General features: G+C 63.5%; 106 protein-coding genes, 3 tRNA genes, 4 pseudogenes and 1 riboswitch (2 of these 114 running past the window's edge). Of the genes and pseudogenes, 70 read left to right on the forward strand and 43 right to left on the reverse strand.

Features of this window, described 5'->3' with window-relative positions; genetic code table 11:
- The 3 genes in view from nfrB to DXK50_RS10405 are tightly spaced (each overlapping or abutting the next) and all read left to right on the forward strand, a layout consistent with a single transcriptional unit that may run on beyond the window.
- Nucleotides 1–1,661, forward strand: partial view of a cyclic di-3',5'-guanylate-activated glycosyltransferase NfrB gene (nfrB, locus tag DXK50_RS10395; protein WP_212630248.1) — the 3' portion only. Its footprint begins 514 nt before the window's first position; only the last 1,661 of its 2,175 coding nucleotides appear in the window; its start codon lies beyond the left edge, outside the window; its stop codon occupies nt 1,659–1,661.
- Nucleotides 1,658–4,789: an NfrA family protein gene (locus DXK50_RS10400; protein ID WP_212630249.1), complete on the forward strand. Its 3,132-nt coding sequence runs from the start codon at nt 1,658–1,660 to the stop codon at nt 4,787–4,789. The genes nfrB and DXK50_RS10400 overlap by 4 nt, the downstream gene beginning before the upstream one ends.
- Nucleotides 4,789–5,634, forward strand: a complete 846-nt coding sequence (locus DXK50_RS10405; RefSeq protein ID WP_212630250.1) for a DUF4434 family protein — start codon at nt 4,789–4,791, stop codon at nt 5,632–5,634. Before DXK50_RS10400 ends, DXK50_RS10405 begins: the two co-directional genes overlap by 1 nt.
- Before the next feature lie 43 nt (nt 5,635–5,677).
- Here the strand turns inward: DXK50_RS10405 and rimO are convergent, their stop codons facing one another.
- From rimO to DXK50_RS10420, 3 genes are all read right to left on the reverse strand, one after another.
- Nucleotides 5,678–7,000, reverse strand: coding sequence for a 30S ribosomal protein S12 methylthiotransferase RimO (gene rimO / locus DXK50_RS10410; protein ID WP_161866355.1), 1,323 nt, complete (start codon nt 6,998–7,000; stop codon nt 5,678–5,680).
- 142 nt (nt 7,001–7,142) lie between these two features.
- A tRNA-Met gene (locus DXK50_RS10415) sits at nt 7,143–7,219 on the reverse strand.
- A gap of 114 nt (nt 7,220–7,333) precedes the next feature.
- Nucleotides 7,334–7,410 (reverse strand) — tRNA-Met (locus DXK50_RS10420).
- 144 nt (nt 7,411–7,554) lie between these two features.
- Here DXK50_RS10420 and dinB point away from each other — a divergent pair.
- Nucleotides 7,555–8,607, forward strand: a complete 1,053-nt coding sequence (gene dinB, locus DXK50_RS10425) for a DNA polymerase IV (protein WP_212630251.1) — start codon at nt 7,555–7,557, stop codon at nt 8,605–8,607.
- 235 nt (nt 8,608–8,842) lie between these two features.
- On the opposite strand, the gene DXK50_RS10430 is transcribed toward dinB, so the two are convergent.
- From DXK50_RS10430 to DXK50_RS10440, 3 genes are all read right to left on the reverse strand, one after another.
- Nucleotides 8,843–9,241, reverse strand: a complete 399-nt coding sequence (locus tag DXK50_RS10430; protein WP_212630252.1) for an META domain-containing protein — start codon at nt 9,239–9,241, stop codon at nt 8,843–8,845.
- 4 nt (nt 9,242–9,245) lie between these two features.
- Complete coding sequence (locus DXK50_RS10435; RefSeq protein ID WP_024308724.1) at nt 9,246–9,677, reverse strand: hypothetical protein; 432 nt, start codon at nt 9,675–9,677, stop codon at nt 9,246–9,248.
- A 191-nt stretch (nt 9,678–9,868) separates the two neighbouring features.
- Complete coding sequence (locus tag DXK50_RS10440) at nt 9,869–12,619, reverse strand: response regulator (RefSeq protein ID WP_212630253.1); 2,751 nt, start codon at nt 12,617–12,619, stop codon at nt 9,869–9,871.
- 118 nt (nt 12,620–12,737) lie between these two features.
- On the opposite strand from DXK50_RS10440, the gene DXK50_RS10445 reads away from it, so the two are divergent.
- The 9 genes from DXK50_RS10445 (at nt 12,738) to DXK50_RS10485 (ending at nt 24,454) form a co-directional block, all read left to right on the forward strand.
- Nucleotides 12,738–13,448 (forward strand): response regulator transcription factor, encoded by a 711-nt coding sequence (locus DXK50_RS10445; protein ID WP_212630254.1) that lies wholly within the window; start codon nt 12,738–12,740, stop codon nt 13,446–13,448.
- Nucleotides 13,445–14,797 carry a histidine kinase sensor domain-containing protein gene (locus tag DXK50_RS10450; RefSeq protein ID WP_212630255.1) on the forward strand — a complete coding sequence of 451 codons (1,353 nt, stop codon included), beginning with the start codon at nt 13,445–13,447 and terminating at the stop codon, nt 14,795–14,797. Before DXK50_RS10445 ends, DXK50_RS10450 begins: the two co-directional genes overlap by 4 nt.
- Before the next feature lie 167 nt (nt 14,798–14,964).
- The gene (locus tag DXK50_RS10455) at nt 14,965–17,034 is read left to right on the forward strand and encodes a TonB-dependent receptor domain-containing protein (RefSeq protein ID WP_212630256.1); all 2,070 of its coding nucleotides are present in this window, start codon (nt 14,965–14,967) and stop codon (nt 17,032–17,034) included.
- 129 nt (nt 17,035–17,163) lie between these two features.
- On the forward strand, nt 17,164–18,126 hold the full coding sequence (locus tag DXK50_RS10460) for a siderophore ABC transporter substrate-binding protein (RefSeq protein WP_212630257.1): 963 nt from the start codon (nt 17,164–17,166) through the stop codon (nt 18,124–18,126).
- A 124-nt stretch (nt 18,127–18,250) separates the two neighbouring features.
- Nucleotides 18,251–19,156 (forward strand): cysteine synthase CysM, encoded by a 906-nt coding sequence (cysM, locus tag DXK50_RS10465; RefSeq protein WP_115291237.1) that lies wholly within the window; start codon nt 18,251–18,253, stop codon nt 19,154–19,156.
- A complete protein-coding gene (gene rlmD, locus DXK50_RS10470) occupies nt 19,156–20,514 on the forward strand; it encodes a 23S rRNA (uracil(1939)-C(5))-methyltransferase RlmD (RefSeq protein ID WP_212630258.1) in 1,359 nt (452 codons plus the stop codon). The genes cysM and rlmD overlap by 1 nt, the downstream gene beginning before the upstream one ends.
- 134 nt (nt 20,515–20,648) lie before the next feature.
- Nucleotides 20,649–22,892 (forward strand): GTP diphosphokinase, encoded by a 2,244-nt coding sequence (relA, locus tag DXK50_RS10475; RefSeq protein ID WP_161866346.1) that lies wholly within the window; start codon nt 20,649–20,651, stop codon nt 22,890–22,892.
- A gap of 12 nt (nt 22,893–22,904) precedes the next feature.
- On the forward strand, nt 22,905–23,735 hold the full coding sequence (gene mazG, locus DXK50_RS10480) for a nucleoside triphosphate pyrophosphohydrolase (protein ID WP_212630259.1): 831 nt from the start codon (nt 22,905–22,907) through the stop codon (nt 23,733–23,735).
- A 179-nt stretch (nt 23,736–23,914) separates the two neighbouring features.
- Entirely contained in the window at nt 23,915–24,454 is a 540-nt protein-coding gene (locus DXK50_RS10485; RefSeq protein ID WP_161866344.1) for a DUF2058 domain-containing protein, read from the forward strand.
- Nucleotides 24,455–24,478: 24 nt separating this feature from the next.
- Here DXK50_RS10485 and DXK50_RS10490 read toward each other — a convergent pair whose 3' ends face one another.
- Nucleotides 24,479–24,751 (reverse strand): Rho-binding antiterminator, encoded by a 273-nt coding sequence (locus tag DXK50_RS10490; protein WP_212630260.1) that lies wholly within the window; start codon nt 24,749–24,751, stop codon nt 24,479–24,481.
- Between the two features lie 119 nt (nt 24,752–24,870).
- Nucleotides 24,871–26,118: an OprD family porin gene (locus DXK50_RS10495; protein ID WP_212630261.1), complete on the reverse strand. Its 1,248-nt coding sequence runs from the start codon at nt 26,116–26,118 to the stop codon at nt 24,871–24,873.
- Nucleotides 26,119–26,434: 316 nt separating this feature from the next.
- Here DXK50_RS10495 and DXK50_RS10500 point away from each other — a divergent pair, with 316 nt between their 5' ends.
- Together DXK50_RS10500 and DXK50_RS10505 are read left to right on the forward strand one after the other, a co-directional pair.
- Nucleotides 26,435–27,571, forward strand: coding sequence for a DUF5610 domain-containing protein (locus DXK50_RS10500; RefSeq protein ID WP_212630262.1), 1,137 nt, complete (start codon nt 26,435–26,437; stop codon nt 27,569–27,571).
- A gap of 48 nt (nt 27,572–27,619) precedes the next feature.
- Complete coding sequence (locus DXK50_RS10505) at nt 27,620–27,856, forward strand: glutaredoxin family protein (RefSeq protein ID WP_161866340.1); 237 nt, start codon at nt 27,620–27,622, stop codon at nt 27,854–27,856.
- 63 nt (nt 27,857–27,919) lie between these two features.
- On the opposite strand, the gene DXK50_RS10510 is transcribed toward DXK50_RS10505, so the two are convergent.
- The 3 genes from DXK50_RS10510 to mobA form a co-directional block, all read right to left on the reverse strand.
- Nucleotides 27,920–27,996 (reverse strand) — tRNA-Pro (locus DXK50_RS10510).
- Nucleotides 27,997–28,124: 128 nt separating this feature from the next.
- The gene (locus DXK50_RS10515) at nt 28,125–28,346 is read right to left on the reverse strand and encodes a YgdI/YgdR family lipoprotein (protein ID WP_161866339.1); all 222 of its coding nucleotides are present in this window, start codon (nt 28,344–28,346) and stop codon (nt 28,125–28,127) included.
- An 85-nt stretch (nt 28,347–28,431) separates the two neighbouring features.
- The gene (mobA, locus tag DXK50_RS10520) at nt 28,432–29,022 is read right to left on the reverse strand and encodes a molybdenum cofactor guanylyltransferase MobA (RefSeq protein WP_212630263.1); all 591 of its coding nucleotides are present in this window, start codon (nt 29,020–29,022) and stop codon (nt 28,432–28,434) included.
- 67 nt (nt 29,023–29,089) lie between these two features.
- Here mobA and moaB point away from each other — a divergent pair, with 67 nt between their 5' ends.
- The 19 genes from moaB (at nt 29,090) to DXK50_RS10610 (ending at nt 44,409) form a co-directional block, all read left to right on the forward strand.
- Nucleotides 29,090–29,629, forward strand: coding sequence for a molybdenum cofactor biosynthesis protein B (moaB, locus tag DXK50_RS10525; RefSeq protein WP_212630264.1), 540 nt, complete (start codon nt 29,090–29,092; stop codon nt 29,627–29,629).
- Nucleotides 29,626–30,840 (forward strand): molybdopterin molybdotransferase MoeA, encoded by a 1,215-nt coding sequence (locus tag DXK50_RS10530; protein ID WP_212630265.1) that lies wholly within the window; start codon nt 29,626–29,628, stop codon nt 30,838–30,840. The genes moaB and DXK50_RS10530 overlap by 4 nt, the downstream gene beginning before the upstream one ends.
- A gap of 147 nt (nt 30,841–30,987) precedes the next feature.
- The gene (locus tag DXK50_RS10535; protein WP_212630266.1) at nt 30,988–31,608 is read left to right on the forward strand and encodes a C40 family peptidase; all 621 of its coding nucleotides are present in this window, start codon (nt 30,988–30,990) and stop codon (nt 31,606–31,608) included.
- A gap of 84 nt (nt 31,609–31,692) precedes the next feature.
- Complete coding sequence (locus tag DXK50_RS10540) at nt 31,693–32,217, forward strand: C40 family peptidase (RefSeq protein WP_212630267.1); 525 nt, start codon at nt 31,693–31,695, stop codon at nt 32,215–32,217.
- Between the two features lie 6 nt (nt 32,218–32,223).
- Nucleotides 32,224–32,544: a hypothetical protein gene (locus tag DXK50_RS10545; RefSeq protein ID WP_212630268.1), complete on the forward strand. Its 321-nt coding sequence runs from the start codon at nt 32,224–32,226 to the stop codon at nt 32,542–32,544.
- A 38-nt stretch (nt 32,545–32,582) separates the two neighbouring features.
- Nucleotides 32,583–32,938: riboswitch (cobalamin riboswitch) on the forward strand.
- A gap of 184 nt (nt 32,939–33,122) precedes the next feature.
- Entirely contained in the window at nt 33,123–33,734 is a 612-nt protein-coding gene (gene cobO, locus DXK50_RS10550) for a cob(I)yrinic acid a,c-diamide adenosyltransferase (protein WP_212630269.1), read from the forward strand.
- Nucleotides 33,734–35,026, forward strand: a complete 1,293-nt coding sequence (locus tag DXK50_RS10555; RefSeq protein ID WP_212630270.1) for a cobyrinate a,c-diamide synthase — start codon at nt 33,734–33,736, stop codon at nt 35,024–35,026. Before cobO ends, DXK50_RS10555 begins: the two co-directional genes overlap by 1 nt.
- Nucleotides 35,023–35,676, forward strand: coding sequence for a 5,6-dimethylbenzimidazole synthase (gene bluB, locus DXK50_RS10560; RefSeq protein WP_212630271.1), 654 nt, complete (start codon nt 35,023–35,025; stop codon nt 35,674–35,676). The genes DXK50_RS10555 and bluB overlap by 4 nt, the downstream gene beginning before the upstream one ends.
- A gap of 3 nt (nt 35,677–35,679) precedes the next feature.
- Entirely contained in the window at nt 35,680–36,588 is a 909-nt protein-coding gene (gene cbiB, locus DXK50_RS10565; protein ID WP_212630272.1) for an adenosylcobinamide-phosphate synthase CbiB, read from the forward strand.
- Nucleotides 36,581–37,591 (forward strand): threonine-phosphate decarboxylase CobD, encoded by a 1,011-nt coding sequence (gene cobD / locus DXK50_RS10570; RefSeq protein ID WP_212630273.1) that lies wholly within the window; start codon nt 36,581–36,583, stop codon nt 37,589–37,591. The genes cbiB and cobD overlap by 8 nt, the downstream gene beginning before the upstream one ends.
- Complete coding sequence (locus DXK50_RS10575) at nt 37,591–39,060, forward strand: cobyric acid synthase (protein WP_212630274.1); 1,470 nt, start codon at nt 37,591–37,593, stop codon at nt 39,058–39,060. Before cobD ends, DXK50_RS10575 begins: the two co-directional genes overlap by 1 nt.
- Nucleotides 39,061–39,063: 3 nt before the next feature.
- Nucleotides 39,064–39,585: a bifunctional adenosylcobinamide kinase/adenosylcobinamide-phosphate guanylyltransferase gene (gene cobU / locus DXK50_RS10580; protein ID WP_212630275.1), complete on the forward strand. Its 522-nt coding sequence runs from the start codon at nt 39,064–39,066 to the stop codon at nt 39,583–39,585.
- Nucleotides 39,582–40,637 carry a nicotinate-nucleotide--dimethylbenzimidazole phosphoribosyltransferase gene (gene cobT / locus DXK50_RS10585; RefSeq protein ID WP_212630276.1) on the forward strand — a complete coding sequence of 352 codons (1,056 nt, stop codon included), beginning with the start codon at nt 39,582–39,584 and terminating at the stop codon, nt 40,635–40,637. The genes cobU and cobT overlap by 4 nt, the downstream gene beginning before the upstream one ends.
- Complete coding sequence (cobC, locus tag DXK50_RS10590; RefSeq protein ID WP_161866327.1) at nt 40,637–41,209, forward strand: alpha-ribazole phosphatase family protein; 573 nt, start codon at nt 40,637–40,639, stop codon at nt 41,207–41,209. The genes cobT and cobC overlap by 1 nt, the downstream gene beginning before the upstream one ends.
- The gene (locus tag DXK50_RS10595; RefSeq protein ID WP_212630277.1) at nt 41,206–41,937 is read left to right on the forward strand and encodes an adenosylcobinamide-GDP ribazoletransferase; all 732 of its coding nucleotides are present in this window, start codon (nt 41,206–41,208) and stop codon (nt 41,935–41,937) included. Before cobC ends, DXK50_RS10595 begins: the two co-directional genes overlap by 4 nt.
- A gap of 72 nt (nt 41,938–42,009) precedes the next feature.
- Nucleotides 42,010–42,414, forward strand: coding sequence for a MarR family winged helix-turn-helix transcriptional regulator (locus DXK50_RS10600; protein WP_212630278.1), 405 nt, complete (start codon nt 42,010–42,012; stop codon nt 42,412–42,414).
- A 53-nt stretch (nt 42,415–42,467) separates the two neighbouring features.
- The gene (locus DXK50_RS10605; RefSeq protein WP_212630279.1) at nt 42,468–43,673 is read left to right on the forward strand and encodes an MFS transporter; all 1,206 of its coding nucleotides are present in this window, start codon (nt 42,468–42,470) and stop codon (nt 43,671–43,673) included.
- Entirely contained in the window at nt 43,670–43,795 is a 126-nt protein-coding gene (locus tag DXK50_RS25165) for a hypothetical protein (protein ID WP_283088683.1), read from the forward strand. Before DXK50_RS10605 ends, DXK50_RS25165 begins: the two co-directional genes overlap by 4 nt.
- Before the next feature lie 62 nt (nt 43,796–43,857).
- Nucleotides 43,858–44,409, forward strand: coding sequence for a glutathione peroxidase (locus DXK50_RS10610; protein ID WP_212630280.1), 552 nt, complete (start codon nt 43,858–43,860; stop codon nt 44,407–44,409).
- A 57-nt stretch (nt 44,410–44,466) separates the two neighbouring features.
- Here the strand turns inward: DXK50_RS10610 and DXK50_RS10615 are convergent, their stop codons facing one another.
- The 3 genes from DXK50_RS10615 to DXK50_RS10625 all read right to left on the reverse strand — a co-directional run bounded on the left by DXK50_RS10615 (nt 44,467) and on the right by DXK50_RS10625 (nt 47,424).
- Nucleotides 44,467–45,741: an OmpP1/FadL family transporter gene (locus tag DXK50_RS10615; protein ID WP_212630281.1), complete on the reverse strand. Its 1,275-nt coding sequence runs from the start codon at nt 45,739–45,741 to the stop codon at nt 44,467–44,469.
- A gap of 149 nt (nt 45,742–45,890) precedes the next feature.
- Nucleotides 45,891–46,370 (reverse strand): hypothetical protein, encoded by a 480-nt coding sequence (locus tag DXK50_RS10620; protein WP_212630282.1) that lies wholly within the window; start codon nt 46,368–46,370, stop codon nt 45,891–45,893.
- A 199-nt stretch (nt 46,371–46,569) separates the two neighbouring features.
- Complete coding sequence (locus tag DXK50_RS10625) at nt 46,570–47,424, reverse strand: sulfurtransferase (RefSeq protein ID WP_212630283.1); 855 nt, start codon at nt 47,422–47,424, stop codon at nt 46,570–46,572.
- A gap of 96 nt (nt 47,425–47,520) precedes the next feature.
- On the opposite strand from DXK50_RS10625, the gene DXK50_RS10630 reads away from it, so the two are divergent.
- Together DXK50_RS10630 and gdhA are read left to right on the forward strand one after the other, a co-directional pair.
- Nucleotides 47,521–48,333, forward strand: coding sequence for a lysophospholipid acyltransferase family protein (locus DXK50_RS10630; protein WP_212630284.1), 813 nt, complete (start codon nt 47,521–47,523; stop codon nt 48,331–48,333).
- Between the two features lie 170 nt (nt 48,334–48,503).
- Nucleotides 48,504–49,841 carry an NADP-specific glutamate dehydrogenase gene (gdhA, locus tag DXK50_RS10635; RefSeq protein ID WP_161866318.1) on the forward strand — a complete coding sequence of 446 codons (1,338 nt, stop codon included), beginning with the start codon at nt 48,504–48,506 and terminating at the stop codon, nt 49,839–49,841.
- Between the two features lie 250 nt (nt 49,842–50,091).
- On the opposite strand, the gene DXK50_RS10640 is transcribed toward gdhA, so the two are convergent.
- A complete protein-coding gene (locus DXK50_RS10640; RefSeq protein ID WP_461818729.1) occupies nt 50,092–51,156 on the reverse strand; it encodes an SMP-30/gluconolactonase/LRE family protein in 1,065 nt (354 codons plus the stop codon).
- Nucleotides 51,157–51,283: 127 nt separating this feature from the next.
- Between DXK50_RS10640 and rnd the strand changes: the two genes are divergently transcribed.
- The 5 genes from rnd to DXK50_RS10665 all read left to right on the forward strand — a co-directional run bounded on the left by rnd (nt 51,284) and on the right by DXK50_RS10665 (nt 55,505).
- A complete protein-coding gene (gene rnd, locus DXK50_RS10645; protein WP_212630285.1) occupies nt 51,284–52,417 on the forward strand; it encodes a ribonuclease D in 1,134 nt (377 codons plus the stop codon).
- Entirely contained in the window at nt 52,414–52,707 is a 294-nt protein-coding gene (locus tag DXK50_RS10650; protein WP_024308684.1) for a YcgL domain-containing protein, read from the forward strand. Before rnd ends, DXK50_RS10650 begins: the two co-directional genes overlap by 4 nt.
- Nucleotides 52,708–52,710: 3 nt before the next feature.
- Nucleotides 52,711–53,643 (forward strand): D-2-hydroxyacid dehydrogenase, encoded by a 933-nt coding sequence (locus DXK50_RS10655; protein ID WP_212630286.1) that lies wholly within the window; start codon nt 52,711–52,713, stop codon nt 53,641–53,643.
- Nucleotides 53,644–53,727: 84 nt separating this feature from the next.
- Complete coding sequence (locus DXK50_RS10660) at nt 53,728–54,177, forward strand: YcgN family cysteine cluster protein (protein WP_161866315.1); 450 nt, start codon at nt 53,728–53,730, stop codon at nt 54,175–54,177.
- Between the two features lie 101 nt (nt 54,178–54,278).
- On the forward strand, nt 54,279–55,505 hold the full coding sequence (locus DXK50_RS10665; RefSeq protein WP_161866314.1) for a hypothetical protein: 1,227 nt from the start codon (nt 54,279–54,281) through the stop codon (nt 55,503–55,505).
- Nucleotides 55,506–55,742: 237 nt separating this feature from the next.
- Here DXK50_RS10665 and DXK50_RS10670 read toward each other — a convergent pair whose 3' ends face one another.
- A complete protein-coding gene (locus DXK50_RS10670) occupies nt 55,743–56,111 on the reverse strand; it encodes a YajD family HNH nuclease (RefSeq protein WP_161866313.1) in 369 nt (122 codons plus the stop codon).
- 75 nt (nt 56,112–56,186) lie between these two features.
- Here DXK50_RS10670 and DXK50_RS10675 point away from each other — a divergent pair, with 75 nt between their 5' ends.
- A complete protein-coding gene (locus DXK50_RS10675; protein WP_212630287.1) occupies nt 56,187–56,498 on the forward strand; it encodes a hypothetical protein in 312 nt (103 codons plus the stop codon).
- A gap of 77 nt (nt 56,499–56,575) precedes the next feature.
- Here the strand turns inward: DXK50_RS10675 and DXK50_RS10680 are convergent, their stop codons facing one another.
- Entirely contained in the window at nt 56,576–58,618 is a 2,043-nt protein-coding gene (locus tag DXK50_RS10680; RefSeq protein ID WP_212630288.1) for a S9 family peptidase, read from the reverse strand.
- Nucleotides 58,619–58,719: 101 nt separating this feature from the next.
- Between DXK50_RS10680 and DXK50_RS10685 the strand changes: the two genes are divergently transcribed.
- From DXK50_RS10685 to DXK50_RS10705, 5 genes are all read left to right on the forward strand, one after another.
- The gene (locus DXK50_RS10685; protein WP_161866310.1) at nt 58,720–59,193 is read left to right on the forward strand and encodes an MFS transporter; all 474 of its coding nucleotides are present in this window, start codon (nt 58,720–58,722) and stop codon (nt 59,191–59,193) included.
- 62 nt (nt 59,194–59,255) lie between these two features.
- Nucleotides 59,256–59,702 (forward strand): HIT family protein, encoded by a 447-nt coding sequence (locus tag DXK50_RS10690; protein ID WP_212630289.1) that lies wholly within the window; start codon nt 59,256–59,258, stop codon nt 59,700–59,702.
- A gap of 4 nt (nt 59,703–59,706) precedes the next feature.
- Entirely contained in the window at nt 59,707–60,480 is a 774-nt protein-coding gene (locus DXK50_RS10695; RefSeq protein WP_024308676.1) for a class II glutamine amidotransferase, read from the forward strand.
- A gap of 4 nt (nt 60,481–60,484) precedes the next feature.
- Nucleotides 60,485–61,009 (forward strand): DUF2937 family protein, encoded by a 525-nt coding sequence (locus tag DXK50_RS10700; protein ID WP_212630290.1) that lies wholly within the window; start codon nt 60,485–60,487, stop codon nt 61,007–61,009.
- Between the two features lie 138 nt (nt 61,010–61,147).
- Nucleotides 61,148–62,215, forward strand: coding sequence for a DUF2167 domain-containing protein (locus DXK50_RS10705; RefSeq protein ID WP_212630291.1), 1,068 nt, complete (start codon nt 61,148–61,150; stop codon nt 62,213–62,215).
- Nucleotides 62,216–62,343: 128 nt separating this feature from the next.
- On the opposite strand, the gene DXK50_RS10710 is transcribed toward DXK50_RS10705, so the two are convergent.
- The 3 genes from DXK50_RS10710 to DXK50_RS10720 form a co-directional block, all read right to left on the reverse strand.
- A complete protein-coding gene (locus DXK50_RS10710; RefSeq protein WP_212630292.1) occupies nt 62,344–63,522 on the reverse strand; it encodes a vWA domain-containing protein in 1,179 nt (392 codons plus the stop codon).
- A gap of 148 nt (nt 63,523–63,670) precedes the next feature.
- Nucleotides 63,671–64,516, reverse strand: a complete 846-nt coding sequence (locus tag DXK50_RS10715; RefSeq protein WP_024308671.1) for an AAA family ATPase — start codon at nt 64,514–64,516, stop codon at nt 63,671–63,673.
- Nucleotides 64,517–64,660: 144 nt separating this feature from the next.
- Nucleotides 64,661–65,740, reverse strand: coding sequence for a DUF748 domain-containing protein (locus DXK50_RS10720; RefSeq protein ID WP_212630293.1), 1,080 nt, complete (start codon nt 65,738–65,740; stop codon nt 64,661–64,663).
- Between the two features lie 137 nt (nt 65,741–65,877).
- On the opposite strand from DXK50_RS10720, the gene cysK reads away from it, so the two are divergent.
- Nucleotides 65,878–66,849, forward strand: a complete 972-nt coding sequence (gene cysK / locus DXK50_RS10725; RefSeq protein WP_212630294.1) for a cysteine synthase A — start codon at nt 65,878–65,880, stop codon at nt 66,847–66,849.
- Nucleotides 66,850–66,971: 122 nt separating this feature from the next.
- Here the strand turns inward: cysK and DXK50_RS10730 are convergent, their stop codons facing one another.
- Nucleotides 66,972–67,862, reverse strand: a complete 891-nt coding sequence (locus DXK50_RS10730) for a DMT family transporter (RefSeq protein ID WP_212630295.1) — start codon at nt 67,860–67,862, stop codon at nt 66,972–66,974.
- 222 nt (nt 67,863–68,084) lie between these two features.
- On the opposite strand from DXK50_RS10730, the gene aceK reads away from it, so the two are divergent.
- A complete protein-coding gene (gene aceK / locus DXK50_RS10735; RefSeq protein WP_212630296.1) occupies nt 68,085–69,803 on the forward strand; it encodes a bifunctional isocitrate dehydrogenase kinase/phosphatase in 1,719 nt (572 codons plus the stop codon).
- 87 nt (nt 69,804–69,890) lie between these two features.
- Nucleotides 69,891–70,022 (forward strand): PA1414 family protein, encoded by a 132-nt coding sequence (locus tag DXK50_RS25170; protein ID WP_017362870.1) that lies wholly within the window; start codon nt 69,891–69,893, stop codon nt 70,020–70,022.
- A gap of 6 nt (nt 70,023–70,028) precedes the next feature.
- Here the strand turns inward: DXK50_RS25170 and DXK50_RS10740 are convergent, their stop codons facing one another.
- From DXK50_RS10740 to speB, 5 genes are all read right to left on the reverse strand, one after another.
- The gene (locus tag DXK50_RS10740; RefSeq protein WP_212630297.1) at nt 70,029–70,760 is read right to left on the reverse strand and encodes an MBL fold metallo-hydrolase; all 732 of its coding nucleotides are present in this window, start codon (nt 70,758–70,760) and stop codon (nt 70,029–70,031) included.
- A gap of 91 nt (nt 70,761–70,851) precedes the next feature.
- Entirely contained in the window at nt 70,852–72,192 is a 1,341-nt protein-coding gene (locus DXK50_RS10745) for a purine-cytosine permease family protein (RefSeq protein ID WP_212630298.1), read from the reverse strand.
- 180 nt (nt 72,193–72,372) lie between these two features.
- Entirely contained in the window at nt 72,373–73,974 is a 1,602-nt protein-coding gene (locus DXK50_RS10750; RefSeq protein WP_212630299.1) for a 5-guanidino-2-oxopentanoate decarboxylase, read from the reverse strand.
- 17 nt (nt 73,975–73,991) lie between these two features.
- The gene (locus tag DXK50_RS10755; protein WP_212630300.1) at nt 73,992–75,398 is read right to left on the reverse strand and encodes a YjiH family protein; all 1,407 of its coding nucleotides are present in this window, start codon (nt 75,396–75,398) and stop codon (nt 73,992–73,994) included.
- 77 nt (nt 75,399–75,475) lie between these two features.
- Nucleotides 75,476–76,435: an agmatinase gene (gene speB / locus DXK50_RS10760; RefSeq protein WP_212630301.1), complete on the reverse strand. Its 960-nt coding sequence runs from the start codon at nt 76,433–76,435 to the stop codon at nt 75,476–75,478.
- 236 nt (nt 76,436–76,671) lie between these two features.
- Here speB and DXK50_RS10765 point away from each other — a divergent pair, with 236 nt between their 5' ends.
- The 7 genes and pseudogenes from DXK50_RS10765 (at nt 76,672) to DXK50_RS24920 (ending at nt 83,481) form a co-directional block, all read left to right on the forward strand.
- Nucleotides 76,672–78,228, forward strand: coding sequence for an EAL domain-containing protein (locus DXK50_RS10765; RefSeq protein ID WP_212630302.1), 1,557 nt, complete (start codon nt 76,672–76,674; stop codon nt 78,226–78,228).
- A gap of 16 nt (nt 78,229–78,244) precedes the next feature.
- Entirely contained in the window at nt 78,245–79,147 is a 903-nt protein-coding gene (locus DXK50_RS10770) for a LysR family transcriptional regulator (protein WP_161866293.1), read from the forward strand.
- A 117-nt stretch (nt 79,148–79,264) separates the two neighbouring features.
- Nucleotides 79,265–79,546, forward strand: a pseudogene (locus tag DXK50_RS25470) (PAS domain-containing protein); the annotation flags it as partial.
- Nucleotides 79,547–79,855: 309 nt separating this feature from the next.
- A pseudogene (locus DXK50_RS25475) lies at nt 79,856–80,830 on the forward strand (methyl-accepting chemotaxis protein); the annotation flags it as partial.
- An 85-nt stretch (nt 80,831–80,915) separates the two neighbouring features.
- A complete protein-coding gene (locus DXK50_RS10780; RefSeq protein WP_212630304.1) occupies nt 80,916–81,509 on the forward strand; it encodes a tRNA-uridine aminocarboxypropyltransferase in 594 nt (197 codons plus the stop codon).
- A 265-nt stretch (nt 81,510–81,774) separates the two neighbouring features.
- Nucleotides 81,775–82,993, forward strand: a pseudogene (locus DXK50_RS10785) (IS3 family transposase).
- 146 nt (nt 82,994–83,139) lie between these two features.
- Complete coding sequence (locus tag DXK50_RS24920) at nt 83,140–83,481, forward strand: tryptophan synthase subunit beta (protein WP_249186768.1); 342 nt, start codon at nt 83,140–83,142, stop codon at nt 83,479–83,481.
- A gap of 3 nt (nt 83,482–83,484) precedes the next feature.
- Here the strand turns inward: DXK50_RS24920 and DXK50_RS10790 are convergent.
- The 3 genes and pseudogenes from DXK50_RS10790 to DXK50_RS10800 form a co-directional block, all read right to left on the reverse strand.
- Nucleotides 83,485–83,893, reverse strand: a pseudogene (locus DXK50_RS10790) (transglutaminase-like cysteine peptidase); the annotation flags it as partial.
- Nucleotides 83,894–84,050: 157 nt separating this feature from the next.
- Nucleotides 84,051–84,449: a YbaN family protein gene (locus tag DXK50_RS10795; RefSeq protein ID WP_212630305.1), complete on the reverse strand. Its 399-nt coding sequence runs from the start codon at nt 84,447–84,449 to the stop codon at nt 84,051–84,053.
- Between the two features lie 42 nt (nt 84,450–84,491).
- A complete protein-coding gene (locus tag DXK50_RS10800) occupies nt 84,492–85,076 on the reverse strand; it encodes a UPF0149 family protein (protein ID WP_013716139.1) in 585 nt (194 codons plus the stop codon).
- Nucleotides 85,077–85,266: 190 nt separating this feature from the next.
- Between DXK50_RS10800 and recQ the strand changes: the two genes are divergently transcribed.
- The 4 genes from recQ to DXK50_RS10820 all read left to right on the forward strand — a co-directional run bounded on the left by recQ (nt 85,267) and on the right by DXK50_RS10820 (nt 91,583).
- Nucleotides 85,267–87,399, forward strand: a complete 2,133-nt coding sequence (gene recQ, locus DXK50_RS10805; RefSeq protein ID WP_212630306.1) for a DNA helicase RecQ — start codon at nt 85,267–85,269, stop codon at nt 87,397–87,399.
- A gap of 92 nt (nt 87,400–87,491) precedes the next feature.
- Nucleotides 87,492–88,652: a GGDEF domain-containing protein gene (locus tag DXK50_RS10810; RefSeq protein ID WP_212630307.1), complete on the forward strand. Its 1,161-nt coding sequence runs from the start codon at nt 87,492–87,494 to the stop codon at nt 88,650–88,652.
- A 132-nt stretch (nt 88,653–88,784) separates the two neighbouring features.
- Nucleotides 88,785–89,216: a MarR family transcriptional regulator gene (locus DXK50_RS10815; RefSeq protein ID WP_161866283.1), complete on the forward strand. Its 432-nt coding sequence runs from the start codon at nt 88,785–88,787 to the stop codon at nt 89,214–89,216.
- 279 nt (nt 89,217–89,495) lie between these two features.
- Nucleotides 89,496–91,583, forward strand: a complete 2,088-nt coding sequence (locus tag DXK50_RS10820) for a FimV/HubP family polar landmark protein (protein ID WP_461818739.1) — start codon at nt 89,496–89,498, stop codon at nt 91,581–91,583.
- Nucleotides 91,584–91,633: 50 nt separating this feature from the next.
- Here the strand turns inward: DXK50_RS10820 and DXK50_RS10825 are convergent, their stop codons facing one another.
- Nucleotides 91,634–93,820, reverse strand: coding sequence for a patatin-like phospholipase family protein (locus DXK50_RS10825; protein WP_212630308.1), 2,187 nt, complete (start codon nt 93,818–93,820; stop codon nt 91,634–91,636).
- Between the two features lie 70 nt (nt 93,821–93,890).
- On the opposite strand from DXK50_RS10825, the gene DXK50_RS10830 reads away from it, so the two are divergent.
- Nucleotides 93,891–94,172, forward strand: coding sequence for an Rdx family protein (locus tag DXK50_RS10830; protein WP_161866281.1), 282 nt, complete (start codon nt 93,891–93,893; stop codon nt 94,170–94,172).
- A 9-nt stretch (nt 94,173–94,181) separates the two neighbouring features.
- Here DXK50_RS10830 and DXK50_RS10835 read toward each other — a convergent pair whose 3' ends face one another.
- The 3 genes from DXK50_RS10835 to DXK50_RS10845 form a co-directional block, all read right to left on the reverse strand.
- Nucleotides 94,182–95,033, reverse strand: coding sequence for a DMT family transporter (locus DXK50_RS10835; RefSeq protein WP_212630309.1), 852 nt, complete (start codon nt 95,031–95,033; stop codon nt 94,182–94,184).
- Nucleotides 95,030–95,365 (reverse strand): tRNA-binding protein, encoded by a 336-nt coding sequence (locus tag DXK50_RS10840; RefSeq protein WP_212630310.1) that lies wholly within the window; start codon nt 95,363–95,365, stop codon nt 95,030–95,032. The genes DXK50_RS10835 and DXK50_RS10840 overlap by 4 nt, the downstream gene beginning before the upstream one ends.
- Before the next feature lie 151 nt (nt 95,366–95,516).
- Nucleotides 95,517–96,263, reverse strand: coding sequence for a helix-turn-helix transcriptional regulator (locus DXK50_RS10845; RefSeq protein WP_212630311.1), 747 nt, complete (start codon nt 96,261–96,263; stop codon nt 95,517–95,519).
- 134 nt (nt 96,264–96,397) lie between these two features.
- Between DXK50_RS10845 and DXK50_RS10850 the strand changes: the two genes are divergently transcribed.
- The gene (locus tag DXK50_RS10850) at nt 96,398–97,216 is read left to right on the forward strand and encodes a UDP-2,3-diacylglucosamine diphosphatase (protein ID WP_161866277.1); all 819 of its coding nucleotides are present in this window, start codon (nt 96,398–96,400) and stop codon (nt 97,214–97,216) included.
- On the forward strand, nt 97,213–98,262 hold the full coding sequence (locus DXK50_RS10855; protein WP_212630312.1) for a glycosyltransferase family 4 protein: 1,050 nt from the start codon (nt 97,213–97,215) through the stop codon (nt 98,260–98,262). Before DXK50_RS10850 ends, DXK50_RS10855 begins: the two co-directional genes overlap by 4 nt.
- 82 nt (nt 98,263–98,344) lie before the next feature.
- On the opposite strand, the gene DXK50_RS10860 is transcribed toward DXK50_RS10855, so the two are convergent.
- From DXK50_RS10860 to DXK50_RS10870, 3 genes are all read right to left on the reverse strand, one after another.
- Nucleotides 98,345–99,733 (reverse strand): adenylate/guanylate cyclase domain-containing protein, encoded by a 1,389-nt coding sequence (locus DXK50_RS10860; protein WP_161866275.1) that lies wholly within the window; start codon nt 99,731–99,733, stop codon nt 98,345–98,347.
- A gap of 157 nt (nt 99,734–99,890) precedes the next feature.
- The gene (locus DXK50_RS10865; protein ID WP_161866274.1) at nt 99,891–100,478 is read right to left on the reverse strand and encodes an HD domain-containing protein; all 588 of its coding nucleotides are present in this window, start codon (nt 100,476–100,478) and stop codon (nt 99,891–99,893) included.
- A 207-nt stretch (nt 100,479–100,685) separates the two neighbouring features.
- Entirely contained in the window at nt 100,686–101,003 is a 318-nt protein-coding gene (locus DXK50_RS10870) for an Mpo1-like protein (protein WP_161866273.1), read from the reverse strand.
- A gap of 129 nt (nt 101,004–101,132) precedes the next feature.
- Here DXK50_RS10870 and DXK50_RS10875 point away from each other — a divergent pair, with 129 nt between their 5' ends.
- Nucleotides 101,133–102,143, forward strand: a complete 1,011-nt coding sequence (locus tag DXK50_RS10875; protein WP_161866272.1) for an AraC family transcriptional regulator — start codon at nt 101,133–101,135, stop codon at nt 102,141–102,143.
- Nucleotides 102,144–102,152: 9 nt separating this feature from the next.
- Here the strand turns inward: DXK50_RS10875 and DXK50_RS10880 are convergent, their stop codons facing one another.
- Nucleotides 102,153–103,607 (reverse strand): TrkH family potassium uptake protein, encoded by a 1,455-nt coding sequence (locus tag DXK50_RS10880; protein WP_212630313.1) that lies wholly within the window; start codon nt 103,605–103,607, stop codon nt 102,153–102,155.
- Between the two features lie 3 nt (nt 103,608–103,610).
- Nucleotides 103,611–105,065, reverse strand: a complete 1,455-nt coding sequence (locus tag DXK50_RS10885) for a TrkH family potassium uptake protein (RefSeq protein WP_212630314.1) — start codon at nt 105,063–105,065, stop codon at nt 103,611–103,613.
- A gap of 294 nt (nt 105,066–105,359) precedes the next feature.
- Here DXK50_RS10885 and DXK50_RS10890 point away from each other — a divergent pair, with 294 nt between their 5' ends.
- Together DXK50_RS10890 and DXK50_RS10895 are read left to right on the forward strand one after the other, a co-directional pair.
- On the forward strand, nt 105,360–105,731 hold the full coding sequence (locus DXK50_RS10890) for a YkgJ family cysteine cluster protein (RefSeq protein WP_024308629.1): 372 nt from the start codon (nt 105,360–105,362) through the stop codon (nt 105,729–105,731).
- A gap of 163 nt (nt 105,732–105,894) precedes the next feature.
- On the forward strand, nt 105,895–106,455 hold the full coding sequence (locus DXK50_RS10895; RefSeq protein WP_212630315.1) for a nitroreductase family protein: 561 nt from the start codon (nt 105,895–105,897) through the stop codon (nt 106,453–106,455).
- Nucleotides 106,456–106,466: 11 nt separating this feature from the next.
- Here DXK50_RS10895 and DXK50_RS10900 read toward each other — a convergent pair whose 3' ends face one another.
- The 5 genes from DXK50_RS10900 to DXK50_RS10920 form a co-directional block, all read right to left on the reverse strand.
- Nucleotides 106,467–107,795: a sensor histidine kinase gene (locus DXK50_RS10900; protein ID WP_212630316.1), complete on the reverse strand. Its 1,329-nt coding sequence runs from the start codon at nt 107,793–107,795 to the stop codon at nt 106,467–106,469.
- Nucleotides 107,796–107,856: 61 nt separating this feature from the next.
- On the reverse strand, nt 107,857–108,264 hold the full coding sequence (locus DXK50_RS10905; RefSeq protein ID WP_212630317.1) for a Spy/CpxP family protein refolding chaperone: 408 nt from the start codon (nt 108,262–108,264) through the stop codon (nt 107,857–107,859).
- Nucleotides 108,265–108,545: 281 nt separating this feature from the next.
- Entirely contained in the window at nt 108,546–109,223 is a 678-nt protein-coding gene (locus tag DXK50_RS10910; protein ID WP_212630318.1) for a response regulator transcription factor, read from the reverse strand.
- Nucleotides 109,224–109,227: 4 nt separating this feature from the next.
- Nucleotides 109,228–109,605: a translation initiation factor 2 (IF-2, GTPase) gene (locus tag DXK50_RS10915; protein WP_212630319.1), complete on the reverse strand. Its 378-nt coding sequence runs from the start codon at nt 109,603–109,605 to the stop codon at nt 109,228–109,230.
- Nucleotides 109,606–109,646: 41 nt separating this feature from the next.
- Nucleotides 109,647–109,946, reverse strand: a complete 300-nt coding sequence (locus DXK50_RS10920) for a YciI family protein (RefSeq protein WP_024307820.1) — start codon at nt 109,944–109,946, stop codon at nt 109,647–109,649.
- A 118-nt stretch (nt 109,947–110,064) separates the two neighbouring features.
- On the opposite strand from DXK50_RS10920, the gene DXK50_RS10925 reads away from it, so the two are divergent.
- From DXK50_RS10925 to DXK50_RS10935, 3 genes are all read left to right on the forward strand, one after another.
- The gene (locus DXK50_RS10925) at nt 110,065–110,931 is read left to right on the forward strand and encodes a PHP domain-containing protein (RefSeq protein WP_212630320.1); all 867 of its coding nucleotides are present in this window, start codon (nt 110,065–110,067) and stop codon (nt 110,929–110,931) included.
- A gap of 13 nt (nt 110,932–110,944) precedes the next feature.
- Nucleotides 110,945–111,571, forward strand: a complete 627-nt coding sequence (locus DXK50_RS10930; RefSeq protein ID WP_161866263.1) for an L-threonylcarbamoyladenylate synthase — start codon at nt 110,945–110,947, stop codon at nt 111,569–111,571.
- A 71-nt stretch (nt 111,572–111,642) separates the two neighbouring features.
- Nucleotides 111,643–111,726, forward strand: partial view of a tryptophan--tRNA ligase gene (locus DXK50_RS10935; protein ID WP_212630321.1) — the 5' end (the start) only. 1,131 nt of this gene lie beyond the right edge of the window; 84 of the gene's 1,215 nt are visible here — the first part of the coding sequence; its start codon is at nt 111,643–111,645; its stop codon lies off the right edge, out of view.

The following is a 111,726-nucleotide window of genomic DNA, read 5'->3' on the forward strand; positions in this document are numbered from 1 at the left end:
AGGACGTGATCTCTCCGCTGGAGCTGCGTCTGTTCAACTACCTGCTGCCGAACAAGGACCTGATCCAGGTCCCGGTCTATCCCTACGCGCCCGAGTGGAGCGGCTTCACGGCGGGGCATTACGTCGATGAGTTCGCCGAGAACCATGGCAAGGACGTGGTGGTGCGCGAGGCACTTACGGGCCAGGTGCCCAGCGCAGGGGTCGGCACCTGCTTCAGCCGGCGCGCTGTCGCCGCGTTGCTGGAGGAGGGCGACGGCATTGCTTTCGACGTGCAGAGCCTGACCGAAGATTACGACATCGGTTTTCGCCTGAAGGCTAAGGGCATGAAATGCATCTTCGCCCGCTTCCCGGTCAGCGATCCGAAGCTGGCCCTGGCTCAGGAATCGGGGTGGGGCATGAGCAAGCGCTTCTCTCAGGTGATTTGCGTGCGCGAACACTTTCCGCGCACCTGGTCGCATGCCGTGCGGCAGAAGTCGCGCTGGATCACCGGCATCGTTTTTCAGGGCACGACCAATCTCGGCTGGAGCACACGCAAGACGCTCAACTACTTCCTCTGGCGCGACCGCCGCGGCTTGCTCGCCTACCTGCTGAGCTTTCTGGTCAACATGCTGCTGGTGGTATTGCTCTGCATGTGGCTGTTTGGCCTGTTCAATCCCGACGCCTGGCACTTCCCCTCGATTCTGTCCGGCAGCCCGCTGCTCAGCACGCTGCTTTGGCTCAATGGCGTGCTGCTGCTCAATCGCCTGTTTCAGCGCGCTTACTTCGTCACCCGTTTCTATGGCATCGGCCAGGGGCTGTTGTCCGCACCGAGGATGATGTGGAGCAACTTCGTCAATTTCTTCGCCAATGTGCGGGCGCTCAAGCAGGTGCTGGCGATGGGCGATTCGCGACGGGTGGCCTGGGACAAGACCACTCACGAATTTCCTTCGCTGGGCCAGAACCAGCAAACGCCACTGGGTCAGCGCCTGGTCGAACAGGGGGTGCTCAGCGAAGAGCAACTGGCCGCCGCGCTGACCAACCCGGTGCGGCGGCGCCTGGGGCGGCAATTGCTGCTCGACGGGCTGCTCGACAGTCGGCAACTGGTGCAGGCATTGGCCGAACAGTTGGACGAGCCCTGGGCACCTCTGGACCCGTTTCGCCTTGAGCGTCGCCTGATCGAAGCCTTTCCCCGGCGTCTGGCGCTGCGCTATGCGGTGTTACCGGTGGCCGAGGAGGGGCAGACGCTGGTGTTGGCCAGTGAACGCCTGCTCAGTCAGGTTTCTGTCGGGGCGATCAGTCGTCAGCTCGGCCGGCCCGTGCGTTGGCAGTTGGCGCCACAGGGCCGGGTAACGCTTGGTTTGCGTTACTGGTATGGCGGCCGCCACGCCGGCGAAGAGGTGAGCAGAATGCTGAACATGCTTGAGCGTCATGCCGGGGACGAGGCCCTGCTGGAAGAGGTTTGCAAACATCAGGTGCTGTTTGGCGATCTGTTGCAGGTGCGTGGCTTGCTTCCGCCCTCGTTGTTCAATCAGGCACTGATCGACTTCGACCCCGAGGCGCATTCACTCGGTCAGCATCTGCTGCAGCGCGGGGTGATCACTGAAGACGTACTGCAGCAGGCATTGCGCGAGCAGGCCGAAGAGCAGCACGAGTCTTATCGCATCGTGGAGGCCCTGGCATGAGGCATTTGCTTGGTTTTTCCCTGGCGGCCTGCCTGATTGCACCTACGACATTCGCTGCCGAAGCGTTGACGGGGTTTCAGCAGTTTCGCAGTTATCCTTTTCTCGATCGCGCCTACCGTGAAGCTGAACGGCAGAACTGGGCGGAGGTGGAGCGGCTCATGCGCCAGCTGCTCGAGCGCGTGCCAAACAACGACGAAGGGCGCAGCCTGTTGGTCGAGGCGCTGGCCAAGCAGCGGCGTTACCGGGATTCCGAAGAGCTGGCGGCGCAACTGAGCGACAGTCACCGGGCACTGTTCGAGCTGCGTATGGCCTGGATCGAACAGGACCCGCCCAGCAGCGAAGTGGTCGAGCGTTGGCTGGAAGAGAGTGAAGGTGACCAGCGCGTGCGTTTGTGGCAGGCCTACAGCCTGACCCTGGCCAAGTTCGGCGGGGCCAAGCGCGCACTGGACTGGCTCAATCAGGTGCCGGTACGTGGTGACGGTATCGCCATGCGTATGGCGCGCGCCAACTGGGCTGAGCAATTGCGCGATTGGCAGGCCAGCGAGGCGCAGCTGGCGCCACTGGAGGCGCAGGGTAACCTCGCTCCCGAAGAGTGGCAGCGCCTGGCCAATGCCCGTGTGCAGTTGCTCGATGAGGCGGGGCTGCAGCGCCTTCTGAAGCAGCCGCCGTCAGCCGAAGCAGAAAAACGCGTGCGTTTGGCGATGCTCGACCGCGCCGTTGCATTGGGACGCCCGGATATGGCGCAACGCTGGTTGAACAGCCTGCCCGAGGAGGATCGCGATACGCTGCAGGAGCGCACCCGTGTCTGGGAACTGGCGCGTCAGGGAGGCAACAGCCAGCAGGTGCGTGAACTGAGTGAGCAACTTGGTCGCCCGTGCCTGGAAACGGCCGAATGGCTTTCCCGCCATGATCGCGACTCGGCCCTGCAGGAGTTGCGTGGCTGTCGCGCGGAAGAGGATCCGCAGACCTGGCTGGTGCTCGCCCAGCGTCTGGGGGCCACCGATCTGTTGGCCGGTCAGACGCTCCCCGGCCCGTGGGAGGCTTCGCGTCAGGAACGACTGCTGGAAGCCTGGCACGCACAGGGGCGCGACGATCTGGCCCTGGCCTGGCTGGCGCGCCAGCCGCAAACACCGGTGTTATCTCGCCGCCGAGCAGAGCTGCTGCAGGCCACCGGGCAATTGCAACAGGCCGAACACCAGTGGCTGGATTATTACCGGCGCACCGGCGATCTGCAGGGGCTGGATCAGGCCAGTTTTCTCGCGCTGCAGCATGGGCGCCGGGACGAGGCTCTGCAGTGGCTCGAGCAGGCGCTCGATAGCCGCCAGGGCAAACTGCCGGCTTCCCTGCTGCAACGCCTGGCCGGGCTCTATACCGATACGGGGTCGACCTTCGATGCGAGTCGCGCACGCGCGCTGCTGCCCCAACTGGACGCGCAGGGCCGAGTGGCGTTGCTTGGGCGACTGGCGGAAACCGGCGACTGTGCCTGGGTACGCGAAAGTATTGGCGATTCACCGCAAACGCCCGGCGAGCTGCGTGTGCTCGGACGTTGCGCCATGCCTCAGCGGCCTGGTGAGGCGGTGGTGCACTATCGTGCTGCGCTGGCGCAGGGCGATGAAGCCAGTCGTCTGCCATTGGCCTATGCGCTGGAGGCAGCCGGTGATGCGCCTGGTGCCTGGCGCATCTGGCGCCAGTTGCCCCTGCAGCAGCTCGACCATATCGCCCGTCTGACGGCGGCCCGCAGTGCACTGGCTGTGGGAGATTCGGCGGCTGCTGAACGATACTGGCGCAGCACCGCGCCCGGCTCGGCTGACGACTGGGCGCTCGGAGCCGCCATCGCTCAGGATCGTGGCGACCTGTCTCTGGCCTTGGAGCGCCAGCGTACGGCGCTGACCTCGCAGCCGAATGCCGGCCACTACTACGGCGCTGCGGCGACGGCACAGGCTGCAGGCGATACACGGCAGAGCCGCGACTGGCTGGCGGAGGCCGTACGCCTGGACCCGGATAACCCGCGTTATAACGCCGATTACGCCATGCGCCTGGCCGCTGCCGACACGCCGGAGCAGCGACGTAGCTCGATTGCGAGGCTGGAGCGGGCGACGCGTGACTATCCCGAGGATTATCGCCTGGGCGAGACGCTGGCCTGGCGCTACGACGAAGCCGAAGACAGCGCAGCGGCGCGCGGCGAACTGCGCCGGGTGATCGATCTGGAGCAGAATCCGGTCGCTGCGGACGACGACTTCGGCAGCATGGAGGCGCGCCGTTATCGCCAGCGTCGCGCCCATGAAACGCTGGCGCGACGTGACAGTTTCACCCTGGCCAGCACCTGGTCACCGGCGGGCGTGGCGACCGTCGCAACGCCCAGCGGTGGTTCCCGGCGGGCCTCTTCGCAGAACGTGCAAATGGCCGTCTGGGATCACGCGCTGGGCGAAGAGCCAACGCGCAACGGTAGCAGCCTGTCCGTCTATGGGCGTGCGCTGGCCGGAGCCAATGGTCGCAAACTCTACAACCAGTACCTCGCCGCGGGCGTTGGGCTGCGCTACAAACCGCTGGGTGACTACAACCTCAACCTGTACGCGGAGCTGTACAAGCAGAACGCATATCCGGACGGCGGCTTCGACGGCGAGCGCTGGAACAAGCTCTGGACGCCGGAGAAATTCGAGCGGCACATACGTGACCGTGATCGCTATGCGCAGACCTCCACCGACTACCTGCTACGCGCCACTGCGTCGTTCCTCGATCAGGGCGAATATCGCAACGACTGGCGCGTCGACGAGCAGGACTGGAACGAGCGCTCGCTCTATCTGGATGCCGCCTGGTGGACCAAGGCCGGCGATCATCAGTGGCTGTCGCGCTTCCAGCAAGGGCGCGTATGGAAGCTGCACACCGAGGGTGCGCAGACGCTGATGCTTTACGGGTTCGGTGAATTCAGCACGCAGGATCCGGATAACGACTGGCGGCAGGACCTGCGCAGTGGAATAGGTCTACGCTGGCAACTGTGGTACGGCGACAGCCTTTATAACGCTTTCCCTGCCCATGTCACGGTACGCACCGAGTACCAGTTCGGCCTGGGAGGCAATCTTTACGAGCGGGCCAATGGCTGGCTGCTGGGCATGGAGGTCAACTTCTGATGCGCCGTCTACTGATAGGCATCCTGATGAGCCTGGCCATGCTCCAGGCCCAGGCTGAGGAGCGCCTGTTCTTTCAGCCGCTGAACGTGGACAGCAGTCTCGATCAAAAGACCTGGAGGAGCATCTGGCGTGACACCGCCAAGGCCGGGGTGAAGGTGGTGGTGGTGCAATGGACGGCCCACGGCGAGTCGAACTTCGGCGGACGCGACGGCTGGCTGGCCAACAGCTTGCGCGCCGCTCAGGAACAGGGCCTGCAACTGGTGCTGGGCCTGTACATGGACCCGGCCTACTACCAACGTCATGCAGAGTTGGATGGTCCGGGGCTGGAGACATACTGGCAGCACCAGCTGGGCCTTTCCCTGGCGCAGCAGCGTCTGCTGCGGGATCAGTGGCAGCTGCCGGTGGCTGGCTGGTATCTGCCGATGGAGCTCGATGATCTGCAGTTCCAGGCGGTTGAACGGCGCCGGGTGTTGTACCGCCAGTTGCAGGATTTCGCCGCCAAGCTGGACGCGCCTCTGCACGTGAGCGCCTATACCGGTGCGCAGTTGGCTCCGGATATCTATGCCGCCTGGCTATACGAACTGCAATCGCTGGGATTGACGGTGTGGTGGCAGGATGGCGAAGGCACCGGCAACCTGTCCAAGGCAGTGCGCCGGGCCTACGGTCAGGCGTTGCCCTGTGAAGTCGGGATCGTCAGGGAGGCATTCCGTCAGGTCAGTGCCGATGGCGAACCGTTTCGCGCCGAGCCGGCCGAACCGAAGCGCATTTACCCCGACTGCCATGACGAGGCTGTATTTTCTCTGAGCTATCGTCCCTGGGGCGCGCCGCTGCGCGCCAACAGATAAAACAAACCCCGCATCGAGCGGGGTTTGTTTTAGTCGGCGGGTATCAGACCAGCTCGCCCCACATGTCGTATTCATCGGCGTCGACGATGCGCACACGCACCTTGTCGCCCGGCTTGACGCTGGTGGAGTCGATGAACACGCTGCCGTCGATTTCCGGGGCGTCGGCCCAGGAGCGGGCCACGGCGCCTTCGCCGTCCACTTCATCGACCAGCACGTCCATTTCCAGGCCGATCTTGGCCTGCAGGCGTGCCGAGCTGATCGCCTGCTGGTGCGCCATGAAGCGCTCCCAGCGCTCCTGCTTGACGTCATCCGGTACTGGTTCCAGGCCCAGGTCGTTGGCCGGCGCGCCTTCTACAGGCGAGTACTGGAAGCAGCCGACGCGGTCGAGCTGCGCTTCGGTCAGCCAGTCCAGCAGGTACTGGAAGTCTTCTTCGGTCTCGCCGGGGAAACCGACGATGAAGGTGGAGCGGATGGTCAGCTCCGGGCAGATCTCGCGCCACTTCTTGATGCGCGCCAGGGTCTTGTCTTCGAAGGCCGGACGTTTCATCGACTTGAGCACTTTCGGGCTGGCGTGCTGGAAGGGGATATCCAGGTACGGCAGCAGCTTGCCGGCGGCCATCAGCGGGATCACGTCGTCGACGTTGGGGTAGGGGTAGACATAGTGCAGGCGCACCCACACGCCCATCGACGACAGCGCCTCGCACAGCTCGAGCATGCGCGTCTTCACCGGCTGGCCGTTCCAGAAGTCCAGCTTGTACTTCATGTCGACGCCGTAGGCGCTGGTGTCCTGGCTGATCACCAGCAGCTCCTTGACTCCGGCCTTGACCAGGCGCTCGGCCTCGCCGAGCACATCACCCACCGGACGGCTGACCAGCTTGCCGCGCATCGACGGGATGATGCAGAAGCTGCAGGTATGGTTGCAGCCTTCGGAAATCTTCAGGTAGGCGTAGTGGCGTGGGGTCAGCTTGATGCCCTGCGGCGGCACCAGGTCGATCAGCGGGTTGTGGGAGGTAGCAGGCGGGATGACCTCGTGCACCGCGCTGACCACCTGCTCGTACTGCTGCGGGCCGGTGACGGCCAGCACGCTGGGGTGCACATCGCGGATGCTGTCCTCGGCCACGCCCATGCAGCCGGTGACGATGACCTTGCCATTCTCGGCCAGTGCCTCGCCGATGGCGTCCAGCGACTCGGCCTTGGCGCTGTCGATAAAGCCGCAGGTATTGACCACCACCACGTCGGCATCCTGGTAGGTCGGTACGATCTCGTAACCTTCCATGCGCAGCTGGGTCAGGATGCGTTCGGAGTCGACGGTGGCCTTGGGGCAACCCAGGGAAACGAAGCCGACTTTCGGTGTGGCGGTGGACATGCGGGCTAACCTCTAAGGGCGCCTGGGTGGCGCCTCTGATCAAAAAGTGCGCAATTCTAGCGGCGGATCATACGCTTGACCAGTGCTGGTCAGGGGGCGGAAACGAAAAAGGCCACTCGTTTGAGTGGCCTCTTTCTGAAGGTGGTTGCGGGAGCAGGATTTGAACCTACGACCTTCGGGTTATGAGCCCGACGAGCTACCAGACTGCTCCATCCCGCGTCGACAATTCTACGCTTGCTTAAAGTCTTGTCAATCGATTTCTTACTTATGATCGAAAAAACTAATTCTCGCCAAAGCAAAAAGGCCACTCAGTGAGTGGCCTTTTCGTGAAGCTGGTTGCGGGAGCAGGATTTGAACCTACGACCTTCGGGTTATGAGCCCGACGAGCTACCAGACTGCTCCATCCCGCGTCTGTGGGGCGGCATTCTACAGCCAGATGCTCGGGTGTCAACCGCTATTTATAAGAAAAGTGTTTTCAACTCAGGTGCTTAGCGTTAAACAGCTGTTAGACTTTAGTGCTCCAGGCCAGGCCGGACAAGGCTTCCGAGGATGTTGTGCGTAAGATAATTCATGTGGATTGCGACTGCTTTTACGCTGCCATCGAGATGCGTGACGACCCGAGCCTGGCCAATCGTCCGCTGGCTGTCGGCGGTTCGGCGGACCGTCGCGGGGTGATCGCTACCTGCAATTACGAAGCGCGTGCCTACGGTGTGCGCTCGGCGATGTCGTCGCGGCATGCATTGAAGCTGTGTCCGGACCTGCTGATCGTCAAACCGCGCTTCGAGGTCTACCGCAGCGTGTCGCGGGAGATTCACGGCATCTTTCGCCAGTTCACCGATCTGATCGAACCGCTCTCGCTGGATGAGGCCTATCTCGACGTCAGTGACTCGCCGCATTTTTCCGGCAGCGCCACGCGCATCGCCCAGGAGATTCGCCGAAGGGTGGCGCAGGAGCTGCACATCACCGTATCGGCCGGCGTGGCGCCGAACAAGTTCCTGGCCAAGATCGCCAGTGACTGGCGCAAGCCCAACGGATTGTTCGTCATCACGCCGGATCAGGTGGATGATTTCGTCGCCGAGTTGCCGGTGGGCAAGCTGCATGGGGTCGGCAAGGTCACAGCAGACAAGTTGACGCGCTTAGGGATTCGTACCTGTCTGGATCTGCGTGACTGGAACAAGCTGGCGCTGGTGCGTGAGTTCGGCAGTTTCGGTGAGCGCCTGTGGCGCCTGGCCCACGGCATCGATGAGCGCGAGGTGAAGGTGGATAGCCGCCGCCAGTCACTGAGCGTGGAGCACACCTACGATCAGGATCTGCCCGATCTGGACGCCTGTCTGGAGAAACTGCCGGCGCTGCTCGAGGAAATGAACGGCCGCCTGCAGCGCCTGGACGCGAGCTATAAGCCGGACAAGCCCTTCGTCAAAGTGAAGTTCCACGACTTCACCCAGACCACTCTGGAGCAGGCGGGCGCCAGCCGGGATCTGGAAAGCTATCGGCAATTGCTCAGCAATGCTTTCGCCCGGGGCGACAAGCCGGTGCGGCTGCTCGGGGTGGGGGTCAGGCTGCACGATCTGCGTGGCCGGCAGGAGCAGCTGGAGCTGTTCGCCTAGTTGCCGTTGTGGGAGGGGCTTTAGCCGCGAGGTTTTATCGCGGCTGAAGCCGCTCCTACAGGAGCATTGCGTATCCTGGATGAAATTCGGGGCTGTTCTTGAGCCTGGGCCCGGATTGCATCCGGGCTACGGATGGTGCGTGCGATGAATGTGGGAGGCGCTTTAGCGGCGAGTTGTCATCGCGGCTGAAGCCGCTCCTACAGGAACAGTGCGCGTCCTGTAAGCGAGCGTCGTGTTACTCGGCCCAGAGGCGGATCGGCTTGCCGCTTGCCGGCCACAGCTGCAACTGGCCGATGCCGTTGAAGTCCCAGCGCTGCACCTCGCCGAGCGCCGCGAGGAAGCGCTGTTCCTGTTCCATCAGAGCAGGAGCGCACATCTTGCGGGTGCTGCCGGCCGGCTCGAAGCTGAGCGTGTCGCCATTGAGCGTATAGCCGGCGAACCAGTGATTGCAGCCCGCGTGGCCATGGGCGCGGCCGTCAGCGGCGAAGGTGATGGTCAGGTGGCTGCGATCGATCAGCGGGCGTTCGCCGATCCACTCCACACGGTAGCTGCGCTCGGTTTCCAGTTGCGGCGCGTCGCTGGCGCAGCCGGCCAGTGCGGCGGCGAACAGGGCGAGGGGCAGGGCGCGGTTCATGGTGTCAGGCCTCCTGGCAGGTGCGGCATAGATGACGGCCAGCGTCGTTGCGCCAGCCCAGTTCGGCGATGCGGGCCTCGGCTGCCGGCGCCTGCGCCGCCTTGCCGAGCGCCGCATCGACGGCGAATTCGAAATCCAGCTGCTTGCCGCAACCGTCGCAGTTCACCTGCCAGTTATGAATGGCCAGTTCCTTGAACTGCGGCCCTTTGCACACGGCCAGCCACTGGCCGGGCGGGTTGATCAGGTGGCGAACCTTTTCCACATCCAGGCGCATGTGCAGGTCGCGGCTGCCCTTGAGGGTGACCAGCAGCGTGTCACCCGCCTGGATCGAACCGCCGTTGCCGGTGACCTGGTAGCGGCCCGGCGCCAGGGCGCGGCATTCGGTGAGGGTGTGTTGCGGGTTGAGCAGGGAATAACGGAAATCGTGTTCGGCCATGGGTCCTCCGGTTCAGCCGGCATGCTATCACGCGGTGCTGTGCGCTACGGCTTCTGCTTGGAGCGGATGTGTCCGCGAAATTCGCGCTGTGATGGTGAATGAATTCGCTCCTGCAAAGATGCGTAGCCCGGATGAAAGCCGGGAAACGCAGCCAGCCGGCCCCGCAACGCAGCCGGGCTACAGCTCTGGCCCTACGCGCTCTGGGCAGCTGCTTCGGTCAGGCGCACTATGGCGTCGTCCAGTTCGTCAAGTGCGCGTTGCGCCTCGGGATCATCCTGCTTGAGCAACGTTTCGCTGCGCTGGCAGGCGGCGCGCAGTTGCGGCACGCCACAGTAGCGGGTGGCGCCGTGCAGCCGGTGAACCCGCTCGATCAGCGCGGTGCGCTCGCCTGCATCGCGCGCCTGGCGGATGGCCTGACGATCTCCAGGCAGGCCGGCCAGCAGCATGCTGAGCATGTCCGCCGCCAGGTCGGCCTTGCCGGCGGCCAGGCGCAGGCCCTCTTCGGCGTCGAGCACCTTGGGCTGCAACTGAGGCGGCGCAGCTGGGGCGATTCTGTGACTCGGCTGGTTGCGCAGATTCAGGCCTGTCCACTTGAGCACCACCTGGGCCAGCTGGCGTTCATTGATCGGTTTGGTCAGGTAGTCGTCCATACCGCTTTGCAGCAGGGCGCGCTTCTCGTTGGCTAGGGCGTGGGCGGTCAACGCAATGATCGGCGTGGCGCTGCAGCCTTCTTCACTTTCCCACTGGCGAATCGCTTCGGTGGCTTCACGACCATCCATGCCGGGCATCTGCACGTCCATGAACACCAGGTCGAAGCTGCCTTGCTGAACGGCTTCTATCGCCGCGTAGCCGCTGTCCACTGCCTTGACCTGGGCACCCAGGTCGTCGAGCAGGGTTTGCACCAGCAGCAGGTTGGCCGGGTTGTCATCGACGCAAAGGATTTGCGGTCGGCGCGTGTCGCCAATGGCGACCGGCTCGCTGGCCGAGCGCTGTGGGTTGACCATTTCCGTGAGCGCCTTATGCAGCTTGCGCGTGCAGGGAGGCTTGGCCTGCAGCTGGGTGTAGGCGTCGGGCAGCGATTCGTGGAACAGCCCCAGCTCGGTGGTCGGGCATAGCACCAGGGCTTTGCAGCCAAGACGATCGAGGTCGTGGATACGCTGGCCGAGTTCTTCGGGTGGCATCTGACTGGCGGTGATGCCCAGCACTGCCAGGCTCAGCGGTGGTTCGCGATGCCGCTGGTCGTTCACCGCCTCGAAGAGCTGGCTGGCATCGGCAAAGCTTTCCACCACCAGACCGCAGTCTTCGAGCTGATGGGCCAAGGCTTGACGCGCCAGCTCGTGGCTTTCCAGTACGGCCACGCGGCGGCCCTGCAGAGCGGCGCGCGGCAGGTCCTCGGCATCGTCCCGGGCCTTGGGCAGGGTCAGGGTGATCCAGAATTCCGAGCCTTCGCCCGGCGTGCTGTCGACACCGATCTCGCCGCCCATCTGTTCGATCAGGCGTTTGGAAATCACCAGGCCGAGGCCGGTGCCGCCCGCCTGGCGGCTGAGCGAGTTGTCGGCCTGGCTGAAAGCCTGGAACAACGCGCGCAGGTCTTCATCCGACAGGCCGATGCCGGTATCCATCACGCTGATGCGCAGCTGCGCGGTGTCGGCGCTCTCGTCCTCGACCATGGCGCGCATGACGATGGTGCCTTCGCGGGTGAACTTGATCGCGTTGCTCACCAGGTTGGTCAGCACCTGTTTCATGCGTTGCGGGTCGCCGCGCAGCGCCAGCGGAGTGTCGCGGTAGATCAGGCTGACCAGCTCCAGCTGTTTTTCATGAGCGGCGGGGGCGAGGATGGTCAGGGTGTCCTGCAACAGGTCGCGCAAATTGAAGGGGATGGATTCTAGCACCAGCTTGCCGGCCTCGATCTTGGAGAAGTCGAGCACTTCGTTGATGATGCCGAGCAGGCTGTCGGCGGATTTTTCGATGGTCGACAGGTAGTCCTGCTGGCGCGGGCTGAGCTCGCTTTTTTGCAGCAGGTTGGTGAAGCCGAGAATGCCATTGAGCGGGGTGCGGATCTCATGGCTCATGTTGGCCAGGAATTCGGACTTGATGCGGCTGGCCTCCAGGGCTTCCTTGCGCGCGAAGTCCAGCTCGATGTTCTGGATTTCGATGGTTTCCATGTTCTGGCGCACGTCCTCGGTGGCCTGCTCGATGCTGTGTTGCAGTTCTTCCTGGGCATTTTGCAAGGCTTCGGCCATGCGGTTGATGCCGGCGGCCAATTCGTCCATCTCATGGCTGCCCAGCGGCGGCAGGCGGGTTTCAAGACGGCCGTCCTTGAGCAGGGCGACGCCGGCCTTGATCTCGCGCAGCGGGCCGTTGATGCTGCGGCTCATGCGCAGGGCGAGCAGGGCGGTGACGGCAAGGCCTGCGGCGATCAGCAGCAGGCTGGCGAACAGGCTGCGATAGCCGCTGAGCAGCGTGCCCTGGTGCGAGAGCTCCAGCTCGACCCAGCCGAGCAGCTCCAGCTTGCGCTCTTCACCCCGTAGGTCGCTGAACACCAGATGCTGGTCGTAGACGGGCAGCAGAAAACGCGTGGCGTCCTGGCCGCTGAGCAGGCTGATCCCCGGCTGTCCGGAGGGAGAAGGATTCAGCATGCTCGGCCCGGCATGCGCCAGCAGGGCACGTTCGGGGGCAAGAAAACCGACTGCACGAACGTCCGGGTGCTCCAGTGCCTGCTGAGCGATGCGTTCAAGTTTTTTTACATCGTTCTGTTCCAGCGCCGGGGCCGCGAGGGGCGCCAGGTGTTCGGTCAGCATCTCGCCGCGCTGCAACAACTGAGTCTGCAGGTCCGACAGCTGCACCCAGGTAAAATAGCCACCCAGCACCAGCGCCAGCAGGCTTGTGGGTAGCAAGGTGAGCAGCAGCACGCGCCCTTTGATGCTGAGATCCTTGAACACGACCTTCCTCCTTCAGAACGTCCGAGCAGTGTAGCGATTCGGCGCGGGGGAATCTGTAGGTGAGTGCTCGTCGTTTAATAGGTAGAATTGTTCTCATTCTGCCTGTTCGGTTTTCACCATGATGACTCCTGTTTCTACCTCGGCTCGAATTCTTGCCGTCGAGGACGATCCGATGCTTGCCAGTCACCTGCAGGCCCACCTGACGAGGTGTGGGTTTGACGTGACGCTCAGCCATGACGGCAGCGAAGGTCTGCAGCTGGCTGAAAGCGAAGATTTCGACCTGATCCTGATGGATATCCTGCTGCCTGGTACCAACGGCCTCGAGGCGCTCCAGCGCCTGCGTCGGCAGCGCAGTGTGCCGGTGTTGCTGATGTCGGCGCTGGGCGACGAGCAAAACCGCATCGCCGGTTTCAGCCAGGGCGCCGATGACTACCTGCCCAAACCCTTCAGTCTGGGTGAACTGAGCGTGCGGATAGAGGCGATTTTGCGGCGTGTGGCCTATGAGCGACGTGAACTGCGGCCGAGCACCGAGGACAGCGGCCTGCAGTTCGACGAAGGGCGCAGCGATGTCGCCTTCCGTGACAGCTGGGCTGGCCTGACACCCAGCGAATACCGCGTGCTGGAGCTGCTCTGGCGGCACAAGGACGAGGCTTTGAGCAAGCCCTTCCTTTATCAGCAGGCGCTGCGCCGCGCCTACGCCCAGCACGACCGCAGCCTGGACATGCACGTCAGTCATATCCGTCGCAAGCTGCAGGCCATTGGTTACGCTGCGGCCCGGGTGGAAACGGTCTGGGGCAGGGGGTACATACTGGTGCAGGTGAGCGCGTGACCCTGCCCGGCAGGCATTCGCTGCTGTGGCGCCTGACCGGAGCGCTGGCGCTGTTCTGCCTGTTTCTGACGAGTCTGTACGCCGATCTCGGGCGATTCGTGACCGAGGCTTCGTCCTATCTGTCGGACTCGAGTCGGCAGGTGCTGCTGGATTACGCCGAGGAGGCAGAGCATGCCTGGCGCCGCGATGGCGCCGAGGGTGTCGATGCTTTCCTGATGCGGCTGCGCGCGCGCGAGTCGGTCTGGGCCGTGGTGGTCGATAACGGCAAGAGATCGCTGTCTTCACGGCCGCTGGATGATGAGGAATCGCAGCGTCTGGATTTCGTGCGTCGCCTGGATTTTCCAGTGGGCCGTCCTGACGGAACGCCCTCTTTTTACATCCCGTTCAGCGACGGCCAGGGCCGCCTGGTGATGGACCTTCCCTGGCACCTGAGTCCAAGGCGCTACAGCGATTTGTGGAACCTGCTGTTGGAACGCCTACTGCCAGCACTGCTGGCGGTCTTGTTTGGTGTGGTGCTGTATCGCGTATTGATCGCGCCGCTGTCCATCATGCGGCGGCAGGCAGCGGCTCTCAGTGCGGGCGATCTTTCGGCTCGACTGGGACCGGAGATGGTCAAGCGTCGCGACGAGCTCGGCGAGCTGGCGCGTACCTTCGATCATATGGCTGAGCGCCTTGAAGGTACGGTGGCCTACCAGCGGCAGTTGCTGCGAGCGCTCTCACACGAGCTGCGTACACCATTGGCTCGCCTGCGTGTTGCGGGCGAGAGCGAACAGGACCTTGCGGCGTTGCGCCAGCGCCTGGAGCGTGAAGTACAGACCATGGAGAAGCTGGTGGGGGATGCCCTCGAACTGGTCTGGCTGGATACCGAAAGGCCTAGTTTGCCGCTAGAAGAGGTGGATGTTGTAAGGCTCTGGGATGTTTTACGGGAGAACGCGGGGTTCGAAACGGGATGGCCCGCCGAGCGCATGCCCTGCGACCTGCCTGCCAACTGCCGCGTGATGGGTAATCTCAACGGGCTGGCGCAGGCATTGGAGAACATCCTGCGCAACGCTATTCGTCATTCGCCGCAGGGCGGTGTCGTGCGCTTGCAGGGGTGGCTGGAAAATGGTCGCTGGCATCTGCAACTGAGCGATGAAGGATGCGGTGTGGATGAGTCAGAGCTGGAGTTCATCTTCAAGCCCTTTGCGCGCCTTGATGATGCGCGCCCTGGTGACGGAGGCTTCGGCCTCGGACTGAGCATCGCGCGTGGCGCCATCGCCTTGCAGGGCGGGCAGATGTGGGCGACGAGTCCGCAGCGGCGCGGCCTGCATATGCACGTTTTGCTGCCCGCGGCCCTTGACGCGACCTAATTGTATAGAATGTAAATTCAATTTACTCGCAAATGATATTAAGTATCGTTTGGCTTTTCCTGCTGCCTGACCGAAGGCAGCAATAGTCATCGTTTCAGGCTCTGCATGGTTGTGTTTGATCCATGCATGGCTTTGATCGGGATATGGATCGCCAAGGAGATACTTATATGTTGCGTTTTTCTCGCAGCCGGCTGGCATGCGCCATCAGCGGCGTTGCCATGACCTGTACGGCTGCGCATGCCCAGGACGCCATTGAGCTGCAAAGCGTCAAGGTGGTGAGTGCTGCTGGTTACGAGCAGAACATAGCCGACGCGCCGGCAAGCATCTCGGTGATTTCTCGTGAAGAACTGGAGAAAAAAGCCTACAAGAACGTCGTTGACGCGCTGAAAAACGTGCCGGGTGTCTATGCCTCGGGTGGCAGCACCTATCAGGACATCTCCATCCGGGGCATGGCTAGCGACTACACGCTGTACCTGATCGATGGCCGTCCCATGCAGGGTAATGATGCCTTCAGCCCCAACGGCATGGCGGGCGGCACCCAGATCGCCTTCCTGCCGCCGCTGGAGATGATCGAACGCATCGAAGTGATCCGCGGGCCGATGTCGTCGCTGTACGGCAGCAACGCCATGGGCGGCATCATCAATATCATTACCCGTCGCGCGCCTGACCAGTGGACTGGCTCCGTTTCCGGCGAGTACACCACGCCTGGCAAGAATAACCAGATCAACGAAGATGGCTGGCAGACCAATGTCTATGCAGCCGGGCCGCTGATCGACCAGTTACTGTCGCTGCAGGTCAATGGCGGCTTCCAGCGTATCGAAGAAAGTCACTTTCAGGGTGGCGGCAAAGATGCCTCCAGCGATCCGAAGTTCACCCGCAAGCAGGGCGGTCTGAAGCTTACCCTGACGCCGGATGAAGAGAACGATATCTCCCTGGCTTATGACTTTTCGCGCCAGGAGCGTGAAGCCAATGCCGGTGTTTCCAGTACGGCTGACGCATTTACCCGTGGTGATCGCGAAGTGTTCACCCTGGCGCACGACGGTCGCTATGGCCAGCTTCAGATGAGCAGCTACATCAAGTACGAGGAAACCGAGAATCCCAGTCGCGGCAGTGAGACCACCGGGCTGCGCGGCATATTCTTCGACACCCTGACGGCCAATTCCCAGGGCACTTATTTCTTCGATCGCCACACTCTGACGCTTGGCGTGCAGTACATCAGCGAAGAGCTCAAGGACCGGGCGACCAATGCGCTCAACGACCGTGGCCCGATGACGGCTGATCGCTGGCAGTATTCGCTGTTCATGGAAGACGAGTGGCAGGTCACCGATGACCTGGCGATCACCGCTGGTCTGCGCATGAATCGCGACGAGAACTACGGCACGCATATCTCGCCACGCCTGTACGGCGTTTATCATCTGACCCCGGAGCTCGCGCTCAAGGGCGGAGTATCCACTGGCTACCGCACACCGACCCTGCGCGAGTCGGCTCCCAACTACGGAGCCGTTACCGGTGGAGGTCGGCTGGCCTATCCAGGCGCAGTGATCATCGGTAATCCGAATCTCGATCCGGAAAAGAGCACCAGCTACGAATTCGGCTTCGTCTACGACAGCCCCGAACTGGGCTTGAACACCAGCGCCATGCTGTTCCTCACCAAGTTCGAGGACAAGATTACCGAGAATCGCCTGTGTTCCAGTGCGGACGGCGGAGGCGTTTCTTCCAACCCGGCGAGTTGGGGCGTGGGTGCCAATGGCTGCTCCACGAATTATCAAGGCACCAACTACTGGTTCGTCAGCGAGCAGATCAACGTAGACGAAGCCGAGATGCAGGGTGTCGAGCTGACCCTGGACTATGACCTGCTACGCAATCTGCGCCTGGGCACCAGCTATACCTTCACCGATTCCGAGCAGAAAAGCGGCAGTTTGAAAGGTGAGCCGCTGAACAAGATTCCCAGGCACATGTTCAATGCGCTCCTGGATTACCAGCTCAGCGACCGTATCGGCCTGTGGACCCAGTATAACTACCGTGGCCGTACCTCCGACTACCTGAGTCGTACCTCGATCGCCGAGGGCACCCCGGGCTACGGCTTCGTCGACCTCGGTGCGACTTGGCAGGTTACCGGCAGCACCCAGCTCAAGGCCGGCATTTACAACCTCGACAACAAACAGGTGACCAACAGCGACTACGGCGTGGTACTCGACGGGCGTCGCTATACCCTGGGCTTTACCACCACTTTCTAAAAGAGGCACGGCGGCGAATACCGGTCCTGGCGTCATCCGCCGTGTTGCCGTCGCCAACCCCTGGGCGTTTCACAACGTTCATGGGTAGCCCTTCTGACCTTCAATTGATAACAAATACAAGGAGAGAACATGATCTCGCTTCGCTGGGTTCTGGCCAACGTGCTTATGATCTTCAGTTCGCTGGTCCTCGCGTCGGCCCAGGCGGCCTATCCCGTTACGGTTAGTCATGCCCAGGGCAGCCTGACCTTGAATGAAGCCCCCAAGCGGATTGCCGTGTTCGACCTGAGCACACTGGACACGCTCGATGCGCTCGGCGTATGGGCGGCCGGAGTGCCGCAGATGGTCGGTCCGGCCTATCTGCAGAAGGCTTATGCCGGACGCGAGGTGGTCGACATCGGTACCCTGTTCGAGCCTGACTATGCCGCTTTGCAATCCCTCGAGCCGGATCTGATCATTATCGCCGGGCGTTCCAGCGCCGCTTACGAAAAGCTCGCGCAGCTGGCGCCGACCATCGACCTCAGTATCGCTCCGGAAAGCTTCCTTGCGGGCGTGGAGGGCAACCTGCAACTGCTGGGAGCTATCTTCGACAAGCAGGAGCAGGCCGCGAAACTCAGTAGCGAGCTTGAACAGGCGCTGGCAGCGACGCACGAGAAGAGCAAGGGGCTGACCTCGCTGACACTGTTCACCATCAACGATGCCCTGATGCTGCATGCCCCGGGTGAGCGTTTCGGTATGCTGTACGAGGTGTTAGGTACCCGCTCCGTTGCTGAGGCGCTGGACCCGGCCAGCGTGCCGCAGGAGCGCCCGGCGCCGGATTCGCCGGAGGCCAGGCAACTGCGCGAACAGCAGCAGGTGCGCCTGGATGCGGCCTTGCAGGCTGAGCCGGACTGGTTGGTGATTCTGGATCGTGGTGCGGCAACCGGGGGTGACGGCAAGGCGGAAGAAACCCTGGGCAAACACCCGGGAATCGCCGCAGGCAAGGCCTGGACAGCAGGCAAGGTGTTCTACCTCGATCCGGCCACCTGGTATATCGCGACAGGCGGTTATCAGGGACTGATGAAGACCTTGAAGGATTTCTCCGCCGCGCTGTGAAAACTAGCGGCAGCCCTGGTGGCTGCCGGCTTGCGGCACGACATGACAGCGATCATGGCGTGATGAAGTCACGGGTTCGGCGTATCATGACGCCCCTTCGCGTCAGTCTGGATTCGAGCGACCCATGACCCTGCAATTTCCCACCATCGCCGACTGCATCGGCAATACGCCCCTGGTACGCTTGCAGCGCCTGGGCGGCGACACCAGCAACACGCTGCTGGTCAAGCTGGAAGGCAACAACCCGGCCGGCTCGGTCAAGGACCGGCCGGCGCTGTCGATGATCAACCGCGCCGAACTGCGCGGCGACATCCGCCCCGGCGATACCCTGATCGAAGCCACCAGCGGCAATACCGGTATCGCCCTGGCCATGGCGGCGGCGATCAAAGGCTACAAGATGATCCTGATCATGCCGGACAACTCCACCGCCGAGCGCAAGTGGGCGATGACCGCCTACGGCGCCGAGCTGATCCTGGTCAGCAAGGAAGAGGGCATGGAGGGCGCGCGTGATCTGGCCGAGAAGCTGCAGGCCGAAGGGCGCGGCAAGGTGCTCGATCAGTTCGCCAATGGCGACAACCCCGAGGCGCACTACAGCGGCACCGGCCCGGAAATCTGGCGCCAGACCGGCGGGACCATCACTCACTTCATCAGCTCCATGGGTACCACCGGCACTATCATGGGCACCTCGCGCTACCTCAAGGAGCAGAACCCGGCGATCCAGATCGTCGGGTTGCAGCCGCAGGAAGGCTCGGCCATTCCGGGCATCCGTCGCTGGCCCGAGGAATACCTGCCGAAGATCTATCAGGCCGAACGGGTCGATCAGGTGATGGACATGGGCCAGGCCGAGGCCGAGCACGTCATGCGCCGTCTGGCGCGGGAAGAGGGCATCTTCTGCGGCGTTTCCTCTGGTGGCTCGGTGGCCGGCATGCTGCGCCTTTCGCAGCAGGTGGAGAACGCGGTGCTGGTGGCGATCATCTGTGATCGCGGCGACCGCTACCTGTCCACCGGCGTTTACCAAGAACCGGCGCACTGATGGCCAGACGCAGCTCCAACCTGCGCTTTCAGCCCAGCGGCGGCAGTCGCGCGGCGCAGGTTCCGGTCGGCAAGAAGCAGAAGCTCGCCATCGAGCGCCTGGCTGGCGACGGTCGCGGCATCGCCTTCGAAGGCGGGCGTACCTGGTTCGTCAGCGGCGCCCTGGCCGGCGAGCAGGTCGAGGCGCGGGTGCTCAGCGCCCGCAGCCAGACCATCGAAGCGCGCGCCGAACGCATCATCGCTGCCAGCGGCGAGCGCCGTGAGGCGCCTTGCAGGCATGCCGATCGCTGCGGCGGTTGCAACTTGCAGCATATGCCGCATGCCGATCAGCTTGCCCTGAAACAGCGCACGCTGGCCGAGCAGCTGTCACGCCTGGGCGGTGTTCAGCCGGACGAGTGGGCAGCTCCGTTGACGGGCCCCGAACTCGGCTACCGCCGCCGCGCGCGCGTTGCCGTGCGCTGGGATGCCAAGGGACGTCAGTTGCAGGTCGGTTTCCGCGCCGAAGCCAGCCAGGACATCGTCGCCATCGACCAATGCCTGGTACTGGTACAGCCCTTGCAACCTATTTTCAGCGCCTTGCCGGCGTTGTTGCACAGTCTGGAAAAACCGCAGGCGGTTGGGCACGTCGAGCTGTTCAGCGGCAGCGCCGAAGCCGTGCTGCTGCGCCATACCGCCGCGCTGCTGGAAGCTGATCTGAGCCGCCTGCGCGCCTTCTGCGACGAGCATCGCGCGCAGCTGTGGTTGCAGGGCGAGGGACAGCCACAGCCGGACGATCCCTCCGCGGTGCTGGGGTTCGAGCTGCAGCGCTGGCAATTGCAGTTGGCCTACCGTCCGGGAGATTTCGTACAGGTCAATGGTCTGGTCAATGAGGCCATGGTCGCTCAGGCGCTAGACTGGTTGGCAGTACTACCTGGCGAGCGGGTCCTGGATCTGTTCTGCGGCCTGGGCAACTTCGCTCTGCCGCTGGCGCGCCAGGCGGCCGAAGTGGTGGCCGTGGAGGGCGTCGAGGCGATGGTGCAGCGGGCTGCAGGCAACGCGCAGAACAACGGCTTGGACAATGCGCACTTTTATCGTGCCGACCTGTCCAACCCGCTGGCCAATGAAGCCTGGGCGCGCGGTGGTTTCGCCGCGGTGTTGCTCGACCCGCCGCGCGACGGGGCGTTTGAGGTGGTACGTGGGATGAGCGAGCTGGGCGCGCGGCGTCTGGTCTATGTATCCTGCAACCCGACCACGCTGGCGCGCGACGCCGCCGAGTTGGTGCAGCAGGGTTACCGCCTGCGCCGCGCCGGGATTCTCGATATGTTCGCGCAAACCGCGCATGTCGAGGCGATGGCTCTGTTCGAGAAACCCGAGATCTAGGTCTCGGGCCAAAGCGGTACGTTCGGTACCGCAGGGATGTGCAGGACGCGCATCCTTTCAGTTAATCCGACCGGCTCAGAGAAGGCCGGCGACTGCTCGGTGTGGCCTATGCGCACCGTAGGGAAGGTAAGACGATGGTTCAAGTGAGAGCGCATCAGCCAGTCAACGACGACGGCAGCATCAATCTTGAGGCCTGGCTGGATCATGTCACCCGCGTCGATCCGGCGCTGGATCGCAAGGCGCTGCAAGAAGCCTGTGAGTTCGCCCGCGATCTGGAGCAGCAGGCCAACACTACCGAGCATCATTGGAGCGAGGGCGCATCGACATTTCGCGCCGGCCTCGATATCGCGGAAATCCTCGCCGATCTTAAACTCGATCAGGATTCGCTGGTTGCGGCGATCATTTATCGCGGGGTGCGTGAGGGCAAGATCACTCTGGCGGCGGTTCATCAGCGTTTTGGCCCGGTGGTGGCCAAGCTGATCGAAGGCGTGCTGCGCATGGCGGCGATCAGCGCCAGTATCAACCCGCGCGAGTCGGTAGTGGTCGGCTCGCAGACGCAGGTGGAGAACCTGCGCAAGATGCTGGTGGCCATGGTCGACGATGTACGCGTGGCGCTGATCAAGCTGGCCGAGCGTACCTGCGCCATTCGCGCGGTCAAGGAAGCGGACGAAGAGAAGCGTCAGCGCGTCGCGCGCGAGGTGTTCGACATCTATGCGCCACTGGCTCACCGCCTGGGCATCGGCCATATCAAATGGGAGCTGGAAGACCTGTCGTTCCGCTACCTGGAGCCGGAGCAGTACAAGCAGATCGCCAAGCTGCTACACGAGCGTCGTCTGGATCGCGAGCAGTACATCAATGATGCGATGGATCATCTGCGCCAGGAGCTCGACGCCACCGGCATCAAGGCCGACATCAGCGGCCGGGCGAAACATATCTACTCGATCTGGCGCAAGATGCAGCGCAAGGGCCTGCAGTTCAGCCAGATCTACGATGTGCGTGCGGTGCGCGTGCTGGTGCCGGAGGTGCGCGACTGCTACACCACGCTCGGCATCGTGCACACCCTGTGGCGGCACATCCCCAAGGAATTCGACGACTACATCGCCAATCCCAAGGAAAACGGCTACCGCTCGCTGCACACCGCCGTGCTCGGCCCGGAAGGCAAGGTGCTGGAGGTGCAGATCCGCACCCACGCCATGCACGAAGAGGCCGAGTTGGGCGTCTGCGCGCACTGGCGCTACAAGGGCACCGACGTCAAATCCGGCTCCAATCACTACGAAGAGAAGATTTCCTGGCTGCGTCAGGTCATCGAGTGGCATGAGGAGCTGGGCGATATCGGCGGTCTGGCCGAACAGCTGCGCGTGGATATCGAGCCGGACCGGGTCTACGTCTTCACCCCCGACGGCCACGCCATCGACCTGCCCAAGGGCGCGACGCCGCTGGACTTCGCCTACCGCGTGCACACCGAGATCGGCCACAACTGCCGCGGCGCCAAGATCAACGGGCGAATCGTTCCGCTGACCTACAGCCTGCAGACTGGGGAGCAGGTGGAGATCATCACCAGCAAGCAGGGCTCACCGAGTCGCGACTGGCTCAACCCCAACCTGGGCTACGTCACCACCAGCCGTGCGCGAGCCAAGATCGTCCACTGGTTCAAACTGCAGGACCGCGACCAGAATGTCGCCGCCGGCAAGCAGTTGCTCGAGCGCGAGCTGGCGCGGATGGCACTGGTGGGCGCGGACTTCGACAAGCTGGCCGAGAAAGCCAATCTCAAGACTGCGGAGGACCTGTTCGCGGCCCTGGGCGCCGGTGATGTTCGCCTGGCTCATGCGGTCAACCTGGCGCAGCAACTGGTCGAGCCGGAGCGCAGCAGTGAGCAGCTCGAACTGATTCCGCGCAAGGCGCAGGGCTTTAAACCGGGCAAGCGCGGCGATATCCAGATTCAGGGTGTCGGCAACCTGCTGACGCAGATGGCCGGCTGCTGTCAGCCGCTGCCTGGCGACCCCATCGTCGGTTACATCACCCTCGGGCGTGGCGTCACCATCCACCGTCAGGACTGTCCCACAGCCTTGCAGCAGACCGCGCGCGAGCCGGAGCGGATGATCCAGGTGAGCTGGGGGCCGGTGCCGGTGCAGACCTACCCGGTGGAAATCGTCATCAAGGCCTACGACCGCTCCGGTCTGTTGCGTGACGTCACCCAGGTGCTGCTTAACGAGAAACTCAACGTGCTGGCGGTCAACACCCGCTCGAACAAGGAGGACAACACCGCCTCCATGTCGATTACCGTGGAAATCCCGGGGCTCGATGCGCTCGGTCGTCTGCTGGCGCGTATCGGCCAGTTGCCCAATATCATCGAGGCGCGTCGTCACCGCGTGGCATAACAGGACGTATTCATGTACCAACTCGACGACCTGCTGCACCTGATGGCACGCCTGCGCGACCCGCAACACGGCTGTCCCTGGGACCTCAAGCAAAGCTACGCGAGCATCGTGCCCTACACGCTGGAGGAGGCCTACGAAGTCGCCGACGCCATCGAGCGCGGTGATTTCGATCACCTGCCGGGGGAGCTGGGCGACCTGCTGTTTCAGGTGGTCTACTACAGCCAGCTGGCGCAGGAGGAGGGGCGCTTCGACTTCGCCCGGGTGGTCGATGGCATCACCCGCAAGCTGATCCGCCGTCACCCCCACGTATTCCCAGACGGTGACCTGTATGGTGCGCCGGATGCGGCCAAACTGGAGGAGGCCGCGGTCAAGCAGCACTGGGAAGAGCTCAAGGCGCAGGAGCGCGCCGAAAAGGCCGCCGCCCCCGAACAGCTGTCGCTGCTCGATGACGTACCCACTGCGCTGCCGGCGCTTTCGCGCGCCGCCAAGTTGCAGAAGCGCGCCGCCCAGGTCGGTTTCGACTGGCCCGAAGCGCTGCCGGTGGTGGACAAGGTCCGCGAAGAGCTGGACGAAGTGCTCGAAGCCATGAGCGAGAACGATGCCGAGGCGGTGGCCGAGGAGATTGGCGATCTGTTGTTCGTGGTGACCAACCTGGCGCGGCACCTGAAGGTTGATCCTGAAGGCGCGCTGCGCGCCGCCAATGGCAAGTTCGAGCGACGCTTTCGCTTTATCGAGAAAAGCGTGCGCGAAGCCGGGCGCAGCCCTGGCGACTGCTCGCTGGAAGAACTGGACGCGCTGTGGGGCGAGGCCAAGAAGCTGGAAAAGCAGGCGCCAGGCTGTTGATGACGTAGCCCGGATGCAATCCGGGAAATGCCTAGCTCGTGCCTCCCGGATTGCATCCGGGCTACCGTTGGGTTTTCGGGCTGGAGCCGCTGCGTCTTAGCCCTTATGCTGGGCGCCTTGGACTGGCAGCGCGAATCTGCGTTGCTGCCGCAACAAAATCATGTTCGGGATCTTTAGTCATGGGTCTTTCCCTGCGCGACCAGCTGCTCAAAGCCGGCCTGGTCAATGAAAAACAGGCCAAGCAGGTTGGCAAGCAGCAGCAGAAGCAGAAGCGCCTGGCGCACAAGGGCCAGGCCGAACTGGACGACAGCACGCGCCAGGCAGCACTGCAGGCTCAGGCCGAGAAGGCTGCGCGCGATCAGGAGCTGAACCGCCAGCAGCAGGAAAAGGCCGAGCAGAAAGCCCGTACGGCGCAGATCAAGCAGTTGATCGAGCGTTCGCGCCTGCCCAAGCTCGATGGCGAGGACTACTACAACTTCGTCGATGACAAGAAGGTCAAGCGCCTGCCGGTCAACACCATGGTGCGCAACAAGCTGTCCAACGGCTGGCTGGCCATCGTTCGCCATGGTGGTGGTTATGAAATTATTCCGCGTGAAGCCGCGCTGAAGATCCAGGAGCGCGATGCCTCGCGCATCGTTCTGCTCAATACCCATGTCGAAGAGCCGGATGCCGACGATCCTTACGCGGCCTATCAGATTCCCGACGATCTGATGTGGTAATGCAGCGTTACCTGGGCGTTGCGCTCAGCAGCGCTTGCCGCTCAACAGCACCCGGCCGAAGCTGGCGCCCGGATCCTGCGGGGTGATCGCCAGCAGCCGATCCATGCGCAGACGCTGCTCGCCATCGGTCGTCCGTAGCAAGAGAAATTCCTCCTTGCTCGCGGCGGTTTCCGTGGTCAGCGCCTGGCCCAGCAGGCGAGTGCCGTCGACCAGTTCGACATCCAGCTGATAACCGTGCATGCAGGCGATCTCGAGGTAGTCGTAGAGGTCGCAGGCCAGGGGTTGGTAGTCGTCCATCGCGTTATCCTCCAGAGTCGCTGGAGCCTGGTCGAGATAAGGCTCCGACTGTTCTCGGCAAGACCAAAGGCGCCGCAACCCGGTACTGGTGTTGCGGCGTCTAGGTGTTGCTGGAACGTTTACATCAGCGGGATGGTGTAGCTGACGATCAGGCGGTTCTCGTCAAGGTCACCGATACTCGCGTTGGAGCGTACCATCGCGTTACGCCAGCGCACGCCGAGGTTCTTCAATGGGCCTTCCTGAATGATGTAGCTGATATCCACGTCGCGTTCCCATTCCTTGCCGCTGGCGCCGCCGACGCCGTCGAAGCTGTCGCCGGTAACGTAGCGCACGAAAGCCGTCAGCCCGGGAATGCCGTAGCTGGCGAAATTGATGTCATAGCGCGCCTGCCAGGATTTCTCGTCCTTACGGGTGAAGTCGAGAATCTGCAGGTAGTTGACGATGTAGGGGTCGGTTTCGGCCAGGAAGGGGAAGGCATTGTCGCCGCCGACCTTCTGATAGCCCACGCGGAAGGTGTGCGCACCGATGCCGGCCCAGAGGTTGACCGAGGTCAGGTCGTTGTCGAGATTGCCGCCGAGTTTGCGGCCGTTGTCCTGAGAGTCGAAGTAGGCCAGGTTGGCGCCCAGTTTCCAGTCTCCGATCGGTTGCACATGGATTAGGTTGTACAGCTTCTGGTCGTAGATGTCTTCCAGCTCGCCGTACCACAGGCCAACGGTGGTGTTGCCACCGTTGAACTTGTAGTCGCCGCCAGCGAAATTGTAGCGATCGCTCTCGCCGCCGACGTTGGTGGCGGTGATGTCCTGGCTGTTGGTGGAATTGCGGAAATTCACTTCGCGCAGTTGTCCGCCGTTGAGCGTCAGGCCATCGATTTCCTGTGAGGTGATCATCCCGCCGTTGAAGACCTGCGGCAGCAGGCGCGAGTCGCCCGAGGAGACAATGGGGAGCTTGGGCATCAGGCCGCCGACTTTGCCCACGGTCTTGGACATGCGCACTTTGACCGCGCCGGTGGCTTCGGAGTATTCGTCCGGGCCTTCGTTGCCAAAACCATTGGGCAGCAGGTTGGTGCCGGCGCGCTCGTCCGAAGAGTCGAGTTTCAGGCCCAGGCCTGCGTAGGCATCCAGGCCGAAGCCGACGGTGCCTTCGGTGAACCCTGATTCGGCCTTGAAGATGAAGCCTTGAGCCCATTCTTCGCGCTTGGACTGCTGAGCCGCCGTAGTGTCGCGCAGATCGCGATTCATATAGAAGTTGCGCAGTTCCAATGTTGCTTTGCTGTCGCCGATAAAGTCAGCCTGTGCCAGGGTTGGCAGCGTCAGGCAGGCGCCCAGCGTGGCGAGGGCCACGGCGCGGGCGAGGGGAGTCTTGCTCATTATTGTTGTCTCCTCGTTGTTATTAGCAGCTCGGCCACCATGTGACCGATCAGTTACGGCGCGATGAAATAAAGCATCTGGATAGCGAGTCGACTGTAAGACTTTAGTCTGGCGGGGCTTCAAGCGAAGCGGAGGCTGGACGGGCGCAGGCTCTAGACCGCGGCTATGGGTATTTTCGGAGGGCGCCATCGATCAGAAAAAATGCGCCCACGGGAAATCGACCTGAGAAAAATCGGTAACCGTTGGTCGATAAAAGTTAAAGGTAGCTTTCCACAGGCCGTTAAGTTCGGCAGATAACCTATTCGGGTACCCAGCCATGAATCCTCTGAGCTCACTCAATTCTGCCGCGTCCCGCGCCGCGCAAACCAGCCCGTCTGTGGCAGCGCGCAACAGTTCCGCCGATCCGCAGGCTACCCTGGCCAATCGGCTTGCCGAGAAACTGGGCGTGCAGCCGGGGTCGCTTTCCGGGCCGCGTGATGACTACACGCCAGAGAAGGTAGCCGGGCGTATTCTCGGTTTCATCGAGCAGCGTCTGCAGAGTGAGGCGGCCGCCGGGGCCGATCCGGCCAAGCTGGACAAGCTGCTGACCCAGGCGCGCGACGGCGTGGAGAAGGGCTTCGCCGAGGCACGCAAGATTCTTGATGGTATGGGCGTGCTCAAGGGGCAGGTGGCCAGCGATATCGACGACACCTACAAGCGCATTCAGGATGGTCTTGGCGATCTCGACAAGCGCTTCGGTAGTGCCCCGAGCGAGTCTGGCAAAGTTGCGGTAGCTGGCTACAGCGAGCGCTTCAGTGCATTGGCAGAGACGTTCGACCTGTCCGTGACCACACGTGATGGCGATCGCCTGCGTATTTCCGTAGCGCAGGCTTCTGCCAGCTGGTCACAGAGCAGCTTCGCAGCCTCCAGCGACGGCAAGTCCACCACCGTAGCGGGTAGCAGCCAGTCCGGCAGCATGCGCATCGGCGGCTGGCAAGTCGATGTCGAAGGTGAGCTGGACGACGACGAGGTCAAGGCGCTGGAGAAACTCTTCAGCCAGGTTCAGGATCTTTCCGACAAGTTCTATGCCGGTGACCTGGCTGGCGCTTTCGACCGCGCCATGGCATTGGAAATGGACAGCGAGCAGTTGGCATCGATGTCTCTGCGTCTGACCCAGACCAGCGTGCGCCAGGCTACCGACGCCTATGGTGCGGTGGCCGGACAGGGTGCCAGCGCGGTCAATGGCGGGCTGCAGGAGTATGCGCAGGGGTTGCTCGATGCGCTGCGTACTGCCGGTGATCTGAGCAAGGATGCTGGCGGCCTGCTCAAGGATCTGCTCAAGGGCGGTTTCTCGCTCGATGAGCGCTTCGACCTGCCTCGTCTGGAAAAGGCCGACAGCCTCAATCGCAGCCTGCTCGACGGCTTGCAGTCGCTGCTCGCCGGTCAGGCAGGCAAGGGCGGAGACGTGAGCTGATCCAGCCCGGTGTTAAACTGCGCACCTTGCGGATAGTGAGGTGCGCACATGACGCCTGAATGCCAACTTTTCGGAACCCTGGGGTGTCATCTCTGTGAGGTGGCCGAGGCGTTGCTGATGCCGTTCGTCGAGAATGGTCTGCTGGTCGAGTTGATCGACATTGCCGAGCACGAAGGAATGGTCGAACAGTACGGTTTGCGCATTCCAGTGCTGCGCCGTTGTGATACCGGTAGTGAGCTGAACTGGCCATTCGATGCCGATCAGGTGGCGGGCTTTTTGAGCTGAAAGGCTGACGCCGAGAAAGCTGCAGGCAATAAAAAACCCGCCGGTTAAGGCGGGTTTTTGATTTGGTCGGAGAGACAGGATTCGAACCTGCGACCTTCTCGTCCCGAACGAGACGCGCTACCAAGCTGCGCTACACTCCGAATGAGGCGTATTCTACCGAAAAACTTTTACCGCACAAGGGGTTAGCCTGAAAAAATCTGCAGGCTGATCCGCCGTTTCTGCAGCCGGGGCGAACCCGGTGCTAGTCGGTCGCGCCTCTGGTCTGGTCTCAGAGATCCTTGACGGTCTGCACCTGATCCTTGTTGATCGTGGCGCGCTTGCCATCAAGTTGCTCGAATTCGTAGAAGCCGGATTCCTCATCGAATTTTGGCTTGTCCACGGTCTGGATCTCACGCCCGTCGTTCAGCGTGATCACCGACGGCGTAGAGCAGCCGGCCATTACAACGAAGCCGAGGGTCATCAGCAGGGCGGGGATGATCCGTTTGGTCATGGTCTTTCTCCTTGCATTCAAATGGGTGCCATACCTTCGCTCAGACGTAAAACTGTTTTGCGAGTTCCGCAGCGGGCGTTTGGCTTCAGCTTGCAGGTGCGCTTTTTGCCAGCGTTTCGGGGGTGTTCAGGTTGGCCAGCCGCGCATCGTCCGGCGGGCAAACGACGGCGATGGGGGAAAGTTTGCCGAACCAGCGTTGCGGGCTGCGCTCGCCGGACTGCCAGGCGTGCTCCAGATCCTCCTTCAATCGAGTCGGCAGCAGGCAGAACAGGGGTTGCCAGTAGTTGCCCTGGCGAATCACCACCGGCTGGCTGCCGGCGTGGGCGAGCAGTGATTCGATCAGTGCACGGTCCACCAGCGGGGCATCGCATGGCAGCACAAGCATCTGCTCGTGGCGTGCCGCGGCCATGCCGGCACGAATACCGGCCAACGGCCCTTGAAAGTCGTGGTCCGGATCGGCGACCAGTTGGTCGGCGTAGGGTGCGTAGCTTTCGCTATTGCGGTTGCAGGAGATGATCAGATCATCGCTCAACGGCCTGACCAGGTCGTGCAGCCAGGCGATCAGCGGCCGGCCGCGCCATTGCACCAGCCCCTTGTCGCGCCCGCCCATTCGCTGGCCGCGGCCGCCGGAAAGCAGCAATACAGAGCAGGTGAGTGGGGAGTTGGGTGCGGGCATGCGGGCAGTCTCCGAAGGCAGTCTGTGTGATATAACAGGCTCATTCTCTCGCAATTGGATGTCTGTCATGAACCATAAGGCCGAGGCGGTTTTCGTGCCGCTGAATATTGCCGTGCTGACCGTCAGCGACACGCGTACGCTGGAGACCGATACCTCGGGACAACTGCTGGTCGATCGCCTGACCAGCGCAGGCCACCAGTTGGCTGCCCGGGTGCTGCTCAAGGACGATCTGTACAAGATTCGCGCTCAGGTCGCGACCTGGATTGCCGAGGATCAGGTGCAGGTCGTGGTGATTACCGGCGGTACCGGTTTCACCGGGCGCGACAGCACGCCGGAGGCAGTCGCCTGCCTGCTGGACAAGCAGGTCGACGGTTTTGGCGAGCTTTTCCGGCAGATCTCCGTGGCCGATATCGGTACTTCCACCGTCCAGTCGCGCGCGCTGGCCGGCCTGGCCAACGGCACGCTGGTGTGCTGCCTGCCGGGTTCGACCAACGCCTGCCGCACCGCCTGGGACGGGATTCTCGCCGAGCAGCTGGATGCGCGGCATCGTCCCTGCAATTTCGTGCCGCACCTGAAGCAAGCCGCCGCCTGCGAGACGCGCGGATGACCTGCTGCGATCATCCCGGCCTGTTGCCCATGGAAGCGGCGTTGCAGCGCCTGCTGGCACTGGCCGACGCTGCGCCCATCGAGCAGGCCGAACAGGTTGCGCTGGCTGAGGCCGATGGCCGGGTACTGGCTGAGCCGCTGATCGCTGGGCTGGATCTGCCGCCCTGGGCCAACAGCGCCATGGATGGCTATGCCCTGCGGCTGGCTGACTGGGAGGGCCAGCCGCTGCCGGTCAGTCAGCGTATTCAGGCCGGTACTGCGCCTGAGCCCCTGCAGCCGGGCACCTGCGCGCGTATATTCACCGGTGCGCCATTGCCAGAAGGCGCCGACACCGTGGAGATGCAGGAGAACGTCGAGGTCGATGAAGCCGGGTGCGTGCATTTTCGCGAGGCGCTGAAAGCCGGGCAGAACGTCCGTAACCAAGGTCAGGAAACTCGCGCGGGAGAGTGCGTGCTGCCTGCCGGTACGTGTTTGGGCCCTATCGAGCTTGGGTTGGCGGCGTCTCTGGGAGCGGCGCAGCTCGCTGTGCGTCGGCGCTTGCGCGTGGCCGTGCTGTCCACGGGCGACGAGCTGGTGGAGCCGGGGCGGACGCTCGGTCCAGGGCAGATCTACAACAGCAATCGGCGCCTGCTGATCGCCTGGCTGCAGCGTCTGGGCTGCGCGGTGGTGGATGCGGGGATATTGCCCGATGACCTGCAGCGCACCCGTGAGGCGCTGGGCTCGTTGGGCGCGGTCGATCTGATTCTTTCCACGGGCGGTGTGTCGGTAGGCGAGGCCGACTATCTCGGCCTGGCGCTGCGTGAGGCGGGCGAGTTGGCGCTGTGGAAACTGGCTATAAAGCCGGGCAAGCCGCTGACTTTCGGCCATTACCAAGGGGTTCCGGTGATAGGCCTGCCGGGCAATCCGGCCTCCACACTGGTCACCTTCGGTCTGTTGGCGCGTCCTTATATACTGCGTCGCCTTGGTGTGCAGCGGGTCGAACCTCTGGGTTTCGTTGTGCCGGCGGGGTTCACCTGGAACAAGCCGGGCAAACGTCGAGAGTACCTACGCGCACGCCTGGAGAATGGTCGTGTGGTGCCTTACGCCAACCAGAGTTCTGGCGTTCTGCGCAGTGCCGCGTGGGCCGAAGGTCTGGCTGAGGTAGTGGAGGGCAGCACGCTGGCCGAAGGGGACGCGCTGCGTTTTATTCCCTTGAGCGAGATTCTCGGCTAGTGCCTGATTCGTCCGGCTGTGCGACAGCCGGGCGCGTTAGATGGCGCGGCAAAACCACTGGGTCACATTTCCAGCGATAGAATTTGCAAATGAGCGTTATAGAGGGCATAGTCGCCGACTTGTAAATCAACCGACACGGTCGTGCCCATGCTAAAACGCTTCGCACCCCTCGTGCCTCTTGCACTGACAGTCTTTCTCGCTGCCTGCGCCGGCCATTCGCCGCAGTCGCAGATCAGCGAAGCCAAGGTCGAGCCGGTTGCTCGTCCGCTCTCTCATCAGGCCGAGCCTGCTGATGATGAAATCAGCGCGCTGATCGACGACAAGCCCTATGAAATGCCGCAGCTGGCCGACAGCCTGCTCGATCTCGGGCGTTCGCTGATCGGTACGCGCTATCGCTACGGTGGCACCTCGGTGCAGTCCGGTTTCGATTGCAGCGGTTTCGTCGGTTATCTGTTCCGTGAGGAAGTCGGCCTGGAGCTGCCGCGCTCCACTCGCGAGCTGATCAACCTCGACGCGCCCAAGGTTGCGCGTGCCGATCTGGAACCGGGCGATCTGATCCTGTTCAACGACCGCGGTCGTGGTCGCGTCAGCCACGCCGGTATCTACCTGGGCGATGACCAGTTCATCCATTCCAGCAGCAGCCGCAGCGGTGGCGTGCGCATCGACAGCCTTGACGACAGCTACTGGAACCGCAGTTACCTGCAGGCCAAGCGTGTTCTTGCGCTGGCTCCGGTGGAGGAGCAGGTGGCAGCCAAACGCCACAATTGATGTGTCACGGCGTAACCCCAGGGTTGCGCCGTTTGTCTGCAATCGGCAGAGTAGGGCGCATTCAGGCTTTGGATTGCCTCGCTTATGCGCCTCACGCCCCGCGTCGTCCTCATTTCTTTCGCCCTGCTGCTGAGCGCCTGTAGCGGTCGCGCTCCAGCTCCCCAGCCCGTCTACCAGCCACCGGTCTCTTCGTCCTCCTATCAGGGCGGCGCCGAAGACGTATTGTTCCGCGCTCTGGGGCTTGTCGGTACCCCTTATCGTTCTGGTGGCAACACGCCGGAAGGTGGTTTCGACTGCAGCGGTTTGATCGGCTACGTCTACCGCGATGCTGCCGGTATCAGTCTGCCTCGCTCGACACGTGAGTTGAGCGCGATGCGCACCCCAGGCGTGCGCCGCGATGCCTTGCAGAGTGGTGACTTGGTGTTTTTCGCCACCAATGGCGGGCGCGCCGTGAGCCATGCAGGTATCTATGTCGGCGAAGGGCGTTTCGTACATGCGCCATCCAGTGGCGGTACCGTGCGCCTAGACAGCCTCGACAATGTTTACTGGCAGCGCGTCTATCTCGATGCCAAGCGGGTGATCACGCCCGAGCTTGCCCGCAACCCCTGAGGCGCCATGGCCGAGCCTATCCGTCTGCCGCCTCAGCCCGAGGTCTGCGAGCTTTGCGCGCGGCCTGTAGCACTCACCCGTCACCATCTGATTCCCAAGGCGCTGCACGACAAGGCTTATGTGCAAAAGCGCTTTGCCCGTCACGAACGTATTACCGCCACGCTCTGGGTATGCCGGGCCTGCCATAACCAGATTCATCGGCTGTTCAGTGAAAAGGAGCTGGCGCTGAGCTACAACAGCCGGGACGCGCTGTTGGCGGATGAGCGCCTGCGTACCTTCGTCGAGTGGCTGGCCAGCAAGCCGCCGGGTTTCACGCCCCGGCATTAGCGGTATCGGCGTTGACGGGCAGGGCTGCCAGCCTCTACCCTGCGCGCCTTGCTTCAGGTGCCCCGCGCCGTTTCCATCGACGGCGCCGGGGTGAAACAGGGAAGCCGGTTCCAATGCCGGCGCTGCCCCCGCAACGGTAGGTGAGTCAAACGCTGCATAAGCAGACCGTGTGAAAACGTAGCGAGCGAAGGTCAGGTAAGGCAAAAACAGGCGAGAAAGCGGAGTTTACGAGCTGTAAATGAGCATTTTGAGACTGTTTTTAACGCCGCATGGCCGAGCGCAGTAGTTTTCACGCAGTCTGCAAGGCCACTGTGTATTCGCACGGGAAGGCGCAGCGTCGAACCTTTCAGGTTCGCTCACGAGCCCGGAGACCGGCCTGTCGCAGTTCCACGGCATCGCGGAGGGCGTTGTCCGGCCAGTGCTCCGGTTCTACCGGGGCCTCGGTGTTGCCCGCCTTCCGCTCGCCTGACCAGCCATTGGCGCCTGTATGAGGTCGCGCGGATCATCGCGATTCTTCATTGTCGTTCGCACTGTTCCTGAAGCAGGCAACGCGGGCACCTGACTTGCAGGAGCACAGCATGAGCGAATCCGCCGAACGCGACGCCCGCCACAAGGCGCGCATGCAGCGCAAGAAAGCCCTGATCGACGAGAAGATCGCCCAGGCCCAGGATGAATACGGCCTGCTGCTGGTGCACAGCGGCAACGGCAAGGGCAAGAGCAGCAGCGCCTTCGGCATGGTCGCGCGCGCCCTTGGTCATGGCATCAGGGTCGGGGTGGTGCAGTTCATCAAGGGCGCGGCCAGCACCGGTGAGGAAACCTTCTTCCGCCGTTTTCCCGAGGAAGTCAGCTATCACGTGATGGGCGAGGGCTTCACCTGGGAGACCCAGGATCGCCAGCGCGACATTGCCAAGGCGCAGGAAGCCTGGGCCGTGGCGCGACGCTTGCTGAGCGACGAGTCCGTCGGCCTGGTGGTGCTGGATGAGCTGAATATCGCTCTCAAGCACGGTTACCTCGAACTGGATGCGGTGCTGGCCGATATCGAGGCCCGGCCGCTGCTGCAGCACGTGGTGGTGACCGGCCGCGGGGCCTTGCCGGGGATGATCGAGGCGGCCGATACGGTCACCGAGATGAGCCTGGTCAAGCATGCGTTCAAGTCTGGCGTGAAGGCGCAGAAGGGCATCGAATTCTGATGACGACACGTCACTGCCCGGCGTTGCTGATCGCCGCCCCGGCTTCCGGCCAGGGCAAGACCACCGTCACCGCTGCGCTGGCGCGTTTGCATACGCGCCAGGGACGACGCGTGCGGGTGTTCAAGTGCGGGCCTGATTTTCTCGACCCGATGATCCATGCCCGTGCCAGCGGCGCGCCGGTGTACCAGCTCGACCTGGCCATGGTCGGTGAGGCGGAGAGCCGTCGCCTGCTGTGGCAGGCCGCGGGCGAGGCGGATCTGATCCTCATCGAAGGGGTGATGGGCCTGTTCGACGGCAAGCCCTCGGCGGCGGACCTGGCGCGTCATTTCGGCGTGCCGGTGCTGGGCGTGATCGACGGCGCGGCCATGGCGCAGACCTTCGGCGCCCTGGCCCATGGCCTGGCCACCTTCCAGCCCGATCTGCCCTTTGCCGGTGTGCTCGGCAATCGGGTTGCCAGCACGCGCCACGGCGAAATCCTGCGCGATGCCCTGCCGCCGAGCATTCGCTGGTTCGGCGCCTTGCCGCGCAGCGCCGCGGTGGAGCTGCCCAGTCGCCATCTGGGCCTGGTGCAGGCCGCCGAGCTGGCGGATCTGGATGCGCGCCTGGACGCCGCCGCCGATGCGCTGGCGGCCAGTGCCGATGTCGACCTGCCGCCGGCGGTGAGCTTCGCCGCGCCGCATATCAATGAACTCGCGCCCTTGTTGAAGGATGTGCGCATTGGCGTGGCGCGCGATGCGGCGTTCGCCTTCCTCTATCAGGCCAATCTCGACCTGCTGCAGGGGCTGGGGGCCGAGCTGCGCTATTTCTCGCCGCTGGCCGATAGCGCGCTGCCCGAGGTAGACAGCCTCTATCTGCCTGGCGGCTACCCCGAGCTGTACCTGGCCGAGCTGGCGGGCAACCAGGCCATGGCCGCAGCCATCCGTGCCCATCATAAGGCCGGCAAGCCGCTGCTCGCCGAATGTGGCGGCATGCTCTATCTGCTCCACGAGCTGCGTGACAAGCAGGGCGCCAGCGGCCGTATGCTCGGCCTGCTGGCCGGCAGCGCCGCATTGCAGCCGCGCCTGACCGCGCTGGCCCTGCAGGAAGTGACGCTGCCGGAGGGCGAGCTGCGTGGCCATAGCTACCATCACTCGCGCCTGGACAGCCCGCTCGAGCCGCTGGTACGCGGGCGCTGTCCGAACGGCAAGCCGGTGGCCGAGGCGGTGTATCGCCTGGGGCGACTGACCGCCAGCTATATCCACTTCTACCTGCCGTCCAACCCGGAGGCAGCCGCCGCGCTGCTGCGTCCATGAGCGAGCACGCCTTCAGCCCCGAGGAGCGCTCAGCGGTGTACCGCGCCATCGCCGAGCGCCGCGACATGCGTCATTTCAGCGGTGGAGAGGTATCGGCGGAGGTGCTGGCGCGCCTGCTCGAAGCCGCTCACCACGCGCCCAGCGTTGGCCTGATGCAGCCCTGGCGCTTTGTGCGCATCCGCGATGCGCAACTGCGCGAGGCGGCTCATGCGCTGGTGGAGGCCGAGCGGGTACGCACCGCGGAGGCCCTGGGCGAGCGCAGCGACGAATTCATGCGGCTGAAGGTCGAGGGCATCCGCGATTGTGCCGAGCTGCTGGCGGTGGCGCTGATGGACGGACGCGAGGCACATGTCTTCGGGCGACGCACGCTGCCGGAAATGGATATGGCCTCGGTGGCCTGCGCGATTCAGAATCTGTGGCTGGCCGCGCGCGCCGAAGGTCTGGGGCTGGGCTGGGTGTCGCTGTTCGATCCCGCAGCGCTGGCCGAGCTGCTGGCCATGCCGGCCGGCAGCAAGCCGGTGGCGCTGCTGTGTCTGGGGCCGGTGGATGCCTTCTATGAAAAACCCATGCTGGTGCAAGAGGGCTGGGCCTCGCCTCGACCGCTGAGCGAGCTGCTGTTCGAGAATCGATGGGGAGTGCAGGGTGACTGAACGATGAGCCTGGCGCTGATCACCTGCGCCGGTGTGGCGCTGGACGCCGTGCTGGGCGAGCCACGCCGCGCGCATCCGCTGGTGGCCTTCGGGCGCCTGGCCGATTGCCTGGAGCAGCGTTTCAACCCGGCCGGTGGTGGCTGGCGCAGCCATGGTGTCACCGCCTGGTGCCTGGCAGTACTGCCGCTGACTCTGCTCACCTGGCTGCTGGTGCAGATCAGCGGGTTGGGCTGGGCGGTGGAGATCTTCGCCCTGTATTTCGCCATTGGCCTGCGCAGTCTTTACGAGCACGCGCAGCCGGTGGCCCGCGCGCTGCGTCTGGGTGATCTGCAACTGGCACGCGAGCGGGTCGGCTGGATGGTCAGCCGCAACACCGCCGAGCTGGACGCCACCGGCGTGGCCCGCGCCGGTACCGAGTCGGTGCTGGAGAACGGTTCCGATGCGGTATTCGCTGCCTTGTTCTGGTTCATCGTCGCCGGTGCGCCCGGCGTGGTGCTGTACCGCCTGAGCAACACCCTGGACGCCATGTGGGGCTATCGCAACGAGCGCTTCGAGCGCTTCGGCTGGGCGGCGGCGAAGATCGATGACCTACTCAATTACATCCCGGCGCGCCTGGTGGCGCTGACCTATGCGCTGCTCGGGAATACCCTTCTGGCGCTGCGCTGCTGGCGCCGGCAGGCACCGTTGTGGGACAGTCCCAATGCTGGCCCGGTGATGGCCGCTGGTGCCGGCAGCCTGGGAGTGAGTCTGGGCGGCGCCGCCGAATACCACGGCGAGCTGCATGAACGCCCGCAGCTGGGCGAGGGCCCGGCGCCGCGCGCGCGGGATATCGAACGGGCGATGAACCGGGTCGCTGCCGGCGTTGGCCTGTGGTTACTGTGCCTGATGATCTGGGAGGTGCTGGGTGCTTGAACACGGAGGTCGACTGCGCGCGGCGGCGCAGCGCTATGGCATCCCCCTGGAGGACTGGCTGGACCTGTCCACCGGTATCGCCCCCTATGGCTGGGATCTGCCGCCGGTTCCGGCTCAGGCGTGGGCGCGCTTGCCCGAGGTCAACGATGGCCTGGAGGCGGCGGCGCGCGATTATTACGGCGCCGCCAGCCTGTTGCCGGTGGCCGGTTCGCAGGCGGCGATCCAGGCTCTGCCACGCCTGCGCACGCACAGCAGCGTGGGCATCCTCGCGCCGACCTACGCCGAGCATGCCGCGGCCTGGCGCCGCGAGGGCCATCGCATCACCAAGCTCAGCGAAGGCTCGGTGCATCGCGCGCTGCCGCAGCTCGACGTGCTGCTGGTGGTCAATCCCAACAACCCGACCGGGCGCCTGATCGAGCCGGCGCGCCTGCTCGACTGGCACGACGAGCTGGCCGAGCGCGACGGCTGGCTGGTGGTCGACGAAGCCTTCATCGACTGCACGCCGCAGCACAGCCTGGCGGCCTACAGCGACATGCCGGGGCTGATCGTGCTGCGTTCGTTCGGCAAGTTCTTCGGTCTGGCCGGCCTGCGTCTGGGCTTCGTGCTGGCGGCGCAGGCCTTGCTGGATGAGTTGGAGGCGCTGCTCGGGCCCTGGGCGGTCAGCGGTCCGGCGCGCAGCATCGCCCGCCAGCTGCTTGCTGACAGCGCCGGCCAGCGCCGCCAGCGCGAGCGTTTGCTGGCCGATGGTGAGCGTCTGGCGGCGCTGCTGCGCGACTGCGGCCTGCCGCCTACCGGCGGTTCGGCGCTGTTCCAGTTCTGCTGCACGCGCCGCGCGGTGCCCTGCATGGAGCTGCTGGCGCGACGCGGCATTCTGATCAGGCTGTTCGCCGAGCTGGACAGCCTGCGCTTCGGCCTGCCGGCAGACGAGGCCGGCTGGCTGCGCCTGGAGCAGGGCTTGCTGGACTGTGCGCCGATCCTCGCCAGCCTCGAGGAAACCTCCTGATGCCAACCCTGATGGTGCAGGGCACCACTTCCGATGCCGGCAAGAGCACCCTGGTGACGGCACTGTGCCGCTGGGCGCGGCGCCAGGGCGTGTCCGTGGCGCCATTCAAACCGCAGAACATGGCGCTCAACTCGGCGGTGACCGCCGATGGTGGCGAGATCGGTCGGGCCCAGGCGGTGCAGGCGCAGGCCGCCGGCCTGGCGCCGCACACCGACATGAACCCGGTGCTGCTCAAGCCCAACAGCGACATGGGCGCCCAGGTGATCATCCACGGCCGCGCCATCGGCAACATGCAGGCGCTGACCTACCACGGCTACAAGCCGGTGGCCATGGCGGCAGTGCTGGAGTCCCATGCGCGGCTGGTCGAGCGCCACCAGCTGGTGCTGGTCGAAGGCGCCGGTTCGCCGGCCGAGATCAACCTGCGCGCCGGTGACATCGCCAATATGGGCTTCGCCGAGGCGGTAGACTGTCCGGTGATTCTGATCGCCGACATCGACAAGGGCGGCGTGTTCGCCCATCTGGTCGGCACCCTAGAGTTGCTCAGCCCCAGCGAACAGGCGCGGATCAGGGGCTTCGTGATCAATCGTTTTCGCGGCGATATCGCCCTGCTCGAACCGGGGCTGGATTGGCTGGAGCAGCGTACCGGCAAGCCGGTGCTCGGCGTGCTGCCGTACCTGACGGATTTTCACCTGGAAGCCGAGGACGCCGTCGATACCCGTCAGCAGGCCAAGAGCGCGCAGGCGCTGCGCGTGGTGGTGCCGGTGCTGCCGCGCATCAGCAACCATACCGATTTCGACCCGCTGCGCCTGCATCCGCAGGTGCAGCTGACCTTCGTCGGGCCGGGCCAGGCCATCCCGCCGGCCGACCTGATCATCCTGCCCGGCTCCAAGAGCGTGCGCGCCGACCTCGCCCGGCTGCGCGAGCAGGGCTGGGACACGGCCATCGCCCGCCATCTGCGCTATGGCGGCAAACTGCTGGGCATCTGCGGCGGCCTGCAGATGCTCGGTCGGCAGATTCACGACCCGCATGGCCTGGAAGGCGCTGCCGGCAGCAGCGAGGGCCTCGGCCTGCTGGATTTCGAGACGCTGCTGGAGCCGGAGAAACAGTTGCGCAACGTGCGTGGCCAGCTGTGCCTGGAGCAGGCGCAGGTCAGCGGTTACGAGATTCACGCTGGCGTCAGTCGCGGGCCGGGCCTCAATGGCGCCGTGCAGCTTGACGACGGCCGCAGTGACGGCGGACTCAGCGCCGACGGCCAGGTGCTCGGCACCTACCTGCATGGCCTGTTCGAGCAGCCTTCGGCGTTCGCTGCACTACTGCGCTGGGCGGGCTTGGATGAGGTGGAACAGGTGGACTATCAGGCGCTGCGCGAGCGCGATATCGAGCGCCTGGCCGACCAGGTGGAACTGCACCTGGATAGCGAAAAACTCAAAGTGCTTTGCGGCCTATCGGTAGAAATGAATGTGGATTGAATCATGCTTGAACTGATTCTCGGCGGTGCCCGTTCCGGCAAGAGCCGCCTGGCCGAAAAACTGGCCGACGAGTCCGGGCTGGAGGTGGTTTACATCGCCACCAGCCAGCCGCTCGACGGCGAGATGAACCAGCGCGTTGCCCAGCATCGCGCGCGGCGTCCGGCGCACTGGGCGCTGGTGGAGGAGCCGCTGGCACTGGCCCGTGTGCTGCAAGAGCAGGCCGCCTCCGGGCGCTGCCTGCTGGTGGACTGCCTGACCCTGTGGCTGACCAATCTGCTGATGCTGGAGGACGCGCAGCGCCTGAATGCCGAGCGCGAGGCGCTGCTCGCTTGTGTAGTGCGATTACCCGGCCGCATTCTGCTGGTCAGCAACGAAACCGGACTTGGCGTGGTGCCACTGGGCGAACTCACCCGTCGTTATGTCGATGAGGCCGGCTGGCTGCACCAGGCCTTGGCCGAACGCAGCCAGCGCGTGCTGTTCACCGTCGCCGGTCTGCCGATGACCCTCAAGGGAGATGCCCTATGAGTCTGCAATGGTGGCAGGGGCCGTGCCAACCGCTCGACCACGTGGCTCGGACCAAGGCTGAAAACCGCCAGCAGCAGTTGACCAAGCCCGCCGGTTCGCTGGGGCGTCTGGAAAAATTGGCGATTCATCTGGCCGCGCTGCAGGGGCGCGAACGGCCGAGCCTGGACAAACTGTGGATCGCCATTTTCGCTGGCGACCATGGTGTGGTCGCCGAAGGTATTTCTGCCTACCCGCAGGCGGTGACCGGGCAGATGCTGGCCAACTTCGTCAGCGGCGGTGCGGCCATCAGCGTATTGGCGCGTCAGCTGGACGCGGCGCTGGAGGTGATCGACCTGGGCACCGCCGAGCCGCTGCCGCCGTTGCCTGGCGTACGCCACCTGCAAGTGGGTGCTGGTACCCAGAACTTCACCCAAGGCCCTGCCATGACCCTGGCTCAGGCGATGATCTGCCTGGAGGCGGGACGCGACAGCATTCAGCGCGCCCGTGCTATCGGGTGCGACCTGTTCGTGGGCGGCGAGATGGGCATTGGCAATACCACGGCGGCAGCGGCGCTGGCCTGCTGGCTGCTGGATTGCCCGGCGAGCGAACTGGCCGGCCCCGGCACCGGCCTGGATGGCGCAGGTGTGGCGCACAAGGCGCGGGTGATCGATGCGGCGTTGGCCCTGCACCGGGCGCAGATCGGCGACCCCTTGCAAGCGCTGGTCCACCTCGGTGGCTTCGAAATCGCTGCGCTTACCGGGGCATACCTGGCCGCCGCGCAGCAGGGCATCGCCGTTTTGGTCGACGGCTTTATCTGCAGCGTCGCGGCCTTGCTGGCGGTGCGCCTCAACCCCGCCTGCCGCCAATGGCTGCTGTTCGCCCATCACGGCGCCGAGCCGGGTCATGTGCGCGTGCTGCAGGCATTGGGCGCCGAACCCTTGCTGGAGTTGGGGCTGCGCCTGGGCGAGGGCAGCGGTGCGGCGCTGGCGGTGCCGGTGTTACGCCTGGCCTGCGCATTGCACGGGCAGATGGCGACATTCGCCGAGGCCGCGGTAGCCGAGAGGCCGCGTTGATGCTGCAGCTCGAATTGCTGCGCCACGGCGAAACCGAGCAGGGGGGCGGGCTACGCGGCAGCCTCGATGATGCGCTGACCGAGCAGGGCTGGACACAGCTGCGCGCCGCCGTGCAGGGAGCGGGGCCCTGGGATCGGCTGATCAGCTCGCCGCTGCAGCGTTGCGCGCGTTTCGCCGAGGAAGTGGCGGCGGCTCATGGATTGCCGCTGCACTACGAGCCGGGCCTGCAGGAGCTGCATTTCGGCGACTGGGAAGGGCGTAGCGCCGCGCAGCTGATGGAAACTCATGCCGAGGCGCTGGGCCAGTTCTGGGCTGACCCTTACGCCTTCACACCACCTAACGGCGAGCCGCTGCTGCAGTTCGAGGCCCGCGTGTTGGCCGCGCTGCAGCGCCTGGTGCAGGCGTATGCCGGTCAGCGTCTGCTGCTGGTGACCCATGGTGGGGTGATGCGTCTGCTGCTGGCACGTGCCCGCGGCTTGCCGCGCCAGGACCTGCTGCAAGTCAACGTCGGCTATGCCCAACGCTTTCGCCTGAGCCTGGACGCAGACGGACGCCTGGCGGAGCTGCCATGATTGCACTGCTGATCGCCTTGCAGTTCCTCACCCGCCTGCCGGTCAGCCTGCCGGGCATGCCGACGCCCGAGCAGATCGGCCGCTCGCTGCTCTGGTATCCGGTCGTTGGCTTGCTGCTCGGTCTGCTGCTGTGGGGCGCGCATCTGCTGTTGGGGCAGACCTCGGCCCTATTGCAGGCTGCGATCATTCTGGCGCTGTGGGTGGGGCTGAGCGGCGGGCTGCATCTGGACGGCCTGGCCGACACTGCCGACGCCTGGGTTGGGGGCTTCGGTGATCGCGAGCGCACCCTGGCGATCATGAAAGACCCGCGCAGCGGCCCCATCGCCGTGATGGTGCTGGTGCTACTGCTGTTGCTCAAGTTCGCCGCGCTGCTGACCCTGTTGCAGGCCGGGAAGGGCAGCTATCTGCTGCTGCTGCCCTGGTTAGGGCGCAGCCTGCTGCCGCTGCTGCTGGCAACCACACCCTATGTGCGCGCCGGTGGTCTGGGCCAGGCGCTGGTCGATCATCTGCCGCGCGGGCAGTTACCCTGGGTGCTGGGTGGGCATGTGGCGGCCATGTTGCTGCTGGGCTGGGGTGCATTTATTGCCCTGGCCACGGCCCTGGCACTGTTCGTCTGGCTGCGCCGCGCGCTGTTACGGCGCCTGGGCGGCACTACGGGCGATACCGCCGGTGCTCTGGTCGAGTTGGCCGAGTGTGCTGCGCTGTTGGCTCTGGCATTGAGCCTCTGAAACAACTGTTATGGCGACGCACCAGGTAACTGTATGAGTGCCAATCGCTGATGCGGGTATATACCTGTATGCATGTTGCCGACTTCCTGTCTCTGCACCCAACTGCGTCGCGCCAGCCGTGGCGTGACCCGCCGATACGACGACGCCCTGGCTGCCGTCGGGCTCGGTGCCGCGCAGTTTTCCCTGTTGCGCCACGTACAGCGGCTCGGACAGCCGAGCATTTCAGTGCTGGCCGAGGCCATGGGGCTGGATCGCAGTACCCTGGGTCGCAATCTGCGGGTGCTACAGGAGCAGGAGTTGCTGCAGCTGGGAGAAGGGCGCGATTTGCGTGCTCGCGAGGTACGGCTCACAGAGGCCGGCCTGCAACGTATCGAACAGGCGCTGCCGCTGTGGGAACAGGTGCAGCGTGAGCTGAATGCTCGGCTCGGCGAGGATCGCCGCGCCGAACTGATGGCTTTGCTCGACCAATTGGCCTGATGGCCTCTTTTACTGCCTGAGCGGCTGCGTGCGGCCGTCTGTTGGAGATCACGATGACAACTGCATGGCGTTCAACCACCTGGCTGCTGCTCGGCGCCTCGCTGATTCTCGCGCTGTCGCTTGGCACTCGCCATGGTTTCGGCCTGTTCCTGCCGCCGATGAGTGCGGAGTTCGGCTGGGGGCGCGAGGTATTCGCCTTCGCCATCGCTCTGCAGAACCTGATCTGGGGGCTGGCGCAGCCGGTCACCGGTGCGCTGGCCGACCGCTTTGGCGCACGCAAGGCCATCGTCGTCGGCGGTGTGCTCTATGTACTGGGGTTGCTGTGCATGGGTATGGCGGACTCGCCACTGTCGTTGTCGCTGAGCGCCGGTCTGCTGATCGGTATCGGTCTGTCCGGTACCTCGTTCTCGGTGATTCTCGGCGTGGTCGGCCGTGCCGTGCCGGTGGAGAAGCGCAGCATGGCCATGGGCATCGCCGCCGCGGCAGGGTCCTTTGGCCAGTTCGCCATGCTGCCGGGTACGCTGGGGCTGATCGGCTGGCTGGGCTGGTCGGCAGCCTTGTTGGCGCTGGGCCTGCTGGTCGCTCTGATTCTGCCGCTGGCCGCGATGATCAACGAGACGCCACCACCGGCGAGTACCGGGCCGCAGCAAACGCTGGTCGAGGCGCTGCGCGAAGCGGCCGGGCATTCGGGGTTCTGGCTGCTGGCGCTGGGCTTCTTCGTCTGCGGCTTCCAGGTGGTGTTCGTTGCCGTGCACCTGCCGGCTTATCTGGTCGATCACCATCTGCCGGCGCTGACCGGCACCACGGTGCTGGCGTTGGTTGGCCTGTTCAATATCTTCGGCACTTACATCGCCGGCTGGCTAGGCGGGCGCATGGCCAAGCCGCGCCTGCTCAGCGCCCTGTACCTGCTGCGCGGGGTGGTGATCACGCTGTTCATCGCAGCACCGCTGACGCAGTGGAGCGCCTACCTGTTCGGTATCGCCATGGGCCTGCTGTGGCTGTCGACCGTGCCGTTGACCAACGGTACCGTGGCGACCCTGTTCGGCGTGCGCAACCTGTCGATGCTCGGCGGCATCGTCTTTTTGTTCCACCAGCTCGGTTCTTTCCTCGGCGGCTGGCTGGGCGGCTATCTCTATGACACCACCGGCAGTTACGACCTGGTCTGGCAGATTTCCATCGGCCTGAGCGTGATGGCCGCGGCGCTCAACTGGCCGGTGCGTGAGGTGCCGGTGGCACGCCTGCAGGGGGCGCCGGCGTGAGCCGCAAGTTGCTGACGTTCAGCGCCGTGGCAGTGGGCCTTGGCCTGCTGCTGGCGCTCGCCTGGTGGGGCTGGCGCCAGGGCGGGCTGGCCCTGCTGCAGCTGGGCGTGGGCATTTGCTAGTTGCCTGGCGCATGCCCTGCGAGTAGCGTGGCAAGACTGCGTTATCGCTCGAGGTCATCGTCATGTCGTTTCATCGTCTTGCCTGCTCCTTGCTGCTCTTCAGTCTTGCTTTGCCGGCGCTGGCCGCCGAGTGTCCGGCGCTGCTGCAAGGGGATTTGCCCAAGCTGCGTGCCAAGGGTGAGAGCGTCGAACTCTGCCAGTTCGCCGGCAAGCCGCTGGTGGTGGTCAATACCGCCAGCTTCTGCGGCTTTACCCCACAATTCAAAGGGCTCGAAGCGCTTTATCAGCGTTACAAGGATCAGGGCCTGGAAGTGCTGGGCGTGCCGTCCGACGACTTTCGCCAGGAATCCGCGGATAGCCAGGAGACGGCTACCGTCTGCTATGTCAACTACGGCGTGACCTTCGCCATGACTGAGTCGCAACCGGTATCCGGCAAGGCCGCGATTCCCCTGTTCAAGGGGCTGGCCGAGCAGAGCAGGGCGCCGCGCTGGAACTTCTTCAAGTACGTGGTCGATCGTCAGGGCAAGGTGGTGGCCAGCTTCTCCAGCCTGACCAAACCGGATGATCCCGAGCTGATCGCTGCCGTCGAGAAGGCCATCGCTTCAAAGCCCTGAATTCGCCTAGCTGCGGTAGGGCTAATTCGGCCGTCCCTGGCCGTGTTCCGGATCCGATCAGAAGCGGTAACTGAGCGAAGCGCCCAGACCGTGTGCGCTGTTCTTGTAACGTGCGCGGTAGGTGCCACGGGTATCGCTGGCGTGGTTAACGTCCACCGATTCTTCCTGCAGGTAGGAGTACGCCAGGTCGATGGTCACGTCCTGGTTCGGACTCCAGCCCGCGCCGACGCTGAAGATGGTGCGGTCGCCGGACGGCACGCGTGGCGAGCGGTCGACGTTGTTGGTCGGTGACTGGTCGATGGCGACCCCGGTACGCAGCGTCCACTGCGGATTGAGCTTGTAAGACAGACCGATCGCATGGGCCCAGGTGTCATGCCAGTTCTGCTCCTCGACGATGGTGGAGAGGTTGGCTGGCAGCGTCGCCGAGTCATTTTCCACGCGGATTTCCTTGAAGCGGCTCCAGCGTGTCCAGGTGCTGCCGAGGTGCAGCGTGAGGGCATCGGTCAGATCGTGGGTGATCGACATATCCACCGACTCGGGGGTGGTCAGGTCGAGATTGGCGTCGTATTTGCCAGCTACGCCAGCCAGAACGCCGCTGCCGGAAACGCGGGTATCACCTTCCAACTCGTACTTCACGCGCGAATGGTAGGTCAAACCGGCACGGGTGCCGGGGGTGAACTCGTAGAGCACACCGACGTTGAAACCAACGGCAGTGTCGTCGCCCTTGACCTTCACCTTGCCGTCGTTGCTGCCGGGGCTCAGCGGGTTGAGCACCGAGGAGGTCAGCTCCCCTTCGATATGGTTGAAGGTGGGGCCGAAACCGACCGACAGCTTGTCGTTGAAGCGATAGCTCAAGGTCGGCTGCACGGTGATTACCCGTACATAGCTTTTATCGGCGTGATAGCGCCCCTGAAAGTTGCTCTCGTAATCGGTCATCAGACCGAACGGTACGTAGATACCCAGACCGAAGGCGACCTTGTCGTCCAGTGGCTTGACGTAGTAGCCCATCGGTACGCCGGTCGTCGGCACCATATCGCCGTCATTGCTGCCGGACAGCGCCAAGGGACCTGCGTTGGCGCTGGCGTGGCTGATATCGCTCTTGGCATGGATCGCCGCGGCACCGACATAGATCTCGTCGCGCTTGAGGCGCGACATGCCGGCCGGGTTACCGAACACGGTGCTGGCGTCGTCGGCGGACGACGAGCGCCCGGCGAAGGAGGTGCCCATGCCGGAAATGCTTTGTTCGTTGAGGGCGAAGCCGCTGGCGAAGCCATGGCTGGAGGTGGCGGCAATGGCGACGGCCAGACCGGTCTTGAGAAGACGTTTGCTCACGGGGAAGCTCCTTTGGTGAGGCGAGGGGGGCACGCTACAGTTTTTCCTGACCCTTGCCAAGACGCTGAAGTTCCCGAAATAGAGCGTATTGTCGGACAATTGGCGTAGATTTGTGCAGAACTTCATCCGGTGTATTTCTGACGGATTGGTCAGGCTACCCGGCTTACCGGTTCGATGCAGCGCTGCCAGGCTTCGAGAAAGTCACCTTGACGACCTTGTGGCTGAAAAACTCGGCACCAGATCCGGCCCAGCGCCAGCAGGTCATCAGCGGCTGGCAGCTCCAAGTGTTCGGCTTCCACCAGCAGCCAGGCGACGGCTGTGGCGTAACGCAGGTTGACGGTGAGCTCCAGATGCGGCGCTTCGAGGAAAGCGTGCTGGCTGGCGAGGCCGCGGACACGGCTGGCAAGTTCTGGATCGAAGGCTAGATGCCGATCCCATAGGGTCTGGTGGCGCTGCTCGCTGATGCGATACAGGCCGTGGCCTTGTGGGGTGTCCAAAGCGCTGCCGAGTGCCGACTGACAGGCCGCAGCCCCCAGTAGCAAGGCTTCGGCCGTGGCACTATGACGCTGCAGATAGAGAAGGGTAGGGCGGATCACATGCTGGCTGAGATCGCAGGCGGCTATTCCCATGACATCCTCGCGGAGGGTGCCGGTGGGGCCGGGCGCGTGGCAGCTTTTCTAGTGGCTCTTCGATAAAGGCCCCACCGGGAGCGGGGTTAGCCGCTCATTTTCAAGTCTAGTGCGATATTTCAGCTGTAAAGGGCTGTTTTTAAATTGATTCCAGATTTGAGTTATTGGGCATATTTCGATTGGTGCTTAAAACTCTGCGTCAGTCGCCGGTGGCTATCGGGTGTGACGGATCGGTGATCCATTCACTCCAGGAGCCCGCATACAACTGCGCCAGCGGATACCCGGCGAGGCTCATGGCGAACAGGTTGTGGCAGGCCGTGACTCCGGAGCCGCAGTAGGCCACCAGGTTTTCCAGCGGGCGGTCACCACGCAGTTTGTCGAAGCGCTCGCGCAACGTTTGCGCCGAAAGAAATTTGCCATCGGCTCCGAGGTTGTCGGTGAAGGCTGCACATTGCGCTCCGGGAATGTGTCCGGCGACCGGGTCGAGTGGCTCGACTTCACCGCGAAAGCGCGGCAGTGCTCTGGCGTCGAGCAGGGTGAGATCCGGATTGCCCAGGCGCAGGGCCAGTTGTTCGGCACTCAGCAGCAGGTTGCTGTCGGGTTGCGCCGAAAAATCACCGGGGGCGCTCTCCGGTGGGGCAATCGTCAGTTCCTGGCCGGCCTCGCGCCAGGCCTTCAGACCGCCGTCGAGCAGGTACAGACCGTCGCGCTTGCCGAGCCAGATCAGCAGCCACCATGCCCGCGCGGCGAAGGCGCCGGGACCATCGTCGTACAGCACTACCTGGCTGTCTGCCCGCAGGCCGCAGTTGCGCAGGCGTTCCACCAGTGCGCTGGGGTCCGGCAGCGGATGGCGCCCGGTTACGCCCTTGATCACCGGGGCGGACAGGTCCTGCTCGAGATCGAGGAAGTGGGCGCCGGGAATATGCCCGTCAAGGTAGCTGCGACGGCCATAGGCCGGGTCTTCGAGGGCGAAGCGGCAATCCAGAACTACCAGATTGTCCTGCTCCTGACGCCGTTGAAGGTGTTCCGTGCTGATCAGCTGAGCGAGTGGCATGCTGCCTCCTGTGTCCTGGAAAGGTTTGCCAGCATCATAGCGCCTAGCCCACGCCCTGCCCCCGGATCGATCTTCAGATTAGTAAGGAGCCGCTTCATGCTGAGCCTGCAACCCATCGCCCGTAGCGCGAATATGGCCCGCCGCGTCGGCGTGGTGCTGGGGACCCTGAGCGTGACGCTGTATTTCTGCCTGCTGGTGATTGGGCGTGCCGCCATCGGCCGGCTGCGCCGCGAGCATGTAGACGGTTATACCCGTGCCTGGTCTGCGGCCTTGCTGCGGCTGGTGCGCATGCGTATGACGGTGCACGGCCAGTGTCCGGATTTCAATGATGGCCGGCGTTACCTGATTCTCTGTACGCACTCCAGTCATTACGACATTCCAGCGAGTTTCGTCGCCATGCCCGGGTCGATTCGCATGCTGGCCAAGAGCGAGTTGTACCGTATTCCCTTTCTTGGCCGGGCCATGCGTGCGGCGGAGTTCCCCTCGGTGGATCGGCACAATGCGCAGCAGGCCAGGCGTGATCTGCAGCGCGCCCGTCAGATGATGGAGAGCGGTGTCGTGCTGTGGGCCGCGCCGGAGGGAACGCGTTCGGCCGATGGCAGCCTGCAGCCGTTCAAAAAGGGCTGCTTCCACCTGGCACTGGACACCGAAGCGGTGATCGTGCCGGTGGCCATTCGCGGTATTCACCACGTACTGCCGGCGCGCACCTGGCGCCTGAATCTCGATCAGCCGGTGCAGTTGCTCATCGGCTCTGCGATCGACGCCAGTCGCTATGATCGGGAACGCCTCGCTACCCTGATGGCTGACACACGGCAGAGCATGGAAATGCTGTTGCAGGGCGCCGAAGCCGCACCGGAAGCGGGCCTCGAAGTGGCGGGCGTGATCGAAAACTGTGCGCAGCGAGGCTGATTTTGGTGCGTGCCTTAGCCTTTATAAAACGCCATAAAATGCGGAGTTGGATGCTTCTTCTCAGGTCAATGCACTAAAAAGTTTCATCAAAGCGACATTCTGATCTGTTTTGGTGCTTTGCTGCCTGCTAGAGTGCCGGCCACTTTGTCTCTGTGGTGTCGAGGTGCCGCATGTCGTTGTCCGTCGATTCTTTCCTGGCGCGCCTGAAACAGCGCGATCCCGATCAGCCGGAGTTCCACCAGGCGGTGGAAGAGGTAGTGCGAAGCCTCTGGCCCTTTCTGGAGGCCAATCCGCGTTATCGCGATGCCGGCATTCTCGAGCGCATGGTCGAGCCTGAGCGCGCCATTCTGTTCCGTGTGCCCTGGGTCGACGACCGTGGCCAGGTGCAGGTCAACCGCGGCTACCGCATCCAGATGAGCAGCGCCATCGGCCCCTACAAGGGTGGCCTGCGCTTCCACCCCTCGGTGAACCTGGGCGTGCTCAAGTTCCTGGCCTTCGAACAGGTGTTCAAGAATTCGCTGACCTCGCTGCCCATGGGCGGCGGCAAGGGCGGTTCGGACTTCGACCCCAAGGGCAAGAGCGAGGGCGAGGTAATGCGCTTCTGCCAGTCGTTCATGAGCGAGCTGTACCGCCATATCGGGGCTGACCTGGACGTGCCGGCCGGCGACATCGGCGTCGGTGGCCGTGAGATCGGCTACCTGTTCGGCCAGTACAAGCGCCTGTCCAACCAGTTCACCTCGGTGCTTACCGGCAAGGGCCTGAGCTACGGCGGCAGCCTGATCCGCCCGGAAGCGACCGGCTATGGGTGCGTGTATTTCGCTCAGGAGATGCTCAAACGCATCGGTCAGGGCTTCGAAGACAAGCGTGTGGCCATCTCCGGTTCCGGCAACGTCGCCCAGTACGCGGCGCAGAAGGTCATGGAGCTGGGTGGTCGCGTCATCTCGCTGTCCGACTCCGAAGGCACTGTGCATATCGAGAGTGGCCTGAGCGATGAGCAGTGGTTGTACCTGATGGATCTGAAGAACGTGCGCCGTGGTCGTCTGCGCGAGATGGCCGAGCACTACGGTCTGCAGTTCCTCGCCGGTCAGCGCCCCTGGGACCTGCCGTGCGATATCGCATTGCCCTGCGCGACGCAGAACGAGCTGGACGGCGACAACGCCCGCGCGCTGCTGAACAACGGCTGCATCTGCGTGGCCGAAGGCGCCAATATGCCCTCGACCCTGGAAGCGGTGGACCTGTTCGTCGAGGCCGGTATCTGCTACGCGCCGGGCAAGGCCTCCAACGCCGGTGGCGTGGCCACCAGTGGGCTGGAAATGAGCCAGAATGCCATGCGCCTGCACTGGAGCGCCGGCGAGGTGGATGAGCGTCTGCACGGCATCATGCAGAACATTCACCATGCCTGCGTGCACCATGGTGAAGAGAACGGCCGCATCAACTACGTGAAGGGCGCCAACATCGCCGGCTTCGTCAAGGTCGCCGATGCCATGCTGGCCCAAGGTGTGGTCTGAGGTTCGATACTTCGCGATAAAAGAAAGCCCCGGTTATCCGGTGATGGTATTCACATAAGGTTGTGCGCGCCTTGCTCCCCTCTCCCATTTATGGGCGAGGGGCTGGGGGAGAGGGCTGAAATCGCCGCGAGTCTGCCGGCCCCCCTCTCCGAACGCGGCCCGCCCTAACCCTCTCCCCAGAGGGGCGAGGGGACTGATCGCGCCCAACCGCTTAAGTGAACAGCATTACGGTCATCCGGGGCTTTTTTCGTCAGTGCAGTTCCAGGCGACCGATGCGGTCGTTGTCCAGACTACCGAAGTACAGGTAATCACCCACCGGCTTCACCGACGTGACCATGCGCAGATGCGTGCCGCTGGTGTCGTGCAGGCTGTGAACGATGTTGCCCTGTTCATCGAGTGCGATGGCGAAGCCGTAGGGGATCGCTTTCGGCCACAGCGCGCGCGGCAGCTTGGCCAGTTGCGCCTTGAGCCAGGGATGGCGATGAAGGAAGTCGGCGTCGGCCTTGCGCGGGGTGGGCAGCGCCACCCAGAAGGTGCCCTTGCGGTCGCCCTGCAGGTTGTCCGGCAGACCAGGCAGGTTGTCGATGAATATGTCGTGCTGGCCGGCCTTGTCGCCCTTGAGCCAGTAGCGGGTGATGCGGTAGCGATAGGTCTCGTTGACCAGCACGAAGTCCTCGTTCGCCGACAGCGCCACGCCGTTGGCGAAGTACAGGCCATCGAGCAGCACGCGGGTTTCGCCGCTGGCCGGGTTGTAGCTCAGCAGGCGTCCGTGCGGGCGTGCTTCGAGCAGATCGAGCAGGTAGTCCGGTTGCTGGAAGCGCGAGGAGGCGTCGCTGAAGTAGATGGTACCGTCGCTGGCGATATCCAGGTCATCGGTGAAGGCGAAGGGCAGGCCTTCGGCCTCGGTGGTCAGCACCTTGATCGCACCCTGCGGGTCGATGCTCAACAGGCCTTTGTAGGCGTCGGCGACGATCAGGTTGCCATCGGCATCGAAGTTCATGCCCAGCGGGCGGCCGCCGGTTTCGGCGAAGGTTTCCAGGCTGTCGTCTGCCAGAACGCGGACGATGCGCCCGTCATGCAGGCCGGCGTAGACGCGGCCCTCGGCATCTACGGCGGTATCCTCGGGGCCATGGACCTGGCCGCGCGCCAGCAGCTCGGCCTTCATCAGGGTGTCGTTGGGTTCCAGCACGCCAGTCATCGCCGGGGCCGGCGCCGCGTCCCAGGGCAGCGGATCGATCGGGCTGGGCGTTAGGGCCAGGTAACCAGCCGCTGCGGCCAGCAGCATGACGAGCAGGGCAAGCAGTTTCTTCAGCATTGTTGTTCTTCCGTGTCGGAGGTGGTGCGCGGCACAGATTACACAGTTCCGCTGATCGGCGGCAGGCCGCGCCCCGTGCGAAGGCCTGGGCATATATACTGCGCGGCATTGTTCATGGGAGAGCCGCGTGGCTAACGACATTCACTGGATTCTCGACGACGCCAGCCTGGCCGAGCATTGCGCCGCCTGGCAGGCATTGCCTTTCGTCGCGCTGGACACCGAGTTCATGCGCGTCGACACCTTCTACCCCATCGCCGGGCTGCTGCAGGTCAGCGGCGGCGACGGCGCCTATTTGATCGACCCCTTGCGCATCAGCGACTGGCGACCTTTCGCTGCGCTGCTCGAAGCGCCGAACGTGGTCAAGGTGCTGCATTCGTGCAGCGAAGACCTGGAAGTCTTCCTGCGCCTGAGCGGCAGCCTGCCGGCGCCGCTGTTCGATACGCAACTGGCGGCCGGTTATCTCAACCTCGGTTTTTCCATGGGCTACTCGCGCCTGGTGCAGGCGCTGCTCGATATCGAACTGCCCAAGGGCGAAACCCGCTCCGACTGGCTGCAGCGGCCGCTGTCCGAACTGCAGGTGCGCTACGCCGCCGAAGACGTGCTGCATCTGGTCGAGGTGTACCGTGCGCTGATGGCCCGCCTGGCGCCGCAGAAGGTCGAGTGGATACTGGAGGACGGTGCCGAACTGGTGGCCAACCTGAGCCGTGAAGTGGCACCGGAGGACGCCTGGCGCGAGGCCAAGCTGGCCTGGAAACTGTCGCGTCAGCAACAAGCGGTGCTGCGCGCCCTGTGCGCCTGGCGCGAACGCGAGGCGAGGGCGCGCAATCAGCCGCGTAATCGCGTGCTGCGCGAGCATTCGCTGTGGCCGCTGGCACGTACCCAGCCGGATAACCTGGTGGCGCTGGCGCGTATCGAGGACATGCACCCGAAGACCGTGCGCCAGGATGGCGAAACCCTGCTCAAGCTGATTCGCGAGGCCGCGGCACTGCCACCCGAGCAATGGCCCGAGGCCTTGCCCGAGCCGTTGCCGGTCGAAGCCTCGGCGCTGCTCAAGAAGCTGCGCGCCGTCGGCCAGCGCGAGGGCGAGCGCCTGGATATCGTGCCCGAGCTGATGCTGCGCAAGAAAACTTTGGAGGCCCTGCTGAAAAGCGGCTTTCCCAACGGCCCTTACCAATTGCCCGATTCCCTGCGCGGCTGGCGCCGGGAGTTGATGGGTCAGGCTCTTCTGGACTGCCTGGCCGCTGAAGGAGAATCCGCGTGAAACGCATCTGTTCCATCTACAAGAGCCCGCGCAAGAACGAGATGTACCTCTACGTGCTCAAGGCCGAGGCCCTGACCCGCGTGCCCGAGGGTCTGCTCGCGGTATTCGGCCCGCCCGCGCACGCCTTCGATCTGGTGCTCAGCCCGGAGCGCCAGCTGGCGCGGGAAGACATCGCCACGGTGCTGGAGAATCTCGATAAGCAGGGTTATCACCTGCAGATGCCGCCGCCCGAAGAAGACTACATTCAGCACCTGCCTGACGAGTTGCTGTGTCGTAACGACCCGGTTTGACGCATGCGCCTGCTGATCGCAGAAGATGATCATGTGTTCTATGCCGAACGCATTCGTAGCGCCTGTCCCGAACTGCAGCTGGTAGCCAGCACGCAGCCCGAACAGCTGCATACGCTCGCCAGCGAATGTGACCTGTGGTTGGGGCAGCCTGACCTGCTCGCGCCCTTGCTGCGCGCAGGGCTGCGTCCGCAGTGGCTGCAGTCGACCTGGGCAGGCATCACGCCGCTGCTGGCGGCGGGCCTGCCGCGTGATTATCGCCTGAGCCGCGCCGTTGGCATCTTTGGCCAGGTAATGGCCGAATACGTGCTCGGCCATATGCTGGCCCACGAGCGGCGTCTGTTCGCGCGGCTGGCGGCGCAGGTCGAGCAGCGTTGGGATCACAGCCTGCCGCGTAGCCTGCGTGGGCGCCGGGTGCTGGTGGTCGGCTGTGGCGATATCGGTCAGGCCGTGGCCACTTTTCTGCAGCCATTCGCTGTGGAGCTGCGTGGCGTTGCCAGCCATGCCCGAGAGCAGGCGCCTTTTGCCGAAGTGGCAGCCATGGACGGCTTGCCACGGCTGATCACCTGGGCCGACTACGTGATCAACCTGCTGCCGGACACGCCGGCAACCCGCGATCTGTACGATGCCGATCTATTGGCCCATTTCCGTGAAGAGGCCGTGCTGATCAACGCCGGGCGTGGCGTCGCGGTGGTCGACGCCGACCTGGTCGCCGCGCTCGAGCGACATCAGCTGGCGGGTGCAGTGATCGATGTGTGCCGCGAAGAGCCTCTGCCGCCAGGCCATCCGTTCTGGACGGCGCCGCGTCTGCTGCTCACCGGTCACAGCTCGGCGCCCACCGATCCGGCGCTGATGAGAGACTTGTTCATCGACAACCTGACGCGCTGGAAAACGGGAAAGCCGCTGCGTGGTGAAGTGGATTTCGCCCGCGGTTACTGATGCCGTTGGGCCAGGGCCGCTTGGCCGCACCTGCCGCGCGAGCTAGACTGCCGCGCTTTTTTCACCTGAGTCCATACTGCTCTCATGGCCGCCAACCTCGAACCCTTCTGGAAACGCAAGACGCTCGCCCAGCTCGACCCGGGCGAGTGGGAATCGCTGTGCGACGGTTGCGGCCTGTGCTGCCTGCAGAAGCTCGAGGACGAGGACGACGGCGCCGTCTACTACACGCGTATCGCCTGCAAACTGCTGGACCTGCAGAGCTGCCGGTGCAGCGATTATCCCAACCGGGTCAAGCATGTGCCCGATTGCATCCAGCTCACGCCGGCGCAGGCCGATCAGTTCCAGTGGCTGCCGCCGACCTGCGCCTATCGTCTGGTCAGTGAAGGCAAGGATCTGCCGCACTGGCATCACCTGGTGAGCGGTGATCCGGATGCGGTGCATGCCGAGCGGATTTCCCAGTCGGGACGTATGCTCAGCGAGAACAGCGTGGCCGAAGAGGACTGGGAAGATCATCTGATTTTCCGGGCGGGTTGATTGCCGCGCAGCTTCGTGGCAAATCTGTCTTCCGCCCATGGAATTTGCTCTGTGGCGCGGCGGTCATATGCCGCCATGTCACGCATCAGGAGTGTTGCTCGATGTCCCTTCGCTTGCCGTTGTACGCGTCTCTGCTGCTTCTGAGCCTGCCGGCCGTTGCCGCCGCGCAGAAGGTCGATCTGGATTACCACGTGCGCTTTCTGCCCGAGAGCAATCAGGCCGAGGTCAGCATCACGCTGGAGAAGGGCGAGCGCGTGCGTAGCCTCGATTTCAATCTTGGCGAGGACGGACGCTTCAGCGACTTCAAGGCCGATGGTCAGTGGTCGCAGGAGGTTGCCGGGCGAGGCAAATGGCAACCGGGCGAGGGCAAGAGCGTGCTCAGCTATCGTGTGTTGATCGACAACGAGCGCAAGCCCGGCCGTTACGACGCCAGGATGACCGAGGACTGGGCGCTGTTTCGCGGTGATGATCTGGTGCCCGCGGCCAGGCTCGATCAGCGTGACAAGACCGAGCTGGTAGCGCGCCTGCAATTCGAGTTGCCCAAGGGCTGGAAGAGCGTGGAAACCGGCTGGCCGCGCATCGGCAAGAATCGTTTTCGTATCGACAACCCGCAGCGCAAGTTCGATCGCCCGACCGGCTGGATGCTCGCCGGCAAGCTGGGTACCCGCCGCACGCGCCTGGGTGATACCGAAGTCGCCATTTCCGCGCCGGTCGGTGAGGGCATGCGGCGCATGGATATCATGACCTTCCTGACCTTCGTCTGGCCGCAGATGCAGCAGGTGTTCCCGCGTGATCCGGACAAACTGCTGATCGTCGGTGCTGGCGATCCGATGTGGCGCGGCGGCCTGTCGGCGGCCAACTCCTACTACATGCATGCCGACCGTCCACTAGTCAGCGAGAACGGCACCAGTTCGCTGGTGCATGAGCTGGTGCATGTGTTCGGCCGGATCTATGGCCGTGATCGCAGTGACTGGATCGCCGAAGGCCTGGCCGAATACTACGCCATCGAATTGATGCGCCGTGCCGGTGGCATCAGCGAGGACCGCTATCAGAAGATCCGCGAGCAGTTGATTCGCTGGAGCAAGCCGGTCAACAGCCTGCGCACCGACAATGCCAGCGGCCAGGTCACCGCCCGTGCCGTGCTGCTGTTGCAGGAGCTGGACCGGGAAATCCGCCAGAAGACCAAGGACAAGGGCAATCTCTCGCTGGACGACGTCACCCGTGGGCTGATGCGTCTGGACCGGGTCAGCACCAAGGACTTCGTCGATATTACCGAGAACGTCATCGGCGGCCCGTCGAAGACCCTGGACACACGCTTGCTGCGTTGAGTCCTGGTGCAGTCTTGTAGGAGCGGCTTCAGCCGCGAATTGCGAATGAATTCGTTCCTACAGGGCCGTGACGCCTGATCCCGCTGCCGGGGACGTTCCGCAGCGTTGAGAGCCGCCAAGCATGACGCGCAGCTGTCCACGCGCGACCTGGTTGACCTCGGATTGGTGCACGCTACCGACTCCGTAGGAGCGGCTTCAGCCGCGAATCGCGAATGAATTCGCTCCTACTGTCCGCGGTCAGTCCTTTTTAGCGTCCGCCTGGCCGAGCAGTGCGGCCAGGCCTGCCAGCCCCTTGTGCGTGACCTTGCTGCCGGAGCCCGCGCTGGCGGCCTCTTCCTTCTGGTAGTGCAAGTCGACCTGACGCTGGTGTTCGTTGTCGTGGCAGTACAGACACAGCAGCTCCCAGTTGGAGCCGTCTTCCGGGTTGTTGTCGTGATTGTGATCGCGATGATGCACGGTCAGCTCGCTCAGGCGCTTGCCGCTGAACTCGCGGCCGCAGCGGCCACAGATGTGTGGGTACATGCGCAGCGCCTTTTCCCGGTAGCTGGTTTCGCGGCGTTGCTGGGCTTCGGCGAGAATCTTGTCGAGCTTGCTGGTCGGATTCATGGAGCGATTCGCTGGAACGTTGGTGGGCAGGTGTTGCCAGAATAGAACGAAAGCCTGTCGAGCAGGAGAGCCATCATGCGTATCCCCATTCTTGCCGCGATGATCCTGGCGTCCAGCTTCGCCACGCTGGCATGGGCGCAGCAGCCCATGCGCATGCCGTCAGCTCCGGAGCCCGGCTCGCCGGGCACGGCGACGCCACAGCCCTATGGCCAGCCCTCTACCGCAGTACCGATCAAGCGCCAGGGATCGGCGCCCCTTCTTCCGCCGCCTCAGGGCCAGCCCCTGCCCGGTGCGCCTCGCTCCAACGGTGATCAGCCGATCCCGCAACTGGACGAGCAGATACGCCGCAACAGCCAGGGGCTGGAAGGGCAGCGCAAGCAGGACTGAGCGTCGTTTTCCTGCAGGAGCGGCTGGCGCATTCCGCTTCAGCCGCGATGCTTGGGCAATCGCGGCTGAAGTCGCTCCTAGGCGTGCGCTATCCCGAGCACACGGAACAGGAACGCATACTCCAGCGCCACATCCCTGATGCCCTGATAACGCCCACTCATGCCGCCGTGGCCTGCGCCGAGGTCGGTCTTCAGTAGCAGCAGGCTGTCGTCGGTCTTGTCGCGGCGCAATTTGGCCACCCACTTGGCGGCTTCCCAGTACTGCACGCGGCTGTCGTTGTAGCCCGCCACGGCGAGAATCGCCGGATAGGCCTGGGCGCGCACATTCTCGTAAGGCGCGTAGGCCTTGATGCGCTCGAAGACCTCGGGCTGGTTCGGGTCACCCCATTCGTCGTACTCGGTCACGGTGAGCGGCAGGTCCGGGTTGAGCATGGTGTTGAGCACGTCGACGAAGGGCACTTCGGCAATGGCAGCGGCGAACAGCTCGGGGCGCTGGTTGAGCACAGCGCCGATCAGCAGGCCGCCGGCGCTACCGCCGCTGATCGCCAGCTGCGAGGCGGTGGTAAGACCTTCGGCGATCAGGCGTTCGGCGCTGGCGATGAAGTCAGTGAAGCTGTTCTGCTTGTGCGCAAGCTTGCCGGCGCGATACCAGGCTTCGCCCATCTCGCCGCCGCCGCGTATGTGGGCGATGGCGAAGACGAAGCCGCGGTCGAGCAGGCTCAGGCGCGCATGGGAGAACCAAGGGTCAAGGCTCGCGCCATAGGCGCCATAGCCGTAGAGATAGAGCGGGGCCGGCTGGCCTGCGGCGAACACCTCGCGGCGCGCCACCAGGCTGATCGGGATCTGCGTACCGTCGGCTGCGCTGGCCCAGAGACGACGGCTTTCATAAAGGTCGGCATCGAACGGGCCTTCTACCGGCGTCTGCTTGAGCACCTGCTGCGCACCCGTGGCCAGTTCCAGCTGACGTACCTGGGCGGGGCGGTTCAGCGCTTCGTAGCGCAGGCGAATCACCGGGCTGTGAAACTCCAGGCTGTCCTGCACATAGAGGCTGTAGGCCGCATCCGGCAGCTGCACGCGGTATGCCATCTGGCCCTGCGGCTGCACTTCGAGGATCGGCAGGCCACCTTCGCGCAGCGCCAGGACGATGGCGCGCTGGTTCAGCGTGGCACCTTCTAGCATCACCTGCGGGTCATGTGGACGAATCTGTTGCCAATGCGCGCGCTGCGGCTTGCCCTCGGTGGCGCGGTACAGCGCGAAGTTGATCCCGCTCTGGTTGCTGCGGATCAGCCAGCACCACTCGCCGTTGAGCATGCCGTGGTCGACGTCGTACTCGTGATTTTCCTCGCGGGGCGCCAGGCAGGTGAAGGCGTCTTGCGGGTTATGGGCGTCCAGCACCCAGACTTCGCTGGTGGTCTTGCTGCCCAGTTGCAGAATCAACTGGCGCTCGGAGCTGGAACGATAGCAATGCAGGAAGAAACGGCCATCTGTCTCCTCGAATACCGCTTCGGCTGCGGCCTCGCCGAGGCGGTGACGATAGAGCTTGTAGGGGCGGTGGGTGTCGTCCAGTTCGGTGAAGAACAGCGTCTGGCTGTCGTTCGCCCAGGTCATGCTGCCATCGCAGTCGTCGAAGGGCAGCTCGCTGATCTGGCCGCTGCCCAGCTCCTTGACGAACAGGCGGTAGATCTCGTCGCCGCTGCTGTCGAGGCTGTAGGCCAGGCGTTGCTGGTCGGGGCTGATGCTGAATGCACCCACGGAAAGAAAGCCGCCACCGGCCAGCTCGTTGGGGTCGAGCAGCAGCGTTTCGCTGGCGCTGTCGACCTGCAGCGAACCATCGGCAGGGCGACGGCAGCGATAGTGCCGTGGATATTCGTCACCAGCGGTGGTGCGCTGGTAATAGAGGTAGTCGCCCCAGGGCGTGGGCAGCGACAGGTCGGTCTCGCGGATGCGCCCCTTGATCTCCTCGAACAGCTGCTCGCGCAGCGCCTGCTGTGGCTCCAGTACGCTCTCCAGATAAGCGTTCTCTGCCTGCAGGTACGCCAGCACCTCTTCGCTGTCGCGGTTCTCCAGCCAGCGATAGGGATCGTTGCCGGCTTGCTGGTGGGCGATGGGGGCAGAGGACATGGCGAAACTCCAGATCGGCCTGGCCGGCAAGAGCGCCGAGCCGGGTAAAAACCGCTATCATAAGCGCCCCTTTGCCAGACCTGCCACGCCGGCGCCTGCTTATGATGAATGAAAACGACTACCTCATGGCCTGGGCGGCCTACGGGATTGCCGCCCTGGGTTGCCTGTTGGTATGGATGCGCCTGACCAGCTGGATGTGGCGCTATCTGCGCGAGCCACTTGCCGTGCTGGTGGCGGTATTGCTGTTCAGCCCGACCATCGTCGACCCGACGCGTGAGCTGTTCGCACCAGCACTGGCGGTTACCGCCATGGACGTTTTGCTCAAGGTCGGCAACAACGCCTGGCGCGCCGTGGCCGATCTGGCGCTCTACAGCCTGATCGCGCTTGCCGTTTACCTGCTGTTCGTCGCCATTCGCTGGCCCATCGAGCGATGGTGGAAGAACCGCCATGGCCAGGCGGCCGCCGAGCCTGACGAAGACCCCCGTACTCTGCGCGAGCGCATGGAAGAGGACGACGATCTACCGATTCGCGATTACGGGCGCGATCGCAGCGGTCGTATGGAACCGCGTATCTGATTTGCCCCTTGCGCCTGCAGGTCCGTGCGTTCAGCATGATGACCTTGCGCAAGGGAGGCCCGATGGATTGCGTGTTCTGTGCCATTGCCGAGCGACGGCTACCCGCTCATCGACTTTACGAGGACGATGATTTCATCGTTCTGCTGGATATCTTTCCCATGCGTCCGGCCCATGTGCTGATCGTCAGCCGCCTGCATGCGCCGTTTCTGCGTGACCTGCCTGTGCCGGTTCGTGAGCGCCTGCTGACCTTGTCGGAACGCGTGGCCGGTGCGCTGCGTGAGGCGGGCTACGGTGTCAACGGCATAAACCTGCTGATCAATGATGGCCCGGACTCCAACCAGCACGTGCCTCATCTTCATTTACACCTGATTCCGCGTCGGCCGGGCGACCTGCCGGCGCTGCTATGGCGACTGCTGGTGCGTTTTCTGCCGCAGGGCCGCAAGCGACTCGAAGCGCGTCTGCAGGACGAAGCCGAGCGCCTGCGTCTGATCCTCGGCAAGGAGAATTGATTCGATGTGCGAATTGCTCGGCATGAGCGCCAATGTACCCACCGATATCGTCTTCAGCTTTACCGGGCTGATGCAGCGCGGCGGCCGTACCGGGCCGCACCGCGATGGCTGGGGTATCGGTTTCTACGAGGGGCGTGGCCTGCGTCTGTTCCAGGACCCGCGGGCGAGCAGCGAGTCCGAGGTCGCGCAACTGGTGCAGCGCTACCCGATCAAGAGCGAGGTGGTGATCGGCCACATTCGCCAGGCCAATGTCGGTCAGGTTTCACTGGTCAATACCCATCCTTTCAGCCGCGAGCTATGGGGACGCAACTGGTGTTTCGCGCACAACGGTCAGCTCGCTGGTCTGCAGGGCTCCACCAGTTTCTATCGACCGGTGGGCGAGACCGATAGCGAAGCCGCCTTCTGCGACCTGCTCAACCGCGTGCGGCGCGCGTTTCCCGAGCCGGTCTCGGTGGAGGTGCTGCTGCCGGTGCTGGTGGCAGCCTGTGCCAGCTACCGCCAGCTTGGCGTGTTCAACTGCCTGCTCAGTGATGGCGACTGGTTGTTCAGCTTCTGCTCGACCAAGCTGGCGCATATCACCCGGCGTGCGCCTTTCGGCCCGGCGCAGCTCAAGGACGCCGATCTCAAGGTGGACTTCCAGTCTGAAACCACACCCAACGATGTGGTGACGGTCATCGCCACCGAACCTCTGACCGACAACGAACAATGGTCGCTGTACCAGCCGGGCGAATGGCGCCTGTGGCGCCGCGGCGAAAGCATCACTCACGGCAAGGCCTGATCCCATGCTTAGAAGCTACCTGCGTCTGACGCTGTTCGCCTTCGGCCTGTTGCTCGGCGTACAGGTGCCGGGCTTCATCGATGATTATGCCAAGCGGGTCGAAGCGCACCGTCTGGAATCGCAACAGAGTCTCAAGGGTTTCCAGGAAACCGCACAGAAATTCTTCAAGGGCGACATGGACGCGCTGGTGGCGCACTACCGCGTAAGCGACGACCCGGTGATGCGTAGCGACGCCAAGAGCGTCGGGCACCTGGTACAGCGCTCGGCCTTGCTCGAGCGCGAGTGGCAGGCCATGCAGGGGCCCTGGTACGCCCAGGCCTGGCACCTGGCGACTGGCGCCGATCACGAGCTGTTCCAGGAAACCCTTCGGGCGTACCGCTATCAGGTATTGTTCACCCCGGATGCCATCCTCTGGGGTGTGATCAGTGCGTTGCTGCTGGCCTGGCTGGCGGAACTGCTGGTGCTGATGTTCGGCTGGCTGTTCGGGGCAGGGCGGACCAGACGCGCTCAGCAGCGCCACTGGCGCTGAATCGGTCAGCCCGCGAGCGTTCCTAGGCGCAAGCCGAAGGGGGCAAAAGGTGCGCTGGTTCGCCAGATGTGCAGGCAGGGTATGTTAATGTAATACCGCGTTACATTTATCCCAAACCCCTGTAGCACTGGAGTTTCCATGTCGATCAAGGATTCGATCCTGGCAGCCGCGCTGGCTGCCGTTCTTCCGCTCACGTCCGCTGCATACGCCAATCCCGAGACCGAGCCTGAGAGTGCTGCGGTCAGCGAGGAGGTCACCGAGGGTGACGATTCGGCGCAGTACATCAGCCCCGAAGAATTCGTTGCCAGCCTGGAGTTCAAGACCGGGCGAGTGGTGATCGGCAACGATCTGGCCACCCTCAACCTGCCCGATTCGCTGGTATTCCTCGATGGCCAGAATGCCCAGCGCCTGCTGGTCGATGGCTGGGGCAACCCGCCGGACGATGTTCCGCCGCTGGGCATGATCCTGCCGGCCGGAGTATCACCGCTGGCCGAGGAGTCCTGGGGTGTCACCGTCGAATATGAAGACAGCGGTTATGTGTCCGACGAGGACGCCGCCGACATCGACTACGGCGACATGCTCAAGGACATGCAGGCCGACATGCGTGAGGCCAACACCTGGCGTGAAGAGAATGGCTACGAGCCGGTTCAGCTGGTCGGCTGGGCCGCTGCGCCACGCTACGATGCCGAGGGCAAGAAGCTGCACTGGGCCAAGGAGCTGAAGTTCGGTGACAGCGAGACCAACACCCTGAACTACAACATCCGCGTGCTGGGCCGTAAGGGTGTGCTGGTGCTGAATTTCGTCGCCAACATGGATCAGCTTGCAGAGATCGAGGCCAACGTGCCGGCCGTGCTGGCAGCCACCGAATTCAACCCAGGCCAGCGCTATGCCGAATTCGATCCGGACCTGGACACCGTAGCCGCTTACGGCCTGGGCGCGCTGGTAGCCGGCAAGGTGGCGGCCAAGACCGGTCTTCTGGCCATGCTGCTGGTACTGCTGAAGAAGTTCTGGTTCATCCCGGTGGTGGTGATCGGCTGGCTGTTCAAGCGTATCGGCCTGAGCAAGAAGGACACCGCGAGCGAAGAATCGAGTGCACCGGCTGCTCCTGTGGCAGCGCCAGCCGAGGCCAAGGTCGAGGAGCCGGTACAGGCCCCGGCGCAGACGGTGATGGACCTGAACAAGCCGGACGACGCGGACAAGCGTTGAGCTCGAATCTCGCGTAGCCTGGATGCAATCCGGAGCCGAGGTTCATAAGTACCCGGATTGCATCCAGGCTACAAAAACGCCGCGAATCCTTAACCGGATTCGCGGCGTTTTTTGTTGCGGCTCTAGCCTTACTTGGACAGATACTTCATGCCGTCTTCCAATCCCTGCAGGGTCAGCGGGTACATGCGATCTTCGATCAGCTCGCGTACCAGATTGGTGGAGGCGGTGTAGTTCCAAGTGTCCTTGGGGTAGGGGTTGATCCAGATGATCTTCTTGAACTTCTCGGTGAAGCGCTTCATCCAGACGTAGCCGGCTTCCTCGTTCCAGTGCTCGACGCTGCCGCCGGCCTGGGTGATTTCGTAGGGCGCCATGGCCGCATCGCCGACGAACACCACCTTGTAGTCGGCGCCGTACTTGTGCAGCAGGTCCATCGTCGAGGTGCGTTCGCTGGTGCGACGCATGTTGTTCTTCCACACGCTCTCGTAGATGAAGTTGTGGAAGTAGAAATATTCCAGATGCTTGAACTCGGTCTTGCAGGCGGAAAACAGCTCCTCGCAGACCTTGACGTGGGCATCCATCGAGCCGCCGATATCCAGCAGCAGCAGGAGTTTGACCGTGTTGCGCCGTTCCGGGCGCATCTGGATGTTGAGCAGGCCGCCGTCTTTCGCCGTGTGGTCGATGGTGCCGTCCAGATCCAGCTCTTCGGCAGCGCCCTGGCGGGCGAACTTGCGCAGGCGGCGCAGCGCCACCTTGATATTGCGCGTGCCCAGTTCGACCTGATCGTCGAGGTTCTTGTATTCACGCTGATCCCACACCTTGGCGGCCTTGCCCTGGCGCTTGCCCGCATCGCCGACGCGGATGCCTTCCGGGTTGTAGCCGCCGGAGCCGAACGGGCTGGTGCCGCCGGTGCCGATCCATTTGTTGCCGCCGGCGTGCTTCTCTTTTTGCTCTTCGAGGCGCTTCTTGAATTCCTCGATCAGCTTGTCGAGGCCGCCCAGGCTCTGGATCTGCGCCTTTTCCTCGTCGGTCAGCAGGCGCTCGAACTCCTTGCGCAACCACTCCTCGGGGATCATCGCCTCGATGTGCTGGTTGAGGTTCTCAAGGCCGTTGAAGTAGGCGCCGAAGGCACGGTCGAACTTGTCGAAGTGACGTTCGTCCTTCACCAGGATCGCGCGCGCCAGGTAATAGAACTCGTCCATGTCGGCGAACACGACGTTGTGCTTGAGCGCGTTGATCAGGTCGAGCAACTCGCGCACCGACACCGGCACCTTGGCCGCACGCATTTCGTTGAACAGGTTGAGCAGCATGGCTGCGGGTCTCCCGGTGATGCACGAACGGTTCCCTCTCCCATTCATGGGAGAGGGTTAGGGAGAGGGGCCTTTCAGGCCGTATCGACGCAGCCGGCTACCCTCTCCCCCCGGCCCCTCTCCCGCAAGCGGGAGAGGGGAGACAAGCCTAGCGGCTAGCGCGGCGGGTCATGAAGGCCAGGCGCTCGAGCAGTTGCACATCCTGCTCGTTCTTCACCAAGGCACCGGCCAGCGGCGGGATGGCCTTGGTCGGGTCGCGCTCGCGCAGCACGGCTTCGCCAATGTTGTCGGCCATCAGCAGTTTGAGCCAGTCCACCAGTTCGCTGGTCGAGGGCTTCTTCTTCAGGCCCGGCACCTTGCGCACGTCGAAGAACACATCCAGCGCCTCGGCCACCAGCTCGCCGCTGATGTTGGGGTAGTGCACGTCGACGATCTTCTTCAGGGTCTCGCGATCCGGGAAGGCGATGTAGTGGAAGAAGCAGCGGCGCAGGAAGGCGTCCGGCAGTTCCTTCTCGTTGTTCGAGGTGATGATGATGATCGGGCGCTGCTTGGCCTTGATCGTCTCGTTGGTCTCGTAAACGTAGAACTCCATCTTGTCGAGTTCCTGCAACAGGTCGTTGGGAAACTCGATGTCGGCCTTGTCGATCTCGTCGATCAGCAGGATCACGCGCTCGTCGGACTCGAACGCCTCCCACAGCTTGCCCTTCTTGATGTAGTTGCGAACATCGTGGACCTTGTCGGAGTCGAGCTGCGAGTCGCGCAGGCGGCTGACCGCATCGTATTCATACAGGCCCTGATGCGCCTTGGTAGTGGACTTGATGTGCCAGGTGATCAGGCGGGCAGAGAAGGCCTCGGCCAGTTGCTCGGCGAGCATGGTCTTGCCGGTGCCCGGCTCACCCTTGACCAGCAGCGGGCGTTGCAGGGTGATGGCGGCGTTGACCGCGAGCTTGAGGTCGTCGGTGGCGACGTAGGACTGGGTGCCTTCGAACTTCATCGGAAAATCCTCGAAACGGTAACGCGCGGGCCGGCCCGCAGCAGAAATTCAGAGCGCGACTATAACGCGCAGCTCCGGTGGCTGTGAACGCAGACGCAGTATTCAGTCACTGAATGGGCGGTCACCGCTGCTTTCGGCTACAGCTCAGCTGCCGTCCTGCTGAGGTGGCGGGCGTTCGTAGCGGGGCGTGAAGGCTTCGACGAAACCATTGCGCAGGATGCCGATGAAGGCCTGGAAGGCGCTGATATCCTGCTGGCGCGTGCTACCGCTGAGTTCGACACGGGTGGCGATCTGATCCTGACGCTGGTTCTTCAGGACCTTCTCGCTGCCACCGACCAGAGCCTCCCATATCGAGCGCAGAAAGCCCTTGTCCTGGTCTTCCACGTCCTGCTGCCAGTCAAACACCTCGACGTTGCGTAACAGCGGCTTGATGTAGCCACTGAGCTGAGCATCCTCGGCGGAGGCTTCGACTACCAGATCGCCATTGCCGCTTTTGAAGTCGAACTTGCCATAGGCGTTGGCCAGGTCGTTGAGGCGCGTTAGCTCGATACCGGTGGCGCGTACGCGGAACTCGAAATCCTCGAAGTTGTGAAAGGGATCGAACACTGCCGTGGCTTCCAGTGGCGCGTGATCGAGCAGTTGCGCCGTGCCCTCGAAACGGGCGACGCGATCGCCCTGTTCGTCGGCCACGTTGGTCAGGTTGTAGAGGCTGGCGTCGATCGCATTGGCATGCAGCTTCACCGGTGGTGCGACGCTGAAATTGTAGAAGCCCAGCGTACCGTCGAGTACGCGCACTTCGTTGAGGGTGATCGGCAGCAGCTTGTTCAACTGCTCGCGCCAGTCGACGCCTTCACCGGTCTGGGTGTCATCGCTGTTTTGCCCGTCGACGAAGTTCACTTGCGGCCGGTCGAAGATCACCCTGGCCACCACGGCCCGCTCCTGCCACAGCTCGCGCCAGCTCACAGAAATATCGATGCGCGGCGCCTCGACGAACGGCACTGGCACCTGCTGCTCGGCCTTGACGATGTTCAGGCCGTTGATGCGATAGGCGCCGCGCCAGAGCGCGATGTCGATGTCTTCGATCTGCCCGCGGTAGTTGCCCATGTTCGCGAGCTTGTCATTGAGGTAGTCGCGAATGACGTAGGGCAGGGCGACGTGCAGCACCACCAGCAGCGCGAGCAGGCTGAGGCAGATCCACAGCGGCAGGCTGTAACGGCGTTTCATCGGGTGTATCCGTCAGGTCTGATTCTCCACAGGTTGACTGCGCTAGCCGGGGCAGAGTTCGACCTTCCTGACGCTGGACGCGATGATTCATCAGGCATAGGCTGGTGAGCTCCGCAACGACAAGGAATCGATGCACCATGAGCCGCATTTTCGCAGACAACGCCCAGGCCATCGGCAATACACCGCTGGTGATGATCAACCGTCTGGGTCCGAAAGGCGTGACCATCCTGGCCAAGATCGAGGGCCGCAACCCGGCGTATTCGGTCAAGTGCCGTATCGGCGCCAGCATGATCTGGGACGCCGAGGAGCGCGGTGTGCTCAAGCCGGGCATGACCATCGTCGAGCCGACCTCCGGCAATACCGGCATCGGCCTGGCGTTCGTCGCTGCCGCGCGCGGTTACAAACTGGTGCTGACCATGCCGGCCTCGATGAGCCTGGAACGGCGCAAGGTGCTCAAGGCGCTCGGTGCCGAGCTGGTGCTGACCGAGCCGGCCAAGGGCATGAAGGGCGCGATCGAGAAGGCCAACGAGCTGGTCGCCGCCAATCCTGACTATTACCTGCCGCAGCAGTTCGAGAACCCGGCCAACCCGTCCATCCATGAAAAGACCACCGGGCCGGAGATCTGGCGCGACACCGAAGGTGCTATCGATGTGCTGGTGGCTGGCGTTGGTACCGGCGGCACCATTACCGGCGTTTCGCGTTACATCAAGCAGACTCAGGGCAAGCCGATTCTGTCGGTGGCGGTGGAGCCGGTGGGCTCGCCGGTGATCAGCCAGACCCTGGCGGGTGACGAGGTCAAGCCGGCACCGCACAAGATCCAGGGCATCGGCGCCGGTTTCGTGCCGAAGAACCTCGACCTGGCGATGGTCGATCAGGTCGAGCAGGTCAATGACGATGAGGCCAAGACCATGGCCCTGCGCCTGATGCGCGAGGAAGGCATTCTCTGCGGGATTTCCTGCGGCGCGGCGATGGCCGCGGCGGTGCGTCTGGCCGAGAAGCCGGACATGCAGGGCAAGACCATCGTGGTAATCCTGCCGGACTCCGGTGAGCGCTACCTGTCGAGCATGCTGTTCAGCGATCTGTTCACCGAGCAGGAGCTGCAGCAGTAAAGCGGCAGGGCTAGGGTGGATCGATGAAGCGCGATCCACCCTACGGCTTGGCCTGACCGCCAGTCCGTAGCCCGGATGCAATCCGGGGATTCACGCCGCCTGCGCCCCGGATTTCATCCGGGCTACGCTCTGCTCACGCTCGGCCTGACCACCAGCCACAGGGCCAGGGCGATCAACAGGCAGCCGGGCAGGTAGTCCCAGCTCAGGGGCTCACCCAGCAGCAGGGCACCCCACAGCACGCCGAATGGCGGGATCAGAAAGGTCGTGGTACTGGCCCTGATCGGTCCGATATCGGCCAGCAGGCGGAAGTACAGCACGTAGGCGAACGCCGTACAGAGCAGACCGAGACCGGCCAGCGACAGCCACACCTCCATGCCACCCCAGCTTGGCGGTGGCTGCAGCGCCAGGCTGCCGGCGAACAGTGGCAGCAGGAACAGGCTGGCCCCGACCAGGCTGGCGAAGGCGGTCAGGCGGTTGTCCAGGCCGCCCTGCTGGCCGATCCAGCGCCGGGTGAGAAAGCCGGCGAAGCCGTAGCAGGTGGTGGCCACCAGACAGGCACCTGCGCCCAGCAGCAGGTCGAGATCGAAGGCCACCGGGCCGGTACGGGTCAGCACCGCCACGCCGAGCAGGCCGAGAAACACGCCCGCCGCCTTGCTCGGGGTGATGCCTTCATGGAAGAACAGCGCGCCGATCAGCACGCCCATCAGCGGCGTGGTGGCGTTGAAGATCGCCGAGTAACCGGCGGGCAGGATCAGCGCCGCCAGGCAGTACATGGCTGAAGGCAGCCCGGCGTTGATCACGCCCAGCCCCAGGCAGATGCGCAGCTTGCCGCGAAAGTCCCAGTCACTGCGCAGCAGCACAAGCACGGCGAGCAGCCCGAGTGCGCCGAAGCTGGCGCGAAAGAAGGCGGTCGGCATGCTGCCCAGCACCGGTGCGGCAACGCGCATGAACAGGAAGCTGGCGCCCCAGATGGCAGCGAGCAGCAGCAGGCGAAGCAGATCGGCGGTACGCACGGCGAAGCATCCAACAGGGTGGGGGCGAGAGTGTTGCCGCTGGGCAGGGTTCTGGCAATCCGCATTGCACTTTTGAATGATTGGGTAGGACTCGGTGGCAGGGACGGTGTGGGAGGGGCTTTAGCCGCGACCTGCAATGGTGGAGGCTTTGGCAATCAAGATTGCATCCAGGTCGGCGTTGTCGGCTAAGCTCGGCTGATCACTGCGGATGAGGCATGCGTAATGGGGCAACAATGGCCGGCCGGCGAGATCGCTCGCCTGATCCTCGACGGCTTCGACGACTACCGCGAGCACTTTCGCCAGATCACCGATGGCGCCCGCCTACGCTTCGAGCAGGCGCAGTGGCAGGAGGCGCAGCAGGCCTCGGCAGCGCGGATCAACCTGTACGAAGCGAAGGTTGCAGAAACCCGCGAACGCCTGCTTCAAGGATTCGATGCTGCGCTGTTGGAGGTAAGCCAGTGGCCGCTGGTCAAGAGCGCCTATATCGCCCTGATCGATCGGCGTTTCGACGACGAGCTGGCGGAAACCTGGTTCAACTCGATCTTCTGCAGCCTGTTCAGCCATGACCAGATCAGCGATGGCTGCATGTTCATCCATACCACCCGGCCGTCGCTGCGCAACCAGCCCAGCGCCGCGCAGACGCGCAGCTACCGGCCCGCCGGAGAACTGCATCAGGCGCTGCAGGCGATCTTCGAGGATTACCGTTTCGATGTGCCTTACGAAGACCTGCCACGCGACCTGCAGCGCCTGGAAGAGCAACTGCGCGCCAGCCTGCCGGACTGGGTCTGCAAGGACCCGGAGCTGTGCATCGAGCTGTTTTCCTCGGTGCTATATCGCAACAAGGGCGCCTACCTGATCGGGCGCATCTACACCCGCGACGAACAATGGCCGCTGGCGATCCCGCTGCTGCACCGCGAAGGGCAGGGCATCCAGGTCGATGCGGCGATCACTGACGAGGCGGAGGTGTCGATCATCTTCTCGTTCACCCGCAGCTACTTCATGGTGGACGTGGCGATCCCAGCCGAGTTCGTCGGTTTTCTCAAGCGCATCCTGCCGGGCAAGCATATCGCCGAGCTGTACACCTCGATCGGCTTCTACAAACACGGCAAGTCTGAGTTCTACCGTGCCTTGATCGGCCACCTGGCCAGCACCGACGACCGCTTCATCATGGCGCCGGGTGTGCGCGGCATGGTCATGAGCGTGTTCACCCTGCCGGGCTTCAATACCGTGTTCAAGATCATCAAGGACCGTTTCGCGCACGCCAAGACGGTGGACCGCAACACGGTGATCGAGAAGTACCGCCTGGTCAAAAGCGTCGACCGGGTAGGGCGCATGGCCGATACCCAGGAGTTTTCCGATTTCCGTTTCCCCAAGGCCAAGTTCGAGCCCGAATGTCTGGCCGAACTGCTGGAAGTAGCGCCCTCGACCGTGGTGGTGGAAGGTGACACCGTGCTGGTTCGGCACTGCTGGACGGAGCGGCGCATGACGCCGCTGAACCTCTATCTCGAAGGCGCCAGCGAGGCCCAGGTGCGCGAGGCGCTGGACGACTACGGCCTGGCCATCAAGCAACTGGCGGCGGCCAATATCTTCCCCGGCGACATGCTGCTGAAGAACTTCGGCGTCACCCGACATGGCCGCGTGGTGTTCTACGACTACGACGAGATCTGCTTTCTCACCGAAGTGAATTTTCGGCACATTCCGCCGCCGCGTTTCCCCGAGGACGAGATGAGCTCCGAACCCTGGTATTCGGTGGGGCCGATGGACGTATTCCCCGAAGAGTTCCCGCCATTCCTGTTCGCCGATATCAAGCAGCGCCGGTTGTTCAGCCAACTGCATGGCAATCTCTATGACGCCGATTACTGGAAACGATTGCAGGAGGCGATCCGCGCGGGCAAGGTGATCGACGTGTTCCCCTATCGGCGCAAGAGTCCGGTGATTTGACGGAGGCTGGTTGAAATCCGTTTGGCCCGGCCTAATCTGATAAGTGAGCCGCCGGCTCTTCCCTTAACTTGGCAGGAGGTCGTACCCATGCTCGCCAAGCTGCAAGAACAACTGCAAGCCCTGCTGCAGGCCCTTGGCCTCGTCCCGCAACCTCAGCCGATTCGTATCAGCGAGGCCGAGCAGGAGCGCCTGCGGCGCGAAGCGCGTCAGCGCCGCTGAAGCTGTTCAGTCGAGATGGTGGGCGTCGAACCAGGCGTCTATCAGCTCGCGCATCCGCTGCCCCGAGAAACTCGCGAAATGCCCGCCATGCACGGTGCGCACGGGCAGTTCGCGCAAGCGTGCCAGACTCTGCGCGTAATCTTCCAGGTTCGAATGGTAGGCGTCCTCGATCAGCGGGCCGTCGTAGAGGATGTCGCCGGAAAACAGCGTTTGTGTACTCGCTTCCCACAGGCTGATGCCGCCCGGTGAGTGGCCGGGTGTGTGCAGCACCTGCAAGACCCGATTGCCCAGATCCAGCACGTCGCCATCCTCGATCAGACGCGTGGCCGGCGCAGCCCGTACGCGGTATTCGGCGTAGCACAGCGGGCAATCCGGGTGCGCCTCGAACATCTCGTCGCCGACGAAATCGGTGGCCAGGGTATTGGCGCCGTCCGGTGCTGCGAGGATATCGGCCTCGGCCGGATGCACCAAGCGCTCGGCGAATTCGTGATGCCCGGCGATATGGTCGAAGTGGCAGTGGCTGGCTACGGCCAGCAGCGGCTTTTCGGTCAGCCACGGCAGTTGCTCGCGCAGGCTGACCAGCCCGGAGCCGGAGTCGATCAACACGTCATGCTCGCGCCCCTGCACATGCCACATGTTGCAGCGGTAGAAGGAGCGAACGTAGGGCTCGTGGATCAGGCAGATGCCATCGTGGCGGTGTTCCACCTCGAACCAGCGGTCACGGCTGACGATTTTCATGATGGGGACTTGCCTCATTGGCGGGTTGCACCCGCCCGACAGATTCGTATGGCGGGTAGGGCGGGTGCAACCCGCCACGATGTTCATCACGCTACGCCAGCTGCGCCCGTGGCACCAGCACCCAGCGGCGCAGGACCGTGTAGCTGGCGGCGGTGATCAGGAACACCGGCAGCGACGCGCCCCAGGCCAGCGGCGAGATCCAGCCCCAGTAGTAGGCCAGCACTGCGCCCAGACCATAGGCGACGAAGGCGGCCGGGTTGAAGCCGTTCAGGTAACGGTAGCGGCCGCCGTCTTCGCTGAGCAGTTCGTCCACTGCGTAGTGGCCTCTGTGGATCAGGAAGTAGTCGGCGATCAGCACGGCGAAGGCCGGGATGAACACGCTGCCGATCACCAGCAGGAAATTCTGGAAGTTGTCGAGAATGCCGGGGATCTGCGAACCCAGGATCGACAGTACGCCGATGGCCAGCGCCGGCTTCCAGAACGGAGTCTTCGGGCTGATGTTGAGGTACGAAAGCGAGGCGCTGTAAACACACATGACATTGGTGGTCATCACCGAGAGGAACACCACGATGGCCGCCGGCAGGCCGAAACCGAAGCCTGCAAGAAGCACCGCCGGGTCGTAGGTCTGCTCCATGCCGGTGAGTACCGAGAAGCCCGAAACCGTGGCGCCAAGGCCCATGGCCAGCAGCGTGGCCGCGACATAGCCGACCCAGGTGCCCACCGCCGCCACGCCCTGGGTGCGGCAGTTGCGGTTGTAGTCGGCGGCCAGCGGAATCCAGGAGAACGCGGTGGCGATGACGATATCGAAGGCGATCCCGGGGGTAATCTCGTTACGTGGCTCGGTAGGCATGGCCAGGAGGCTGGCGAACTCGAACTTCTGCCCCATCACGTAGAACACCGCGCCGGCCAGCAGGAGCATGCCGATGGCCGCCCAGCGCTCGACCCGCTCGATGCCCAGATGGCCGCGCAGGGCGATCAATAGCACCAGGGTCTCGCAGAGGATGGTGAACAGCGGCAGGTTGGAGTAGCCGGTCAGGTGCTCCACCGCATAGTTCAGGCTCATGCCGGCCAGCAGCGCCTGGATCCAGCTCCAGGCCAGCAGGGTCAACAGGTTGACCAGCGAGGGTAGCTTGGCGCCGCGCGAGCCGTAGCTGCCGCGCGCCAGCACCATGGTGGTCAGGCCCGAACGCTGGCCCATCAGGCCGACCAGCACCAGCGGCAGAATGCCGATACCCGAACCGATCAGCACGATAAGCATGGCCTGGGTGAATTTCAGATCCGGCACCAGCAGCATGCCGGTGAGGATGGTGGTGACCACCACGTTGGCGCCCAACCACAGAGCGATGGTGCCGCCCAGGCCGAGGCTGCGATGGCCCTTGTCCGTAGGTGCGAGGCCGTCCTGGCCGAAATACTGGCTGAGATGCTTGAACATGGAACGACTCCCCGATGCTTGTTTATTGGTGTTGTAGGTACGGCAGTCAGTGATGCAGCTGAATCTTGTGGTTATGTCGGTAGCCCCGATGCAATCCGGGGCGGGATGTCGCGGCTAAAGCCCCTCCCACAAGGGGCACCTCGATTTCCGTGGGAGGGGCTTTAGCCGCGATCAATGTCGTCAGGGGTGAAAGGGCGCGGCCTCCTGCACTTCGATGATCAGCGGGTGATCCTGCGGCGCGCTGCGTAGCAGCTCGGCCAGATGCGCATGGTCGCGCGCTCGTTCGGCGGCGCAGCCGAAGCCGCGGGCGATGGCCAGCAGGTCTGGGGTGTAGATGTCGACGCCGATCGGCTCGATCTCGCGGCGCTGCATGTAGCGCTTGATCTCGCCATAACCGGCGTTGTTCCACAGCAGCACGATGATGCCGACCCGCGCTTCCACGGCGCTGGCCAGCTCGGGCAGGGTGAACTGGATACCGCCGTCGCCCATCAGGCTGATCACCGGGCGCTGCGGCTCGGCCAGCTTGGCGCCGATGGCCGCCGGCAGGCCGTAGCCGAGGGTGCCGTAGCCGGTGGAGGCGTTGAACCAGCGCCGCGCGCCGTCCAGTTCCACCAGATGGTTGCCGCTGTACACGGTCTGCGTCGAGTCGCCGACGAAGCGGGCATCGGGCAGGGCATCCAGGATGCAGTCGAACAGCTGGCGGTAGTGCGCCCAGCCGCTGAAATCCTCGTTCAGGCGTGCCTGCGCGGCGGCGGTGCGCCGTGCGCCGGGGCTGTCCGCACGGGGTTCGCCGGGGTTGAACTCGGCCAGCAACATGCGCATGGCCACGCGAGCATCGCCCTGGATCGCCAGGTGCGGAGTGAAGTTGCGCTGCAGCTGCTGGGCATCGATGTCGATGCGGATCAGCCGACCGGGCAGGCGGAAGTCGCCGTCGAACACCACGTCATAGTCGGTCTCGCCCAGCTCGGTGCCGATGGCCAGTACCACATCGGCCTCCAGCGCCAGGTCGCGCACCGGGCGCAGCGACTGGTTGCTGCCCAGCAGCAGCGGGTGGCCTGGCGGCAGCAGACCCTTGGCATTGATGGTCAGCGCGGTCGGTGCATCCAGCGCGGCGGCCAGGGCGCGCGCTTCGGCTTCGGCGGCGACGCAACCACCACCGAGCAGCAACAGGGGGCGCTCGGCCTGCTTGAGCAGGCCGGCGGCTTCGCGGATCAGCGTGCGATTCGGTGCCGGGCGGCGCACGGTCGGCCGTGGCGCCACGGCCATATGCGTGGCGTCGGCGGTGATGATGTCCAGCGGCAACTCGATATGCACCGGGCGCGGCCGCTCGCCCTCGAACACGGCGAAGGCGCGGGCCAGCACGCTGGGCAGCTCCTCGACGCTCATCAGGGTATGGCTGAAGGCGGTGACGCCCGCGGTCATTGCCCGCTGGTTGGGCAACTCGTGCAGATAGCCCTTGCCCAGGCCCAGGCGCGCCCGCTCGTTGACGCTGGAGACCACCAGCATCGGGATCGAGTCGGCGTAGGCCTGGCCCATGGCGGTGAGGATATTGGTCATCCCCGGGCCGGTGATGATGAAGCACACCCCCGGCTTGCCGCAAACTCGGGCATAGCCATCGGCCATGAATCCGGCGCCCTGTTCGTGGCGCGGCGTGATATGGCGGATGCCGCTGGCCGGCAGGCCGCGGTACAGCTCCACGGTGTGCACGCCGGGAATGCCGAACACGGTATCGACGCCCCAGGCCTCGAGTTGCCTGACGAGAAATTCGCCACAGGTGGTCATGGTCATTCCTCCTGGCATCAGCCGACGATCCAGTGCGCCATCAGCGCGATGATCGGCAGGGTGATCAGGGTGCGGATGATGAAGATGACGAACAGCTCCAGCAGGTTCAGCGGCAGCTTGGCCTTGAGGATCAGCACGCCGACTTCGGACATGTAGATCAGCTGGGTCAGCGACACACAGGCGACCACGAAGCGCGTCAGCTCGCTTTCGATGCCCTTGCCCAGTACCGCCGGCAGGAACATATCGGCAAAGCCCACCAGCATGGCCGGCGCTGCCTTGGCCGCTTCCGGCAACTGCAGCAGCTCGAGCAGGGGCACGAAGGGGTAGGACAGCCAGTTGAAGATCGGTGTGAACTCGGCGATCGCCAGGGAAACGGTGCCGATGGCCATGACCAGCGGCAGCAGACCCAGCCAGATGTCGACCACGTTGTGCACGCCGATCCTGACCATCTGCGCTGGCGAGGGGTTGGCATTGGCGCGCTGAACCGCCTGGGTCAGCCCCCAGCGCAGCAGCGAGGTGCCGGCCGGCACGTCTTCCTGGATCTGCTTGCCGACGCCGGCGACGTATTCGTCCTTTTTCCACGACAGTGGCGGAATGCGCGGGGTGATGATCGCGGCGGCGAGGCCGGCGACCACCACGGTCAGATAGAACGGTACGAACAGGTGATCGATTTTCATGAAGCTGGTGATCAGCAGGCTGAAGGCGATCGAGGCGATGGAGAAGTTGGTCGCGATCACCGCGGCTTCCCGTGCACTGTAGAAACCTTTCTGATACTGCTGAGCCGTAATCAGCACACCAACGGTGCCGGAGCCGAGCCAACTGGCGATGGCGTCGATGGCCGAACGTCCGGGTAGGCCGAAGATCTTGCGAAACACATTACGCACGATGGTGCCGATGAACTCCATCAGACCGTAGTCGGTCAGCAGCGGCAGGATCAGGCCGGCAACCAGGAAGAAGGTGATCAGTACCGGCGCCAGGTCTTTCAGCACCACGCCGCCAGTGTTGGCGCTCCAGATCCATTCCGGGCCGAACTGCCAGAAGGTCATGGCGGCGAACAGCGCGCCGAGCACACGCAGGCCCAGCCACAGCGGATGCAGCACGAACAGGTCCTGCAGCGGTTGGCGCTCGCTCAGCCAGCGCGGCTTGAGCAGGCTGCCGAGGACGCCCAGCACGGCCGAGAGGATCAGCAGTGCGGTGGCGATAGCCGGCAGGTGGTCGTTGAACGCAGCCTTGAGCGCATCGGCCATCACGCCAAGGCCGATGGTCACCTTCTCTTCATAGACGATGGGGGTGAGAAACAGCAGTACGCCGAGCAGCGAGGGGATCAGGAAGATCAGAAACTGGCGCAGGTTGTAGGGCTGTGCGGCAAGGTCGTTGGCTGGCGGCTGCTTGTCCAGCGTTGGAGCAGCGTCTTCTCGATTCATCAGGGCACCCTAATTCTTGTTGTATGAACGTGCCGGGTGCCGCTATGGACACCCGTGCGGGTATAAAAAGCCGTGGGTCAGCGGCGCTGAACCCCCGGCAGCACGCAGAGCATTTCGTAGAGCAGGTTGGCACCGAGCAGCGAGGTGTTGCCGGTGGTGTCGTAGGGTGGCGAGACCTCGACCAGGTCGCCACCGATCAGGTCCAGGCCCTGGCAGCCACGGATGATCTCCATCGCCTGGATGGTGGTCAGGCCGCCGATTTCCGGGGTGCCGGTGCCGGGGGCCCAGGCCGGGTCGATGCCGTCGATGTCGAACGACAGGTAGACCGGGCCGCCGCCGACCTTCTCGCGTACTTCGGCCATCAGCGGCGCCAGCGACTGGTGCCAACACTCTTCGGCCTGCACCACACGAAAGCCCTGCTTGCGGCTCCAGTTGAAGTCCTCGGCGGTGTAGCCCTGGGCGCGCAGGCCGATCTGCACCACGCGCTGGCTATCCAGCAGGCCTTCTTCCTGGGCGCGGCGGAAGGTGGTGCCGTGGGCGATCTTCTCGCCGAACATGTGGTCGTTCACATCGGCATGGGCATCGACGTGCACCAGGCCGATCTTGCCGTACTTCTTGTGCAGGGCACGCAGGATCGGCAGGGTGATGGTGTGATCGCCACCCAGGGTCAGCGGCTTGATGCCGTACTCGACGATCTCGTCGTAGGCCTCTTCGATGATGCGCACGGCGTCGAGCAGGTTGAAGGTGTTGATCGCCACGTCGCCGATGTCGGCCACGTTCAGCGAGTCGAAGGGCGCGGCGCCGGTGGCCATGTTGTATGGGCGGATCATCACCGACTGGGCGCGGATTTCGCGCGGGCCGAAGCGGGTGCCGGAGCGCAGCGAGGTGCCGATGTCCAGCGGCACGCCGACGAAGGCGGCGTCGAGCTGGCGTTTTTCCTCGGGGCTCTGGATATGCGGCAGGCGCATCATGGTGGCGATGCCGCCGAAGCGGGGCATTTCGTTGCCGCCCAGGGGCTGATGATAAGCGTTGTCCATGGGAGGGCCTCACGGTTGTTGTGTTTGTAGGAATCGTTGCCGCGGATTCTTGGTCAGCTGTTCATCAGGAAAAATCGGTTGAGGCAAAAACTTAGTTCAGAGATTTCTAAACTAACCGTTCGGTACTAGACTGATCGACCTCAGCTCCGAAGCCGCCGCCGTTATCTGTCAGCCTCAGTGCGGCGGCGTGTGGGGGGTGTTGCGTCTGAGACTGAACTGACGGCGAGGAAGCCCGGATGCCGCTAACCGCTTACCGCGCCAATAGTCTGCGCCTTCGGCTGTGCGCATCTCTCACGGTAGGAATGCTGCCGATCGTACTCGGCCTGATATTTCTGTACGTGCAGGCCGGAATCGTGCTGCGTGATATCAGTCGTACCAGCGCCGCCGACGCCGTGCGCCAGATCGACCTGATGCTCGACAATGCTGGCTTGGCCGCCGGTGAGGTATTGCCGCAGGTCGGCAGACCCTGCGAAGAGGTCGAACTGGTACTGCGCGAGCAGGTCGCCACCGTGCCCTTCGTGCGCTCTGTCAACCTGATGGATGACGGACGGCTGTACTGCTCATCGCTGTTCGGCGCATTCGAGGAGCGGATCGATTCTGCCGCTTACGTAGCCGGGCGGCTGCGGCTGCTGGCGGGCAATCCGGTCACCCCGAATCATTCGTTGCTGGTGTATCGCGACGTCGTGGACGAGCGCGGCGCGCTGGTGGCGATCGACGGACGTTACCTGGCCAACGTGTTGCAGTCGGTGGACCGCGGTGCCTTCATGCAATTGCTGGTGGGGGAGCAGTGGATGCCGCGCAGCGGGCTGGTGCGGGCGGGGCGCCTGCCCGAATACCCCCTGGCTCAGGTCGCGCTGAATTCGGCGCGCTATCCCTATCAGGTGCGCGCGGCGTTTCCCGGAGGCGCGCGGCTGCGCTACATGGGCGAGCAATATCCGGTGCTGTTCGTGCTGCTGGGGCTGCTGGGTGCGTTGGCCGGCCTTGGCACCCACTGGTTGCTGGCGCGCTCCAGCTCGCCCAGCATCGAATTGCGCCGTGCGCTGCAGGCCGGGGAATTCATTCCCTATTTCCAGCCGCTGGTGCGCAGCGGTTCGCAGCAGTGGATAGGTGCCGAGGTGCTGATGCGCTGGCAGCACCCGCGCGAGGGCCTGGTGCGTCCGGATTTGTTCATTCCCTTGGCGGAACGCTCCGGCCTCATCGTGCCCATGACGCGAGAGCTGATGCGGCAGACCGCCGACTTGCTGGCGCCGGTGGCAGATCGACTCGGCGGTGGTTTTCACATCGGCATCAACATCGCAGCCGCACATTGCCGTAGCCGCGAACTGGTCGAGGACTGCCGGAGCTTTCTGCAAGCCTTCGTACCGGGTCAGGTGGTGCTGACGCTGGAACTGACCGAACGCGAACTGCTGGAGCCGGACGCCTTCACCGATCAGCTGTTCGCCGACTTGCACGAGATGGGCGTGAAGATCGCCCTGGACGACTTCGGCACTGGTCACTCCAGTCTGAGTTACCTGCACAAGCTCAAGGTGGATTATTTGAAGATCGACCAGAGTTTCGTTGCCATGATCGGCAAGGATGCTCTGTCGTTGCACATTCTCGATAGCGTGATCGAGCTGTGTGCCAAGCTGCAACTGGAGGTGATCGCCGAAGGGGTAGAGGATGAACAGCAGCGCCGCTACCTGGCCGACCTGCAGGTCGACTATCTCCAGGGTTACCTGATTGGCCGACCGCTTCCGGCCGGCGAGTTTCTCTCCCGTGCGTGTTCTGACCTGGCTGCAACCAATCCGTCATAACACTAGACTGCTCAGCATGCTGACTCATTCCTCTTCGCTACCCGATCTCAAACTGCTTCGCGTCTTTGCCTGTGTGGTGCGCCACCAGGGCTTTGCCGCTGCGCAGCAGGAGCTGAACCTGTCCACCTCGGCCATCAGCACCTACATGAGTCAGCTGGAAAGCCAGCTCGGCATCGTGCTTTGCCATCGCGGCCGTGGTGGCTTCAGCCTCACCAGCAAGGGCGAACTCTTCCATCAGGAAACTCTGCGCCTGCTGAGCGAGCTGGAGGATTTCGAGCGTTACTCGGCGGCGCTCAAGGGGGAGCTGCGTGGCACACTCAATCTTGGAGTACTGGACTCGACCGTCAGCGATCCTGCACTGCCGCTGCCTGACGTGATCGGTGCATATAGTCAGGAACACCCCGGCGTGCATCTGCATCTGTCGGTAATGAGCCCATACGAGCTTCAGCTGGCGGTACTGGACAACCGTCTGGATCTGGCCATCGGCGCTTTTTCCACGCGAATGACCGGCCTGGTCTATCAACCGTTGTACCGCGAGCAGCACTGGCTCTATTGCAGCGAGCGGCATTCATTGTTCGAGCAGCGCCGTATTCCCGCCGAAGTGATCACCCAGCAACGTATGGTCGGCCGCGGCTACTGGAGCCAGGCGGAGCTTGCCCGACATGGGTTCAAGCACAGCGCGGCCACCGTGGAGTCGATGGAGGCGCAGCTGATTCTGGTGCTCTCCGGCGCCTATATCGGCTATCTGCCGGAGCATTACGCGCAGCCCTGGGTCGATCAGAAACGCCTCAAGGTACTGCTGCCCACCACCTTCGGCTATCAGGCACCGTTCTCCCTGATCCTGCGTCGAGGCCGCTCGCGTGAGCCTCTGATCCAGACGTTCCGAGATTTGCTCAAGACGCAACTGCAACAGATCTGAATCGGCATCGGCGCTATTGTCCAAAAGGCTTACAGCCTAACGCTGGCGCGCTTATTAGGCTGTGCTAGTACTTATTCATACGTCTGCCTCAACTCCAATGCGAACAGGGAAGCCTCGATGCGCCAGAACCTGCCCGTGACTCAGCGGGAAAGAACCTTCCCCGCGGAAGAACGCCTGATTTCCACCACCGACCTCAACAGCAAGATCACCTACTGCAACGATGCATTCGTCGAGATCAGCGGCTTCACGCGTGAGGAGTTGATCGGCCAGCCGCATAACCTCGTGCGACACCCGGACATGCCACCGGCAGTGTTTGGCCATATGTGGGACACGATCAAGCAGGGCAAACCCTGGATGGGCATAGTCAAGAATCGTGCGAAGAATGGCGATTTCTATTGGGTCAGCGCCTATGTCACGCCGGTATACGAAGGTGGGCGCATGGTCGGTTACGAGTCGGTGCGTTCGCTGCCGACCCAGGCGCAGAAGCAGCGCGCCGAGAAGCTTTACGCCCGGCTGCGCGAGGGCAAACCAGCGGTGCCGGCTATTGAACGCTGGACCTATAGCCTGGTGCGTTCCTGGCCGCTGATTCTGGCGGCAGCGATCATTTTGGTTGCCGAGACGTTCATGAGTGGCGGGATACTGATTGCCTTCACCTTCGCGATGATGATCGCTCTGGGGGCATATCAGTTGCATCGTGCCCGGGCGTTGATCATGCGTACGCTCGACGATCACCCGAAGGCCTTCACCAGTGATCTGGTGGCGCTGACCTACAGTGACAACCGTGGCGCGCAGGCGTTGCTCGATATGGCCATGATCAGTGAGGAGGCACGCCTGCAGACTGCGCTGACTCGTCTGGAAGATGCAGGCGAGAACGTCAAACGCCGGGCCGCGCAAGCCTCGCAGTTGGCGACCGCGGGGGCCGGCCTGCTCGATCAGCAGCGCGCTGAAACCGACCAGTCGGCGACGGCCATCAACGAGATGGCGGCGACCATTCAGGAGGTCGCGCATAACGTGCAGAACACCTCGCACGCTGCCGAAGAGGCTGACCGTCTGGCTCGTGAAGGGCGTGATCTGGCCGTGGGCAGTCTCGACTCCATGCGGCAGATGGCCAGGGCCGTCAGCGATATCGGTCAGGCGGTCAACGAGCTGGCCAACTCCACCCAGTCCATCGGCAGCGTGGCCGATGTGATCACCTCGATCGCCGAGCAGACCAACCTGCTGGCACTCAACGCAGCCATCGAGGCGGCGCGCGCAGGCGAACAGGGCCGTGGTTTCGCGGTGGTGGCCGATGAGGTGCGTTCGCTGGCTTCGCGCACACGTCAGTCCACCGAACAGATCCACCAGATCATTTCCGACCTGCGTGCCGGCGCCGAGCGTGCGGTGCTTACGGCGGGCAAGGGGGAGGAAATTTCCCGCGGCAGCGTAGAGAGCGTGGAGTCGGTGCGCGATGCGCTGGAGGGCATCAGCTCGGCGGTGACGCGCATCACCGGCATGAGCCAGCAGATGGCGGCGGCGTCCGAAGAGCAGAGTCATGTGGCCGATGACATCAGCCGGCAGATCACTCGTATCGCTCAGCTTTCCGACCACAGTGCCGGTCAGGCGCATCAGGGCGCGGCCATCAGCCGTGAACTGGAGGAAATGGCCGACTACCTGCACAGCCTGGCAGAGCGCTTCAACCGCTGATTCTTTAGCCCGGCTGCAATCCACGGCATGATTCGGATTGCATCCGGGCTACGCGCGGGCAGGGGGTTCTGGCAAACTGCGCGGCATGCCTCGTCCGACCTGTCCCCGTTGTCAGCGCCCCCTCAGCCTCTGTCTCTGCCCGCTGATTCCCGATCTCGATAGTCGTACTCGTGTGCTCATCCTGCAGCACCCGAGTGAGGTCGGTCATGCGCTGAATACCGCTCGCCTGGCTGCGCTTGGCTTGCGCAATGCGCAGCTGCGCGTCGGCGAGGTATTCGAGGATCTGCCGCAACTGCTCGCCCAGCCTGATTACCAGGCCTGCCTGCTGTTTCCCGGTGAAGAGTCCGTCGCCCTGAGCGCTTATGCGCCCGACGAGAGACCCTTGCTGTTGGTGGTGCCCGATGGCACCTGGCGCAAGGCGCGCAAGCTGCTGCACCTCAATCCGCTATTGGCGGCATTGCCCCGCGTCAGCCTTAACGGCGCTGCGCCGTCGCGTTATCGCCTGCGCAAGGCGCCGCAAGAGGGGGCTCTGTCGACCATCGAGGCGATCACTGCCGCGCTGGATGTGCTGGAAGCGCCAAAGCGTTTCGATGCGTTGCTGCGGCCCTTCGATGCGCTGATCGAAGGGCAGATCGCGGCGATGGGGCAGGACGTGTACATGCGCAATCATCAGCGCTGACGGAGAGCTCCTTGAAGTGCCGCCTCGGTCGCACAGTCCATGTTTTCGTTGTTGCGTCAGTGAAGTTGCCAAATCTCCTCAGTACCAGCAGCGAAACCGTGGATAAGACTACCGCTGGAGGTGATCGAAGGTATGCCGGGCCATCATCATCTGGTCGTCCTAACGGGACACTAGGGCTGTCGCCCCTGCGTCGAGGGCTTCTTCGCTGAATTTGTCCCGTCCTGAATAAGGTTTACACCTTTCACCCGAGAATCTGGAGGTTTCGATGGAGCAAGATGTTAAGCGTACGCAGCGTGATTATTCGCTGACTTTTAAATTGGCCGTGGTCGATCAGGTCGAAAAGGGCGAGTTAACCTACAAGCAGGCCCAGGATCGGTATGGCATCCAAGGCCGGTCCACCGTTTTGGTATGGTTGCGTAAGCATGGTCGGCAGGATTGGAGCCAGGGGGCCTCGCTTCGCGCCGATAGGAGCCATACGATGACCGATCCCAAAGACCTGACGCCTGAGCAACGCATCAAGGAGCTAGAGCAGCAGCTGCAGTTCATGAGCCAGAAGGCCCAGTTCTTCGAAGCCGTGGTCGATGTGTTGAAGAAGGATTACGGCGTTTCGATCGTAAAAAAGCGACCCGGCAAGTCCTCTCGCAAGAGCAAGTCCAAGGGCTGACTGTCGTTAGGGCTTGCCAGTTTCTTTCCATCAGCCGCCAAGCTTACTACAAGTGCAACCGTGTTGCCGACCAGCGTCATAGACAGGGTGAACAGGTCGCACAGCATGTCCGGTTCATAAGGCTGCGCCAGCCGCGGATCGGCACGCGCAAGTTGCATCACCTTCTGCACAGCCAGTCCAACGCCAGCCTGAAGGTCGGTCGTGACCGGCTATTTACGATCCTGGCCGAGCACCGCCTGCTGGTGTCACCCAAGCGTGCGTTTCACAAGACCACGCATAGCTTTCATCGTTTTTATCGGCATCCGAACCGGCTTAAGCCCGGTCCTGGACAGATCACGGCGGCAGCGCCTGAGCATGTGTGGGTGGCGGATATCACGTATCTACCGGCGCGAAGCGGCCCTTTGTATCTGAGCTTGGTTACTGACGTCACTCACGAAAGATCGTCGGCCATCATGTCCATGAGAGTTTGCATGCCGAGTCGGTGGCGGTCGCCTTCCGGCAGGCACTACGAGGGCGTCAGAGTAAACAAATGCTCGTCCACCACTCTGATCGCGGAATCCAGTATTGCTCAGCGCTTTATCAGGCACTGCATAAGCGCCACGGTGTGCAGTGCTCGATGACCGACGGCTACGACTGCTATCAGAACGCGCTTGCGGAACGGGTCAATGGAATCCTCAAGCATGAGCTACTGCTGCGCAGGCCCAATGACTTGGAGCAGGTCAGATCGATGGTCAGCGAGGCGATCAGGGTCTATAACACAGAGCGGCCACATCTGGCCCTGAAATACAGAACGCCCGATGCAGTGCATCGGGCGTTCTAGATACCGCAAATCTAGCTGAAACGGTGTAAACCTATTTCAGGACTAGACAATTAGCGGCCAGAGTTTCCTTAACTGCCGCACTCAACTAGAGTAGGCCCGCCACCCGCTACGGGAACAGGCTTTTATGGCGTTTGCTGGAGGTACCGATGGTTTACGCACAGCGCGACTCGTTCGGGCGTTTGTTGCGGGTTGAGTACGAGCCCTTCGAGGGGATGACGGAGAATCTGGCGGTCGAGAGCGAGGAGTTGCATAACTGGTTGGCTGCCAAGGAGGAGGTCAGGGCGCGTCTAGACAGCCTGAAACAATCCGACTTGGAGTTGGTGCGTGTACTCGAGGACGTCGTTAGTGTGCTGGTCGAACGGGGCGTTATCCGTTACACCGACTTGCCCGAGGCTGCGCGGCAGAAACTAGATCAACGCGCCATCGCCCGTGCCGAGATTGAAGGTTTGAGTGGTCTGCTTGGTGATGACGAACACCGTTCTGTGTAGAATGACGCGCAGCTTTTCGCTGGGAATGCCGAGGCGGCGCAGGGTGAAGTACTTGGCGATGGAGTAGTCCTCGCAGTCGCCGGCGCCCTTGACCAGCATTTCCACCGGGGTGGCCCAGTAGTCGTTTTTCGCGCCAGAGCTGAATGTCGTCGACGAAGCGTACCTTGCGGTTGAAGAAGCGGTTGACCTCGTTGAGCTTGCCAGACTCCGGCAGCGCCGCGCTGGTCTTGATCAGCTCTTCCCAGTCGAGCAGGCGGGTTCGCGCCGGGCCGAGGTTGCCGTAACGGTTCTCGGCGTTTTTGATGATCAGGGCGAAGTCCCAGTCCGCCAGTGACAGCCCGGCCAGCAACCCGCCGCCGATCCAGAGGATCAGCAGTCGCCACCGCCATCGCTGAATGCGCAGCCGTCGCATGGGTCGAGTCTCAGGGCCTGATCGCCGAAGTCTAGGCGAGGTGTCGATTTTTTGCCGGCCGCTTCGCTGGAGCAAGGAAAGGGTGTCAAAAGGCTGTCGAAAAGCAGGAGGCAGCCCGAAATTCACTGCCCCCGGATTGCATCCGGGCTACGTACACTCAGGGATTGGGCAGGGTTTTCTGGCGCAGGATGTAAATGCTCACCAGCACGGCACTGATGAGCATGAAGGCGCGCGCCCAAGGCAGGGGCACCAGGTAGCAGGAGAAGGCGATGCTCAACCACATCAGCGTAAGCGCGTAGAGCTTGGCCTTGAGCGGGAGACCTTCACCATCCAGATAAGGCACTATCCATGGCCCCAGGCGAGGATGATCGACCAGCCATAGATAGAAACGCCGCGAGCTGCGCATGAAGCAGGCTGCTGCCAGCAGCAAAAAAGGTGTGGTCGGCAGAACCGGCAGAAAGATCCCGATGACCCCGAGCGCCACGCTCAGCCAGCCGATGCCCAGCAGCAGATAGCGGACACTGCGATGGCGGCTTGGCTGAATGTCACGCGGCATGGGCAGTCTTGGCGGCCGCCGGGGCGTTGCCCCGGCTTACGGTCAGTGACGGGGTTTGAGCAGCGCGGGTTTTTCTTCCGGAGCCTGGCACAGCAGGAACAGGGCAGTGAGCAGCTCGGGAATCTGATCGATCATGCTGTCCACCAGATCGCGATCACGGGCGATCTCGGCGAACTCCTGCTGCTCGTCGAACAGGCCAGAGCCGACCATGATCGGCAGGAGCAATTCGCTGACTTCGTCCTCGGCATCCTCGAACCACACGGCTTCGCGCAGGAACACGCCTTCCATGAAGCCGATGCACCAGCCGCGCAGGTCGGAATCGTCCGGCTCGTCGCCGAGGTCCAGGTCGCAGGGCAGTTCGGGTTCTTCTTCACCAGCGAGCTGACGCGCGATATGCGCCTTCAGATGGATCAGGGTGTTCTCGATCTCTTCGCGCTCGGCGTCGCTGCGGTAGTGCGGCGGCTCGGCGAACAGCGCATCGATCCACTCGCGCTCCGGTACCTGATCCGGGCAGATCGCCAGGGCAGTCAGGTAGCCATGAGCGGCGACATAGTCCAGCGCTTCCTCGTGCAGCTCGTCGGCATCGAGAAAGGCTTGCAGGCGGGACAGTTGCTCGGCGAAGGACATCGTGTGGCTACCTTGAAGGAGTAAACGAGGCTGGATTCTAGTCTACGCGGGGCTCTGCGGCCATAGCGACGGGCCGCCGCGGCACGGAAAAGACTGCAGGCGAAACGCTCATTCACCGCCAATCGGATGGGCCGACGCCCTGCTGAGGGTCATCCTGCGGCATAATGCGCGGCTCGATTTGGAGGCCTTCATGCTTGACCACGCCCTGCGCATTCTCAAAGACGTTTTCGGCTACGACGCCTTTCGCGGCAACCAGGCCGCGATCATCGAGCGCGTGGCAGCAGGCGGTGATGCGCTGGTACTGATGCCCACCGGCGGCGGCAAATCGCTGTGCTATCAGGTGCCGGCATTGATGCGCGAGGGCCTGGCGGTGGTGGTTTCGCCGCTGATCGCACTGATGGACGATCAGGTGGCGACACTCGATGAGCTGGGTGTGGCCGCGGTGGCGCTGAACTCCACGCTGAGCGTCGATGAACAGCGCGAGATCGCCGACCGTATTCGCCGCGGGCAGATCAAGATGCTCTACCTGGCGCCGGAGCGTCTGGTGCAGCCACGCATGCTGAGCTTCCTGCAGGGCCTGGACATCGCCCTGTTCGCCATCGACGAGGCGCACTGCGTATCGCAGTGGGGCCATGACTTCCGCCCGGAATATCTACAGCTTGGTCAGCTTGCCGAGCTGTTCCCGCAGGTGCCGCGTCTTGCCCTGACCGCCACGGCAGACAAGCGCACCCGCGAGGAGATCGTCCAGCGCCTGCACCTGGACAACGCCGAGCGCTTCCTGTCGAGCTTCGACCGGCCCAACATCTTCTACCGCATCCAGCCCAAGGATCAGCCGCGCAAGCAACTGCTCGGCTTTCTCGCCGCGCGCAAGGGCGATGCGGGCATCGTCTACTGCCTGTCTCGCAAGAAGGTCGAGGAGGTCGCTGACTTCCTCAGCAGCCAGGGCTTCCCCGCGCTGCCTTATCACGCCGGCTTGCCCAACGAGCTGCGTGCCTATCATCAGAAGCGCTTTCTCAACGAGGAAGGTCTGATCATGGTAGCGACCATCGCCTTCGGCATGGGCATCGACAAACCCAACGTGCGCTTCGTCTGCCATCTGGATCTGCCCAAGTCGCTGGAGGCCTATTACCAGGAAACCGGTCGCGCCGGCCGTGACGGCCTGCCAGCCGATGCCTGGATGGCCTACGGTCTGCAGGACGTGATCTTCCTCAAGCAGATGCTGGCCAACTCGGATGGTGACGAGCGCCACAAGCGCATAGAACAGCACAAGCTCGATGCCATGCTCGCCCTGTGCGAGGAAACCCGCTGCCGTCGCCAGGCGCTGCTGGCCTATTTCGACGAGGAACTGCCTCAGCCTTGCGGGCACTGCGACAATTGCATCGACGGCGTCGAGACCTGGGACGCCACCGAACCGGCGCGCCAGGCGCTGTCGGCCATCTACCGCAGTGGCCAGCGCTATGGTGTCGGCCATCTGGTGGACATCCTGCTCGGCCGCGACAACGAGAAAATCCGCGCCGCCGGCCATCAGCACCTGGCGGTGTTCGGTGTGGGCAAGGGTTTTTCCGAGGTGGAGTGGCGAACCCTGTTCCGCCAGCTGGTCGCCCGTGGTCTGGCCGATGTCGATCTGGAAGGGTTTGGTGGTCTGCGCCTGGATGAAAGTTGCCGGCCGCTGCTGCGTGGCGAGGTCAGCCTGCAATTGCGTCGTGAGCCCAAACCGGCTCAGGCGGCCAAGGCCTCGAGCAGCGCTGCAAGCCAGCTGGTGCGCGGCCATGAGCGGGAAATGTGGGAGGCGCTGCGCAGCTTGCGGCGCAAATTGGCCGAGGAGCACAGCGTACCGCCTTATGTGATCTTCCCCGATGCCACGCTGCTGGAAATGCTGCGCAGCCAGCCCGGCTCGCTGAGCGAGATGGCCGAGGTCAGCGGTGTGGGCGCGCGCAAGCTGGAACGTTACGGCCAGGCTTTTCTGGAAGTGCTCAATGGCAATGCTGCGGACGATGCCCCGGCTCCGGTGGCCGATCTGCGCCACGAGCTGGTCAGCCTGGCACGTGCCGGGATGACGCCCGCGCAGATCGCCGGGCAGCTCAATTGCACCGAGAAGAACGTCTACAGCCTGCTGGCCGAGGCCATCGCCGAGCAGCAACTGACCCTGGAGCAGGCGCTGGATCTGCCCGAAGAACTTCTCGGCGAGATTCAGGAAAGCTTCCTCGACGGCGAGGGTGAGCTCCCTGCCGTGAGCGAGATCGCGCCGCTGTTTGCCGGGCGTGTCGACGAGGCGGTGCTCTACTGCGTACGCGCGGCCCTGCAGGCCGAGTTCGAACTCTGAGGTATCTGGACGTGCAGCTTGCCGGGGCGCTTCTGGCAGCATTTCACCGACGAGGCTAAGGTGTGGGCAGGCCGCCAGATGACGAGGTGAGGGTGCCCAATTATCACGCCTGGCTCGATGAAGTTCGTCCGAGCCCCTATGCCGATCAGCTCAGCCTGGGCTTTCGCTGGTTGCGTTTTTTCCGCGCGCTCGAGCGTGAATACCGTGCCCACATGCTCGAAGACAGCTTCGAGCTTAAGCGTATCGCCCTGAGCGTCGCTACGGCCATCTGGCTGGCGCTGGCAGCGCTGGATGTGCTGGTGGTGCCCGCATCGCATCTTGGCTGGGTGATCGCCATGCGGGTGGTGGTGCTGGTCATCCTGCTGGTATGCGGCGCGCTGATCCTGCAGCGCCGACACATCCATTTGCTGCTGCCATTGAGCATGGCCTGCATCCTGGTGCTTGGCGTGGGCGCAGCGGTGATCGTCGGCATCGCCCACCGTGCCGACCCCGGCTATCCCTATGAAGGCCTGCTGCTGGTAAGCATGGCGGCCTACTTTCTGGTTGGCCTGCGTCTGAGCGAGGCATTGGCCTGCTCGCTGGTCGTGCTGCTTGCGTACGTGCTGGCCGAATGGTTCGCAGGGCTGCCCATGCCAAGGCTGGTCAACAACGTGCTGTTTCTCGCGTTCGGCAATCTTATCGGCGCGGTCGGCTGCTATCTGCTGGAATACAAGTCGCGCGAGCATTTCCTTATAAGCCGCCTGATGCGCCTGCTCGCCTATCACGACAGCCTGACCGGCCTGCACAACCGACGCAGCTTCAATCGACAGTTCGAGCGCCTGTGGCGTCAGGCGCAGCGCGACGGCAAGTCACTGGCGCTGCTGCTCTGCGATATCGACCACTTCAAGGCCTACAACGACTGCTACGGTCACCAGGCTGGCGACGTTGCGCTGCAGCGCGTTGGCGCCTTGATCGAGCAGGCCGCCCGGCGGCCGCTGGACATTGGCGTGCGGCTCGGCGGCGAGGAGTTCGCTCTGTTGCTGTTCGATATCGGTGCCGACGAGGCCCGGCAGCGTGCCGAGGCCCTGCGTCAGTCACTGGAGGAGGCGGGCATTGCCCACCGCGGCTCCGACAGTGCCGATGTGCTGACCATGTCCATCGGTGTCGCCTGCCTGAGCCCCGAAACCCAACCCGAGTTGAGTCAGCTCTATGAACAGGCTGACCGCGCGTTATATGAGGCCAAGGCGTTCGGCCGCAATCAGGTCGCGGCCTGACTCGCTGCAGCGTTGCAGGCGTTCGGTCGCATTCTGCAACGCTCGCGACGCAATCTGCGCTTGCCCTGCGCATCGGGTTATGGCTAGCTAGCTAATAATTAGTTTTTGACCTTTGTATGAGCCCGCTAGCCCATGTCTTACCCCGATCAACACCGCTTTGCCATGCAAGTCGCCCAGCTGTCACGCGCCTGGCGTTCCGAACTCGATAGACGCCTGGTCGGCCTCGGCCTGTCCCAGGCACGCTGGCTGGTGCTGCTGCACCTGGCGCGCTTTACCGAAATGCCAACCCAGCGTGAACTGGCACAAAGCGTCGGAGTGGAAGGGCCGACCCTGGCACGTCTGCTCGACAGCCTGGAAAGCCAGGGCCTGGTGACGCGTGTAGCCGTACCCGAAGACCGCCGCGCCAAGAAGATTGCATTGCAGCCCAAGGCGCAGCCGCTGATCGAGAAGATCGAGGCAATTTCCACCCAGCTTCGTCAAGAAGTCTTCGCCGGCATCGATGAAGAGGATTTGCGCCGCTGTCAGCAGGTGCACGCTCGAGTGCTCGGCAACCTGACGAAGTGATCTCGCCAAAACCGTCAAATTGCGATCACTTTCTTGATCGATGGCATTTCGTGCCTAACTTTTGACTGATGGAGCTTGATGGCACCCTGCTTTCGTCGGCAAACTGGCGTCCAATCCGCTACTTTGTGAATTAGTAGCCATAATGCTATTCGAGTCGACCTCGACAAGGACCTTGTCGAACGTTCTCGGAACTTTCAAGGGCGCCAACCTCCCGGCCAAGGGAAGCTAAGACAGGAAGTCGAGGAGGTGGCGTTCGAGCCGGATAACCCTGGAGGTCACATGGCTCGGGTGCGTCAGTTGATGTTGGGTTTGGCGTCGGGGTCTGCTCTGTATTCGGGGATGGCGCCGGCGCTCGGTTTGGGTGAGATCACGCTGCATTCGGCGTTGAATCAGCCTTTCGAAGCCGAAATCGAGTTGCTTGAAGTAGGGGATCTGGGTGCGCAGGACTTGCGCATCGGCCTGGCACCCGCCGATGTGTTCAACCGCGCGGGTGTCGAGCGTTTCTATTTTCTCAACGATCTGCGCTTTACACCGCTATTGCGCGGTTCGCGTAGCGTCATCCGCGTGGTCTCGAGCCGTCCGGTGCGCGAGCCCTACCTGAATTTCATCGTCGAAGTGGCGCGTCCCAACGGTCAGTTGCTACGTGAGTACACTGTGCTGCTCGATCCACCGGGCTCCTCGGCTTATACCTCCGTGGCGGCTGCGCCGACCGCGGCGCGCGTAACGCAAGCGTCCAGTTCCGCTGCGACTGCGCCTGCGTCGGTCAGAACGGTGACGCCACCCAGTGCGGCCGCGGGCCATCGTCATCAGGTCGCTCGTGGCGACAGTCTCTGGCTGATTGCCGCGCGTCTGCGTGAGCAGGGCAGTACGCTGTCCCAGCAAGCGTTGATGGAAGGTATTGTCGCGCTCAACCCGAACGCCTTCGCAGGCGGCGATCCAAGTCGCTTGCAAGCCGGTGCCGACCTGCTGCTGCCGGATGCCGCTCGCACTGCAGCCGCAGTTGCGGCGGTCGCTCCGGCAGCTCCGGCGTCGGCAGAGGTTCCCCCTGTCGTTGCCGCAGAGAGCAGCGCCGAAGGCCCGGTGAGTGCACCTGCGTCATCCGTAGAGCCTGCGCCGGAACAGACCGACAGCCTGCTGCAACTGGCAGAGAGGCAGCGCCAGGTCGATCAGGAACTGGCCAATCAGGCCGCGGAGAACCAGCAACTGCAGCAGGGATTGGCGCAGCTGCAGTTGCAATTGCAGCAGTTGCAGGAGCAACTGGCGCAGAAAGACGCTCAGTTGGCCGAGCTGTCGGCGCGTACACCGGTCGAACCGGCCGCTGAATCCGCTTCCGCAGCGCCAGTAACCGTCGAGGAGCCGGTGGCCGCAGAACGCGGCTGGTGGTCGACACTGCTCGCTGGTGGCATCGGGCTGCTGTTGTTGCTCGGCGCTCTTTTGTGGGCCGCTCGGCGGCGTGGGGAAAAATCCAAGCCGGTGGTACAGGTTCAGCCCAAACCGGATGTGCAGCAGCCTGTCCGTGCGCAAAGCGCTCCCGTCGCCGCTGCGCCGGTGACCAAAGTGGTGCCTGCTCCGGCTCCTGTGCGTCCGCAAGGTCCTGTCGATCCGCTGGAGGCCGCCAATGTCTACATCGCCTATGGCCGTATCAGCGAGGCCCGTGGCGAGCTGAGCAAGGCCCTGGCTCAGCACCCGCAACGCAGTGACCTGCGCTTCCGGCTGCTGGAGGTTCTGGCCATGTTGGGTGATGGTGCGGGTTTCGCCCGCGAAGAGGCGGTGCTGCGTGCCGAGGCGTTCGATTGCGCACGCATCGATGCCCTTAAGGAGCGCCACCCGAATCTGCAGACAGCGCAGCAGGCCTGGAGTGAACCTGTCGCGCCGTTGCAGCCAGCGGCCGAGCCCGCGCCTGAAACCGATTTCCAGCTGAACCTCGATGACCTGTCGCTGGACGCCGACTGGGATCTGGTCAGCCCGTTCCCGGCCAAGGCCAAAGCCAAGCCCAAGGCGCCCGCCGAGCCGGAGTTCGATACGTCATTTGCCAGCAATCTGCAGGAACTGCCCGAGGTGTTCGAATTGCACCACGAAGACGAGCAGTTGAGCGCCTTCGGCGAGATGGAGATGGTGCTGAGCGACGAGGTGGATGACAACTTCCTCGACGCCTTTGCGGGCGATGCCGATCCCACCGCTGCACTGCAGGGAGATATCGATCAGTTGGCGGGCAATCCCGAGCACATGACCCTGCTCAACCAGGCCCTGGCCTATATCAAGCAAGGCGATATCGCCACCGCCTGTGACATTCTCAACGAGGTGATCGACCACGGCGACGACGAACAGAAGAAGGCCGCACGCCAGTTGCTGGCGGAAATCGCCTGATTGGCGCTGTTGGACCCAACGAGGCCGCGCTTATGCGCGGCCTCTTCGTTTCAGAAACTCCTGCCGAGATTCAGGTACAGCGCCTTTTCCCGCTCGTCGTTGAAACCGTAGCTGAAGTTCAGCGGGCCGAGCGGGGTGTCCAGGCCGAGGAAGATGCTGGCCGCATTGATGTAACCGCTGTCGAAGGCATTGTCGTTGTTCCAGGCGCGGCCGCGCTCCAGCGACATGCCCAGGTACAGCGGGAAATTCAGCGGTAGCAGCGAATTCTGGGTCATGCGCCGGTAGTAGATCATCCGAGCCAGTGCCATGTTCTGGCCGCTCAGCGAGTCCTGGCGAAAGCCGGACAGCTCCTGCGCGCCACCGAGGATGAAACCTGAAGTGACCACCTCGGCTTCATCCAGGGTGCGCCCGTAGCGGCCGCCGAACAGCCAGGTATTGGGACCATGGCTGTAGGCCTTGTCCAGTTTCAGCTGCCACTGGCGATAATCGTCGTCCGAACCCAGGCCGCGGTCATACTTGCGCAGCATCAGGCCTATGTCCTCACCGGTGCGCGGGAAGTCAAGGTTGTCGAGCGTGTCGAAGGAGTACAACAGCTCGTAGTAGCCCTCGCTGAAGCTGAAACTGGGCAGTTCGCGCTCACCGACGCGTACGTCCGCCTCGCCCCAGGCCTGGCCGATGCCGAAGCGAATCTCGCCGTTGTTGGCGATCTGCCGGCCCAGGTTGAGGCCGTAGCCGTAGCGTTCCAGGCGGTACTCGGCGATGGGGTCGTTGTCCATGATCGCTTCGACGTTCTGCGCCTCGCCGAACAGATAGGGTGCGACGAAGTAGCGTGAGCCGGCATCCAGCGGCTGATAGAACTCGCTGTAGAGCTCCTGGCGGTCGCCCAGCTGCAACCGCGTCAGCCACTCGGCGCCCAGTTCGTTGATGCCGTTGATGCGGTAACTGGCGCCGATGTTGAAGGCGCTGTCGCCGCGCATGTCATCGGACAGGTTCAGCCCCAGACGCAGATAGTCGGTGCCGGTGCGTTTACCCCGGGCATCGATCACCAGGGCGCTGCCGCGCTCGTCCAGTGGCTCCACGTGGTACTGCACGCGTTCGAAGTAGTCCAGGCCGTAGAGCGTGCCCATGTCCTTTTGCAGTCGCTCCATGTCCAGCGGCTCGCCCAGAGTCTGGCGGATGTGTCGGCGAATCACCTCATCGCCGACTTTCGAGTCATTCTCCACGCGAATCTCGCGGATCACCGGGTTGCGCTGCTCGCGGGTGCGGGCCATGGCCAGCGCCGGGTTGCCGGCGCTGCTGGTGCGCAGGCGGGCCAGCTGTTCGGCCTTGATCAGCGTGGCGCGGTAGCCGGCCTCCATCATCTGCTCGCCACGGTTGAAGTCGGCGACGCCGAAGCCGGCCAAGGGTGGCTGGATCAGCACATCGTCAGTGGTCACTGTCCGTAACTGCGCTTCGGAGTTTCTGCGCATCATCAGGTTGATCGACTGGTTCATCACGTCGACCACGGTGAGCAACTCCTTGGCCGGTTTCAGCGGCATGCCCAGATCGACGACGATGACATGATCGACGCCCATCTGCCGTGCGACATCGATCGGCACGTTGTTGACCATGCCGCCGTCGACCAGCAGGCGGCCATCCACCTCAACCGGGGCGAATACCGCAGGGATCGACATGCTGGCACGCATCACCTGCGGCAGGTGGCCGGTGCCCATGATCACTTGCTCACCCGTGACCACGTCGGTCGCGACGGCGCGATAGGGGATAGGCAGCTGATCGAAATCGCGCGTGGCGCTGCGGTGCACCAGCAGGCTCTCCAGCAGCAATGCCAGGTTCTGGCCCTGGATCACCCCCAGCGGCAGACCCAGGCTGCCATCGTCACGGAAACTGAGCTTCTGCTTGATCAGAAAGTCGCGGTCGTCCTGCTTGCGCCGGAAAGGGACATCCTCACGTGGCGGCGAGTCGGAGAGTGCCTGCTGCCAGTCCAGTTCCAGGGCCAGACGTTCCAGCTCGGCCACCGAATAGCCGGCGGCATAGAGCCCGCCAACGATGGCGCCCATGCTGGTGCCGGCGATGGCATCGATACGGATACCTTGCTCCTCCAGGGCCTTGAGCACGCCGATGTGCGCCAGCCCGCGGGCGGCGCCGCCCGATAGCACCAGGCCGACACGTTCGGCGGCGATGGCAGGCAGGCTGGACAGGGCGAACAGGCAGAGCAGCGAAACGAGCAGGCGACGCATGGCAGTTTCCGGCAGGCGCAGAGAAAAGGCCGTTATTATAGGCGCCAAGCCCCTGCGTAGAGCCGCTGTCATGCCCGATCAGAAGCCTGAAATCGTCATCACCTATTGCACTCAGTGCCAGTGGTTGCTGCGCGCCGCCTGGTTGGCTCAGGAGCTACTCAGTACCTTCACCGACGAGCTGGCGCGAGTCAGCCTGGAGCCCGGTACTGGCGGGGTGTTTCGCATCCTCTGCGATGGCCGGCAGATCTGGGAACGCAAGGCCGATGGTGGCTTTCCCGAGGCCAAGGTGCTCAAGCAGCGGGTGCGCGACCAGATCGACCCCGGGCGCGATCTGGGCCATAACGACCGTTAGAGTCTCGGTTCAGCGCGCCATCCGCGCCGACACGAAAATGGCGCTGACGATCAGCACGCCGCCGGCGAGCATGCGCAGTGTCGGCTGTTCGCTGAACAGCCACCACGCGAACAGGATGCCGTAGACCGGCTCCAGGGCGAAGATCACCGCCGTGGTGCGCGCCTTGAGCACCCGCAGGCTGGCAACGAACAGGCTATGGGCCAGGCCTGTGCAGAAGATGCCGAGCATGGCCAGCCACAGCCAGTCCATCGGGCGCAGGTCGGGCAGCCATGGCCAGGCCAGGGGCAGGAAGCACAGCAGCACGGTGATGTTCTGGTACAGCGCGGCCTTTACCGGGTCGATGCCCTTTGTGCTGGCGCGATTGAGCAGCGACAGCAGGGCGAACAGAAAGCCTGACAGCACCGCCCATAGCAGCCCGACCGTGGCGCCGCTGTCCAGACTGAACTCGGGGGTGACCAGAATCAGCCCCACGCAAACCACGCCGACCATGGCGAATTCGCCGGGGCGGGTGCGCTCGCGAAACAGCAGGCCCTCCAGCAATACGGTAAAGGCCGGGAAGCTGGCAAAGCCGAGGGTGGCGATGGCCACGCCGGAGATTTTCACCGCTTCGAAGAAGCTGACCCAGTGAGCGCCCAGTAGCAGGCCTCCGAGTGCCAGCAGGGCCATCTGCCGCAGGCTTGGGCGTACCGCGTTGCGGCTGCGCCAGAGCAGGGCGGCCAGAGCCAGGGCGATGACGGCGAAGAAGGCGCGGCCGCCTGCGATCATGTTCGGCGTGGTGGCAGCGAGCTTGCCGAAGATGCCGGACAGGCCGAACAGCAGTGCACCCAGATGAATCGCCAGCAGGGCGTTGCGTTCGTTCATGCCAGTCGCGCGCCATTGGGCAGTGGCTTGTCGAAGCCGGCCAGCACCACTCGGTTGTCGCTGTCATAGGCGCCCGTGACCAGCACTTCGGAGCGCACGCCGGCAATGCGCTTGGGGGCGAAGTTGCACACGCACAGCACTTGGCGTCCGACCAGCTCGTCACAGGTGTAATGCGCGGTGATCTGGGCACTGGAGGTCTTGAGACCCAGTTCGCCGAGATCGACTTCCAGCACATAGGCCGGCTTCACCGCTTTTTCATTCGCACGGGCGCTGCGAATGGTGCCGACGCGCAGCTCCACGTTTTCGAAGTCCTGCCATTCGATGGTTTGCATGAGGTACTCCTTCAATGATGCGGCGCAGTCTAGGTGTCGCAGTCGTTACCTGTCTGTCGCGGGAGTGATGAGTTTTGTCGTCAGACTCTCGCTACCAGCCGTAGCCCGGATGAAGTCCGGGTGCGCTTTACGGGCGGTGTCTGGAGGATGGCTAACGAGTGCGGCGTAGCTGTCGCGGGGTCATGCCCAGATGGCGGGAGAGGGCGGCGGTGAATGCGCTTTGCGAGCTGTAGCCTACCCGGGCCGCGATTTCGCCAACAGCCAGGTCGCTGCCAAGCAGCAGCTGCTCGGCCAGGTGCAGACGTCGCTGGCGAATGTGCTCCATGGGTGTGTGTCCGGTCGCGGCGAGGAAGCGGGCGTGGAAGCGCGCCACCGACAGACCGGCCAGGCGCGCCAGATCCGCCACCTGCAGTGGATGCGCGGCGTGCTGGTCGATGTAGCGATCCAGGGCTGCCATGGGCAGCCAGGTGATCTCTGTCTGCTGGCGACTGCAGGCCAGGCTGCCGAGCAGCAGGGCCGCGCCCTGGCCGGCGATGATAGGGTCATTGATCGGGCTGCTGGCCAGCCAGTTGAGCAATTGGCCTTGTGACGAATCGAGCTGCAGGGCGCTGGGTTTGTCCAACAGGCGCTGGATATCGCTCGCATGATGACCAAGCTGGCGTTCGATCCAGTCATTGGCCGGCAAGTCCAGTACCAGGCATTGGCTGCCGCCCGGGCTACCGCAGGTGTGGCGCGATTCGGCCGGCACCACAGCCAGATGATGACGCAGCACTCGGCTGCCCTGACCGTCCACTTCGAACTGCAGCTCGCCGGCCAGGCCGAACACCAATTGCGCATGGTCGTGGCTGTGGCAGAGCATTTCGTGGCTGTAATGGCGCAGGGACAGAACTGGACGCATGAAAATTTCCTCGGTAACGGTCGCAGTGTAATGCCTGGCCGGTGGCGATGCTGCGTCATTGAACGGTCTTTTGCCTGTCACAAGCCCTTCACCGCAACGCCTCAAGCTCGTCTAAACCCAGCCGGAGGCCGCCCATGACCAGCGCCCAGCTCGCCAAGCCCAGCCGCAAGCAACGTGTCCGTACCCTGTGGATTTCCGACGTGCACCTCGGCACGCGCGACTGCCAGGCCGAGCATTTGGCCGCCTTCCTCAAGCGTTACCATGCCGACCGCATCTACCTGGTGGGTGACATCATCGATGGCTGGAAGCTGCGCGGCGGCATCTACTGGCCACAGGCGCACACCAACGTCATCCGCCGTCTGCTGACCATGAGCAAGCGCGGCACCGAAGTCATCTACGTCACCGGCAACCACGACGAATTCCTGCGCCGCTACTCCAGCCTGCTGCTGGGCAATATCCAGCTGGTGGACGAGGCGGTGCACGTCACGGCCGATGGCCGCCAGTTGCTGGTGATCCATGGGGACCAGTTCGACGTGATCACCCGCTACCACCGCTGGCTGGCCTTCCTCGGCGATTCGGCCTACGAATTCACCCTGACGCTCAACCGCTGGCTCAATCACTGGCGCAGCCGCTGGGGCTACGGCTACTGGTCGCTGTCGGCCTATCTCAAGCACAAGGTCAAGACCGCGGTGAACTTCATCAGCGACTTCGAGGAAGCCATCGCCCACGAGTGCGTCAAGCGTGGCCTGCAGGGCGTGGTCTGCGGGCATATCCACCATGCCGAGATTCGTCAGGTCAGCGGTGTGGAGTACATGAACTGCGGCGATTGGGTGGAATCCTGCACGGCGCTGATCGAGCACTGGGACGGGCAGATCGAGCTCTATCGTCTGGCCGAGGCGCAGGCGCGGCTGGCCGGTGAGGAGCGGACTGTCGCCCTCGAGACCAGTGCATGAGACTACTGATCGTCTCCGACGCCTGGTCGCCCCAGGTCAATGGTGTGGTCACCAGCCTGGCTGCGTTGGTCGCCGAACTACGCGGGTTGGGGCATCAGGTCAAGCTGTTGTCACCGGCGGATTTCCGTACCGTGCCGTGCCCGACCTACCCGGAAATTCCGCTGGTATGGGATCTCTGGCGAGTGGGCAGCGCAATTCGCGACTTTCGCCCCGACAGTGTTCATCTGGCCACGGAAGGCCCGCTGGGCTGGGCAGCGCGGCACTGGTTGGTCAAGCGTGGCCTGGCCTTCACCACCGCTATTCATACGCGTTTTCCCGAATATGTCAGTACCCGCTGGCCCTGGATCGCGCCGCGCTGGGGATACGCCTATCTGCGAGCTTTCCACCGTCCCAGCCAGGCGGTACTGGTGACCACCGACCGCCTGCGCGAGGAGTTCGCGAGCTGGGATCTGCAAAGGCTGAAACTCTGGCGCAAGGGCGTCGATACACGCCTGTTTCGCCCGGACGAGGAGCGCCGCCGGCCCGTGCGACCGGTATTCCTCTATGTCGGGCGCATCGCTGCGGAAAAGAACCTGCAGGCCTTTCTCGATCTGGACTTGCCTGGGGACAAGCGCGTGGTCGGCGATGGCCCCCAGCGCGAAATGCTGCAGCAGCAGTATCCGCAGGTGCGCTTTCTCGGCTATCGCCATGGCCAGGCATTGGCCGAGACTTACCAGGGAGCCTCGGTGCTGGTGTTTCCCTCACGTACCGATACCTACGGCCTGGTGATGCTGGAGGCGCTGGCCTGTGGCACGCCGGTGGCCGCTTTCCCGGTGCCAGGGCCGCTGGACGTGCTGCTGCAGGGGCAGAGCGGCGTGATGGCGGAGGACCTGCGTACTGCCTGTCTGGCGGCGCTGGAGCTGGATCGGAGTCGTTGCGCGGAGCTGGCTGCGGCCCAGTCCTGGCGAGCTTCGGTACTGGAGTTTCTGGCCCTGCAGCCGCTGATCGACGGCGAGCCGGCGCTGAGGCACGAGGCGTTGCCCGATACCGCGCTGTTTCGCGGCTGAAGCCGCTCCTACGTTAATGCAAGCGCCGACCTAGCTCATGTAGGAGCGGCTTCAGCCGCGAAGCGCTGCCAAACGGCTTGCCTCAAAGAATGACCTTGTCGCGCAGCTTTTCGGCAGCCTGATTGAGCGCCTGGATCACCCGTTCCTTGTCGAAGTTCTGGATGCCGTTGGTGTCCAGATACATGGAGAAGCCCGGCAGCTCGTGCTCGACGTAGCTGGAAGTGGCGCCCAGGTCACGGCGGAAATCCACCACCTGATAGATCTGAACCGGGCGGGTAAAACCCTTGACGGCGATCTGACCCTTGTCGCGGCACATGATCACGTCCTTGACCAGCGAATAGGTTTCGTGGGAGATCAGGATCTCGCCTGACTCGGCAGCGCTTTCCAGGCGGCTGGCGAGGTTCACGTCGCGACCGATGATGGTGTAGTCCATGCGCGTGTCGGCGCCGAAGTTACCCACCGTGCAATAGCCGGTATTGAGACCCATGCGGATTTCCAGCGGCTTGGTGATGCCCTGGGCGCGCCACTGCTGGCGCAGTACCTTCATATGCTTGCGCATGGCGATGGCCATGGAAACCGCAGCGACCGCATCCTTCTTTGCACCGTTGCTGCTGGGGTCGCCGAAGAACACCATTACGCAGTCACCGATGAACTTGTCGATGGTGCCGCCATATTTCAGGCAAATCTTCGACATCTCGTTGAGGTAGGTGTTGAGCAGGTCGGTGAGCGCTTCGGCCTCCAGCTCTTCCGACAATTCGGTGAACCCCTTGATGTCGGAGAAGAACACCGTGAGCTTTTTGCGCTGGGTTTCCAGGCGCACGCTCTTCTTGCCGGTGAAGATCGACTCCCACACCTGCGGCGACAGGTACTTGGCCAGGTTGCGCGCCAGGCGCGCGGCCTTTTCCTGTTCACGCTTGATCTCGACGCGTACCTGCGCCAGGCGCAGTCCCTGCTGGTTGACGAAGTATGCGGTGATGCAGATATACAGCGTGGCGAAGAGGATGCTGACCAAGGCCACCAGCGTCGGTGTTTCCGGATTGGGTTGCACATCCACCAGTGCTGCACACAGTGCCATGCCACTGGCGGCCACCAGCAGTGACAGGCCCAGATAGCGCAGCCCGCCGATGACCAGGGCACTGAAACTCAGCGTCAGCAGGAACATCAGGCTAGGGACGACGGAGAAGCTCAGCAACACGCAGGAAGCGCCTGCATGCAGGGCGTCGACGAACAGCAGCGTCAGGTCGGTCTGCTGTGGATGGTCGCGTTTGAAGCGGCGGCTGAGGTTGTGCGCGAGATGAGGATACAGAAGGGCGTACGGCACCATCCACAGAATGTCGTAGTTGAAGTGCCCCACGTAGGTGCCGGCGGCGATGCTGGCGGCCGTGGCGATATAGGCCAGCACGCGCGAATAGTATTCGCGCAACGGCGGCGTCGGCAGCCCGTTGGCGCGACTGGTGGTTGCTGGCTTCATCTGCTGGAACTGTCCCTGCTGGATTTCTGGCGCCTCTGCTGGACGCCTGGCTGGTCGGCAAGACCTGAGCCAGAGGCTCGTTGGGCGGGGATCATAACCAAGGGGTGGCGGCCAGCCAAGCATGGCCGCCGAACGGTGGCCTAACAGTGGCCAGCGGTCAGGCGCCAGTGCTGTCCATTGCCGCCAGGTAGATGGAATTCTTCGGCCGGGCGAAGACGCGCTGCAGCATGGGCTCGAAGAAGCTCAGCGGCAGGCTTTCGTAGTCCGGGTCGAAGGCGGCCGCGTCGTACCTGGCGCAGAAGTCGATGGTCGCCTGGTACTGCGGGTGATCCTTGAATTGCTCGCGCAGGTGGCGATCCATACCCAGGTGATGGAAGAAATAGTAACCCTGGAAAATGCCATGTTTCTCCACAATCCAATGGTTCTCGGCACTGACGAAGGGCTTGAGGATGGCCGCGGCTATGTCCGGGTGGTTGTAGCTGCCGAGGGTGTCGCCGATGTCGTGCAGCAGCGCGCAGATGACGTATTCCTCGTCTCGGCCGTCGCGATGGGCGCGGGTGGCCGTTTGCAGTGAGTGGGTCAGGCGGTCGACAGGAAAGCCGCCGAAGTCGCCATCGAGCAGGCGCAGGTGGTCGAGGATGCGCGCGGGTAGCTGGGCGGCATAAGCGGCGAAGTCCTGGGCGATGATGGCCCAGTCCTCGGCCTGGCCATCCTGCATATGGATGAAACGGGCTCGGTCATTCATGCTTCTTCTCGTTGTTAGGCTCTGTAAGAAAAGTGCCTGTGCTCGGAGATGCGGCGTTACATACAGGCTGGAACGCCAGCCCGGTCAAATGCTCATTTACGGCACATAAACTGCGCTTCGCTTCTGCGCCTGTTTTTGCGGGGCCGCCATCGTTATTGCCTGATCTTCTCGGCGATTTCGTACAGGCCTTGGGTGAGCAGCCGGTTCCTAGAAACGGATACGACCGGTAAAGGCATCCTTGAGCATCACCCAGTCACCCATCAGGCTGTACAGCGGGTATTGGAAGGTGGCGGGTCGGTTCTTCTCGAAAATAAAGTGGCCGACCCAGGCGAAGCCGTAGCCAGCCAGTGGCATGGCCAACAGCCAAAGCCATTGCTGAGTGAACAGGGCATAGGCGAGGATCGCCAGCACCAGCAGGCTGCCAGCGTAATGCAGGCGGCGGCATACCGGGTTGCTGTGCTCCTGCAGGTAGTAGGGGTAGAACTCGGCGAAGCTCTGGTAGCGTTCGGTGGTTTGGGCGGTCATGGCGCACCTCCTGTTATTGTCACGGTCAGTGTAAGTCGGCTGTCTCCGTGGGCCACTGACTTAAGGTGCCAGTCTAGTATCCTTGCGCCGCCAATCATGGCCTTGCTGATTGATCATAAGAACAAGACGATGAGCGAAAGAACCACCTCTTCCAACTGGGCATTGGCCATCGTGCAGGCGCTCGAGCTGGGCGGCGTCGACTGTGCCAGCCTGTTCGCCGAGCTGGGGATGGATTACGCCGCCTTGAACGATCCCGACGCGCGCTTCCCGCAGGATGGCATGACCCGTCTGTGGCAACGCGCCGTGGCGCTGTCGGGGAACCCGGCAATTGGCCTGAACATGGCGCAGGTGGTGCGCCCGGCGTCCTTCCATGTGGTGGGCTACGCGCTGATGTCCAGCCGCAATCTGCGCGACGGTTTCACCCGTCTGGTGCGCTATCAGCGCATCATCGGCGAGGGCGCGGACCTGAATTTCCTTGCGCAACCCGGTGGTTATGCGCTGACTCTGGCCATTCATGGAGATCGCCTGCCACCGGCCCGGCAGAGCGCCGAGGCGTCACTAGCCTACTGCCTGGCGTTCTGCCGCTGGATGACCGGCAAACCCATCCGTCCGCGTGAAATTCGCCTGCAAGGTCCGGCACCTGCCGATCTGGGGCCTTATCAGCAGGTGTTCCAGGCGCCGCTGAAGTTCAACGCCGAACACTATGGACTGATCTTCGAGCGCGCCGACCTAGAGGCGCCGCTGCCCAGCGCCAATGAGGCACTGGCGCAACTGCATGATCGCTTTGCTGGCGAATACCTGGCGCGCTTCTGCAGCAGTCGTGTCACCCATCAGGCGCGCCAGGTGCTGTGCCGCCTGCTGCCACAGGGCGAACCGCGGCGCGAAGTGGTGGCGCAGACGCTGCACCTGTCGCAACGCACGCTGCAAAGACGCTTGCAGGAAGAGGGCACCAGCTATCAGCAATTGCTCGACGATACCCGTCGTGAGTTGGCCGAGCAGTACCTCGGGCAGGTCGACCTGACCCTGCTGGAGGTTGCCTATCTGCTGGGTTTCGCTGATCCGAGCAACTTCTTCCGGGCGTTTCGCCGCTGGTTCGGCGAAACGCCGGGCGAGTACCGCAGCCGCCGAGGGCTTGCTTAGCGGGCGTGCTCAGTGGCGCCAGAAGGCCGGGAACAGCAGTACCAGCACCGTGAGGATTTCCAGGCGCCCGAGCAGCATGCCGAAACTCAGCAGCCATTTGGCCAGGTCGGGAATGGTGGCGTAATTGCCGGCGGGGCCGACCATCTCCCCCATCCCCGGGCCAACGCCGGACACCATGGCCGCTGCGCCGGTCAGTGCGGTGATCCAGTCCACCCCGCACATGGCTACCGCCAGCGCCAGGGTGGCGATGGTGATGGTGTAGAAGAAGGCGAAGGCGAGGATCGAGCGAACGATATCCTCATCCAGTCGGTGACGGTTGTACTGTTGCTTGATGACCGCGCGAGGATGGATGAGCTGCTTGAGGTTGGCCTTGAGCAGGATGTAGGCGACCTGGAAACGGAAGATCTTCAGCCCGCCCGCGGTGGAGCCGGAGCAGCCGCCGACGAAGCCCAGGTAGAAGAACATCATGCTGGCGAACGGGCCCCACAGGTGGTAGTCACCTACGGCGAAGCCCGTGGTGGTCATGATCGAGGTGATGTTCACGGCGACCAGGCGCAGTGCATCGAGCCAGTACAGGTCGGTGGTCAGCCATTTCCAACCGGCCAGCACGAACCAGCTGCTCACCAGCAACAGCAGAAAACCGTGCACCTGGGCATCGCGCAGCAAGGCGCGGTAGTTTCCACGAAGGGCGCTGACGTACAGCACGAAGGGCAAGCTGCCGAGTACCATCACCACAACCGCGACCCAGTGAATGGCCGGTGCCTGCCATTTGCCCAAGGAAGAGTCCGATGTGGAGAAACCGCCGGTGGCGATGGCGGACATGGCGTGGTTGATCGAGTCGAACAGCCCCATCCCCGCCAGCCAGAAGGCCAGCACTGCCAGGGTGCTCAGACCGACGTAGGCCAGCACCATGTATTTGGCGACCATGTGCGAGCGCGGCATGACCTTCTCCGAACGGTCCGAGGACTCGGTCTGGAACAGGCGCATGCCGCCAATGCGCAGCATCGGCAGGATCGCCACGGCCATGCCGATGAAGCCGATGCCGCCCAGCCAGTGCAGCAGCGAGCGCCAGATCAGCGTGCCGGGGGACATCTCGTCAAGCCCGCTGAATACCGTGGCACCGGTCGCGGTAATGCCGGACATGCTCTCGAAATAGGCATCGGTGACGCTGGCGCGTTCGGCGAAGATGAACGGCAAGGCGGCGAAGATCGACACCATCACCCAACTCGACACCGTCAGCATATACATGTCGCGTGGACGCAGTTGCGTTTGCTTGGGCCTGCCCTGAGCGATCATGGCCAGGCCAACGAGTGCGGTGATCAGGCTGGACCAGAGGAAGGCATTGATCTTTTGTGGCTGTTCGAAGATCAGCAGGGTGATCACCGGCACCAGCATGCTCAACGCCAGCGTGATGAGGAAGATGCCATTGATGAAGGCGAGGATGCGCAGGCTTGCTAAGGGCATCGGTCAGTGCTTCCAGAAGCTGCGGGTGACCAGCACCAGTACGGTCAGAATTTCCAGGCGGCCAAGCAGCATGCCGGCACTGAGCAGCCACTTGGCCGAATCCGGCAGACTGGCGAAGTTGCCGGCCGGGCCGATGATCGGTCCAAGGCCCGGGCCGACGTTGCACACGGCGGTGGCAGCGCCGGTCAGCGCCGTGACCCAATCCAGGCCGACCAGGGTCAGGGCCAGCGCCAGTACGCCGATGGTAATGGTGAAGAAGAAGGAGAAAGTGATCAGCGAGCGGACGATCTCTTCATCCAGGTTGTGATTGTTGTACTGCTGCTTGATCACGGCGCGAGGATGCACCAGCTGCATCAGGTTGGCCTTGAGCAGCACGTAGGCGACCTGGAAGCGGAAGATCTTCAAACCCCCGGAGGTGGAACCGGAGCAGCCGCCGACGAAGGTCAGATAGAAGAACAGCAGCACAGCGAAGCTGCCCCAGGTGGTGTAGTCGCCGAGGGCGAAGCCGGTGGTGGTGACCACCGAGGTGACGTTGACCGCAACGATGCGAAAGGCGTCGAGCCAGGTGTAGTCCGAGTTGATCCACAGCCAGGTGCCGAATACCAGCCAGGTCAGCAGCAGAAAACCGACGAAGCCGCGGACCTGATGATCCCTGAACAGCGCCTGGCGATTGCCGCGAACGAAGGCGACATAGAGCATGAACGGCATGCCGCCGAGCAGCATCAGCACGACCGCCGTCCAATGCACGGCCGGTTGTGGCCAGTGCGCCAACGATGCGTCGGAAGTGGAGTAGCCACCGGTGGAGATCGACGTCATCGCATGGTTGACTGCATCGAAGGGTTCCATTCCCGCTGCCCAGTAGGCCAGCACCCCGAGCAGGGTGATCGCGACATAGAGCAATAGCAGGTATTTGGCGGCCATGTGCGAGCGCGGCATGACCTTCTCGCCCCAGTCCGAAGACTCGGTCTGGAACAGGCGCATGCCACCGACGCGCAGCAACGGCAGAATCGCCACCGCCATGCCGATGAAGCCGATGCCGCCCAGCCACTGCAGCATCGAGCGCCAGATCAGAATGCCGGGCGACATGCTGTCGAGACCGGTCAGCACGGTCGAGCCAGTCGTCGTGATACCGGACATGGTCTCGAACATGGCATCCGTGTAGCTGATGTGGGCGATCAGCATCAGCGGCAGCGCGGCGAAAGCGCAAACCAGGGTCCAGCTTCCGGTCGTCAGCAAATACATGTCGCGCGGGCGCAGCTGCGCGTTCTGCGGACGACCGGGAATCACCAGAGCAAGACCGGCCACCAGGGTTATCAGGCTGGACCATAGGAAGGCAGTGAGATCTTCAGGATGCTCGAAGATCAGCAGGGTCAGCATGGGAATAGCCATGCTGACCGCCAGGGTAATCAGGAATATGCCGATGATGAAACCGATGATGCGCAGCGTCGGCAAGGCCATGTAGAGGGCTCTGGCGGGTTGTAAAAATGCGCCATTCTACCCGCGGACGGGCGGCTGTAAACCGGCACAGTCGGGCTGTGTGAAAACGTAGCGAGCGAAGGTCAGGCACGGCAAAAACAGGCGAGGAAGCGCAGTTTACGAGCTGTAAATGAGCATTTTGAGCCTGTTTTTAACGCAGCCTGGCCGAGCGCAGTAGTTTTCACACGTGCCCGGTGAAGGGGCTTTACAAGCGTATAGCCAAGCATAGAATAGCCGCCAGTTGCCGGCGTCCGCCGGTTTCCGAGTCCTCCCCAAATGTCCGAAGCCAATCCCTGCCTCACGTGCGGCGCCTGCTGCGCGTTTTTTCGTGTGTCCTTCTTCTGGGGCGAGTGTCAATCCGCGGGCGGTAGCGTTCCGGACGAACAGGTCATCCAGATCAGCCCCCACTACGTTGCCATGCGTGGTACCGAGAGCAAGCCGGCACGTTGCACGCAACTGCTCGGTGACGTTGGCTGCGGTGTGCGCTGCACCATGTACGAACAGCGTTCCAGCAGTTGCCGTGAGTTCGAGGCGTCCTGGGAAAACGGCGTGCACAACCCGCGTTGCGACGATGCGCGCAAGGCCCATGGCCTACCGCCGCTGACGCCACCGGTGCAGCCGGTGATATCGCCTGACCGGGTAGCCTGACGCGGCTGCAGGCCAGCGTGTAGCCCGGATGCAATCCGGGGCAGCGATCCCTCGACTGCATCCGGGTTGCGGCTCCAGGCATCCGAATGTAGGCATCGGTCAGCTTGCAGTGCGCCGCTTGCAGCATCGAGAATGCGCCTTCTTTGTTTCAAGGAGGTGGCCGATGGAGGCTCTCGACGCTCTGCTCAACCGTGTATCCGTTCCCCGTCTGGTCGAGCCAGCCCCGGATGCTGCACAACGTGAGCTGCTCTTTCGTGCGGCGTTGCGTGCGCCGGATCATGGCCAGCTACGCCCATGGCGCTTTCTGACCGTAGAGGGGCAGGCGCGTGAGCGTATGGGGGAGTTGTTCGCCGAGGCCTTGCAGATTGCCGATGCGCAGGCTGCGCCGGAAGCTCTGAACAAGGCACGTGGTATGCCGCTGCGTGCGCCGTTGCTGGTGGTGGTGATCGCCCGCGTACAGGCTCATCCCAAGGTGCCCGCCTCCGAGCAGGTGATCGCTGCCGGTTGTGCTGCGCATGGCATCTTGCTGGCGGCACATGCTCAGGGCATAGGTGCGGTCTGGCGTACCGGTGACATGGCCTATAACGCTCATGTGGCCAAAGGTCTGGGCCTGGCGGCAGGCGAGCAGATCATCGCCTATCTCTACCTTGGTACGCCGGAACGCGAGCTGCGTCGCGCCCCGGAAGTCAGCGTCGAGGATTTCGTCAGCGCCTGGCACGGCTGAGCCCTCGACACTCAGGCTGTCTGTTGCCTGGCCGGCAGCCTGAGAGTGGCGACGAAACCGCCTTCGGGGTGGTTATTCAGCAGCAGTTCACCGCCATGACGCTGCGCCGCGCGACGTGCAATGGCCAGCCCCAGCCCATGGCCGGAACCACTCTGGCCCGGCGCGCGGAAGAAGGGTTTGCCCAACTGCGGCAGGTGCTCGCTGGCGACTCCAGGGCCGTGGTCGCGCACGCTGAGCAAAACCTCCTGCCCCTGGCGCTGCACGCCGATGACCACGGGCTTGTCCGGCGGGCTGAAGCGCAGGGCGTTACGCAGCAGGTTGTCGAGTGCGCGCTCGAGCATGTCCGGCCAGCCTTCCAGGTGCGCTCCCTGATCGAGGTCGATCTGCAGCAGCTGCTGGGGCGTTGTCAGACGCGCATCTTCCTGCAGGTTGCCGAGCAGTGCACGCAGATCTACCGGCTGCGGGGCTCCGGGGTCGGCATCCAGTCGGGCGAGGGTGAGAATTTCGCTGATCAGCGCTTCCAGCCGATCACATTCCTGGCTTAGCCGTGGCCAGAGCTTTTCCCGTTCGGTGGCATTCGCGCGTTCTGCGAGCGCCAGGGCGATGCGCAGGCGCGCCAAGGGCGAGCGCAGCTCGTGGGACACATCGCGCAGCAGCTGACGCTGGCTGCCGATCAGCCCCTGCAGACGTTCGCCCATGCGGTTGAAGTCCTTGGCCAGCAGGCCCAGTTCGTCACGGCGGGTGGCCAGGCGTGCCAGGCTGTTTTGCTGATAGGCAGTCTGGCCCAGGTCATGCACGGCGCCGCGCAGGCGATCCAGCGGACGGGTGATCGACAACGTCAGCATCAGGCTGAATAGCGTCAGGACTACCAGGGCAATGGCCAGGGCGCTGAGCGGCCAGAACAGGCTGCCACGGTGCCAGGCCGCCAGTTCAGGGTGCGGAATACGATAGATGAACAGATAGCTTTCGCCGCTTTGCGGGCTGGTGTATTCCGCGGTCAGGCGGCGCCAGGGCAGACGGCGGTCGTCGCCATGACGGGCTTCGAAAGCCGCGGCGCGCGACGGAAACGTACCTTTGACCAGCTGCTGGCCACTTTCGCCAAGCACCTGGGTGTCGATGCGGTACCTGCGCTTGCGCCGTTCGAGAAAGTCCTGCGCCGCGGCCGGTCCCTGCTGTTCGTAGCGTTTGACCCACTCGCTGTCGATGTCATCAAGGCCCGGATGCAGGCTGAGAATCCAGGCGTCCTGGTTCAGGGCGCGGCCAAGCAGCAGCGACAGACCGGCCACCAGAGCGATGGCCAGCCAGAAGGTCGCGAGAATGCGCCAGAACAGTGAACGCACGGTGATTCCTCATGCAAAAGCCGCCGGGCTCGGTGAGCGCGGCGGCGGGTCTAGGGGGCGATCAGTTGTTTTTGCTGTCCTTCTCGGCTTTCCAGGCCTTGAATTCCGCCATTTCGGCGCGGCGAGCTTCCATTTTCTTCTGATGCTCGTCGAAGGCTTTCTGCTGCTCGGGGTTGAGCAGGTCACGCAGTGCCTTGTGCTGGTCGGCGCGAGCCTGCTCCAGCTCCTTCTTCATGGCCTGCTTCTCGGCCTCAGGCAGCTTGTCCAGATAGCGCTTGGTGATGTCGCGATGGGCTTTCATCTGTTCGCCCATCAGCTTGCGGAACTCCTGGCGCTGTTCCTTGCTCAGGTTCAGCTCCTTGAACATGCCGTGGTCGCGGTCATGGTGGCGTGGGCCACCGTCCGGCATGGCCAAGGCCAGGGTCGGCAGAGTGGCGGCGAGCAGCAGGGCGGTGAGGGTCTTGCGCATGGTGATTCTCCTTGTCTTGAGAACCTGTTTTACGATCTAGCGAGCTAGAGTCATGCAAGGCGAAAACAGACGAGGAGGCGGAGTGTACTGTTGTACATGAGCATTTCCGAGTCTGTTTTCAACGCAGCAGGGCCGACGCGCAGCAGGTCGTAAACAGGTTCCGAGGCCGGTAAGTACCGGATGGGCTCATTATGCGGCGGTCAAGGTCAAGGGCAGTCAGGCGTGGGTAAAGCTTGGGTAAAGACGATGTTGCAGGTCGTTTACGTAAGGGCGGCAAACGATCACGGCGCGTAGTAATAGCCGCGGCTACGCAGTGCGAGAATGCGTGGGCGACCATCGGGGTGCGGGCCGAGCTTCTTGCGCAGGTTGCTGACGTGCATATCCAGGCTGCGGTCGTACAGGGTCAGTTTGCGGCCCAGGGCGAGTTGCGCCAGCGACTGCTTGTCCACCGGCTCGCCCGGCTGGCGCAGCAGAGCCTCCAGCAGACGGCTTTCGGAAAGCGTCAGCGGAACGTCATGCTCACCGATGCTGACCACTCCGCGGTTGGGGCTGAAGCTGAGATCACCCAGCTCCAGTTGGCTGCTGGCCGGGGCGGGGGCGGTACGCCGGAGTACGGCACGCAGGCGTGCGGTCAGCTCACGCGGATCGCACGGCTTGGCCAGGTAGTCATCCGCGCCCAGCTCCAGGCCAAGGATGCGGTCCAGCGGCTCGCCGCGGGCCGACAGCATCAGCACCGGCAGATCAGGATGTTCGCCACGCAATTGCTTGAGCAGCTCCAGGCCGCTGCCATCCGGCAGCATCACGTCGAGCACCACGGCATCAGGCGCTTGTGCGGCAAGGGCCTGACGCGCACCGCCAGCTTCATGGCAGGCGATGACCTGGAAGCCTTCCTGGGTCAGCCAGCTGGCAAGCAGCTCGCAGAGTTCCTGGTCGTCATCAATCAGCAGCAATCGGCTCATGGCGTCAGTTGATCCATTCGCGGCGAGTCTTGCGCGAGCCTCGCAGCAGGGTGCCAAACAGCATTGAAGCCAGGCTCAGGGCGGCGCCGAGGGCGAACCAGGTCTGCTCTTCACTGAGCACGCGTGGCTGGGCCTGTGCCTGGCTCTCCTTGAGCTGCGTGCGCAGGCGCTGATTCTCCTGGCGCAGGCGTTGCAGTTGCACGGCGCTGCTGGCTTGCTGTTCATTGCGCAGCTGCTCGCTTTGCGCCAGGCGCTGCTCCAGTTCCTGGCTCAGGGTGTCCACACTTGCCGCCTGAGGAGGCGGTAGAGCGACTTCTTCTGCCTGCAGCGACGCGCAGGTCAGCAACAGGGTGACCAGCAGGGACAGCGGGGTCGTGCGCATCGCGATTCCTTGTAGGCGAAAGCCGCGTGAGTGGTACCGCGTCAGGGCAGCACTTTCTTGAAGGGTTTGACCACAACGCTGGCATACACACCGGCTGTGCGGTACGGGTCGGCATCGGCCCATTTCTGCGCAGCTTCAAGGGAGTCGAATTCGGCAACGACCAGGCTGCCGCTGAAGCCCGCCGGGCCTGGGTCATTGCTGTCGATGGCCGGATGCGGGCCGGCCAGCAGCAGGCGACCTTCCTGCTTCAACTGTTCCAGGCGGGCTAGGTGAGCAGGGCGTGTGGCCAGACGATTTTCCAGGGAGTTTTCGACGTCGGTGGCGATGATGGCGTAGAGCATCTCAGTCCTTAATTCAGGTCGAAGCGGGGAGGGAATGGAGCGTTTGCGCCATACGGCGTCTGCCTTGCGGCGGATGTGGGGCATAATAACAAACATCAATCTCAACGAAAGCGCCGCCATGATTGTCGATCTGCACTGCCACAGCACCGCCTCAGATGGCGCCCTGGCGCCCGCCGTACTGGTGGCGCGGGCGCACGAACGCGGCGTGCGGCTGCTCGCATTGACCGACCATGACACCCTCGAAGGGCTCGATGAGGCGCACCTCGCGGCCGAACCGCTGGGCATGAAGCTGATCAACGGCATCGAGCTGTCCTGCACCTGGGGCGGGGCGACCATTCATGTGCTGGGCTACGCCTTCGAGCGGGAGGCTCCAGCCCTGCGGGCTGCCATCGAGGCTTTGCACCATGGGCGCTGGCAGCGTGCCGAGGAAATCGACCGACGCCTGGCGGTCAAGGGCATGCCCGGCGCACTTGAGGGTGCGCGTGCTGTCCAACAGGAATTGGGCGATAGCGGCAACGCACCGGCGCGCCCCCATTTTGCCGAGTTTCTGGTGCGCGCCGGGCATGTGCGTGACCGTGCCGAGGCGTTTCGCAAATGGCTGGGCTCGGGCAAGTTGGGCGACGTCAAGCAGCATTGGCCTATGCTGGAAGAAACCGTTGCCACCTTGCGTTCGGCCAATGCCTGGATCAGCCTGGCGCATCCGTGGCAATACGACTTTACTCGCAGTAAGCGCCGACGCCTGGTTGCCGACTTCGCAGCGGCGGGTGGTCATGCCCTGGAAGTGGTGAACGGCATGCAGCCCGCCGAACAAGTAGGTGGCCTGGCGATTCTGGCGCGCGAGTTCGGCTTGATGGCCAGCGTCGGCAGCGATTTCCATGCGCCGGGCGACTGGTCCGAGCTGGGCATGTACCGCCCGTTGCCCGATGACCTGACCGCGCTCTGGGAGCGCTTCGAACATGCACAGCCATCCGCTGTCACTTCATGAGCAGGGAGCAAGCGTGAGTCAATTTTTCCAGGTTCACCCGGAAAACCCCCAGGCACGCCTGATAAAACAGGCCGTGGAAATCATTCGTGGCGGCGGCGTGGTGGTTTATCCCACCGACTCGTCCTACGCGCTGGGCTGCGCCATCGGCGACAAGAATGCGGTCGAACGCATTCGCCGCCTGCGTCAGCTCGACGACAAGCACAACTTCACCCTGGTCTGCCGCGACCTGTCGCAGATCGGTCTGTTCGCCAAGGTCGACACCGCCGCTTTTCGCCTGCTGAAGAATCACACCCCGGGCCCCTATACCTTCATCCTCAATGCCACCCGCGAAGTGCCGCGCATGCTGCTGCATCCCAAGCGCCGCACCATTGGCATCCGCGTGCCCAGCCATCCCATCGCCCTGGCGTTGCTGGAGCAACTGGGCGAGCCGTTGATGAGCGTCAGCCTGATCATGCCGGGTGATGAACTGCCGATGTCCGACCCCTACGAAATGCGGCAGATTCTCGAACACCATGTCGACCTGATCATCGACGGTGGTTTCGGCGGGCTGGAAGCCTCCACCGTGGTCAATCTCGCCGAGGATAGCCCGGAAATTCTGCGCGTCGGATGCGGCGACCCGACGCCGTTCCACGATCTCTGACGCCGGCTTTTCCGTTGTGGGCCTAGCTACCCTATACTCCCTGGCCTTGTCTGAATTTTGGATAGAACGGTTTGAGCCTTAACGACTCCGAACGTCGGGTGCTGTCAGGGATGCGTCCCAGCGGTCGTTTGCACCTCGGGCACTACCACGGCGTG

Source organism: Pseudomonas sp. KB-10 (assembly GCF_018221585.1).
GTDB classification, from domain to species: domain Bacteria; phylum Pseudomonadota; class Gammaproteobacteria; order Pseudomonadales; family Pseudomonadaceae; genus Aquipseudomonas; species Aquipseudomonas yangonensis.

Coding starts and splice junctions, on each gene's coding strand:
- DXK50_RS10400 (WP_212630249.1), top strand. CDS start 1,658: ATGAGGCATTTGCTTGGTTTTTCCCTGGCGGCCTGCCTGATTGCACCT.
- DXK50_RS10405 (WP_212630250.1), top strand. CDS start 4,789: ATGCGCCGTCTACTGATAGGCATCCTGATGAGCCTGGCCATGCTCCAG.
- rimO (WP_161866355.1), bottom strand. CDS start 7,000: ATGTCCACCGCCACACCGAAAGTCGGCTTCGTTTCCCTGGGTTGCCCC.
- DXK50_RS10430 (WP_212630252.1), bottom strand. CDS start 9,241: ATGAACCGCGCCCTGCCCCTCGCCCTGTTCGCCGCCGCACTGGCCGGC.
- DXK50_RS10435 (WP_024308724.1), bottom strand. CDS start 9,677: ATGGCCGAACACGATTTCCGTTATTCCCTGCTCAACCCGCAACACACC.
- DXK50_RS10445 (WP_212630254.1), top strand. CDS start 12,738: ATGATGACTCCTGTTTCTACCTCGGCTCGAATTCTTGCCGTCGAGGAC.
- DXK50_RS10455 (WP_212630256.1), top strand. CDS start 14,965: ATGTTGCGTTTTTCTCGCAGCCGGCTGGCATGCGCCATCAGCGGCGTT.
- DXK50_RS10460 (WP_212630257.1), top strand. CDS start 17,164: ATGATCTCGCTTCGCTGGGTTCTGGCCAACGTGCTTATGATCTTCAGT.
- cysM (WP_115291237.1), top strand. CDS start 18,251: ATGACCCTGCAATTTCCCACCATCGCCGACTGCATCGGCAATACGCCC.
- rlmD (WP_212630258.1), top strand. CDS start 19,156: ATGGCCAGACGCAGCTCCAACCTGCGCTTTCAGCCCAGCGGCGGCAGT.
- relA (WP_161866346.1), top strand. CDS start 20,649: ATGGTTCAAGTGAGAGCGCATCAGCCAGTCAACGACGACGGCAGCATC.
- mazG (WP_212630259.1), top strand. CDS start 22,905: ATGTACCAACTCGACGACCTGCTGCACCTGATGGCACGCCTGCGCGAC.
- DXK50_RS10485 (WP_161866344.1), top strand. CDS start 23,915: ATGGGTCTTTCCCTGCGCGACCAGCTGCTCAAAGCCGGCCTGGTCAAT.
- DXK50_RS10490 (WP_212630260.1), bottom strand. CDS start 24,751: ATGGACGACTACCAACCCCTGGCCTGCGACCTCTACGACTACCTCGAG.
- DXK50_RS10495 (WP_212630261.1), bottom strand. CDS start 26,118: ATGAGCAAGACTCCCCTCGCCCGCGCCGTGGCCCTCGCCACGCTGGGC.
- DXK50_RS10500 (WP_212630262.1), top strand. CDS start 26,435: ATGAATCCTCTGAGCTCACTCAATTCTGCCGCGTCCCGCGCCGCGCAA.
- DXK50_RS10505 (WP_161866340.1), top strand. CDS start 27,620: ATGACGCCTGAATGCCAACTTTTCGGAACCCTGGGGTGTCATCTCTGT.
- DXK50_RS10515 (WP_161866339.1), bottom strand. CDS start 28,346: ATGACCAAACGGATCATCCCCGCCCTGCTGATGACCCTCGGCTTCGTT.
- mobA (WP_212630263.1), bottom strand. CDS start 29,022: ATGCCCGCACCCAACTCCCCACTCACCTGCTCTGTATTGCTGCTTTCC.
- moaB (WP_212630264.1), top strand. CDS start 29,090: ATGAACCATAAGGCCGAGGCGGTTTTCGTGCCGCTGAATATTGCCGTG.
- DXK50_RS10530 (WP_212630265.1), top strand. CDS start 29,626: ATGACCTGCTGCGATCATCCCGGCCTGTTGCCCATGGAAGCGGCGTTG.
- DXK50_RS10535 (WP_212630266.1), top strand. CDS start 30,988: ATGCTAAAACGCTTCGCACCCCTCGTGCCTCTTGCACTGACAGTCTTT.
- DXK50_RS10540 (WP_212630267.1), top strand. CDS start 31,693: ATGCGCCTCACGCCCCGCGTCGTCCTCATTTCTTTCGCCCTGCTGCTG.
- DXK50_RS10545 (WP_212630268.1), top strand. CDS start 32,224: ATGGCCGAGCCTATCCGTCTGCCGCCTCAGCCCGAGGTCTGCGAGCTT.
- cobO (WP_212630269.1), top strand. CDS start 33,123: ATGAGCGAATCCGCCGAACGCGACGCCCGCCACAAGGCGCGCATGCAG.
- DXK50_RS10555 (WP_212630270.1), top strand. CDS start 33,734: ATGACGACACGTCACTGCCCGGCGTTGCTGATCGCCGCCCCGGCTTCC.
- bluB (WP_212630271.1), top strand. CDS start 35,023: ATGAGCGAGCACGCCTTCAGCCCCGAGGAGCGCTCAGCGGTGTACCGC.
- cbiB (WP_212630272.1), top strand. CDS start 35,680: ATGAGCCTGGCGCTGATCACCTGCGCCGGTGTGGCGCTGGACGCCGTG.
- DXK50_RS10575 (WP_212630274.1), top strand. CDS start 37,591: ATGCCAACCCTGATGGTGCAGGGCACCACTTCCGATGCCGGCAAGAGC.
- cobU (WP_212630275.1), top strand. CDS start 39,064: ATGCTTGAACTGATTCTCGGCGGTGCCCGTTCCGGCAAGAGCCGCCTG.
- cobT (WP_212630276.1), top strand. CDS start 39,582: ATGAGTCTGCAATGGTGGCAGGGGCCGTGCCAACCGCTCGACCACGTG.
- cobC (WP_161866327.1), top strand. CDS start 40,637: ATGCTGCAGCTCGAATTGCTGCGCCACGGCGAAACCGAGCAGGGGGGC.
- DXK50_RS10595 (WP_212630277.1), top strand. CDS start 41,206: ATGATTGCACTGCTGATCGCCTTGCAGTTCCTCACCCGCCTGCCGGTC.
- DXK50_RS10600 (WP_212630278.1), top strand. CDS start 42,010: ATGTTGCCGACTTCCTGTCTCTGCACCCAACTGCGTCGCGCCAGCCGT.
- DXK50_RS10605 (WP_212630279.1), top strand. CDS start 42,468: ATGACAACTGCATGGCGTTCAACCACCTGGCTGCTGCTCGGCGCCTCG.
- DXK50_RS10610 (WP_212630280.1), top strand. CDS start 43,858: ATGTCGTTTCATCGTCTTGCCTGCTCCTTGCTGCTCTTCAGTCTTGCT.
- DXK50_RS10620 (WP_212630282.1), bottom strand. CDS start 46,370: ATGGGAATAGCCGCCTGCGATCTCAGCCAGCATGTGATCCGCCCTACC.
- DXK50_RS10625 (WP_212630283.1), bottom strand. CDS start 47,424: ATGCCACTCGCTCAGCTGATCAGCACGGAACACCTTCAACGGCGTCAG.
- DXK50_RS10630 (WP_212630284.1), top strand. CDS start 47,521: ATGCTGAGCCTGCAACCCATCGCCCGTAGCGCGAATATGGCCCGCCGC.
- gdhA (WP_161866318.1), top strand. CDS start 48,504: ATGTCGTTGTCCGTCGATTCTTTCCTGGCGCGCCTGAAACAGCGCGAT.
- DXK50_RS10640 (WP_461818729.1), bottom strand. CDS start 51,156: ATGCTGAAGAAACTGCTTGCCCTGCTCGTCATGCTGCTGGCCGCAGCG.
- DXK50_RS10655 (WP_212630286.1), top strand. CDS start 52,711: ATGCGCCTGCTGATCGCAGAAGATGATCATGTGTTCTATGCCGAACGC.
- DXK50_RS10660 (WP_161866315.1), top strand. CDS start 53,728: ATGGCCGCCAACCTCGAACCCTTCTGGAAACGCAAGACGCTCGCCCAG.
- DXK50_RS10665 (WP_161866314.1), top strand. CDS start 54,279: ATGTCCCTTCGCTTGCCGTTGTACGCGTCTCTGCTGCTTCTGAGCCTG.
- DXK50_RS10670 (WP_161866313.1), bottom strand. CDS start 56,111: ATGAATCCGACCAGCAAGCTCGACAAGATTCTCGCCGAAGCCCAGCAA.
- DXK50_RS10675 (WP_212630287.1), top strand. CDS start 56,187: ATGCGTATCCCCATTCTTGCCGCGATGATCCTGGCGTCCAGCTTCGCC.
- DXK50_RS10680 (WP_212630288.1), bottom strand. CDS start 58,618: ATGTCCTCTGCCCCCATCGCCCACCAGCAAGCCGGCAACGATCCCTAT.
- DXK50_RS10685 (WP_161866310.1), top strand. CDS start 58,720: ATGATGAATGAAAACGACTACCTCATGGCCTGGGCGGCCTACGGGATT.
- DXK50_RS10690 (WP_212630289.1), top strand. CDS start 59,256: ATGGATTGCGTGTTCTGTGCCATTGCCGAGCGACGGCTACCCGCTCAT.
- DXK50_RS10695 (WP_024308676.1), top strand. CDS start 59,707: ATGTGCGAATTGCTCGGCATGAGCGCCAATGTACCCACCGATATCGTC.
- DXK50_RS10700 (WP_212630290.1), top strand. CDS start 60,485: ATGCTTAGAAGCTACCTGCGTCTGACGCTGTTCGCCTTCGGCCTGTTG.
- DXK50_RS10705 (WP_212630291.1), top strand. CDS start 61,148: ATGTCGATCAAGGATTCGATCCTGGCAGCCGCGCTGGCTGCCGTTCTT.
- DXK50_RS10710 (WP_212630292.1), bottom strand. CDS start 63,522: ATGCTGCTCAACCTGTTCAACGAAATGCGTGCGGCCAAGGTGCCGGTG.
- DXK50_RS10715 (WP_024308671.1), bottom strand. CDS start 64,516: ATGAAGTTCGAAGGCACCCAGTCCTACGTCGCCACCGACGACCTCAAG.
- DXK50_RS10720 (WP_212630293.1), bottom strand. CDS start 65,740: ATGAAACGCCGTTACAGCCTGCCGCTGTGGATCTGCCTCAGCCTGCTC.
- cysK (WP_212630294.1), top strand. CDS start 65,878: ATGAGCCGCATTTTCGCAGACAACGCCCAGGCCATCGGCAATACACCG.
- aceK (WP_212630296.1), top strand. CDS start 68,085: ATGGGGCAACAATGGCCGGCCGGCGAGATCGCTCGCCTGATCCTCGAC.
- DXK50_RS25170 (WP_017362870.1), top strand. CDS start 69,891: ATGCTCGCCAAGCTGCAAGAACAACTGCAAGCCCTGCTGCAGGCCCTT.
- DXK50_RS10740 (WP_212630297.1), bottom strand. CDS start 70,760: ATGAAAATCGTCAGCCGTGACCGCTGGTTCGAGGTGGAACACCGCCAC.
- DXK50_RS10745 (WP_212630298.1), bottom strand. CDS start 72,192: ATGTTCAAGCATCTCAGCCAGTATTTCGGCCAGGACGGCCTCGCACCT.
- DXK50_RS10750 (WP_212630299.1), bottom strand. CDS start 73,974: ATGACCACCTGTGGCGAATTTCTCGTCAGGCAACTCGAGGCCTGGGGC.
- DXK50_RS10755 (WP_212630300.1), bottom strand. CDS start 75,398: ATGAATCGAGAAGACGCTGCTCCAACGCTGGACAAGCAGCCGCCAGCC.
- speB (WP_212630301.1), bottom strand. CDS start 76,435: ATGGACAACGCTTATCATCAGCCCCTGGGCGGCAACGAAATGCCCCGC.
- DXK50_RS10765 (WP_212630302.1), top strand. CDS start 76,672: ATGCCGCTAACCGCTTACCGCGCCAATAGTCTGCGCCTTCGGCTGTGC.
- DXK50_RS10770 (WP_161866293.1), top strand. CDS start 78,245: ATGCTGACTCATTCCTCTTCGCTACCCGATCTCAAACTGCTTCGCGTC.
- DXK50_RS10780 (WP_212630304.1), top strand. CDS start 80,916: ATGCCTCGTCCGACCTGTCCCCGTTGTCAGCGCCCCCTCAGCCTCTGT.
- DXK50_RS24920 (WP_249186768.1), top strand. CDS start 83,140: ATGGTTTACGCACAGCGCGACTCGTTCGGGCGTTTGTTGCGGGTTGAG.
- DXK50_RS10795 (WP_212630305.1), bottom strand. CDS start 84,449: ATGCCGCGTGACATTCAGCCAAGCCGCCATCGCAGTGTCCGCTATCTG.
- DXK50_RS10800 (WP_013716139.1), bottom strand. CDS start 85,076: ATGTCCTTCGCCGAGCAACTGTCCCGCCTGCAAGCCTTTCTCGATGCC.
- recQ (WP_212630306.1), top strand. CDS start 85,267: ATGCTTGACCACGCCCTGCGCATTCTCAAAGACGTTTTCGGCTACGAC.
- DXK50_RS10815 (WP_161866283.1), top strand. CDS start 88,785: ATGTCTTACCCCGATCAACACCGCTTTGCCATGCAAGTCGCCCAGCTG.
- DXK50_RS10820 (WP_461818739.1), top strand. CDS start 89,496: ATGGCTCGGGTGCGTCAGTTGATGTTGGGTTTGGCGTCGGGGTCTGCT.
- DXK50_RS10825 (WP_212630308.1), bottom strand. CDS start 93,820: ATGCGTCGCCTGCTCGTTTCGCTGCTCTGCCTGTTCGCCCTGTCCAGC.
- DXK50_RS10830 (WP_161866281.1), top strand. CDS start 93,891: ATGCCCGATCAGAAGCCTGAAATCGTCATCACCTATTGCACTCAGTGC.
- DXK50_RS10835 (WP_212630309.1), bottom strand. CDS start 95,033: ATGAACGAACGCAACGCCCTGCTGGCGATTCATCTGGGTGCACTGCTG.
- DXK50_RS10840 (WP_212630310.1), bottom strand. CDS start 95,365: ATGCAAACCATCGAATGGCAGGACTTCGAAAACGTGGAGCTGCGCGTC.
- DXK50_RS10845 (WP_212630311.1), bottom strand. CDS start 96,263: ATGCGTCCAGTTCTGTCCCTGCGCCATTACAGCCACGAAATGCTCTGC.
- DXK50_RS10850 (WP_161866277.1), top strand. CDS start 96,398: ATGACCAGCGCCCAGCTCGCCAAGCCCAGCCGCAAGCAACGTGTCCGT.
- DXK50_RS10855 (WP_212630312.1), top strand. CDS start 97,213: ATGAGACTACTGATCGTCTCCGACGCCTGGTCGCCCCAGGTCAATGGT.
- DXK50_RS10860 (WP_161866275.1), bottom strand. CDS start 99,733: ATGAAGCCAGCAACCACCAGTCGCGCCAACGGGCTGCCGACGCCGCCG.
- DXK50_RS10865 (WP_161866274.1), bottom strand. CDS start 100,478: ATGAATGACCGAGCCCGTTTCATCCATATGCAGGATGGCCAGGCCGAG.
- DXK50_RS10870 (WP_161866273.1), bottom strand. CDS start 101,003: ATGACCGCCCAAACCACCGAACGCTACCAGAGCTTCGCCGAGTTCTAC.
- DXK50_RS10875 (WP_161866272.1), top strand. CDS start 101,133: ATGAGCGAAAGAACCACCTCTTCCAACTGGGCATTGGCCATCGTGCAG.
- DXK50_RS10880 (WP_212630313.1), bottom strand. CDS start 103,607: ATGCCCTTAGCAAGCCTGCGCATCCTCGCCTTCATCAATGGCATCTTC.
- DXK50_RS10885 (WP_212630314.1), bottom strand. CDS start 105,065: ATGGCCTTGCCGACGCTGCGCATCATCGGTTTCATCATCGGCATATTC.
- DXK50_RS10890 (WP_024308629.1), top strand. CDS start 105,360: ATGTCCGAAGCCAATCCCTGCCTCACGTGCGGCGCCTGCTGCGCGTTT.
- DXK50_RS10895 (WP_212630315.1), top strand. CDS start 105,895: ATGGAGGCTCTCGACGCTCTGCTCAACCGTGTATCCGTTCCCCGTCTG.
- DXK50_RS10905 (WP_212630317.1), bottom strand. CDS start 108,264: ATGCGCAAGACCCTCACCGCCCTGCTGCTCGCCGCCACTCTGCCGACC.
- DXK50_RS10910 (WP_212630318.1), bottom strand. CDS start 109,223: ATGAGCCGATTGCTGCTGATTGATGACGACCAGGAACTCTGCGAGCTG.
- DXK50_RS10915 (WP_212630319.1), bottom strand. CDS start 109,605: ATGCGCACGACCCCGCTGTCCCTGCTGGTCACCCTGTTGCTGACCTGC.
- DXK50_RS10920 (WP_024307820.1), bottom strand. CDS start 109,946: ATGCTCTACGCCATCATCGCCACCGACGTCGAAAACTCCCTGGAAAAT.
- DXK50_RS10925 (WP_212630320.1), top strand. CDS start 110,065: ATGATTGTCGATCTGCACTGCCACAGCACCGCCTCAGATGGCGCCCTG.